Genomic DNA, 109,360 nt, shown 5'->3' with positions numbered 1-109,360 from the left:
TCTCCACCTTGTCCGGCGCCAGGGTCAGGGTGCCGGGGTGCTTCTTGTCGTTCTTGCCGTACTGGCTCACGATCAGGGCCGCCACACCGGCCGCGTGCGGGGAGGCCATCGAGGTCCCCTGCAGGTAGTGGTAGTAGCCGACCTTGTCGCCCTGCACGTACTTCTTCACCCCGGCCGTCACACCCGCGGGCGTGATGTTGCCGTCCGCGTCCACCAGGCTCTCCGCCTGCAGGACGTTCTTCGGGTACGAGGACAGGATGCGGTTCTCGTTGGTGCTGAACCACGGGGTGCCGAAGTAGTCGCGGGTGTAACCGCCGGGGGCGGCCACCGAGATCTGCTCCAGGCCGTAGTTGGAGAAGTCCGACTTCTTGCCGGACGGGCCGAGGCTGGACACGCCGATGGTGTGCGCGCCCTCGACCGGCAGGTCGAAGCAGCTCGCGTTGTCGATCGGGCGGTCGTGGGTGTTGCCGGCCGGGAAGTTCGGGCTCGACTTGTCGGTCCGCGGCTTGCCGAGGTCCTCGTGGTTGTTGCCGAGCGCGCCGACCAGGGTGACGCCCTTGTTGTGCGCGTAGTTCAGCGCGCGGTTGATCGTCTTGATCGTGGTGCGCTGCTCGAGCTGCTGCTCGGGGGTGTCGGCCGGGTTGGCCACGCAGTTGAACGCCCACGGGTCGACGTAGAAGGACATGTTGATCACGTCCAGGCCCGCGTCCGCGCCGTAGGTCAGCGCGTCCACGACCGGCTGCAGGAAGAAGAAGCCGCTGTCCTGCCCGCCGCGGATGTTCACCAGGGTCACGCCGGGCGCGACGCCGGAGACGCCGAAGCCGTTGACCGCCGCGCCGATGGTGCCCGCGACGTGCGTGCCGTGGCCGCTGTCGTCGTGGTCGTTGGGGTCAACGCAACCGCGGTACTCGCAGTCGCCGTCGACCACGGCGCCGTTCTCGTCATAGGGGATGTCCGTGGTGAAGTTGCGGGACAGCTCCTTGGAGAAGTTCGGCGCGATGTCCGGGTGGCTGCCGTCGATCCCGGTGTCCAGGATGCCGACGGCGACCTTCTTGCTGCCGGGCTGCTTTGAGCGAGCCAGGTCGGAGCGGAGCATCTTCAGGCCCCACAGCGCGTCGTCCATCGGGTCCATGCCGACGGCGGCCGGGGCCTTCTTCTCCTCGGGAGCCTGCTTGCCAGCGGACTCCTTCTCCACCGCGTCCCGCTTGGCCTTCTCCAGCTTCTGCTTGGGCGCCTGGCCGACCGGCCGCGCCCTGGTCGCGCCGCCCACGTCCTTGTTCGCGGCGACCTGGGTGATGAAGCCCTGCTGCGGGGCCCGCACGACCAGGGCGCCGATGGCGGCGTTCTCCTTGGTCACGGTGCCGCCGGCAGCCTGCACCGCGCTGATGGCGGCTTCCCGGCTGGCGCCGTCGGCGACCAGCACGGTGTAGTCGGACTGGGCCTGCTGGGATGCCGTGCCCGCGGCACCCGCCGGGCCACCGGCCAGCAGCAGGGAACCTGCCACGACCGGCACAGCCAGCCCGGCTGTCAGGATTTTCTTGACCTTCACGTTCATTGCCTCCTCGACGTGGCCCGGCTGGACACCTCCGTGTCCAAGCGGCACGCTCACGGAACGAACTGCGGTTATGCGCCGCGCGCATTGCAACAGCGGCCGACGGACAAGCGGAAATACCAACGGGTGACCAAGATTGATGCAGGGTGGGCATGGATATCGAGTTCCGGCATCTTAAGGCTTTCCGGGTGCTCGCCGAGGAGCTGAACTTCACCCGCGCCGCGGCACGTCTGGGTGTTCCGCAGTCGGGTCTGTCCCGCCAGGTGCAGCGGCTGGAGCGCAGCCTGGGCGCCACCCTGCTGCGGCGCAGCACCCGCGCGGTCGCGCTCACCCCGGCCGGGCACGCCCTCTACAGCCACGCCCGGCGGGCCGAGGAACTCGCCGAGCAGCTCAGGGCCGATGTCACCGCCGCGGGTCAGGGGCAGGTGCAGCTCCGGCTGGCCACCTATCCGATCGGCGTGTCCGAGCTGACCGCCCGGCTCACCCAGGCCCTGCCCGAGGTCCAGGTGGCCACCCTGACCACCACCCCCGACCTGGCCGTGCAGGCCCTGGAGCGCGGGGAAGTCGATCTCGCGCTCGGTTACGGGCCGCCAGGGGCGCAACCCTCGTTACCGCCGGGTGCCCAAGCCGAAATTCTGTTGCATGAACCGATTTACGTGGCCCTTTCGGCTGCCCATCGGTGCGCCGGGGCGGATTCGGTGCACCTGGCCGAACTGGCCGTGGACCGCTGGGTCGCGCCGCCGCCGGACACCGTGCTCGCCCAGGTGTGCACCGCCGTGTTCGCCTCCGCCGGAATTCGCCCGCACGTGCTACACGTGGCCGATTCCTCGAACACGGTGCGCAACCTCGTCTCCTCCGGGCAGGCGGTCAGCCTGGCCACTCCGCTGGCCGGGGCGTGGCCGGATGACAACGTGGTGGTGCTGCCGGTGGACCCGCCCATTCACCGTCCGGTGTGGGCGGCCTGGCTGCGCCGGTTGCCGGCCGAGGTGGTGGACAGCGCACTCGGCGCGATCTGCGCGCATTACGCCCAGTTGGCCGAGCGGGCCGGTGACTACTGGTCACGGGCGAAACAGGAGGAGCTGCTCCGCGGCCGACACTGGCCGAGCGAAAACTGAAGAGATCCTCAGTTGTGCTGGGTAAGGTCGGCGGACATGACGACCACCGCCGACGCGGTCGAACCCGGCGTCGGCCGGAGTCGACGCAACTACCTCGCCGCCGAGTTCCTCCTGCTGTTCTTCGGGGCGGTCACGCTCTACACCGTCTTCCGCATTCCCGGCGGACCCATTCCACTGCTCGTCGTGCTCGGCGTGGTCGCGGTTGTCTACCTGCTCCGCCAGCCCGACTTCGACCGGGCGAACTTCTGGCGGGCCAGGGCGTTGTGGCCGGTGCTGCCGCGGATGCTGCTGCTGTGGGGAGCCACCGCCGCGCTCGGCCTGGTCTCGCTGTGGCTGTTCAGCCCGGAACGCCTGTTCGAGCTGCCGCGGAACAACCCGACGGTGTGGCTGTTCGTCATGCTGTTCTACCCGCTGCTGTCGGTCTACCCGCAGGAACTCATCTTCCGGGCGTTCCTGTTCCACCGGTACGCTCCGGTGTTCGGCAACGGGCTGGGAATGGTCGCCGCGAGTGCCGCTGCCTTCGGTTTCGTGCACATCATCTTCGGGAACGTGTTGAGCGTGGTACTCACGGTCATCGGCGGCTGGATCTTCAGCAACCGATACCGCCGGACCCGCTCCCTGTTCGCCGCCTGGGTGGAGCACGGGCTCTATGGCCTGCTGGTCTTCACCATCGGCTTCGGAGATTTCTTCTACCACGGCGCGACCGCTCGCTGAAGTCTTATCATTCAGGTTGCCCCATCACACGACCCGGTCACATCTTGGTTGCCGCTCCACCCGGAAATTTGACTTCACGCCCGTTCGGATATTTACTGCCACGAGCCACCTATCCAAACGGGGAGTGCAAATGGCGGAGAAAGTCACGGTCGAGCTGGTGGACGACCTCGACGGGTCCAAGGCCGAGGAGAGCGTCTCCTTCGGGCTTGACGGTGTCGACTACGTCATCGACCTGTCCGCGGACAATGCGGCGGCTCTTCGCGACGCCGTCGCGTCGTATGTCGGGGCAGCCCGGCGCACCGGCGGTCGCAAGCAGCGGGCCACCCGCGGCGGCGGCGCCAAGGCAGCCGGCGAGCGCGACCGCAACCAGGAAATTCGGCAGTGGGCTCGCACCCAGGGCCACCAGGTGTCCGAGCGCGGCCGTATCCCGCAGGAGCTGGTCGTGAAGTTCCAGGAAGCACACGCTTCCTGACTCGCGGTTCTTCGCGCTGCCGCGAAGGCGAAGCCTGTCTGGACGGGTCAGGCAGCGCCTTCGCGGCAGCGTTCGAACTCCAGCGGATCATGTGCGGAAAAGACCTGAATCCGTTGTGGTTCGGCCGCCGCGAGCGCGTGCAGGCGACGCTGGTTGTCCAGACGTTTTGTCCGGTTGACCGCGACCACGGTTTGGAATAGGTCCAGCCCCGGTGTGCCGCGAGACGGTTGCGCATTGACCTCGCCGTGGAAGAAGTAGGCGTCCCCCGCGTGCAAGAGCCAGCGGTCGCCTGCGACGGCCACCGCGACTCCGCTATGGCCGTGGGTGTGTCCGGCCAGTGGAATCAGCAGGATCTCCGGCGGTAGTCCGTCGAGTTGCCGCACGGCCTCCATGCCGAACCAGCGCTCGCCCTCGCTCGTGCTGTATCTGGCCCAGTCCGGGTGATGCGCCCATTGCGCGGGCACATAGCGCGAACGTTCCCCCAGGGTCCGCCTGGCCATTGCCGCGGCGTATTCATCAGCATGCACATGCACCTTGGCCTGCGGGAAATCCGCCAGCCCGCCCGCGTGGTCCAGGTCGAGGTGGGTCAGCACGATGTGCCGGACGTCGGCCGGTGAATAACCCAGCCGGGCGATCTGCCGCACCGCGGTCTCGGCCTCGAGCAGCTTCGGCCGGCAGGAGAACCGGAACATGGCGCCCAGCCTGCCCGGCGTGCGCACGTCGTCCACGCCCAGTCCGGTGTCCACCAGGACCAGGCCCTGCCCGGTCTCGATCAGCAGGCAGTGCGCGACCAGCGAGGCCGCCCGGTGCGGCGGGGCGTCGCCGTTGATCAGCCTGCCGCCGAGCGGCGCCATGCTGGCGCAGTTGAGGTGGTGGACGCGCATGTCCGTACATCTAGCAGGCGAATTCACCCGGTCGTTGAGCCGGGCCTCGGATTGTTACCTAACGCAACCGTTCCCGGATGCGGTGCAGTGCGGACTGGGTCGCGCCCACCGTGGTGCGCAGCTCCCTGGCGATCTCGGTGTGCGGCAGGCCGTCGGCGAAGAGCAGCAACAGGTTGCGGTCGCGGGTGGAGAACTCGCGCAGCCGCTGCCGGAACCAGCGCCCCTCCAGCCGGTCGTTGACCCGTTCGGTCGGATCCTCCGGGGTGCCCGGCCGGAGCCGGGGGTGGTCGAACAGCTCCGCGTCCTCGTGCTGCCGCCGGTGCTCCTCCGCGCACAGCCTGCGCACCACCAGGGCCAGGAACGCGGCTAGCCGGTCCGGGGGCACCCGGCCGAGTTCGGCGGCCTGGGTGAGTGCCTCGTGCACCAGGTCCTCGGGTTCGGCGCCTGCCGGGCAACGCGCGCCGGCCAGGCGCAGCAGCGCGGGCCGCAGGCGCAGGCACTCCTGCCAGTCGACGGCGGAGCCTGCCGGGCGGGACCGCTTCTCGCGCATGGTCCTCACCCTGCCGCGCCCGCCGCCGCCGTGGCCGGATCAGATCAGGTGATACCGGCGGTTTGTTGAACTGGCACAAAGAGATCGGGCTCGGCCGAGGGTGGGCCGACCCGCAGCGCGGCCAGTTCGGCCGCGACCACCAGCGCGGGCAGCCAGAGTCGCCACAACGCGGTGAACCTGGCCTCCAGGTCGTCGTGCCCGCTGGTCGCCCTGGAGAGCAACTGGGTGCCGGTGAAGGCGGCCACCAAGGACTCCGCCGCCTCCCTGGGGTGCACCTCCGGCCGCAGCTGTCCGGCCGCGTCGGCCAGCAGCAGCAACTCGCGCACCATGGTGATCCAGCCGTGGAACTGACCGCCCGCCTCGCGGTCGAACAGGTCGGCCTCGAACAGCAGCCGGACCCCCACCCTGGCCCGGACATCGGTGCGCAACCGGTTGCCGAACTCGTGCGAGAGATCGATGAGCGACTGCATCGGGCTCAGTGGTTGCTGGGCCAAATGGTGGTGGACTTCGTGCCAGAGTCGTAACTGGCTCTCGATCAATGCGACCGCGAGTGCTTCCTTCGAGGGAAAGTGACAGTAAAGTGCGCCCTTTGTGACGCCCGCACTTGCGCACACGTCGGTGAGATTGGTACCGAGAAACCCCTTCCGGTCGAAAGTGTTCGCCGCTGCCAGTAGCAGGCTTTGCTTGGTGTTGCTCGATTGTTCACGCTTGAACATCGACTGCTCCGCCATCCAGGTGTTCTTGCCGTCGAAACTAATCTGTACCGGTATGTTGGCCGACATGTTGCGTTTGGGCAACGACCAGGTGCCGAAGAGCAAAGACACACTATTCGTTGCACTCGAAATGAGTGGAGAGGAGGGATTCGACACGACCGTACCGCGTCGGCTTGTGCATCGCGAGGCCGTCGCGGAGGTGCTGCTCACCAGGTGGACCCGGCGGCGTACCGGCGACTTCTGGATGTGCGCCCAGCTGCCCCGGTCGCACGCCTTCTACCAGTCCGAACAGGGCAGGGCCGATCCGCTGCTGGTGCTGGAGACCATTCGTCAGGCCGGGTTGCTGGTGGCACATACCGGCTGGGGCATACCACTGGACCATCGGTTTGTGATGCGTGGGATGAGTTTCGCCGTGGATTCTTCGGCTTTGCGGGTGCGCGACCGGCCGGTGGAGATCCAGCTGCTGGTGCGCACCAGGGATCCCAGGGTGCGCCCAGGGCACACCTCGACCCTGGCGGTGGAGGTCGAGTTGTACCGGGACGGCGACCGGTTCGGTCAGGGCAGCGGTTCACTGGGCGCGCTGCCGCCGGCGGTGTACGCCCGGCTACGCCCGCCAAGGGTGCCCAGACAGCCGGTGCGGGAGCGGCCGGAACCGGTCCCGCCCTGGCTGGTGGGCCGACATGACGCCAGGGATGTGTTGTTGACCAGCGTGAACAAGTCCAATCGCTGGGGGTTGCTGGTGGATGCCACGCACCAGGGGCTGTTCGACCACCCGGTGGACCACGTGCCGGGCATGGTGGTCTTCGCGGCCATGAGCCAGGCGGTCCGGGCTGTCGTGGGCCCCGGATACCTGGCCTCCTGCCAGGCGCGCACCAGCAGGTTCGTCGAGCTGGACCGCCCGGCCGAGGTGAGCGTGCTGCGCACCGCGGGCGGGCTGTACTGGACCGCGATCGAACAGGACGGTGTCCGGGCGGCGACCGCGGTCTGGCGCGTGGAAACCGGCTCCGGCCATTCCGGACCGGTGTCATGACGAATCGGGCCCCGTCCACCCTGGAAATGGTGCAGCGATTACTGACCAGATTCGGCGCACAGGACGCCGCCGGTATCGCGCAGCTGTTCCACCCGGACGCCCAATGTCACTCCTCGGAGATACCAGGGGATCCGTGGCCGGTCCGCTCGCAGGGCCGCCGGGAAATCGAGGCGTTCTTCCTCGCGTTGTTCCACCGGTTGGAGTTCCACGCCGTGACGGTGCGAAAAGTACTGGTCGACGGCGATGACGCGGTGGTGTTCGGCGGCGGCCGATACCGGGCCACCGGAACGGGCAGGGTGTTCGCCCAGGATTTCGCCGTGAGCCTTTCCGTGCGGGCCGGGCTGATTCAGGAGTACCGGGTGGTCGAGGACACCCTGGCCATCTCCATGGCACTCGGCCGGGCCTATCCGATTTACTGAGGGCCGCTGGCCGGGGCCGCCGCGACGCAGGCGGCCCCGGCCATCCCACCCCGTGAGCGGAGCCCGCGATGACCGATCAGGTCAGCAGCACCATCGAGATCGCCACCACCCCGGAGGCCATTTACGCCCTGGTCACCGACATCCCGAACCAGCACCGGTTCACCAGGGAATGCCGGTCCGCCGCCTGGCTGCCCCCGGCCGAGGGCCCTGCCCTTGGCGCCCGCTTCCGCGGCGACAACCAGGCCGGCAAGGCCAAGTGGTCCACCACCTGCCGGATCACCACCGTCGAACCCGGCCGCGCTTTCGGCTATCGGGTGGTCGGCGGCGGGTTCATCCAGGTCGCTGACTGGGGCTGGACCATCGAACCCACCGACACCGGCTGCCGGGTCACCGAATCCTTCACCGACCTGCGCAACCCGGCGATCAAGTGGTTGTTCAACCGGATCGTCGGCGTCAAGGACCGGCTGGAGCGCAACCAGCGCAACATGGACGCGACCCTGGTCAAGCTCAAGGAGCTGGCCGAGGCCTGAGCCGGAATCCGACCTGGTGGTGGCCTGGCACTGCCCCGTCGTGATTCCGCCAGCCCGGACCGGTCCCCGGCTGCTGGGCTCACGTCATGTCAGCTCACACCCGTTGGCCCGCCGTCGTCTCGGTGATGCTGGGCATCTTCGTCATCGTCACCACCGAGATCCTGCCGATCGGCCTGCTCACCCCGATCGGCGCCACCTTCGGCATCTCGCCGGGCACGGCGGGCCTGATGATGACCATGCCCGGCTTCCTCGCCGCGCTGGCCGCCCCGCTGGTCACCTCGGCCACCGCCCGGCTGGACCGCCGACGGTTGCTCGGCGCGCTGATCCTGTTGCTGGCACTGGCGAACTTCCTCGCCGCGCTGGCGCCCGGCTACTGGCTGATGCTGCTCTCCCGGGTGCTCGTCGGCATCGTCATCGGCGGGTTCTGGTCCGTCGGCGCCGGGCTGGCCCCGCGGCTGGTGCCCGCACCGCGGGTCGGCCTGGCCACCGCGGTGATCTTCGCGGCGGTGCCGCTCGGCTCGGTGCTCGGCGTGCCCGCCGGGACCTGGCTCGGCGAGCTGGCCGGGTGGCGGGCGGTGTTCGTGCTCATGGGGGTGCTGACCGCCGGGGTCTTCCTGGCGTTGCTGGTGTTCCTGCCGCCGTTGCCGCCGGAGCGGGCGACCGGCCTGCGGCTGCTGGCGGAGCTGCTGCGGCTGCCGAGTGTCCGGACCGGGCTGACGGTGACCTTCCTGGTGGTGCTCGCGCACTTCGGCACCTACACCTACCTGACCACCTTCCTGCGGCAGCTCACCGACGCCAGTCCGACGCCGTACCTGCTGGTCTACGGGCTGGCCGGGGTGGCGGGGAACTTCCTCGCCGGTCGCTGGGCAGCCACCAGGACGCGGGCGGCGTTCGCGGTGGCGGCGGGGTTGATCGCGCTGGCCACGCTGTCGCTGCCGATGTCCGGGGAGTGGGCGCCGGTGCTGCTGGTGGTGTGGGGGCTGGGTTACGGGGCGGTGCCCGCCTGCGCGCAGACCTGGCTGGCCCGGTCCGCACCGCACGCGCCGGAGGCGGCGACCGTGCTGTTCACCGCCTCCTTCCAGGCCACCCTCTCGGCCGGGGCGCTGCTCGGCGGGGTGGTGGTGGACGCGAGTTCAGTCTCGGTGGCCCTGATCGCCGGTGGGCTGGTCGCGGTGCTGGCGCTCGGGGCGCTCCAGGCGCTCCCACAGGTTCGTCAGCCCGTCCAGCATCACGCGTAAGGCCAGCTCGAAGGACTCGGTGTCGATCTCGGCCCTGGCCCGCAGCAGGTGCGCCTGGGTCAGGTTCGGGTAGCGCTCGGCGTAGAGCTGCTCGTCGTCGATGAAGCCGTGCGAGAAGGAGCCCATCGCGGCGCCGAAGACCAGGTACTTGGTGGCCGCGCCGATCATGGTGGCGTACTTGGGCGGCCAGCCCGCCGAGACCAGGCCGCCGTGCACGGCGTCGGCCAGCTTGAGGCCGGACTCGCGGTTGCCGGGTCCGGCCGAGAGCAGCGGCACGATGTTGGGGTGGCTGGCCAGCGCGGCCCGGTAGGAGCGCAGGTAGATGGTCAGCGCCTCGCGCCAGTCCAGCCTGCCGAAGGCCGAGGTGTCCACCTCGGTGGCCAGTTCGTTGGCCACATCGTGCAGCAGTTGTTCCTTGGTCTGCACGTGGTTGTACAGCGAGGCGGCCTGCACCCCCAGCCGGTGCGCCAGCCTGCGCATGGTCAGCGCTTCCAGCCCGTGCTGGTCGATGATCTCCAGCGCGACCGTGCGGATCCGGTCCACCGATAGCAGCGGGGCTGGCGGTCTTGGCACCGTTGCTCCTCGTGGATGAGTCTCGCCCGACTTCGTGCCGACGTCTTGCCGTGGGCTCTCCGCAGTCCTAGCCTCGATGAAAACTAACACGGTTAGTTTTCCGGGGGCAGCACCCAAGACGATGAAGTCACGGAGGCCGGATGACTCTCTCGCTGGCGATGGTCCTCGCCGAGTCGGCGCGGCTGCACCGGGAGCGGATCGCGCTCATCCAGGGCGATCAGCAGCTCAGCTACCCGGAGCTGTGGGAGCGGGCCCGGCGGCATGCCGCGGCCCTGCGTGAACTGGGCATCCGCGAGGGCGACCGGGTCGCGATCATCGCGCCCAACGTGATCGCCTTCGCCGAGTCCTACTTCGGCGTGCTGGCCGCGGGCGCGGTGGTGGTGCCGATCCCGCTGCTGCTGGTGCCGGAGGAGGCCACCTACCTGATCTCGCACGCCAAGGCCAAGCTGGTGCTCTGCCACGTCTCCCAGCTGCCCTTGGGCGCACCCGCGGCGCAGGCCGCCGGGGTCGAACTGCACACCCTCGGGCCCGCCACCCCCGAACACCCCTCGCTGTCCGAGCTGGCCGCGGCCACCGAGCCGGTGGACCGCTTCGTCACCAGGGCGCCGGCGGACCCGGCGGTGGTCTTCTACACCTCCGGCACCACCGGCCGCCCCAAGGGCGCTGTGCTGACCCACCTCAACCTGGTCATGAACGCCACCGTGGCCGCCTTCGACGTGGACCGGATCGAACCGGGCGAGGTGATGCTGGGCTGCCTGCCGCTGTTCCACATCTTCGGCCAGTCCAGCGCGATGAACTCCTGCTTCCGGGCCGGGGCCACCCTGGTGCTGCAACCGCGCTTCGACGGCGCGGAGGCGCTGGAGATCATGCGGCGGCACCGGGTCGTGCTCTTCCTCGGCGTGCCCACCATGTACCTGCGGCTGCTGGAGGTCAGCGAGGGCGTGACCGACCTGCCCCAGCTGCGTGGCTGCACCTCCGGCGGCGCGCCGCTGCCGGTGGCCGTGCTGGAGGCGTTCGAGGCCCGCTTCGGCACCCAGATCCTGGAGGGCTACGGCCTGTCCGAGACCTCGCCGACCGCCACCTGCAACCAGCCGGTCTTCGGCGCCCGCGCGGGCACCGTGGGCCACCCGGTCTGGGGCGTGGAGGTGGAGGTGGTTGACCCTGCGGTGGACGAGCGGAACGACTTCCTGCCGGCAGGCGAGGCTGGTGAGATCGTCATCCGCGGCCACAACGTCTTCGCCGGTTACCTCGACAACCCGGAGGCCACCGAGGCGGCCATGGTGGAGGGCTGGTTCCGCACCGGCGACATCGGCAGCAAGGACGCCGACGGCTACATCTCCATCGTGGACCGCAAGAAGGACCTGATCATCCGCAGCGGCTTCAACGTCTACCCGCGCGAGGTCGAGGAGATGCTGATCCGGCACCCCTGCGTCGCCCAGGTCTCGGTGATCGGCCTGCCGGACGATCGCAGCGGCGAGGAGGTCTGCGCCGTGCTGGTGCTCAAGCCCGGCGCGCGGGCCGATCCGGCCGAGGTGATCGCCTGGGCCAGGGAACGCCTTGGCGCGCACAAGTACCCGCGACGGGTCGTCGTGGTCGACGAACTTCCCCTCGGACCCAGCCACAAGGTGCTCAAACGCGAGCTGCGGGCCTGGGTAGCGCAGGGCAAAGTCAAGTGAGGAAAGGGAAACTCGTGGGAACTCTGGATGGACGCGTCGCGGTGGTGACCGGCTCGGCACGCGGGATCGGCGCGGCCACCGCCCGCACGCTGGCCGAACGCGGGGCCGCGGTCGCGGTGATCGACCTGGACGAGGCGGCCACCGCCGACACCGTCAAGTCGATCACCGACGCCGGTGGCCGGGCCGTGGGCATCGGCTGCGACGTGACCAGCCGCGAGCAGGTCACCTCGGCATTCGACCGGGTCGTCGCCGAGCTGGGCGGGCTGCACATCCTGGTCAACAACGCCGGGGTGACCAGGGACAACCTGCTGTTCAAGATGACCGACGAGGACTGGGACACGGTCATGTCGGTGCACCTGCGCGGCGCCTTCCTGTGCAGCCAGATCGCGCAGAAGCACATGGTGGCGCAGCAGTTCGGCAAGATCGTCAACCTGTCCAGCACCTCCGCGCTGGGCAACCGCGGCCAGGCCAACTACGCCGCGGCCAAGGCCGGTCTGCAGGGCTTCACCAAGACCCTGGCCATCGAGCTTGGCCCGTTCGGCGTCAACGTCAACGCCATCGCCCCCGGCTTCATCGAGACCGACATGACCGCGGCCACCGCGGCCAGGGTCGGGGTGGACTTCGAGCTGTTCAAGAAGGCCGCCGCCGAGCAGATCTCGGTCCGCCGCACCGGCCGCCCCGAGGACATCGCCAACACGGTGGCCTTCCTGGTCAGCGAGGACTCCTCCTTCATCACCGGTCAGATCCTCTACGTCGACGGTGGCCGCTAGAAAGGCGAGCAGCACAATGGACTTCTCCCTCAACGACACCGAACGCGACATCCGCGACTGGGTCCGCAACTTCGTCCGCAAGGAACTCATCCCGCTGGAGCCGGAGCTGCTGCGCCGGGAACGCGCCGGTCAGCCGGGCATCACAAAGGCGGAGGTGCGCGAACTCCAGCTCAAGGCCAAGGAGGCCGGGTTCTGGGGCATCCAGACCCCGGAGGCCTTCGGCGGCATGGGACTGGGTGCGGTGATGACCGCGCTGGTGGAGGGCGAGCTGGGCTACACCTTCGTGCCCTTCTACTTCGGCGGCGAGGCCGACAACATCCTCTACGCCGGCAACGAGGAGCAGAAGCAGCGCTACCTGCTGCCCACCATCGCCGGTGACCGCATCTCCTGCTTCGCCATCACCGAGCCGGGCGCGGGCTCGGACGCCAAGGCGATCCGCACCAGTGCCGTCAAGGACGGCGACGAGTGGGTCATCAACGGCGAGAAGACCTTCATCACCAAGGGCAACGACGCCGACTTCGTGATGGTCTTCGCGGTCACCGACAAGGACAAGGGCGCCAACGGCGGCGTCACCTGCTTCCTGGTCGACCGGGACATGGGCTGGAAGTCCGAGCCGATCGACACCATGGGCCAGTGGGGACCGGCCGCGCTGGTCTTCGACAACGTCCGGGTGCCGGAGGCCAACATCCTCGGCGAGGTCGGCCAGGGCTTCGCGCTGGCGATGAGCTGGATCGGCCGCGGCCGCTACCTGCTCCCGGCCCGCGCGCTCGGCGCCTGCGTCCGGCTGGTCGAGTTCGGCCTGGACTACGCCCGCACCAGGGAGACCTTCGGCGAGCTGCTGGCCGAGCGGCAGGCGATCCAGTGGATGCTGGCCGACTCCGCGGTGGAGATCGAGGCGCTGCGCTGGCTGGTGCTCTCCTCCGCCTGGCAGGTCGACGCCGGCCTGGACTCCCGGCAGGGCCAGTCGATCGCCAAGCTCTACGGCGGGGTCAAGGCCAACGAGATCGTGGACCGGATGCTGCAGATCCACGGCGGCATGGGCTACACCAAGGAACTCCCGCTGGAGCGCTGGTACCGCGAGCTGCGCCTGCTGCGCATCTACGAGGGCACCGACGAGATCCAGCGCCGCACCATCGCCCGGAACCTGTTGAAGGGCCACGCCTCGGTGCGTGGCACGCTCGGCTGAGGGGAGCCACAAGGTGCCGATCGACCTGTCCGCGGTGGGCCGCACGGTAGGCCCGTGGGAACAGAGCTGGACGCCGGAGGAAGCCCTGCTCTACGCCCTCGGCGTGGGTGCGGGGGCCGAGGACCCGCTGGCCGAACTGGCCTACACCACCGAGAACACCGCCGAGGTTGACCAGCAGGTGCTGCCCACCTTCGGCGTGGTGCTGGCCCAGTTCAGCGGGCCGGGGGTGGACTTCGGCGACTTCGACCCCGCGCTGCTGGTGCACGCCGAGCAGGAGCTGGTGCTGCACCGGCCACTGCCTGCCGAGGGCCGGATGAGCCTGCGCCGCACGGTCACCGACGTCTTCGACAAGGGCAAGGGCGCCCTGGTCGTGGCCAAGACCGAGGGCAGCACGATCAACGGCGAACCGCTGCTGTCCACCATGTCCTCGGTCTTCGTCCGCGGCCAGGGCGGTTTCGGCGGGGAACGCGGGCCGTCGGTGGACTGGGCGCCGCCGGAGCGCGAGCCGGACGCGGTGCTCACCTTCCAGACCACGCCCAGTCAGGCCCTGCTGTACCGGCTGGGCGGCCGGGACCACAACCCGCTGCACTCCGACCCGGCCTTCGCCGGGCGGGGCGGGTTCCCGCGCCCGATCCTGCACGGCCTGTGCACCTACGGCATCACCGCCCGGCTGCTTATCGGCCACTTCTGCGGCGGCGAGGTCGACCGGGTGCGCCGGATCTACGGCCGGTTCACCGCCCCGGTGCTGCCGGGTCAGGAACTGATCGTGCACGCCTGGGCCGAGGGCAACGAGGCCGCCTTCCGCACCGAGACCAAGGAGGGCGGCGTGACCCTGGACCGGGGCGCGTTCACCTTCGCCTGACCAGGCACACTTGCTGTCATGATGCTCGACCCTGGCAAGCAGGTCCTCGGCAGATGACCACCATCCGCGCCCACGGCCACCCCGAGATCAGAGCCACCCACAACAAGACGTGGGAACTGACCCCGGACACCGAGCTGACCGCACGGGCCACCTGCGTGCTCGGCGTGCGCGCGGTGACCGAGGGCGGCCCGCTGGCCGGTCCGGTGCGGCTGCGGATCAGCGTGGGCGAGCAGCACGTGCTGGTGCGGGCCGTCGGCAACCCGAACTGGGTTCCCGGCGGCCCCGCCGTCATCCGGCGCAGCTCGGTCCGGCTGGCCAACACCCTGGCCACCGACGCGGACCTGTCCGCCGCCGACCTGCCCCGCGAACTGGCCGCCTTGCTCACCGACCCGGCCGCCGAGATCACCGTCGAGGTGTCCGCGGCGGCCGATCCGGGCACGCTGGTCCTGTTCCACACCAACGCTTCCAGCCCACGCCTGCGCGCCGAACTGGCCGCCGCCGACTCGGTGGTCGCCGAGGACGCGGGCGCCCGCGTCCTCGTCGGCCGATCCACCGGCGAGGGCGGCCGGACCCTGGTGGTGGCCACCGATGACCTGCCCGGCCGCACCGTCCGGCACCTGCTCGGCGACCGCACCGAGGTCATCGGCCTGCCCCCCGGCCTGGCCGCCGCGGCCGCCTCGCCCTCGCCTGCCGGGATCTTCCTGGCCGAACCAGCCCGCAAACCCGCCGACGCCCTGCGCGCCGCCCCCCTGGACGCCAAGGTGGTGCTCCGCCTGGCCGCCGAGCACGCGGACAAGGTCCTGGCCGCCGCCCGCGACCGCGGCACCCGCACCCTGGCCGTGGCCACCGAGCCCTACGCGGAGAGCGAGCGCCCGCGCTGGGGTGAGATCGGCGCCCTGGTCCTGCCCGACCGCGGCGAGTTCTGGCTCTGCCTCGACCCGGTCGCCGCCCAGGGCCTGGACCCGCTGCTGCACAAGCTGGTCACCGGCCTGCTCGCGCAGGGCGTGCCCGCCCGCAGCGTGGCGCAGAGCCTGGCCGAGCTGCCCGGCTTCACCCGCCGCACCGCCTACGACGCGGTCCAGCAGCTCAAGGACATAGGCTCCTGAGGTGCGTCGCGTAACCGGCAAGCAGGTCGTCGACCTGACCGCGGAGCAGTTCACCGAACTCCGCGCCCAGTACACCTCGGTCCTGCTCGACGTCGGCACCGGCGACGGCAAACACCCGCTGCACCTGGCCCGCAAACACCCGGACCAGCTGGTCATCGGCCTGGACGCGGCGCCGGACAACTTCCGCAAGACCGCCGGCAAGGCCGCGGCCAAACCGGCCAAGGGCGGGCTGGCCAACCTGGTCTACCTCTGGCACGCCGCCGAGGCGCTGCCGCCCGAACTGCGCGATATCGACGAGCTGCACGTGCTGATGCCCTGGGGCAGCCTGCTGCGCGGCGTGCTGGACACCGAGGGCGCGATGCTGCGGCAACTCGCCGCCTGCTGCCGCCCCGGCGCGGACTTCCTGGTCACGCTGAACCTGCACGCCTGGCGCCCGCCGGTGCCCGAGGTCGGCGAGACCGCCGAACCCACCCCGGAATCGGCCACCGAGGTGCTGGCCAAGGCATACGCCACCGCCGGCTGGCAGCTCGAGGCCGCCGCCTACCTCACCCCGGAGGAGATCGCCGAGCTGTCCACCTCCTGGACCCGCAGGCTGAACTCCTCCCGCGACCAGCTGGACGTGCTCGCCCTGCGCGGCAAGATCGCCTAAACGGACACCGGGCAGCGCGCCGAGGTCCCGTTGACCAGCACCGAACCCACCCCGTAGATCCCACCGCTTGCCAGGTGCCGGGCCGCGATCGTGCACACGATCTGGTTGACCGCCCACGAGTTCATCGGCAGCGGCGAGCCGCCGATGCCGTTCACCTCCACCTCGACCGAGTTGCGTTCGGTCACCGACGCGCTCAGCTCGCCAACCCCGCTGGTCGGCAACGCGCTGGACAGCCCGGCCGGATCGTCCTCGGTGATGCCGTTGAACAACTCGCGCAACGCGGTGGTGTAGTCGCCCAGCTTGCCGATCTTGCGCACCACCGGGGTCGGCCGGTTGCCCTGCAGGAAGTACAGCGTCGGCCCCTCGGCCACCCCGCGCGGCCCGTCCCCGCCGCCCACCGGCGGGGTCGGCCGCACCCCGCATCCGGCCAGCAGCGCCAGCGCGGCCAGCACCGCGGTCAGCCGCTTCACCACGGACCACCCTCCTCGAACGCCTGCGCCTCGATCCCCCTGGCCAGCCTGGGCAGCCGCAGGGTGAACCGGGCCCCGCCGTGCGGCGCGTTGGCCGCCTCGATCGTGCCGTAGTGCAGTTGCGCGTTCTCCCAGGCGATGGCCAGCCCGAGCCCGCTGCCCTCGGACCGGGACCGGGCCGAATCGGCCTTGTAGAAGCGGGCGAACACCTGCGGCAGCACCGCCTCCGGCAGCCCAGGCCCGTGGTCGGTGACGCTGAACTCGATCCACTGTGGACTCGCGGTCAGCGTGGCCACCACCGGCGGCTGGCCGTGCCGCAGCGCGTTGCCGACCAGGTTGGCCACGATCACGTCCAGCCTGCGGGCGTCCAGCCTGGTCAGCACGCCCTCGGGCAGCTCGGTCCGGACCGCGTCGATCCAGCCGCGGGCGCGCAGCGTGTTGCGCACCGCCTCGGCCACGTCCACCTCGGTCAGCACCAGCCTGGCCGCGCCTGCGTCGAACCGGGAGATCTCGATCAGGTCCTCCACCAGCCTGGCCAGCTTGCGGGTCTCCTGCCCGACCAGCCGGGCCGCGATCTGCGCGTCCTCCGGCAGGTTCGCCGACTCCTCGTCCAGCACGTCGGTCACCGCGGTCATCGCGGCCAGCGGGGTGCGCAGCTCGTGCGAGACGTCGGCGACGAACCGGCGCGCGTCCGCCTCCATCCGCTGCAACCCGGTCACCGTGCGGTCCAGCGCGGCCGCGGTGTCGTTGAAGGTGTGCGCCAGATCGGCCAGCTCGTCCGAGCCCTTGACCTCCAGCCGTGCACCCAGGTCGCCACCGGCCAGCCGCCTGGTGGCCCCACGCAGCTCGCGCACCGGCCGCAGCACCCCGCGCGCGGCCAGCAGCGCCAGCAGCGCGGCCAGCGGCAGCGCCAGCAGGCTGGTCTGCCACGCGCTGTTGGCCAGCGCGCTGATCTGCTGCGCGGGCCCGGCCAGGTCCCGGAACAGGTAGATCTCCATACCGCTCGGGGTCGGCTCCTCGCCCGCCTTCTTGGTCATCACCGGCATGCCGACGAAGAGCACCGTGCTGCTGCCGCCACCGGGGCTCTGACCGCGCTGGAACATCAGCACGCCCCGGTCCCGCACCGCGGCCCGCAGCTCGGCCGGGATGTCCTGCACCCGGTACCCCAGCGGGCGCGAGGTCATGCTCCGGTAGGTCACGATCGAGGTGCCGCCGGGCAGCCTGCTCGCGATCTGGTCCAGGGTGGCCTGGGTCGGCGGGAAGCTGATCTCCGGCGCGAGCTGGTTCACCGCGTTCTTCGCCGAGTCCATCACCTGGTCCTGGGCGTACTTGAGCACGGTGGTGCGGGCCGAGACGTAGCTGGCCCCGGCCGCGGCTGCCGCGCCGAGCGCGGCGATGGCCAGGAAGGCGAACACCAGCCGGGCCCGCAGCCCTCGGGCCCACACCGGCAGCGAGTCGAGCAGCCTGCTCATACCGGGCCGAACCGGTAGCCGAAGCCACGCACGGTCTGCACGTACACCGGGCTGGCCGGCCGGTCCTCGATCTTGGCCCGCAACCGCTGCACGCAGGCGTCCACCAGCCGCGAGTCACCCAGGTAGTCGTGCTCCCAGACCGCCTGCAGCAGCTGCTGGCGGCTGAACACCTGCCCAGGCGAGGCGGACAGCTCCAGCAGCAGCCGCAGCTCGGTCGGGGTCAGCCCGACCTGCCGGTTGTCCTTGGCCACCACCAGCGCCTGCCGGTCGATCTCCAGCGACCCGTGCCGCTCCTTGGCGGTCTGCTCGCTCGACCCGCGCCGCAGCACCGCCCTGATCCGCGCGTCCAGCACCCTCGGCTGCACCGGCTTGACCACGTAGTCGTCCGCGCCGGCCTCCAGCCCGCCGACGATGTCCATGTCATCGCTGCGCGCGGTCAGCATGATGATCGGCACCTCGCCGCCCGCCCTGATCCGGCGGCACACCTCGAACCCGTCGATGCCGGGCAGCATCAGGTCCAGCACCACGATGTCCGGGGCCTGCGCGCGCCACGCGTCCAGGCCCAGCTCGCCGGTGGCCGCCGCGTCCACGGTGTAGCCCTGCCGCCGCAGGGCCAGTTGCAGGCCCTCGCGCACGGCATGGTCGTCCTCGATCAACAGCACCCTCGGCATGAACCGATTATCGAGGTCGCCGACCCCCGCCGCCGACCTGGTGCGCTGGCTGTAGCAGAACCATGACAAGGCGCGGACCAGCCGTGGACATCCGCGGCCGACCGTAGTGGCATGCGCAACCAGACCCCTTACCTGGACGCGCCCACCACACCGATCCAGGTGTCCGGAACCAAGCCACGTCGCCGGTTCCGGGCCTGGACCGGAGTGGCCGGGCTCAGTCTGACCCTGCTGCTGGTCACCGGCTTCGTCGTCTACGGCCTGCCCTCACCGGAACACCCCGGCGGCCAGCTCTTCGGCGGCCTCACCGGCGGCCCGAGCAGCAGCACGGAGGACAACACCACCCGTGGCTCCACCGGCGCCTCCTGCACCTTCCCGCCGCAGCAGGCCGAACGCCTTGAGGTGCCAAGCGAGCTGGAGCCGGACCGGCTGCAGCCGAAGATGCGGGACGCCTTCCAGCAGGCCCGCTGCGCGGCCAAGGAGGACGGGGTGCAGATCCTGGTCAAATCGGCCCGGCGCACCGCCGCCGAGCAGCGCAGGCTGTTCCGGCAGGAGATCAAGACCCGCGGCTCGGAGGCGGAGGCCCGCAAGTGGGTGCTGCCGCCGGAGGAGTCCGCGCACGTCAAGGGCACCGCGGTGGATGTGAAGCCGCAGTCCGGCGCGAAGTGGCTGGAACAGAACGGCAACCAGTGGGGCCTGTGCCGCACCATCGACCGCGAGTGGTGGCACTTCGAGTACGACAAGGACTGGGTGGGCAAGCGGTGCCCAGCCCCCCGCTAGCGGCCGCGCACCAGCCTGGCCACCTCCTGCCGCACCGGCTCGAAGCCGCCGGCGAAGGCGTTGCCAGGGCACTGGGTCGCCACCCAGTCCCGGTGCCTGGCCAGCACCGGACCGTCGAAACGCTGCCCGTTCTCCACGTTGTGGTAGTTCAGCCTGGCCAGCGGGTCCAGCCCGCAGAGCAGGCTCAGCGCGGCCAGCGTCCTGGTCAGGGTGCCCACCGCCCGTGGATCGGGCTGCCCGCCGGTGAAGTCGCCGAGCAGGCAGATCCCGATGTTGCCCGGGTTGTGGCCGCGCACGTGCCCCGCGGTCACCGTCTCCGCACGGCCGTTGACCGGCGGCTGCCGGAACACGGCCGGACCGCCGGTGTGCCTGCCCTGGTAGAGCGTGCCCTCGGGGTCGATCAGCAGGTGGTAGCCGATATCGCCCCAGCCGTTGGCCACGGTGTGGCCGTGGTAGATCGCCCGCACCGCCGCGGCCCGGTCCGCGCCGACGCCGATCGCCGAGTGGTGCACGGTCAGGCACTGCACCGGGCTGAACGTGGCGGGCCAGACCTCGCCCTTGGCGCCGAACCGCAGCTTCTCGTCCGCGCCCCACTCCGCCCTGGCGCGCAGCCGCACGGCCAGTTCCGGCCGGCCAGGCGCGGTGAGTTCGGCAGGCGGTTGCCTGCTCCCGGCCCAGGCCGGGCCGGCGCCGGTGAGCACCGCCCCGGCCACCCCCGCGAGGCCCGTCAGTAGTGCACGGCGCGTAGTCATGGCCACCTCCTGATTCGCAGCGTAATTAGTTGACCACGCAGCGAAATAGGGCACAAACTAGGCCGAATGCCGTAGCAACGCTCCGCCGATCGTGCCCTCGGTAGTGGCTAGGCCGATGGGTCGGTTTTGTCCTCCAAACGAGTGACGACGATCGGCGGGAAGTGCAGGTTCCAACGTCAGAATCCCCGGTGGAACGCGACTACCTTCATAGGTGGCGTCACGATCGAGTGTGAGGCGACTCCAAGAAGGCAAGACGTCGAAAGGGGACCGCCGTGGATCCAGTGACACTGCGTGCACGAACCGCCGGGGTGCGCGCACGAGTCGGCGCTTACCGGGTCGCCCAGATCGATGCCGTTCCGCTCTTCCAGCACGGGGTCGCCGCGGTGCTCGGCCGCGATCCCCGGGTGCAGTGGGTCGGTGCCGCCAGCTCCCCCGGCAGCGCGGTGCAACTCTGCCGCGCGGCCCAACCGAACGTGTTGCTGATCGACTGCGAACTGGACCCCGGCGCGCACCTGTGCCGGATGCTGACCGGCATGCAGCCCAGCCTGGTGGTGATGACCCTGTTCCGCCCCGGCCAGCGGGCCGCCGGCGAGGTGGAGATCGCCCGGCGCGCGGGCGCCAAGGGCTTCCTGCCGCGCGAACTCGACCCGGCCCGGCTCCCGGAGGCGATCTGCCAGGCGGTGGAGCTGGGGCTGTACGTGGACCCCGCGCTGACCGCGCTGCTCACCCCCGGCCGGGTCATCGGCGCGCAACGCGGCGCGGGACCGGCGCTGTCCAAGCGGGAGTTCGAGGTGCTGCGGCTGATCGCGGACGGGCTCACCGCGAAGAACATCGCGCACCGCCTCGAGGTCTCCGAGGAGACCGTGAAGACCCATGTCCGGCGGATGCTGCGCAAGCTCGACGCGCGGGACCGGGCGCACGCGGTGGCGCTGGCCTATCAGGCCGGCCTGCTCGGCGAGGCCGCCGCGGCCGATGAGGTGGTGCGGTTGATGCCGGTGACCAGGGCGGTCGCGGCGCGCTGAGGCTCGGGATGCTCAGCGCGCCCTGCTGAGCTGGGGTCAGTGCGCCTGCTGGCGGAACTCCCAGTCGAGGCGCTGCATGACCCATTCCTGGGCCAGGGCCATCGGGGAGGTCTGGCGCTGCGCGGCCAGTTCGCGGAGCTGCTCGTTGGCGATCAGGCTCAGGCGGAGCTGGTGCACCTCGGCGTTGCCGAAGCGGCGGCCGGTGGCCGTGGTCTCGACGTCGGCCTCGGGGGCCAGCGCGGCGAGGTAGTTGTCCAGGTCGTTGTCGGGAGCGAGCAGTTCGGTCTCGGCTGCCGGAGCCGGGCGATGACGGCCGTTCTTCGATCGACTGAGAAGCACGGCAGACACGGTAACGAACCGGTGTCGAGGATACGAGACCTGTGACCTACACGTCAGTGTGTAACACCGCGAACGGGCTATTGACATGGAGAGGCCCCCGCGCCAGGGGGAGGAGCACGGGGGCCGGAGGGGATCTCCACAGGCGCTGACCGGGGGTGTGTCAGCAAAGTGATTGTTGCATGCTCACTCGCCGGTGCCCAGGGATGTCGTGGAACTTTTTTGTTTATAGCCTGTACTTATTCACCAAAACGGCGTTATGGACATTGGGTGACCGAGTTTGTGCACAGTGTGGAGTAAAAGCGATCTCACTCTGCCCAACCTCGAAATCGGCGCAAGCGCAAGCTGTTTGTGACCACGAACACACTGGAGAACGCCATCGCCGCGCCGGCCAGCATTGGGTTGAGTACCCCGGCCGCAGCCAGCGGCAAACCTGCCACGTTGTAGGCGAAGGCCCAGAACAGATTGCCCTTGATGGTGCCCAGGGTGCGCCGGGACAGCCGGATCGCGTCCGCGGCCACCCGCAGGTCCCCTCGGACCAGGGTCAGATCGCCTGCCTCGATGGCCACGTCGGTGCCGGTGCCCAGGGAAAGCCCCAGGTCGGCGGCTGCCAGCGCGGGCGCGTCGTTCACCCCGTCGCCGACCATGGCCACCACCCGGCCCTCGCCCTGCAGCCTGCGCACCGCGGCCACCTTGTCCGCCGGCATGACCTCGGCGATCACATCCGCCGCCGGAATGCCCACCTCCTCGGCCACCGTGGCGGCCACCGTGGCGTTGTCCCCGGTCAGCAGCACCGGCCGCAGCCCGAGCTGGCGCAACCGGCGCACTGCCTCGGCACTGGTCGGCTTCACCGTGTCCGAGACCGTCAGCAGCCCGGCCGCCACCCCGTCCACCGCGGCCGCGACCACGGTGCGCCCGGATGCCTCGGCCACCCGCACCGCCTCGGCCAGTTCGGCGGTCAGCTCGATGCCGCGTTCGGCCAGCAACCGCGGCCGCCCGACCAGCACTGCCCGTCCGGCCACCGTTCCCTGCACGCCGAGGCCTTCGTTGTTGCCGAATTCGGCCACCGCTGGCAGGTCACCCAGCTCCTTGGCCGCACCGTCGGCGATCGCCCGCGCGATCGGGTGCTCCGAGGCCGCCTCCACCGCCCCGGCCAGCCGCAACAGCTCGGCCCGGTCGACGCCCCCGGCCGGGACCACCCCGGCCAGCGTCATCACGCCGGTGGTCACCGTGCCGGTCTTGTCCAGCACGATGGTGTCGACCCGGCGGGTGGACTCCAGCACCTCCGGCCCCTTGACCAGGATGCCGAGCTGCGCGCCCCGCCCGGTGCCGACCAGCAGCGCGGTCGGCGTGGCCAGCCCGAGCGCGCACGGGCAGGCGATCACCAGCACGGCCACCGCCGCGGTCAGCGCGAAGGAGGCGCCCGCGCCCCACAGCAGCCAGAAGGTCAGCGTGGCCGCCGCGATCACCAGCACCACCGGCACGAACACCGCGGAGACCCGGTCGGCCAGCCGCTGCACCTGCGCCTTGCCCGCCTGCGCCTGCTCCACCAGCCGGGCCATCTGGGCGAGCTGGGTGTCCGCGCCGACCCGGCTGGCCCGGACCACCAGGCGTCCGCCCGCGTTCACCGTGCCGCCGGCCACCGCCGTGCCCGGCCCGACCTCCTCCGGCACCGACTCCCCGGTCAGCATCGACCGGTCCAGTGCCGAGGTGCCCTCCTCGACCACGCCGTCGGTGGCCACCTTCTCGCCCGGCCGCACCACGAACAGCGTGCCCACGGTCAGCGCGTCCACCGGGATCCGCCGCTCCCTGCCGTCCGCCAGCACCGCGACATCCTTGGCGCCCAAGGCGAGCAGCGCCCGCAGGGCCGCGCCGCTGCGCCGCTTGGAGCGGGCCTCCAGCCAGCGGCCCAGCAACAGGAACATGGTCACGCCCGCGGCGACCTCGAGGTAGATGTCCGCGGTGCTGGACTCCCTCGGCAGCAGGCTGAACTCGTGCACCATGCCGGGCATCCCGGCCCCGCCCCAGATCAGCGCGTACACCGACCACAGGTAGGCCACCGCGACACCCATCGAGACCAGGGTGTCCATCGTGGTCGCGCCGTGCCGCAGGTTCACCGCGGCGGTGCGGTGGAACGGCCAGCCGCACACCAGCACCACCGGCGAGGTCAGCGCCAGCGCGACCCACTGCCAGAACGGGAACTGCAGCGCCGGGATCATCGAGAGCAGGATGACGGGCAGGCCGAGCAGCGCGGCGATCACGAAGCGCGCCTTGAGATCCTCGGCCCGCTCGTCGGTGTCTTCATCGTCCACAGTGGACGGTTTGGCTGGTTGCGGTGGGGTGGCGGTGTACCCGGCGGTCTCCACCGTCGACACCAGCGTGCCGACGTCCAGGCCGTCCGGGTAGGACACGGTGGCCCGCTCGGTGGCGAAGTTGACCGTGGCGGTCACGCCGTCGAGCTTGTTCAGCTTGCGTTCGACCCGGCCGGCACAGGCCGCACAGGTCATCCCGCCGATGGCCAGCTCGATCCGCCGGCCCGCCTCCGTGGTCGTCACAACCGCTCCCCTCCGCCTCGCCTACAGGTTGGTCAGCTGGTGAGCTGGTAACCGGCCTCGGTCACCGCGGCCTTGACCTCGGCCGCGGTCAGCTCGCGCTCGCTGGTCACGGTCACCGCGCCGGTGGGCAGGTCCACCGCGACGCCGGTGACCCCGGCGACCTCGGACAGCTCCTCGGTGACCGAGCTGACGCAGTGCTGGCAGGTCATGCCGGTGACGGTGTAGGTGGCGCTGACGGACATGAGTGCTCCTCGTTCAGGTTCAGGGGAAACGGGACCCGCTCACGACTACGGATCCCGGCAGCAGGGCGTTCGGTCAGGACGTTCGGTCAGGACTTGACCAGGCGCGCGATCGCCTCGGCCGCCTCGCGGACCTTGGCCTGGGCGGCCTCGTCACTGGTGCGCGCGGCCTCCACGACACAGCCGGCCATGTGCTCCTCGAGCAGTTCGAGGGCGAAGGCCTGCAGTGCCCTGGTCGCGGCCGAGACCTGGGTCAGCACGTCGATGCAGTAGGTGTCGTCGTCGACCATCCGCTGCAGTCCGCGGACCTGCCCCTCGACTCGACGGAGTCGGCGCAGGTGGGCGTCCTTGCGTTTGCTGTACGGGTGGCTGTGTTCCTCGGCCATGCCGTGAGCATACCCCTAGGGGGTAGGGGTAAATGCCAGAGAGGTGGCCTGGCTCACAGAACGCTTGTCCTGTCAAGGGACAGATTGCCAACCGTTGATTACACAGGGTTCTTGATGAATCACTCGGCGGGGGGCTGTGAGCGAGGAAACCAGTGGCTAGCCTGCCTGCGAAGCCAACGTCGGGGAGGCGCCATGCACGGGTCGCTCGAGGTGCGGAAGTACCTGTGGGAACAGGACGACACGGTTGCCAAGGGCAGCGGGGTGCCGCTGCCGCGGAACGGAGAGCCATCCCGGATCTCCGCGGAACAGGTGCACAGGGCGCGCATGGCCGTTGCGCGGGGCGCTTTAGACGCCGAGGACTGCCGCATGCTGCTTGACATGCTGGGACTCGTCCCCAGTGAGGAGGACGGCATCCCGCCGGTACGGCGGTAGCGCCTGGGCGCGACAAACGATTGGGCCGGTGCGGGACGTGGCCGCGGAAGCCACGCCCCGCACCCCCGAGACGCACACCCCCCGGCGCCCGCCTCGGGCTGCCGCGGCAAAACATACCGAGCGGTCGGCTGGTCCGGCAATGAATCGGTTTCACGGTGTCGCGGACAGCACAGGGTGATGGCGTTTCACCCGGTGGTAGGACGGCTGTGCGGAATCCCGTCGACGGGGTAACTTGCGGTGCCGCCAGTGATCACGGAGCCGCCATGCCCACGCAGCCGAGAGCCCAGGTCACCCGAGAGTCGATCATGGTCGCCGCCGCGTCGGAGTTCGACCGGCTCGGCTATGCCGCCGTCTCGCTCAGCCTCATCCTGGAACGCTGCGGCGTGTCCAAGGGGGCCTTCTACTTCCACTTCCCGTCCAAGATCGCCCTGGCCGCCGCCATCATGGAGTCCGAACAGGCGCTGTGGCCGGAGCTGACCCGCCGCTGGGACGAACGCGGCCTGGACGCCCTGCGGACGCTGATCGGCTCCACCACCCAGGCGGTCGAGATGATCTCCGGCGACCCCATCGTGCGCGCGGGAGTCCGCCTCTCCACCGACCCGGAGGTGCACGCTTCCGGGCTGCGCCCGCAGTACCTGAACTGGGAGACCCTGCTGACCGTGCTGGTCGAACGGGCCGCGACCGAGGGTCTGCTCCGGCCGGGTGTCGATCCGGTGGAGGTGGCGCGGGTGCTCAACGCCGTGTTCGCTGGGAACCGGGAGATCGCCGCGGCCCTGACCGGGTACGCGGACTACGTCGCCCGGATGGACCAGGCGTGGCGGGTGCTGCTGCCTGGTATCGCCACCGAGGAGTGGCTGACCCAATGGCGAACCGCCTCCGCGGGAGGCGGCTGAGGAGGCAATACGTGACCAGTCCGGCCGAGGTCGCCCAGGCGACCCGGAAACCGCTGGTGAAGCTGGGCGGAGTGTTCATGACCTCGCCCCAGATGAGTGCGCATACCAAGGCCCTTGAGCTGCCACGGGGTGGTCTGTACTTCCGCGGCCGGGCCGCGGTGCTGGGCGATCCGTCCTCCACCGTGGTCGCCGAGCTGTACGGCATCTTCCCGAAGTGGCTGATGCACGCGGTGATCCCGCAGGTCACCCAGCTGCTGCCGGCCACGGCCGCGGTGGCCGAGTACTCCGCGGCCTGCTGGGAGTGGGGCCGGGAGGCGCTGGCCGAGGTCCCGGAGGCCGCCCGCACCGCCGAACTGCTCTTCCAGATCAGCGATGGCGCGGACGCCGGCAACCTGCCGCTGTTCGCGGGCTGGCGCGAGGCCCCGCGCCCCGATGACACCCCGGCCCGGCTGGCACACGCGCTCAACCTGGTGCGCGAGTACCGCGGCGGCCTGCACTTCGGCGCGCTGCGCGCCTGCGGCATCGGCATCGCCGAGGCGCTGGCGGTCAACCCGGAGAGCGGAAAGTCGATCATGACCAGGCTGGCCTGGCAGGAGGAGGAGGCCGACGCGCTGATCGCGCGCACCGCGGCCAACCCCGACCTGCCCCGCCGCTGGCGCCAGGCCGAGGAGCTGACCGACACCGCGATGGGCCAGACCCTGGCCGACACGCTGTCCGAGGCTGAGCTGGCCGAGTTCCGCGAGCTGATGCGGGCACTGCCGACCCCGTGACGGGGCGGATGGAGCAGTGGCGGAACTCACAGGGGTTAGTTGACCGCTGCTCCATCCGGGTAAGTGGGCTCGGATGGGTGACTTCGGCAGGTCGGGCGGGGGTCTCTTGATCGCCGGTCACGCTGGTTCGGCGAACGTTTTCCCTGGTGGCGAGCTTTCTGGACCCCCGTTTTGGAGCTTTGGCCCCCCGTGCCCTAAGCTATCCATGCTCCCAACGGAAAGCCGTTGAGGGTGCAGGAGAACTTCTGATTCACTGGAGTCAGAAACATCCGGCCCCCATCGTCTAGTGGCCTAGGACGCCGCCCTTTCAAGGCGGTAGCGCGGGTTCGAATCCCGTTGGGGGTACGCAGTACAGTACGAAGCAAGGCCCAGTGGCGCAGTTGGTTAGCGCGTCGCCCTGTCACGGCGAAGGTCGCGGGTTCGAGTCCCGTCTGGGTCGCAAAAGGGGTTCGCTCCACGGAGCGAGCCCCTTTCGGCCAGGTAGCTCAGTTGGTACGAGCGACCGCCTGAAAAGCGGTAGGTCGGCGGTTCGACCCCGCCCCTGGCCACCGAAATGGGATCCCCCTGCTCATCCACCTTGCAGGGGGATTTCGCTTTTTTCGGTGGCATCCACACCGGGGGCCCGAGCCCCCGGACCCCCACGTTCCGAGTGGCTCTGACCCAGCGTGGTTGCGCTGGGTCTCGGTGGGTTATCCACAGGTTGTCCACAGGTGTTAACGCTTAACTGGCGTTGGTTAACTGTTAACCCTGCCTTGCGTTGGTGGTCACGTTCTAGTTTTGGGTTCCCTGCTTTGAGAGGAACCTGATGAAAGCGTTGATCCCTGCGGTATTACTTTCGTTGGTATTTCCTGCCAGTGCTTCTGCTGAGGCTGGTGATGTTGTTGGGAAGTGGATTGATCCTAGTGATGGGCAGCTAGTTGTGTCCGTTTATGGGGAGGGGGCTGCTGAGCAGGTTCGGCAGAGTGGCTCTCGGGTTCAGGTTGTTTCGCGTGGTCGGGCTGAGCTTGATGGGATTGTTCGGCGAGTTGGTTCGATTGCTGCGGGGCCGACCGGGGTCACCTCTTGGGGGATTGATCCGGTTAGTGCGCAGGTTGTGGTTCGGACTGTGGCTGCGGCTGACGCTGACCTGGTGGCGCGGATCCGTGGGTTTGGGGAGGCTGTGCGGGTTGTGGTGGATGCGGCTGCGCCTGTTCAGCAGGCTGGGGAGGTGCGGACGGGGAGTCCGTGGTGGCCTGGGAGTGAGACCTACTGTTCGGTTGGGTTTGGGGCTACTGATTCTGGTGGGGGGAAGCACTTCCTGACTGCTGGGCATTGCACCAATGATGCTAATCAGGCTGCTTATGGGCAGATTAGTCAGCAGAATCGGGTTGGTACGTCGAACGTTGGGGGGTCGCGTAGTGTTAATGCGCGTGAGGGGGATATGGGGGTTGTTGCTGTTACGGAGGCTGGGTGGGCTCTTTCGCCTTCGGTGAATACTTGGGGTGGGGGTGCTGTGACAGTGGCTGGGTTTGTTGAGCCTGTGGTGGGGCAGAGTACTTGTCACTCGGGGAATACTTCTAAGTGGCAGTGTGGGCGGGTTACCGCGGTTAATCAGACGATTAACTATGGGAGCGTGGTTGTTGAGGGGTTGGCCACGACCACTGCCTGCTCGAAGGGTGGGGACTCTGGTGGGGGGTGGCTGGTTGGGGACAAGGCTGTGGGGTTGCACTCGGGTGGGCAGTCGTCTTGTGAGCCGGGTGGGGCGGACAACCAGTCGATCTTTCAGCCGGTGGGTGAGGCGTTGAAGAAGTGGGGGCTGACGTTGGTGACCGGGGATCCGGGTGGGGATACCGAGGCGCCTTCGGTGCCGGGGAACCTGCGGGCTACCGGGGTCACTTCGTCTTCGGTGGCGTTGGGGTGGGATGCGGCCACGGACAACGTTGGGGTGACCGGGTACGACGTGTATCGCGGTGAGGAGGTTGTGGCCAGTTCGGAGGGGACTTCGGTGAGTGTTGCCGGGCTTGCGGCTGACACGGAGTACAGCTTTGTGGTTCGGGCCCGGGATGCCGCGGGGAACCGGTCTGGGGCCAGTGCGGTGGTGACGGCTCGGACCGCGAAGGGGGACACCGGGGCCCGGACTTTCAGTAATGGCAAGGCTTTTGCTATTCGGGACTTCGCGGTGGCGGTGAGTCCGGTGCGGTCAACGGCTTCGGGGAGTGCCGCGGCGCCGGTGACCGTGGTGGTGGATGCGGTGCACACCTGCCAGGAGGACTTGAACATCACTCTGGTGGGGCCGTCCGGGCGGTACTACTCGTTGCAGCGGGCCGGGGGCTTTGAGTGCCATGCGTTCCCGGGGACTCGGACCTTCACGGTGCGGACCAGTGAGCAGGCTGGGGGGAACTGGACGTTGCGGATCGGGGACAACGGGCCTGGGGATGTGGGCACGTTGAACAGTTGGTCTGTGACTGTGTGAGGTTGGGTGGGGCGTTCCTGTTGGGGCGCCCCACTTTTTATGGCCAGGTCCAGTGGAAGCCGTAGGTGCCGGGGCCGAAATCCGTTGCCACGCCGTGGACTGAGGTGAGTTCGTCCAGGTGGACCTGTTCGGTGTGGTGGGTGTTCTTGGTGGTGGTGTGGCGGGTGATGGTGGCCGGGGGGCAGGTGGGGTGGAAGCGGATCTCCAGGACGTATTCGCGTACGGGGAGGCGGAATTTTCGTTCGTAGTTGGTGGCGGTGGGGTGCGGGGCGTGGTTGGTCAGTTCGTGTTCGGTGATGATGGTTTCGTTGCGTTGCAAGGGTTTGGGGAAGAGGAGTTCGGCTGCGAGCAGGCCGGTGTCGGGGTTTGTGGTGTGGCGGCCCAGGGTGCAGTGGCGGAGGGGTTTTATCTCGGGGAGGGGGTGGTTGTGTTCGTCGAGGTGGAGGATCACCACCCAGCGGTCGGGGCCGTCGGCGTTGGCCCGGAGGACCTGGCGGGAGACGAAGGTGAGTTCCTCGCGGTTGGGGCCGATGTGGATGGTGTCGTGCTGGCTCAGGCGGGTCAGGCGGGCGTCCCAGGTGGTGTCGATGTCGCTGACGGCGTCTTCGACGTCCGTTGGGGCCGGCCAGAAGGCGCCGATCTCGGGGAGTTCGGGGACCCGGTGCAGGCCGCGGGGGCGTGGCGGGCCGAGCAGGGCGGTCAGGGTGCCCTGGGGGACGGCCAGGACCTCTTCGAGGTGGTGCAGGGCGGTCAGGGACTCGTGGCGTTCTGGGCGGCTGCGGCCGGACTGCCAGTAGCTCAGGGTGGCCGCGGAGACGGTGACGCCTCTGCTGCGCAGGTGTTCGCGGATGCGGTGCAGGCCAAGGCCGCGGCGGGCGATGGCCGCGCGCAGGGCGGTGGCGAACGGGTCCGGGTTCGGCTCCGGCGGCATGCTCGGAGGGTAGGACCTCAGAAGCGGGGGAACCAGTCGTCGTCGAAATGCACCACGACCAGGCTCTGGTCGTCGTGCCGCTTCGGGCGCGGCCACTTGCGGCCGTCCGGGTCGGACTCCTCGGCCTTGCGCACCGCGTCCAGCACCGTGTGCAGGCCGTCCTGCACCGCCTGGTCGTAGAGCGCGGTCCAGTCGGTGAACACGCCGTAGTCCTCGACCCCGCAGGACACGCCGTCGCTGGCCATCACCACCGCCTGCACCTGGTCCCGCATCCAGTGCGCGCGCATGGCCTGCTTGGCCGCGACCGGATCGGCCTCGGCCACCCAGAACCCGCCCTCGCGGTTGCGCCACTGGCCCACCTCGGTGGCCGAGGCACGCAGCGCGTCCACGTGCGCGCCGGAGAAGCCCGCGCCGTCGCGGAGCTGCTCGCGGTAGCCGGTGCGCCGGGGCACCGACAGGTTCGCCAGCCGGGTGTCGTTGAGCACGTGCACATCGCCGACGGTGAAGGCCACCACCGGGCTGTCCGCCAGCACCAGGGCGTCCACCCGCTCCTCGTCCCAGCGCAGCAGGGCGACCGTGCTGGAGGGCGCCTTGCCCGGTTCCAGGTCGTGGTCGGCGGCCACCTGGCTGATGCAGGCGGCCAGCAGCTCGGCCAGGTCGATGTCGGGCTGGGCGGTGAGCTGCCTGCGCAGCCGGTCGGCCAGCCGCTCGGCGTACCAGCCGCCGGTGTGCCGCCCCGGTTCCAGCCGGGTCGCGCCGTCCAGGAGCACCACCGCGTTCGGCAGGACCACGATGCGGTCCTCGCTCTCGGCGAAACCGCCGGTGAGGTGGACCCCTGCTCGTTCCGCCATCTCGATCGCCGGCACGATCGGGACAGTAATGCGAAAATCGAGGAAAGCCTGCTACTGGGCCGTTTTCCACTCAGCCGGAGTACGCAGTGCCACGAACGGCACAAAGAACTGGGCAAGTGGCCCAATGGTGATCGCGTACAACAGGGTGCCGATGCCGATCGTGCCGCCGAGGAAGAAGCCCAGCACCAGCACGGCGATCTCGATCCCGGTGCGCACCAGGCGGATTGACCAGCCGGTCCGCGCGCACAGACCGGTCATCAGACCGTCGCGGGGGCCGGGGCCGAGGCGGGCGCCGATGTAGGCGGCGGTGGCCAGGCCGTTGAGCACGATCGCGGCCACCAGGAAGATCGCGCGCAGCCACCAGGAACCGGCCGCGGGCAGCAGGAACAGGGTGGCGTCCACCGCGACCGCGATCAGCACCACGTTGGCCACCGTGCCGATGCCCGGCCGCTGCCGCAACGGGATCCAGCCCAGCAGCACGATCACCCCGGTGATCGCGGTGATGGTGCCGAAGCTGAGCGGGATGTGCCGGGTCAGGCCCTCGTGCAGCACGTCCCACGGGTCGAGGCCGAGCCCGGACCTGATCATCAGCGCCATGCTCGCGCCGTAGAGCAGCAGCCCGGCCAGCAGCTGGCTGAGTCGCCGCGCGGGCCGTAAGCCGACCGGGAGCGGGTGCAGGGGGACTGTCGGGGACGCCATGCGGTCATCCTGTGCGGGGATTGGCCTTTACTTCGAGGGCCAAAGTGGAAAAATTGGCCCACATGAGTCAGGCATTGCCCGCCGGTGGCCGGATCTCCGCGCCGCACCTCGCCGATCTGCTCGGCTGCTGGCGCAACGGTCCGCACCGCGCCCAGTCCGCCGACCTGGCCGCCGCGCTGCGGTTGCTGGTGCTGGAGGGACGGCTGCCGGTGGGCACCCGGCTGCCCGCGGAACGTGAACTGGCCCAGGCACTCGACCTCAGCCGGACCACGGTCACCGCGATGCTGGACCGGCTGCGCGAACAGGACCTGATCGCCAGCCGCCGGGGCGCGGGCTCCTGGATCACCCTGCCCGGCAGGCCGGTGGTGCGGGCCGGGTTCGGCCCGCTGCCGGCGGACGAGGCGATCAACCTGGCCCAGGCCACCCCGGCCGCGCCTGCCGAGCTGGCCGGTGCGGTGGACGCGGCCCGGCTGCGGCTGCCCGAGTACCTGAGCGGGCCCGGCTACGCGCCGATGGGCCTGCTGCCGCTGCGCGAACGCATCGCCGAGCGCTACACCCGGCGCGGCCTGCCCACCGGGCCGGACCAGGTCATGATCACCAGCGGTGCGCAGCACGCGCTCGCGCTGACCCTGCGGCTGCTGGTCATGCCGGGGCAGCGGGTGCTGGTGGAGAACCCGACCTACCCCAACGCGGTGGACGCCATCCGGGCCGCGCACGCCCAGCCGGTGCCGGTCGCGCTGGCCCCGGACGGCTGGGACCTGCCGGGCATCGAGGCCACCCTGCGCCAGGGCGCGCCCCGGCTGGCCTACCTGATGCCGGACTTCCAGAACCCCACCGGCCTGCGGATGGACGCCGAGGGCCGGGAACAGCTGGCCGCCACGTTGCGCCGGACCCGGACGCTGGCGCTGGTCGATGAGACCCTGGCCGAGCTGGACCTGGACGGTGATCCGCTGGACGGGCCGCCGCCGCTGGCCGCCTTCGCCGAGCAGCAGGTGATCACCGCGGGCTCGGCCTCGAAGATGCTCTGGGGCGGGCTGCGGCTGGGCTGGCTGCGGGCGCCGGTGGAACTGGCCCAGCAGCTCGCCGGGGTGCGGGCCTCGATCGACCTCGGCTCCTCGGTGCTGGACCAGCTGGTGCTGACCGAGCTGCTCACCGAGCCGGATTCGCTGCTGGCCCGCCGCCGCGCCCAGTTCGCCGCGGCCAGGGACACCATGATCGACGCGCTGAGTGCGGAGCTGCCCGCCTGGCGGATCCGCCGTCCCGGCGGCGGGCTGAGCCTGTGGTGCGGGCTGGACGGGCCGATCAGCACCCGGCTGGCCGCCGCCGCGGTCAACCACGGACTGCACCTGGTGCCGGGCTCCCGCTTCGGCGTGCACGGCGGGCTGGAGCGGTGGCTGCGGCTGTCCTTCGCCCAGGACCCCGCGGTGCTGACCGAGGCGGTGCACCGGCTCGCGCGGGCCGCGGCCACCCTCACCGGGACCGGCGCCGAGCTGCTGGCAGTGACCTGACCTGGACAAATAAGGAGCCCCGGTACCGCGGGGGCAACGCGGTACCGGGGCTGCGCACCCAACACGGCCGGGCGCGGTCGGCCGGTTGGGAGATCAGGGGCGTGCTCACAGGACGCTGGCCGACTCGGTCGGCGTTGCTCGGAAAGTCCGGCAACCGCGGCGACGAATGGCCGATCACTGGATCACGCGGGAGGTTGTTCCTGCTCAACGCAGGTGCGGCGGAAAAGCCGCGCCGGGAATGCCGCTCGGATGGCGCAAGCCGTCACAGGCTGTGCACGCACACCGATGGCGTGTGACCGACCTCGGTCAGTCGGGCGAGGTGGGCGGCAGGCCCGGGTTGTTGTGCGGCGAGCCCGCGGTGCGCGGGCGCTCGACGGTCACCAGGCTCGGCTTGGGCAGTTGCGGCAGCGGAGCGGTGATCAGCGCGGTGGCGCCACGGGCGCCGCCGTTGTCCGAGGCGGTGCCGCCCAGCGAGGCCGAGGACGGCGCGTGCGGGGTCGGGTGCCGGTGATCCGGAGCGGTGGGCAGGTCCGGGAAGTCGTGCTGCTCGGCCCGGTCGTCGGTCGGCAGCGGCACGACCTTGCCGATGGCCTGGCGCACGGTGGTCACGGTGCGGGTGGCCACGACGGGCGCCGGTTCGGCCGCAGGCGGTGGTGTCGGCTCGGGCTCGACCACCGGTGGCGGCGCGGGCAGTTCGGCCGGGGGCGGCGGCGTCGGCCTCGGCTGGCGGACCGCGCTGACCGAGCCCTCGGCGGACTTCGGGGTGCGGATCGCCCTGGTCGGCGCCGGGCTATCGCCCTCGTCCTCAGGCAGCGGCTGGACCTCGGCGGAGCCGGTGGTGGCCAGGCTGCCGCCCTTGGCGTCCAGGCCATCGTCCTCGGCGACCATCGTGGTCAGCGCGGAGGACGGGCGGCCGAGTTTGGCGTTGAGCCGTTCGGTGATGCGTGCGCCGAGGCCACCGGCCCGCGCGACGGCATCCGTCTTGGCCGGCTCCTGGAACTCCGAATCGGTCGACGGGCTCAGAACGTCTACGCGGGCCGGTGACTCGTCGGCATTGGCGGTGACAGCTCCGGCCAGCCAGGCGGCCGCAGCCAGGCCGCCGGCAATGGCCAGCCGGACGGCAGCGGGGCGCAGCCTCTCTCCCCAGCTGCGCACCGCCCCGGCGCTGGTCACCGTCACCACCACCTACCGATCACCGGACGACTGAACGAAAGACATGTTTGTTTCCAGGGTGCGTCAACCATGGTTGGCCCGTTTGGCGGGATGCGCGAGCGTACTGGCCGGTTTCCACCCGGAGGTGGGTCGTGTTGCTCCGGACGTGCGCGAAACGATCACCCTGCGTCGATAACTCCAGGTGGGCAAGCGGTTTCCACGGCTGGTGAACTGGGGCCAGATCACGCTCGGCGAGGGGCGCTCAGGCGGGTGAGCGTTGTCACGCCATCGGGCGGCTGACGGATCCGCCGCAGGTCCGGCCGCTTCCAAGCACCGAAGGGTCGCCGGAGGCAGGGGAGTGCGGATGGACGGGGAATGGCAGCGGCTGGTCGGCCGCTACGCACGGCTGGTGTGGGCGGTGGCCCGCTCGCACCGGCTCACCGACCAGGAGGCGGCCGACGTCAGCCAGACCACCTGGCTGAGACTGGCCGAACGCCGCGGCGAGCTGAGACTCCCGCACCGGGTGCAGGCCTGGCTGGTCACCACCGCCCGCCGGGAGTCCCTGCGGGCCCTGGCCGCCCGCCGCCGCGAGCGCTGCCTGGACCTGGAGACCCTCGGCCGGGTCGCGCACCTGGACCGCTTCCGCGTGCCGGACCCGGCGGACCTGGTCATCCAGGGTGACCGGGCGGGCAGGCTGTGGCGGGCCTTCGCCCGGATGCCGTTGCGGTGCAGGCAGTTGCTGTGGATCGCGGCCTACGCGCCGGACCTCAGCTACGTCCGGGTCGCCGAACTGCTGGGCATGCCGGTCGGCAGCATCGGCCCCACCAGGGGCAGGTGCCTGGCCGCGTTGCGCCGTCGGCTGGTCGGCGAACTGGGGGCGGCGGGATGACCGACGAGGAGCTGTACGCCGAGCTGACCGAGGTCGTCGCGAACACGGACCCACTGCCGCCACAGGTGCTGGCCGCGGCCGGTGCGGCGGGTGCGGTGACCGCGCCCCGCGGGATCCGGCTGCACGAGGTCGACCCCGCACCCGGGATGCGCGGCGACGACCTGATCATGTTGAGCGCCTACGGCGTCACGGTCCGGGTGGAACTGGGCGAGGCGATCACCGGCGTGGTCACCGGAACCGGCGGGGTGGTCGAACTACGCACCCCGGACGGCTCCTGGTTCGCCGAGATCGACCCGGCGGGCCGGTTCACCGTCGAGGGCCTGCCCAGGGGCCCGGTGAGCCTGCGGGTGCACGGCGAGGCCCTGCTGGTCGGGGAGTGGATGACGTGGTGAGCCTGGTCGATCGAGCCGCCGCGGAACCGGAACCGGTGCTGCGCGAAGCGGTGGCCGCCCTGGCGAGCGCCCGGGGCGCGGAACGAGTGCGGTTGCGACTGGCGGCCTGCCTGGCCCACGTCGAACTGGGCGAGCCCGCCCCGGCGGCCCGGCACGCCCGCCTTGCCCTGGCCGCGGCGGAACGGGCCGGACTGGGTGGATTGGCCGCCTCGGTCCGGCTGGCCAGGGCCTGGCTCGCGGTGGACCGGGGACGGCCGCGGGCAGCACTGGCCGAGCTGGACCGGGCTCGTGGGCTGGCCGGGGTGGAACTGGCGAAGGCCCGGTGCCTGCGTGGTGCGGCGTACTTCGCGTTGCGGGAACCGGCGGAGGCAGAGCTGACCGCCGCGGTGGCCGGGCTGACGGCGGAACCACGGTGGCTGGCCAACGCGCTGATCGTGCGTGGCGCGGATGCCTGTTATCGGGGGCAGGCGGTGCGTGGGCGGGCTGATTTCGCTGCGGCGGAAGGGATTCTGGCAGAGTTGGGGTTGCCGGAGCGGGCCGCGGTGTGCGTGCACAACCAGGGGTTCGCGGCGTTGCGGAGTGGGGATTCCGTTGCGGCGCTGCGGTTGTTCGACGCGGCGGAGCAGGCGGGGGCGGATCCGTTGCGGCATCCGGAGATGTTGCTGGACCGGGCGGAGGCGTTGCCGCCGGAGGAGGCGGGGCCGGTGTTGCGGCGGGCGATCGTGTTGCTCCGGGCGGCGGGGAAGGAGCGGAAGTTGGCGGAGGCGATGGTGTCGCTGGCGCGGTGTTCCTTGCGGGGCAGGGATTTCGCGGCCGCGGCGGGGGCGGCTCTGGAGGCGGTGGAGTTGCTCCGGCGGCAGCGTCGGCCGGGGTGGGCGGCCCTGGCGAGGGCGCTGGGGCTGCATTCCACGCTGCTGGCCCGCACCGGCGGAAGCCTCGGAGCGGTTGGCCGGATCGCCGACCGGTGTGCCCGAGCCGGGTGGTCGGCGGAGGCCGACGAACTGAGGCTGGTGGCCGGCCGGATCGCACTGCGAGACGGCCGGGAAGCGTTGGGGCGGAGGCTGTTGGGGCAGATCCACGGGAAGGCGACCCGATGGCGGGCGCGGGCGGAACTCGCCGGCGGCGGGGAGGTGCTCCGCGTGTGCCGGCGCGGGTTGCGGGCCGGGTGGGATCAGGAGCTGGCCGAGTTTGGCCTGGGGGCTGCCTTGGCCGACGGGGACGCCGCCACGGTGCTGCGCTGGGCTCGGCGATGCCGGGGTGATGAGCTGGCCGGGCCGGATGTTCTGGAGTACTTCGTGCACGAGAACCGGATCTGGGTCGGGTGCCGGGGGCGGGTGCACCGGCTGGGCGAGGTGCGGGCGTTGCGGTTGGAGTTGGCCGGGTGGCGGCTGGCCGGGGGCAGCGCGCTGGGGATCCAGCGGCTGGTGTGGCCCGCGGCGGAGATCGGGGCGGCCGTGACGGTGGTCGTGCCGGAGGAACTCGCGGGGGTGCCCTGGGGTGCGTTGCCGGCGCTGGCCGGGCGGGAGACCACGGTGTTGCCGCCCGGCTGGAAGCCTGGCGTGCCCCGGTCGGGGGAACCGTTGTGGGTTGCCGGACCGGGGTTGCCGGGGGCCGAGGCGGAGGTTCGGGCGTTGCACGCCGTGCACGGTGGGCGGTTGCTGGTCCGGGCGAGGGTCGCGGAGACCCTGCGGGCGGTGGCGTCGGCCGGGACGGTGCACGTCGCGGCGCACGGGCGGCAGCACAACGGGTGTCTTGAGCTGGCCGACGGGCCGGTGCGGCTGGCCGAGGTGCTGGCCAGGGCTGGTGGGCTGACCGTGCTCTCCGCCTGCGGGCTGGGGCGGGTGTTGCGGGCGGGCCGGGGTGCGGTGATCGCGAGTGTGGTGGAGGTCGCCGACGCCGGGACCGGGGCGATGATGCTGGCCCTGCACGAGCGGTTGCGGCACGAACCCCCGGCGGCCGCGCTGGCCGCCGTTGCGCGGCTGCACGGGCACCGGGGGTTCGTGTGTGTTGGTCAGGCGGTGAGTTTGCCCAGGCGGAGCAGGGCCTCGTCGAGGACCTCGTCCCGCTTGCAGTAGGCGAAGCGGACCAGGTGGCGGGCGGTGGCCGGGTCGTCGCAGAAGACCTGGACCGGGATCGCGGCCACGCCGATGCGTTCGGGCAGTTCGCGGCAGAGGGTGGCGCCGTCGTCGAAGCCGAGGGGGCGGACGTCGGTGCAGATGAAGTAGGTGCCCTCGCTGGGCAGGACCTTGAAGCCGGCGCCTGCCAGGCCCTCGGACAGGCGGTCGCGTTTGCGCTGCAGGTCCTGGCGGAGGGTTTCCACCCAGGGCAGTTCGTTGCGCAGGGCGTGCGCGACCGCGGGCTGGAAGGGGGCACCGCCGACGAAGGTGATGAACTGCTTGGCCGCGCGGACCGCGGCGATCAGCTCCTTCGGGCCGCACACCCAGCCGATCTTCCAGCCGGTGGCGTTGAAGGTCTTGCCGCTGCTGGAGATGGTCAGGGTGCGCTCGGCCATGCCGGGGAAGGTGCCGATGGGGTGGTGCTTCCGACCGTCGTAGAGCAGGTGCTCGTAGACCTCGTCGGAGATCACCAGGAAGTCGTGCCGCTGGGCCAGGTCGGCGATCTCGGCCAGTTCGGCGTCGGTGAGCACGGTGCCGGTCGGGTTGTGCGGGGTGTTGAGCAGCAGGGCCTTGGTCTTGGGGCCCGCCGCGGCGCGCAGGGCCTCGACGTCCAGGGTGAACCGGCCGGTGTCCGGGTCGGGGCGCAGGGCGACCGCACGGCGAACGCCGCCGGCCATGGCCACCGAGGCGGCGTAGGAGTCGTAGTAGGGCTCGATCAGGATGACCTCGTCGCCCGGTTCGACCAGGGCGATCAGGCTGGCCGCGATGGCCTCGGTGGCGCCGACGGTGACCAGGATCTCGGTGTCCTGGTCGAACTGCTGGCCGTACTGGCCCGCGCGGTGCTCGGCGATGGCCGCGCGCAGTTCGGGGCGGCCGGGGCCGGGCGGGTACTGGTTGATCCCGTCCGCGATCGCCTGCTGGGCGGCGGCGAGCATCGAGGCCGGACCGTCGGTGTCCGGGAAACCCTGACCCAGGTTGACCGCGCCGGTGCGCTGCGCCAACGCCGTCATCTCAGCGAAGATCGTCGAGGTGAACGGCTGGAGCCGGGAGACGAGAGCGGGAATGGTCACGTCAGAGATCCTGCAACTTCACCGGGCTGAGCCACAATCGGAGTTGTGGAAACGCTGACACCCGCCGAGACCGTCAAGCGCGCCGAACTGCGCAAGATGAAGGCCGTGGCCACCTCGTTCCTGCTCGGGGCGGTGGTCATCTACGTCTTCGCGCGCTGGCAGGAGTCGGTGGGCGCGCCGGCCTGGGTGGGCTTCGTCCGGGCCGCGGCCGAGGCCGGCATGGTCGGCGCGCTCGCGGACTGGTTCGCGGTGACCGCGTTGTTCCGGCGGCCGCTTGGCCTGCCGATCCCGCACACCGCGATCATCCCGACCCGCAAGAAGGAGCTGGGCACCAGCCTCGGCGACTTCGTCGGCGCCAACTTCCTCTCCACCGAGGTGGTCAGGGACAAGCTCAGCCGGGTCGGCATCGCCGGGCGGCTCGGCCAGTGGCTGGCCGCCCCTGGGCACGCCGAGCGGGTCACCGAGGAGCTGGCCACCGCGGTGCGCGGCGCGGTCACCGTGCTGCGTGACGAGGACGTGCAGGCCGTGCTGGAACAGGCCGTGGTGCGCAAGCTGGTGGACCGGCCGTGGGGGCCGCCGCTGGGCAGACTGCTCGGCCAGACCTTCGCCGACGGCGCCCACCACAAGCTGGTCGACCTGCTCTTCGACCGCGCCTACGACTACGTGCTGACCAACGAGCACACGCTCAAGTCGCTGGTCTCCGACCGCGCCCCGTCCTGGTCGCCGAAGTTCGTGGAAGGCATGGTCGCGGACAAGGTCTACAACGAGCTGCTGGCCTTCGCCTGGGCGGTCAAGACCGAGCCGGAACACCCGGTGCGGCTGGCGGTGGACAAGTTCCTGGCCGAGTTCGCGCACGACCTGCAGCACGACCCGGACACCATGGCCAAGGCCGAGGCGGTCAAACAGCAGGTCGTGGAGCACCCGGACGTGCAGAACCTGGTCGGCTCGGCCTGGGGCACCGCGAAGAAGATGATCCTGGCCGCGGCCGAGGACCCCTCCAGCGAGTTCCGCGTCCGGGTCCGCGACGGCCTGCGCACCCTGGGCCGCAAGCTCGGCGCGGAGCCGGAGCTGCGGGCCAAGGTGGACGGCTGGCTGGAGGGCGCCGCGGTCTACCTGGTCACCAACTACCAGGCCGAGATCGTCACGCTGATCACCGACACGGTGGACCGCTGGGACGGCGAGCAGACCGCGCGCAAGGTGGAACTCCAGGTCGGCAGGGACCTGCAGTTCATCCGGATCAACGGCACCGTGGTGGGCGCGCTGGCCGGACTGGGTATCCACACTGTGTCCCAGTTGCTGTTCTAGGGAGAGGTGAACAGGCAGATGGCTTCCGGTGTGCGGATCGAACTGACCGCGATCGACTGCCCGAACCCGAGGGAGCTGGCCGAGTTCTACGGCAGGCTGCTCGGCTGGCAGCTCATCAAGGGCCGGGAGGACTTCCTGGCCCTCTACGACGACGACGGGGTGGCCCGGCTCGGCTTCCAGCGGGTCCAGGACTACCGGCCGCCCACCTGGCCCACCGGCGAGCGGCCGCAGATGCTGCACCTGGACCTGCGGGTGGACGACCTGGACGCCGAGCACGAGCGCACGCTGGCCTGCGGGGCGGTGGTCCTCGGCGAGGTGCAGGGCAGCTCGAAGAAGGGCTGGCGGGTCTACGCCGACCCGGCCGGGCACCCGTTCTGCCTGATCGCGGACTGAGCGGCCGGGCCGCCCGGACGCAGGGTCCGGGCGGTCCAGCCCTGCCGCTGGCATGTCGGGGGGCGAACACGCCGACGGCGGATCACGGGTGCGGCAACAGCTCCGGGCAGCCCTGGGTCTTGTACCTGGCGTCGAACTCGAAGTGCCATGGCTCGTTGGCGTAGCGGCGGCACCAGCCGAACTCGCCCTTGGTCCGCTCCAGCCAGGCCGCCGACGGGCGCGGCTGCACGTCCACCGCCAGCCCCTGCACGTGCAGGGACTTGCCGGGCGGCAGCACGAACTGCTTGGCCTTGGCCACACTGCCGTGCAAGGCCACCGCGGCGTCGAACTCGGCCTGCTGGGCGGCGGTGCTGCGCTTGCCGTCGTGCACGCACAGGGTCAGCCCGGCCTCCCAGGCCACCTGCCGGACGTGCTTCCAGGCCGCCTCGGCGGCGTCCTTGAGCCCGTCCACCTTCTTGTCGAAGTAGCTCGGGTCCACCGCGCAGATCGGCTTGCCGTTCGGGTCCAGCTTGGGTTCGGGCTGCGGGCCGGGGGTGTTCGGCGGGCGGGCCGGGTTGGTCGGCACCGCCACCACCTCCACCGAGGTCTCCGCAGGCGGACTGGTGCGGCTGGTGGTGGTGCTCGCCGCGGCGTCCAGACCGGCCCACTCGGCCGCGTTCTGCCACACCCCGGTGGTGCCCAGCACGCCGATCAGCGCCCCGGTCAGGCCGATCGCCAGGGTCAGACCGATGATCTTCCTTCGCACGCGCGACCTCCTCTCCACCGCTGATACGCGGGCAGCCGGGTGGCGGGTTGCACGTTGACCCGAATGTCCTATTCAGGCCATGTATAGACCGTGTGTATACCCGCCGTGTAGAGTCGCTCCCATGTCAATCGGGCACACCCTGCTCGGGCTGCTGGAAGGCGGCCCCCGGCACGGGTACGACCTCAAACGCGCCTATGACGAGCGCTTCGGGCAGGACCGCCCGCTGCACTACGGGCAGGTCTACTCGACGCTGTCCCGGCTGCTCCGCAACGGGCTGGTGCAGGTCGAGGGCGTCGAGCAGGGCGAGGGGCCGGAGCGCAAGCGCTACGCCATCACCGGCGCCGGGATCACCGATGTCGGGGCCTGGCTGGCCACGCCGGAGAAGCCGGAGCCGTACCTGCAGAACACGCTGTACACCAAGGTCGTGCTCGCGCTGCTGTCCGGTCGCGGCGCCGCCGACCTGCTGGACACCCAGCGCGCCGAGCACCTGCGGCTGATGCGTGAGCTGACCCAGCGCAAGAGCGCGGGCGACCTGGCCGACCAGCTCATCTGCGATCACGCGCTGTTCCACCTGGAAGCCGACCTGCGGTGGCTGGAGCTGACCGCCGCCCGCCTGGACCAGCTAGCCAAGGAAGTCGGGGCATGAACAACGTGAACGGGCCACTGCTGGCCGGATTCGACCTGCACAAGACCTTCGGCCCCACCCCGGCGCTGGCCGGGGCGGGCATGCAGGTCAGTCCGGGCGAGGTGGTGGCCGTGATGGGGCCGTCCGGCTCCGGCAAGTCCACCCTGCTGCACTGCCTGGCCGGGATCCTGGTGCCGGACTCCGGCCGGGTCAGTTTCCGCGGCCGGGAGATGTCGGCGATGGGCGAGTCCGAGCGCAGTGCGTTGCGGCGCACCGAGTTCGGCTTCGTCTTCCAGTTCGGCCAGCTGGTGCCGGAACTGACCTCGGTGGAGAACGTGGCGCTGCCGCTGCGGCTGGGCGGGACCAAGCGCCGGGAGGCCGAGCGCAGGGCCACCGAGTGGCTGGACCGGCTGGAGGTCGCCGACGTGCGGGACAAGCGGCCCGGCGAGACCTCCGGCGGCCAGGGCCAGCGGGTCGCGGTGGCCCGCGCGCTGGTCACCGGACCGCGGGTGATCTTCGCCGACGAGCCCACCGGGGCGCTCGACTCGCTCAACGGCGAGCGGGTGATGCGACTGCTGGTCACCGCGGCCAAGGACACCGGGGCCGCGGTGGTGCTGGTGACGCACGAGGCCAGGGTGGCCGCCTACTCCGACCGCGAGGTCGTCGTCCGTGACGGGCGGACCCGCGACGTCGAGCTGGTCGGCTGATGCGCGGGCCCGGGTTTGGGAGTCGCGGCTGATGGGTAAGGGCGAAATGGACACGCGCACGGCTGTGCGCCGCTGGGTCGACGACCTCGCCCTGGGGGTCCGGCTGGCTGTCGGGGGCAGCCGGAACTCCTGGGCGAGGCTCTCCCTCACCGCCGTCGGCATCGGCATCGGGGTGGCCGTGCTGCTGCTCGCGGCCTCCTTCCTCAACATCAAGGACGACCACGACGCCCGCCGGTCCGGCCGGGCGGTGCCCACGGCGGCGCAGCAACCGGTGCCGGGGCTCGACCCGCTGGTGGCCGTGCGGACCAGCACCGAGTTCCGCGGGCAGAGCGTGCAGGGCGTGCTGCTCCAGTCCACCGGCGGCCGGACCGCGCTGCCGCCGGGGGTCGGCGTGCTGCCCAAGGCCGGTGAGTTCCTGGTCTCGCCCGCGCTGAACAAGCTGCTGGACTCGGCCGAGGGCGAGTTGCTGCGGCCCCGGTTCGACGGTCCCCGGCGGCTGATCGCCGGTGCCGGCCTGGTCGGGCCGCACGAGTTGTTCTTCTACGCCGGGGTGGCCGACCTGAGCTGGGCAGGCGACGCCAGGGCGGTGTACTCCTTCGGCGAGGCGAAATCGCCACGGGAGCTGGAACCGCTGCTGTTGCTGCTGGTGCTGGTCGGGGCCTGCACCATGCTGATCCCGGTGGTGGTCTTCATCGCCACCAGCACCCGGCTGGCCGCCGCCGCCCGCGACCGCAGGCTGGCCGCGCTGCGGCTGGTCGGCGCGGACGCGGCGCAGACCCGGCGGGTGGCCGCGGGCGAGACGCTGATCGGCGCGGTGCTCGGGGTGCTGCTCGGCGGGGCGGTGTTCCTGCTCGGCAGGCAGCTGGTGGAGCTGGTCGAGCTGTGGGGCACCAGCATCTTCGCCGCGGACGTGCGGCCCTCGCTCTGGCTGGTCGCGCTGATCGCGCTCGGCGTGCCGGTGCTCGCGGTGGCGGTGTCCATGGCCGCGCTGCGCAACACCCTGGTCGACCCGCTCGGTTCGGTCCGGCAGGCCAGGCCGATCACCCGCAGGCTCGCCTGGCGGCTGGTCCCGCTGCTGCTCGGTGGTGGGCTGCTGGCCGTGCAGGCAGGCGGTCTGATCGACCAGACGGGCAGCGGCACCTCCGGCCGGGCCATCGTGGTGATCGCGGCCGGGGTGATGCTCCTGCTGGTGAGCATCCCACTGCTGCTGCCGTGGGCGATCGAGAAGACGGTCGGCTACTTCCGTGGCGGCCACCCGGCCTGGCAGCTCGCGGTGCGCCGGATGCAGCTGGACAGCGGCACCTCGGCCAGGGTGATCGGCGGCCTCGCGGTGGTGCTGGCCGGTGGCATCGCGCTGCAGACCGTGCTGATGACCGCCCAGCGGGAGTTCCCGCCAGCGGACCGGCCCAGCGACGCGGCCAGGCTGCTGGTGAGCGTGCGCTCGGGCGCCATCGATCCGCCGGCGGTGCTCGGGCAGCTGAGCCGCGCCCCCGGTCTGCTCTCGGTCACCGGCATCGCCAGCACGCTGGCACGTGGACCGGGCGTCAACGACTTCTACTCGATCGTGCTCGCCGACTGCGCGGAGCTGAGCAGGCAGACCGACATCACCGACTGCGGGCCTGGCAAGGCCTGGCGGGTGGCGCCGAATCCCGGCACCTCCGACCCGAGCCCGCCGCCGGTCCCCGGCCAGCAGCTCATGATCGATGTCGACGGGACCGGCCGGGGCCCGGCCTGGCAGCCCAACTGGACCGTGCCTGCCAAGCTCGGCCCGGCCAAGGCCCGGGTGGGCAGCGAATACTCACTCGGCGCCAGCATCCTGCTGCCGACCGGTGGCCTGCCGCCGGAACTGGCCAAGCAGCTCTACCTGTCCGCCTACCTGCGGATCGACCCGGCCCAGCCGGACGCCGCCGAGCACGTGCGCAACGTGCTGGGCCCGTACAACTGGCGGGCCTCGGTGCACCCGCAGTACAACGACAACTCCTACAACCGGGAGCGCGCGCAGAGCTACGGCACCGTGCGGCGCGGGGTGCTCATCGGCGTGCTGGTCGCGCTGCTGCTGGCCGCGGCCAGCCTGCTGGTGATCGGCTTCGAGCAGGTGCGGGAACGGCGCAGGCCGCTGGCGGTGCTCTCGGCCAACGGGGTGCCGAGGCGCACCCTGGCCGGTTCGGTGCTGTGGCAGAACGCGGTGCCGGTGCTGCTGGCCGCGGTGGTCTCGGCCGGGGCCGGGATCGGGCTCGGCGCGCTGTTGCTGCGCACCGTGAACCGGCCGCTGCTGCTGGACTGGACCTCGGTCGGGGTGTCCGCGGGCGCGGCGGTGCTGGCTGCGCTCGTGGTGAGCCTGCTGACGCTACCGTCGGTGCTGCGGGCCATGCGGCCGGAGGGCCTACGAGCGGAATGAGCACTGGCATGACGCAGCGGTCGCCTGTGGACGAGGTCCGGATCGGGCAGTGGCTGGGTGAGCTGCTGCTCGGCACCCGGCTCGCGCTCACCGGCGGCCGCGCGGCCTGGGCCCGGCTGATGCTCTCCGCGGTCGGCATCGGGCTGGGCGTGATGGTGCTGCTGCTGGCCGCCTCGGTGGGCAACGCCCAGCAGGGCAAGGCCGACCGGATCGCCGCCCGCGAGCTGGCCACCGGGGAGCCGGGCAAGACAGGCGCCGGCAACCCGACCCACCTGCTGGCCAGGCAGGTCGGCCAGTACTGGCGCGGGCAGTACATCGCCGGGGCCGAGCTGGGCGCCGACGGTGACGCGCCGCGGTTGCCGCCCGGCCTGGACCGGCTGCCGGGGCCGGGGGAGCTGGTGACCTCGCCCGCGCTGTCCCGGCTGCTCGCCCAGCCCGGTAACGAGCTGTTGCGGGAACGCCTGCCAGCCAAGGAGATCGGCCACATCGGCGATGCCGGCCTCGACCGGCCCGGCGAGCTGTTCTTCTACGTCGGGCTGCCCGAGCAGCAGCGCGCGCAGGCCTCCCCGGTGCTGCGGATCGGCAACACCGTGGACACACCGCCGATGGACGAGATGTTCCAGCTGCTGCTCACCGCGGCCGCGGCCGCGCTGCTGGTGCCGATCGGGGTGTTCGTGCTGGTCGCCACCCAGATCGGCGCGGGAGCCAGGGAACAGCGACTGGCCTCGATCCGGCTGGTCGGCGCGGATCCGGGGCAGGCGCGGCGGATCGCGGCCGGGGAGTCGCTGGCCGCGGCACTGCTCGGCCTCGGCGTGGGCGCCGCGCTGTTCCTGCTGGCCCGCTCGCTGGCCGCGGTGGTGGAGATCGACCAGATCGGCTTCCACCCCGCCGATGTGGTGCCCAGCGCGCCGATCACCACGCTGCTGGTGCTCGGGGTGCCTGCCACCGCGGTGGCCGCGGCGCTGTTCGCGTTGCGGCGACTGGAGATCGGCCCACTCGGCGTGGTCCGCCGGGCCGATCCGCCGCCGCGCAGGCTGAACTGGCGGCTGGCCCTGGCCGGGCTGGGCGTGCTGGTGCTGGCCGCCAACATCCCGCTGCGGAACTTCGGCCGGGTGGCCGAGGACTGGCGCGGCACCCTGCTCGCCATCGGCATCGCGCTGGTGCTGGCCGGGGCCGCCGCCCTGCTGCCCTGGCTGGTGGAGCGGGTGGCGGAGAACTGGCGGCCGCCGTGGGTGGCCGCGCTGCTCGCGGTGCGCAGGCTGCGCTTCGAGTACGCCACCACCAGGGTGGCCGCCGGTGTGGTCACCGTGCTGATCGGCGCGATCGCGCTGCAGGTGCTGCTGACCACCATCGCCCGCACCGAGTTCCCCGCCTCCTCCTACAGCCAGAGCGGCATGCCGGGCGAGGTCATGCTCTACGGGTCGGGGGGCCGCCCCGATGCGGCCCGGGTGCGCGCCGAGGTCGGGAAGGTGCCGGGGGTGATCCAGATCGGCGAGCTGCGCTCGGCCTACAGCGAGGGCGACAACCGCGCCATCCAGGTCACCGACTGCGCCACCATCCGCCAGCTCTTCGGGGTGACCGACTGCCAGCCAGGCAAGGTGTACCAGGCGAACAGCTCGCGGGATCAGTTCCGGCCCGGCACCGTGGTGCGGATGCGCCCCAACGGCAGCGGGGCCGCCTTCGACTGGCGGGTGCCAGCGGTGCAGCGGGCCGAGAGCGGCAATGGCTGGCAGGGCCGCAACCTGGCCTCGACGCTGGTGGCATCCGGGGCCGACCCTCGGCTGGACACGATGCCGGTGAGCTACATCTGGGTCCGCGGGCCCACCGACGACCCGGAGCTGGGCGAGCGGGTGCTGGCCGCGGCGACCAGGGTGGACCTGGCCATCAGGGCCCTGGACCTGCCTGTCCCGCGCAACTCGGCCATGGGCGTCTTCCAGAGCGTGCGCAGTGGGGTGCTGGCCGGGACCGTGGTGGTGGTGCTGCTCGCGGTGCTGAGCCTGGTGGTGGCCGCGGTGGACCAGCTGCAGGAGCGGCGCAGGCAGTACTCGGTGCTGGCGGCCAGCGGTGTGCCGCGGCGCACCCTGGGCTGGGCCACGCTCTGGCAGAACGCGGTGCCGACCGCGATCGGACTGGCCCTGGCCGCGCCCGCCGGGGTGGGCCTGGCCGCACTGGTGTTGCGGGTCATAAGCAACAGCGGCTCCCGGGTCCGCGAGATTGTGGTGAACTGGGGAGACGTGGCCATGATTCTGGGCGCGGGCGCCGCGCTGATCTTCCTGGTGACCCTGTCAACCTTGCCGGCCCTGCGTTCCGCGGTCCGGCCCAGCGGCTTGCGTTTCGAGTGACCCTGGCATGAGCTGGCCGTTGCTCACCCTGTTCGGCGCGGCCGTCGGCAGTGGCATCCTGCCGATCTTCAGCGTCGAGCTGTACCTGGTCGGACTGTCCGCGGTCCGGCCGGATCTGCACTGGTTCGCCGCCGGTCTGGTCACCGGCGCCGGGCACGTGCTGGGCAAGATGGTGCACTACTACGCCGCGCGCGGAGTGCTCAACCTGCCCTGGATCACCCGGCGGATCAACGCCTCCAACGGACGCTTCGCCGGCTGGTTCCGGCACTTCCAGGACACCTGCGCGCACCGGCCGTGGTGGAGCTTCTTCGTGGTGCTGCTCAGCGCCTCGGTCGGCATCCCGCCGTACACGATCCTGGTCGTGGTGGCCGGGGCCGGGCGGCTGCCGCTGAAGGTGCTGCTGCCTGCCGCGCTGATCGGCCGGGTGGCCCGGTTCTGCGTGCTGGCCAGCGGCGGCAGCCTGCTCGGGAGCATGGACTGGGGCTTCTGAGCCGCACATATTCCAGGTGACCGGGCGGTGCGGGCGCGCGCACCGCCCGGCCACCTCGACGCTAGATGAGAATATTCAGCGCGGCGATGCGCCGAATGCGGGTCGTTTTCGTGACCTACGGTGAGCCCTGTTGAGGGTTGGTCCCCGATCGCGCGACACTGCGGCCAGCAGTAGAGCCGAACAGGGGAGCTGACGCGTGGCCCAGGTGCAAAGCCCGACCGTGGGGCGCCGTCGACTCGGCACCGAACTACGTCAGCTCCGCGAGGCCGCGGGGCTGACCCACGTCCAGGTCGCCGAGGCGCTGGACTGCTCCCAGGGCAAGATCTCCAAGATCGAGACCGGCCGGGTCCCGGTGCGGACCCTGGAGGTCCGGGCCATGGCCGAGCTGTACGGCGCGGCCGAGGACAGGGTCGAGATCCTGCTCGGCCTGGCCAAGGACTCCAAGCAGAAGGGCTGGTGGCAGTCCTACGGCACCGGCGCGGTGCCGCCCGGCTTCGACACCTTCCTCGGCCTGGAGGCCGCGGCCAGCTCGCTGCGCACCTTCAGCAGCGGCCTGATCCCCGGCCTGCTGCAGACCAAGGAGTACGCCTACGAGCTGCTCAACGCCTGGTCCCCGGTGGAGCGCACCGACGTGGAGAGCAGCCTGGCGCTGCGGCTGGCCAGGCAGGAGCGGTTGACCGGGGTCAACCCGCTCAGCCTGTGGGCGGTGGTGGAGGAGGCCGCGCTGCGCAGGCTGGTGGTGCCCGCCGACGCCATGCGCCAGCAGCTCCGGCACCTGCTGCACCTGGCCTACCGGGCCAACGTGACCGTGCAGGTGCTGCCCAACTCGGCAGGCGCGCACCCGCTGATCGGGGACAACGTGGCGCTGCTGGAGTTCCCCGACCCGGTGGACCCGCCGGTGGTGTTCCTGGAGAACTCCGCGGGCTGGCAGGGCATGAAGAAGGCGGCCGAGGTGCGCCGGTACAAGCTGGCCATGGACCACCTGACGATGGCCGCGATGAGTCAGAAGGACTCGGTCGCGCTGATCGCCAAGATCGCCGACGAGCTGGTCTGAGCGCTTTAGTCGAACAGCTCGGAGAGGAAGTCCTTCTTCTTGCGCCGCCGGTAGTACGGGTCGTGCGCGTACGGATCGTGGCCGTAGGGCGCGGGCTGGCCGTAGCCCGGCGGCACCGGCGGCGGGGCGTAACCCGGCGGCTGGTGATAGGCGGGCGGCGGTGGCGGGTAGCCCGGTTCCGGCTGGTACGGCGGCGGCTGGGCGGCGACCGGCTGATCCACCGGCACCGGGTTGGCGCCGCTGGTCGCGGTGCTCGCGGCGGCGGCTGCCGCGGCCTCGCGTTCGCGGGCCTCGGCGGCCTGGTGGTAGATCAGCGCCGCGTCGATCAGGCGCTCCAGCTCACCGCGGTCCAGGAAGATGCCCTTGCAGTCCTGGCACACGTCGATGTGCACACCGGTTCGGTCCACGGTCTGCATGATGTCCTGGCACTTCGGGCAGATCACCAGACCAGCGTACCCAGCAGGAAGCCGGTGGTGGCGGCCAGAATTCCGGCGGCCAGGCTGCCTGCCACGTTGAGCGCCGCCCTGCCCCTTGGCAGCAGGCGGGTTTCCTGCGCGAAGGTCGAGTAGGTGGTCAGCGCGCCGCAGAAGCCGGTGCCCAGCAGCGCCATCGCCGGTGCGGCCACCATGGCCCCGGCCAGCCAGCCGAGCAGCAGCGAACCCGCGGTGTTCACCGCGAAGGTGCCCCAGGGCAGGCCGGGGAAGCGCCGCGTCGCCCACCGGGTGACCAGGTAGCGCAGCGGGGCGCCGAGTGCCGCGCCCAGCACCACCAGCAGCGCGGTCACCGGGCGATCCGCTCGCCGAGCAGGTGCCCGGCCCAGACCGCGGCCAGCGCGGCGAGCAGGGTGATAGCCAGGTAGGCGGCGGCCTCGGCGGCCTGGCCCGCGTGCACCAGCCGGACCGCGTCCACGGTGTAGGCGGAGAAGGTGGTGAAGCCGCCGAGCACCCCGGTGCCCAGGAACGGGCGCAGCGCGGAATCCGCGGCGGTCAGGCTCATCAGCAGGCCGATCAGCAAGCAGCCGAGCACGTTGATCCCGACCGTCGGCCAGGGGCCCGGCAGGGCCAGCCCGAGGGCGTGGCGAGCCAGGGCGCCGAGAGCGCCACCGGCGGAGATGAGCAGCAGAACCGGCATCCGACCACGGTAGGCGTTGGCCCGATCGGGTGTGTGCGAGGCCACCGGGGAACTGTTAGCAGTCTGCTTGCAACAGCTAGCACTCTTGCGTACGGTCGAAGACAGGCGAGAGGAGGTGACCCTCATGGGCGAGGACAACAACAAGTCGGTCAACCAGGTGGTCGCTGATCTCGGCCGTGATATCGGTGACTACATCCGCACCCAGCGGGCGAACGCGCAGATCTCGTTGCGCCAGCTGGCCAAGCTCGCCGGTGTGTCCAACCCGTACCTCAGCCAGATCGAGCGCGGGTTGCGCAAACCGAGCGCCGAGATCCTGCAGCAGATCGCCAAGGGGCTGCGGATCTCCGCCGAAGCGCTCTACGTCCAGGCCGGAATCCTGGAGGAGCGCCCAGGTGGGCCCGTCATCGACGCCGTGCTCGCCGACACCGACCTGAACGAGCGGCAGAAGCAGGTGCTGCTCGACGTCTACGAGTCGTTCCGGCGGGAGAACGCCGCCGCGACCCCGCCAGCCGATTCATCCAAGGAGTGATCCGGTAATGCCCGCACTGCCCACCGCCGAAGACGTCCGCAAGGCCACCGAACAGGCCGCGATCGTGTTCAACACCGCCATCGAGCAGGCCCGCACCCCGCTGCTGGCCGCCCTCGGCGCCGGTGACCTGGCCGCCAAGGCCGTCGTGGACGCGCTGACCAAGGCCCGCGAGACCGTCGGCGAGCGTGCCGAGAAGGCCACCACCGCGGTGAACGACCTGCCCGCCGAGCTTGGCGAGCTGCGCAACAAGCTGGACCCGGCCGAGTTCCGCAAGATCGTGGACGCCTACACCCAGGCCGCCCAGCAGCTCTACGGCTACCTGGCCGAGCGCGGCGAGGCCACCCTGGACAAGCTGCGCAGCAACCCGCAGGTGCAGACCGCCCAGCACCGGGTCGAGGAGGCCGCGGCCGAGGTTCGCGAGCTGGCCGACGACGTGCTCGGCAAGGTCACCCGCCGGACCCGCGTCGCCGGTGAGAAGACCGCCGCCGCCGCGGAGAAGGCCGCCGAGAAGATCGAGGACGTCGCGGTGAAGGTCGAGGAGGCAGGCGCGAACGTGGCCGCCGCCACCAAGACCGCCACCCGCAAGCCGGCCGCCAAGCCCACCACCGGCGCCCGCAAGACCACCGGCCCCAGCACCACCGGCGCCCGCAAGACCACCAGCTGACCTGGTTCAACCGCACAACCTGCCACCGCCGACCTGCCCCGAACTGGTCGGCGGTGGCTTTCGTCTCCGACCCGGTCCGCACCGCCCGCGCTTCGCCGTACCCTGGTGGTGTGCTCGCGCCAGCAATGTGGATCATGACGATCATCCATTTCGCCGCCATCCCGGTCGGCCTGTTCGCGTTCGTGCACGCCGTGATGCAACGCGCGGACGCCTTCACCGCCGCGGAGAAGCTCAGCAAGCCCGCCTGGCTGGGCATCACCGGCGGCGGCACCGCCGCGCTGGCCTTGTTCGCCTTCGGCGGCCCCGGCTCGCTGTTCTGGATGGCGGGCATGGTGGCCGTGCTGGTCTACCTGGTCGACGTCCGGCCGAGGGTGTCCGACGCCCAGCGCGGTCCGCGCTGGTGAGTCCGGCCCTGGCCGTGGCCAACGGCGTGCGCTGGAGCGTGCACGGCACCGGCGGCCCGGTCACCCTGCTCATCCCCGGCCTGGGCGCCACCCCCGGCGAGGCCCGGCTGCCCGCGGTCGGCCTGGCGGGGACCAGGGTGGTGCTGACCCTGCCCAGCCACGGCGAGTCCCCGGACGCGCCACCCGGCTACTTCCGCTACCAGACCATCGCCGCCGACGTGCTCGCGGTGGCCGACGAGGTCGGCGCCACCGCCGCCATCGGCACCTCCCTGGGCGCCAGCGCCCTGCTCACCATCGCCGCCGGTCACCCCACCCGGTTCGAGCGCCTGGCCCTGCTGATCCCCGCCGTACTCGACCAGCCCCGCACGGCAGGTGGCACTGATCCGCTGGCCCGGATGTCCGAGGCCACCGAACACGCGCTGACCACCGGCGACACCAGCCGCCTGCAGGCCGTGGTGGCGGGCGAGTTGCCGCCAGGCCAGGACCTTGCCGACTACGTGGACAAGCGGGTGGCCGCGCTGCTGCGCCTGCGCGAGGCGCTGACCGGCCTGCCGGCCCAGGTCCCGGTCCCGGATGTGCGCACGCTGGCCGAGGTGACCGCCCGGGTACTGGTGGTCTCGGCCACCGGCGACCCACTGCACTCCGAGCACGTGGCCAAGTCGGTGGCCGCCGCCCTGCCACAGGCCAGGCTGGAAGTCCTGCCCTCGCTGATCCCCCTGGTCACCCACCGCCGCGAACTACGCGCCCTGCTCGCCGACTGGGCCGCCTCCCCGCTCGGCTAGCCTGCGACCATGACCGGCTGGACCATCGCAGGCACCCTCACCGTGCACCCCGCCCTGGACCGCCTCGACCTGCTCGCCGCCCCGGTGTCCACCCTGCTCCGGACCCTGGACGCCGAGCACTGCGGGGTCACCGAGATCAACCCCGACCTGGCCGACACGGCGGCTTTCTGCGCCGAGTACGGCTCCCCGCTGTCCGCCTCGGCCAACTGCGTGGTCGTCGCGGGCCGCCGCGGCGACGTGGTCCGCTACGCCGCCTGCCTGGTCCTGGCCACCACCCGAGCCGACGTCAACGGCGTGGTCCGCAAACGCCTGGACGCCCGCAAGGCCAGCTTCGCCCCGATGGATGAGGCGGTCAGCCGGACCGGCATGGCCTACGGCGGGATCACGCCGATCGGGCTGCCCGCGGACTGGCCGATCCTGTTGTCGGCGGAGGTCGCGGAGGCGCCGGAACTGGTGATCGGCAGCGGGGTCCGGCACAGCAAGCTGCTGGTGCCGGGGGCGTTGCTGGCCAAGCTGCCCAACGCCGAGGTGCTGCCGGGGCTGGCTCAGCCGGTGCCCGCGTAGTCCTCCAGCAGCGCGACCGCCTCCGCCAGATCATCCGTGATCAGGATCCACCGCTCCGCCGCCCGCCCACTGGCCAGCCGGTGCAGCAGATCCGCCACCGGCATCTCCTCGGTCCAGAACCGCTTGCCAAGGAACACCATCGGCGCGGCCGGGCCGACGCTCTCGTAGTAGTTCTGGGTCAGGTCCTGGAAGATCTCCTGGACGGTGCCCGCGCGGCCTGGGGTGTACAGGACGCCGCCGGTGGCCACGGTGAGCAGGCCGTCCTCGCGGACGGAGTTGGCGAAGTACTTGGCGTGTAGTTCGCACAGGGGGTTGGGCGGTTCGTGGCCGTAGAACCAGGTCGGGATGCCGATGGTGCGGGGCAGATCTTCCGGTTCCGGGAGGTCGAGGGACAGGCCTGCGTGTACCCAGCGGCCGATGGTTTCATCGTCCACTGTGGACGAATCGGTGGCGTGGAAGGCGGGGGCGGCGGCCAGTTCTGACAAGGCTTTGGCGAGTTGGTCGTCGTCCGCTGTGGACAGTCGTACGCCCAGCGGGATGGCTTCCATGGCGCCGGGGCCGCCGCCGGTGAGGACGGTGAACCTGGCGGGACTGCGGCCGATGGCGCGTCCCAGTTCGGCGGCCTGGCGGTACTCGGGGCTGTCCCGGCGGAAGGCGTGGCCGCCCATCACCGCGACCGGGTTTGCCCTGCCCGCCACCGCGCAGGCGGCCAGCAGGTCTTCCAGGGCCTCGGTGATGGCGTGGTCGTGCAGGCGTTCGGCCAGGGCGTGCAGGGGGTCCGGGTGGTGGCCGGTGGTGCCGCCGATGGACCTGCTGTGCCGGTACACCCGGGCGTCGGGGGTGTCCCGGTAGGTCTCCGGGTGGCGTGGGTCCAGGCCGGTGAACAGTTCCGCGACGGTGTACAGCGTGGCGCGGTAGGCGCGGTAGGGCAGTTCCGGGATGTCCGGGAACACCAGCGCGCCACTGGCCTCGGCCCGGTCGCGGGCCGCCGGGGCCAGCCGGCAGCCCAGCAGCAGGGCGCCGTCCAGGCTGGTGCGCAGCAACTCGTTCTCCGCCGGGCCGGTCAGGTCCAGCCCGACCAGCACCGTGTGCCGCAGGTCCCGCCCGGCCGCCCGGTGCTCCCGCAGCGCTTCCAGCTCACCGATCTCGATCCGCACCCGGTCAAGGGTAGGCCCGGACGGCACCGGCTAGTGGAAAACGACAGTTCTGTTGCCGTGCACCAGCACCCGGTCCTCCACGTGCCAGCGCAGTCCCCTGGCCAGCACCACCTTCTCGATGTCGGTGCCCTTGCGCACCATGTCGGCCACCGAGTCGGTGTGGTCCACCCGGCCGACCTCCTGCTCGATGATCGGCCCGGCGTCCAGGTCCGCGGTGACGTAGTGACAGGTCGCGCCGACCAGTTTCACGCCGCGGGCGTAGGCCTGGTGGTACGGGCGGGCGCCCATGAAGGAGGGCAGGAAGCTGTGGTGGATGTTGAGTGCCTTGCCGGACCAGGCCGCGCACAGCTCGTGCGGCAGCACCTGCATGAACCGGGCCAGCACCACCGCGTCCGGGCGCTGGGAGTCCACCAGCTGGCGGATCTGGGCGAAGGCCGCCTGCTTGCCCTCGGGATCCTTGCCCGCCACCGGGAACGGCACGTGGTGGAACGGGATGCCGTGCGCCCTGGTGATCCCGGCCAGGTCGGCGTGGTTGCCGATCACCGCGCGCACGTCCACGTCCAGCTCGCCGGAGGCCACCCGGCCCAGGATGTCGTAGAGGCAGTGCCCTGCCTTGGACACCAGGATCACCACCCGGCGCTTCTGGCCGGTGTCGGTGACCCGCCAGTCGCTCTGCACACCCAGTTCCCTGGCCACCGAGGCGAAGCGGTGCCGCAGCTCGGCCACGTCGAAGGGCAGCGAGTCGGCCCGCACCTCCTGGCGGGTGAAGAACCAGTTGGTGTCGGTGTCGGTGTGGTAGGCCGCTTCCACGATCCAGCCGCCCTGCTCGGCGAGGAAGGTGGAGATCCGGGCCACGATGCCGGTGCGGTCCGGGCAGCCCAGGGTGATCACATAACGTCGTTCACGGGCGGACATGGCTGGTCAGTCTGCCCGCTGCGCCCGCGTTCACCTGGTCAGGGGGTGCCCAGCCGGTCCAGCAACGCGGCGTTCCCGGTCACCACGGCGGTGTTCGGCCGGTTCCACAGCCGCCGGTAGATGGCGTCCGCGGTGCCGGCGACCACCGCGTCGGTGTCGGTGCCACTGCCCTGCACCGGGCCCACCTTGGCGACCTGCCCCGGAGCCAGGGTGAGCACCACGGCCAGGCCGGCGTCGGCGGCGTGGAAGAGGATGGTGCCCTGTTCGGTGCGCTGCTCGTGCTCGCGGAACACCTGCGCCATGACCAGCGCCTCCTCGATGCCGTCCGCGGCGAACCGGGGCTCGAACCGCAACTCCCTGCCCGGGTCCACGCCACCGGCCACCTCGTAGAGCGCGTGTTCGGCGTCCAGCCGGTGGATGGCCACCTCGTGCGCCATCCGCCGGGCCCACATCGCGCCGGGCTCGGCCAGCGTCATGCCGAAGGCCCAGGCCGGTGCGGTGCGGCCCTTGTCAACGAGCAGGCCGATCAGCCGCTCCTGCTCGGTCACCCACCAGGCGTGCAGTTCGGCCCAGTCCCGGGGCGCAGGCGGGAAATCCGGCCGCACGTCCACGAGTCCCGCGGTCAGGTTGTCCGCCGCCCAGGCCTGCGCGCGGGCCTGGTGCGCGACCAGCTTCTGTACGGTCCAGTCCGGACAGGTCGGGACCCGCGCGTCCGGACCGGCCTTGAGCGCGGCGGCGCGCATGGCCTCGGAGTGGATCCTGATCTGCTCGATGAAGTCGGTGTGCTCCACCCCACAGAGCCTACGGATTCGGCCCGTAGACCGCGTCCGCATTGAGCGTGACCTCGCCCAGCCGCCACCGGTTCCGGCGGTCCAGCACCGGCCAGTCCCGTTCGGCGAGCAACCGCACCGCCTCCACCCAGCGGGCCCGTGGACCGTAGGGCGCGAACGGGGCCGCGGTGGCCCAGCAGGCGTCCAGCTCGGCCAGCAGCGCGTGCACCCGCTCGCCGGGCACGTTGTGGTGGATCAGCGATTTGGGCAGTCGTTCGGCCAGGTCGGAGGGCTGTTCCAGGTCCGAGGGCAGGCAGGCCAGGGTGAAGGTCAGCGGTCGCTGCGCGTCCAGGGTGACCCAGCAGCAGCGGCGGCCGATCTCATCGCAGGTGCCCTCCACCAGCAGTCCGCCGGGGGCCAGCCGGGACTGCATGGTCGCCCACGCCTCCGCGGCCGCGGCCTCCTCGTACTGGCGCAGCACGTTGAACGCGCGCACCAGCGCGGGCCGCCGCCCGGCCAGCTCGAACCCGCCGCGGCGGAACTCCAGGCCAGGCCGCTCGGCCGGTTTGGCCGCGTCCACCCGCTCCTGGTCGATCTCCAGGCCGAGCACCCGCAGGTCCGGCCGCAGCCCGCCCAGCCGGTCGGCCAGCTCCACCGCGGTGATCGGCGACGACCCGTAGCCAAGGTCGATGACCAGCGGATCCGGCGCGGCGCGCAGCGCGTCCGCGGTGAGCGCGGTGCCCGCGATCCACCGGTCCACCTTGCGCAGCCGGTTCGGGTTGGTGGTGCCCCTGGTGGGCAGGCCGAGCGTGCGCGCCCGGCCCGCGGCGTAGCGCGGGGCCCGTTTGCGGACCTGGTTCACGAGCGTTCGGACAGCCAGCGCTGGGTGAACTCGTGCTCGGTGTCCAGCAGCCTGGCCACCTGCTCGATGACCGCCCGCTCCACCTTGCCGCCGACGAAGGGCAGCGAGACCGACACCTGCAACCGCCCGGCCACCCGGCAGCCCTCGCCCGCGGCGCTGATCGCGATCGAGCACTCGATGGTCGCGGGCGCGCCGGGCACGGTGGCGTGCACCGAGGCGGTGGCGCCCTCGCCGCTGGGCCGCCAGGTCTCCACCCGCTCGATCACCAGGTCACCGGGGATCAGCGAGCGCACGAAGGAGGGCAGCTTGTCCGCCGGGATGCCCTGCCGCAGCTTGACCACGGTCTCGGCGCCGTTGACCGCGAGCGAGATCAACTCGCCCTTCGGGCCGCCAACCGCGGCCAGCCGGTCGCGCAGATAGGTCTCGTCGACCATGGTCGCGGCCACCGCCGCGGCGGGGAAGGAGTAGCCGTGCGAGGTCTCGGTGCTGGTTGCCACGGGGTGTCACGCTACCGTTGAACGTCGTGACCACACCCGTGCCGTTGGCTGGCTACACCACCCTGCGCCTTGGCGGCCCGGCCTCGGTGTTCCTGGAAGCAACGAAGTCCACCGAGGTCATCGAGGCCGTGCGGGCCGCCGACCAGGCAGGTGAACCCCTGCTCGTGCTGGGCGGGGGGTCCAACCTGGTCATCGGCGACGCGGGCTTCGACGGCACCGTGGTGCGCATCGCCACCCGCGGCCGCGGGCACGACCCGCTCGGCGACGGTCTGGTCCGGCTGACCGTGGAGGCCGGCGAGAACTGGGACGACGTGGTCGCCGACGCGGTGGCCAATGATCTCGGCGGCCTTGAGGCGCTCTCCGGCATCCCCGGCCTGGTCGGCGCGACCCCGGTGCAGAACGTGGGCGCCTACGGCGTTGAGGTGGCCGATCTGCTGCTCTCGGTGGACCTGCTGGACCGGCGCAGCGGCCAGGTGCGCCAGGTCAGCACCGCCGAACTGGGCCTCGGCTACCGCACCAGCGTGCTCAAGGGCACCGACGACGCGGTGGTGCTGCGGGTCTCCTTCGCGCTGCGCACCGGCGGCCAGTCCGCCCCGGTCCGCTACGCCGAACTGGCCAACACCCTTGGCGTGGAGCTGGGCGCCAGGGTGCCAGCCGCCCAGGTCAGGGACGCGGTGCTGGCCCTGCGCACCGGCAAGGGCATGGTGCTCGACGCCGAGGACCACGACACCTGGAGCGCCGGGTCCTTCTTCACCAATCCGATCGTGGCCGAGGCCGACCTGCCCAGGGTGCTCTCGCTGATCCACGCCCGGCTCGGGCCGGAGATCAAGGTGCCGCGGTACCCCGGTGGCGCCGGCCGGGTGAAGCTGTCCGCGGCCTGGCTGATCGAGCGGGCCGGGTTCCTGCGCGGGCACGAGGCCGCCGACGGCCGGGTCTCGCTCTCGCACAAGCACACCCTGGCGCTGACCAACCGCGGCAAGGCCGACACCGAGGACCTGCTGACGCTGGCCCGTGAGGTGCGTGACGGCGTGCGCGGTGCGTTCGAGGTCGATCTGCACCCGGAACCGGTCTTCGTGGGCTGCAACCTCTGACCTGCGGGAACAAAACTCGTGTGCGCTGGGCAACCGGCCAAACGAGTGACGCCAAGTGACGGGCTCCTCACCCCGAGTGTTTCATGGACGGTGAAGTACCGGATCGAGGAGTTCGCATGACCAGCGCGGAGGACGACAGGCGCAGGGCGGCGATCCGGCCGGTGAAGCGGCGGCACGAGGACACCCTGCTCGACCTGCCCGGCGTCGTCGCGGTGGACATCGGCGCGCAGACCACGGGTGGTGTGCGCACCGGCCGGCCGGCCATCGTGGTGTCGGTGCGGGTGAAGCGGCCCGCGGTCACCGTGGCGCACGGCCAGCTGCTGCCTGCCGAGATCGACGGGGTGCCGGTGGACGTCATCGAGGAGGACGTCCTGCTGCACCCCGCGCTGCTGCGCGCCGACGCCGCCCCTGAGCGCTCCGGCGAGTCCTACCCGGCCCTGGTCGGCGGGATCAGCGTCGGCCCCTGCCGGTCCATCCAGATGGTCCCGCCGCAGGCCCCCGAGCCCGGCGAGTACGTCACCGTGGGCACCCTTGGCCTGCTGGTGGCCGCCCGCGCCGACCGGCGGCGGGTGTTCGGCCTGACCAACTTCCACATCGCCTGCGTGGACGACGCCTGGGCGGTGGGCGATGCGATGACCCACCCCTCCAGGGTCGACGGCGGCCGCTGCCCGCAGGACATCGTGGGCAGCCTGGCCAGTTCGGCGCTGTCCGGTTCGGTGGACGCGGCGCTGATCGCGCTGACCCCGGAGCGGGCGTGGCGGCGGGAGATCGCCCAGCTCGGCAGGCCGGGCGGCTGCGCGCGGGCGCTGCTGGGCAGCCTGGTGCGCAAACGCGGCCGGACCACCGGGCTCACCCAGGGCGTGGTGGTCTCCACCGACGTCACGCTCTGCCTGGACTACGGCGACAGCCTGGGCAGGCGGCGGCTGCGGGACCAGATCAGGGTCACCACGGCCGAGGGGGTCTTCGGCGATCGGGGCGACTCCGGCGCGGTGCTGGTGGACCCGGACAACCAGGTGGTCGGCCTGCACTGCGCGGGCACCCTCGGCGGCGGCAGCGGCTTCGCCAACCCCATCAACCGGGTGCTCGATGAGCTGGACGTAGTGCTGGCCTAGAACGGCCCATCCTGATCATCCGGTTCACCCGCAACCCCAATGTGAGAAGTGACACATCGACTTCGGGCACCCCCTTACGGGCATGGGGCGTCCTGGAGATGAGGGCACCCTTGACGGGGTGCCGGATGCGTGGAGGTCGACTGTGGTTGCTCAACGACGGGGACGGGGACGGTCCCTGCTCGGCTTGATGGGGTTGCTCACCGCGGGTGCGCTGCTGCTTTCCGCCTGTACCGGCGGTGCGGGCGGGGATGGCGGCGGCACCAGCAAGGCTGACGCGCCACCGGTCGCCAAGGTCAGCGTGGAGCCTGGGGACGGCGCCAAGGACATCAGCCCGCGCGCGCCGGTCAAGGTCTCGGTCGCCGAGGGCTCGCTGGACGAGGTGACGCTGACCGCGGACGGCAAGGCGGTCGCGGGCAAGATCGCCGCGGACAAGAAGACCTGGGCGCCGGACAAGGTGCTCGAGTTCGGCAAGAGCTACACCCTCGGCGGCTCGGCCACCGGCACCGACGGCAAGAAGGTCGACATCAAGGGCGGCTTCGCCACCCAGGCCGCGGGCAAGCTGATGCGGGCCACGATCAACCCGGTGGACAACGCCACCGTGGGCATCGCGATGCCGGTCAAGGTCGAGTTCGACGAGGCCCCGCAGGACCGGGCCGCGGTGGAGAAGGCGCTCAAGGTGGAGACCTCGGTGCCGGTGGAGGGGGCCTGGGCCTGGCTCAACCCCAAGGAAGTGCACTACCGGCCCAAGGAGTTCTGGCCGGCCAACACCCAGGTCAAGGTCAGCGCGGACCTGTTCGCGGTGCCCTATGGCAAGAACGTCTTCGGCCGGGCCAGCCTGAGCACCAAGTTCACCATCGGCCGGGCGCAGATCGTCGAGGCCAGCGTGGCCACCAAGCGCATGATCGTGAAGCGGGACGGCCGGGAGTTGATGAACCTGCCTGCCAGCCTTGGTGATGAGAGCAAGCCGGACCTGCGCACCGCGAACGGGATCTACATGGTCTCCGAGCGCAACGCCACCGAGCGCATGGTCAACGAGAAGTACAAGTACGACGTCACCAAGAAGTGGGCGGTGCGCATCGCCAACAGCGGTGAGTTCATCCACGAGAACCAGGACAACGCGGCCAACCTGGGCAAGCGCAACACCTCGCACGGTTGCATCAACCTGAGCGAGGCGGACGCGAAGAGGTACTTCGACAGCTCGCTGATCGGCGACCCGGTGATCATCTCCGGCTCCGCAGGCACCAAGGGCGCGGTGTCGGACACCTACGACTGGCGGATCGACTGGCCGACCTGGCTGTCGAAGTCGGCCCTGAAGTGACCACCACGATCACCGGCCACGGCGGTACGCGGCTCGCGCTGCGCACCGCCGGGCCGGTGGGCGCGCCCGCGCTGGTGCTGCTGCACGGCTGGGCGCAGAGTTCGGCGGTGTGGCGGCGGCTGCTGGCCGACCCCGGCCTGACCGAGCGGTACCGGCTGCTCGCGCCGGACCTGCGCGGCCACGGCGAGTCCGAGGCCCCCGACGGCGGCTACGACGACCCGGCCGCCTGGGCCGGCGACCTGGCCGCGGTGCTCGAGCACGCCAGCGGACCGGCCGTGGTGCTCGGCTGGTCCTACGGCGGGCTGGTGATCGCGGACTACCTGCGGGTGCGTGGCGACGCCGCGCTGGCCGGGATCGTGCTGGTCGGCGCGGTCACCGAGATCGGCCCTGACCGGCCGGGCGGGGCCACCGGCCCGGTGCTGACCACCGGGCTGCGCGAGATGCTCTCCCCTGACGACGAGGTGGCCCGCCCGGCACTGCGCGAGTTCATCGCCGGCGGCACCGCGGTGCCGCTGCCCCAGGACGAGCAGGACCGGCAGCTCGGCACCGCGCTGGCCACCCCGGCCGCGGTGCGCAAGGCCGTGTTCAAGCGGGACATCGGCAGTGCCGAGGCGCTGAGCAAGGTGACCGTGCCCACCCTGGTGCTGCACGGGGACTCCGATGAGGTGGTCCTGCCGGTGGCCGGTCGCTACGCCGCGGACACCGTGCCCGGCGCGGCGGCCAGCTGGTATCCGGGCTGCGGGCACGCCCCGTTCCTGGAGCGTCCGGCGGACTTCGACGTTGAGCTGGCCCACTTCCTGACGCGCTGCCACGTGGAGCACGGCAAAATGGGTCTGTGAGACGCAGAGGCATCGGTCGAGCGGGCAGGGTAGCCGTGCTGTCCCTGCACACCTCCCCGCTCGAACAGCCAGGCACCGGCGACGCCGGTGGCATGAACGTCTACATCGCGCAGACCGCGATCCGGCTGGCCCAGCGCGGCACCGCGGTCGAGGTCTTCACCAGGGCCACCTCCTCCGAGCTGCCGCCGACGGCCGAACTCGCGCCGGGGGTGACCGTGCGGCACGTGCCGGCCGGGCCGTACGAGGGGCTGGAGAAGAACGACCTGCCCGCCCAGCTCTGCGCGTTCAGCGCGGGCGTGCTGCGCACCGAGGCCAGCCACGCGCCCGGCTACTACGACGTGGTGCACTCGCACTACTGGCTCTCCGGCCAGGTCGGCTGGCTGGCCAGGGACCGCTGGGGGGTGCCGCTGGTGCACACCGCGCACACCCTGGCCAAGGTCAAGAACCGCGCGCTCGCCGCGGGCGACACGCCGGAACCGCAGGTCAGGGTGATCGGCGAGCAGCAGGTGGTGGCCGAGGCGGACAAGCTGGTGGTCAACACCGAGGTCGAGGCCGCTGAGCTGACCGGGCTCTACCAGGCCCGGCCGGACCAGGTGGCCGTGGTGCCGCCAGGGGTCGACCTGGAGCGCTTCACCCCCGACGGCCGGGCCGCCGCACGGGCCGAGCTGGGCCTGGCCCCGGACGCCGTGGTGCTCGCCTTCGTCGGCCGGATCCAGCCGCTCAAGGCGCCCGACGTCCTGCTGCACGCCGCCGCCGAAATGATCAACCGCGATCCTGGATTGCGGGCCCGGCTGGTGGTGCTGATCGTCGGCGGACCCTCCGGCACCGGCCTGGACCGGCCGACCGTGCTGCACGAGCTGGCCGCCCGGCTGGGCATCGCCGAGCTGGTCCGCTTCCTGCCGCCGCGGCCGGGCGCCGCGCTGGCCACGGTGTACCGGGCCGCCGACGTGGTCGCGGTGCCCAGCCACTCCGAGTCCTTCGGCCTGGTCGCGCTGGAGGCCCAGGCCTGCGGCACCCCGGTGGTCGCCGCCGCGGTCGGCGGGCTGCCGGTCGCGGTCGCCGACGGGGTCTCCGGCCTGCTGGTCCCCGACCACCGCGCGAGTTCCTGGGCGGACGCGCTGGGGCACCTGGCGCTGGCGCCCACCCGGTGGCGGGAGTTCGCCGCCGCCGCCCCCGCGCACGCCGCGGCGTTCTCCTGGGACCACACCGCCGAGCGGCTGCTCGCGGTGTACGGCCAGGCGGCCGCCGCGCTGCGCACCACCCTGGAGATCGCGGTATGAGCCTCGACCAGCTGATCGAGTCCACTTTGGACAGTCAGGAACTCAAGTACGCCAAGCGGGAGCAGGGCCGCTGGTTCGTCACCCTGCCAGGGGTGAAGAAACTCCAGACCAACCTGTGGCTGATCCTGGGCCGCCAGTCGCTGCTGGTGGAGGCGTTCGTGTGCCGCCGCCCGGACGAGGGCCACGAGCAGGTCTACCGATTCCTGTTGCGCCGCAACGCCCGGCTCTACGGCGTGCACTACACCGTGGACCCGGCTGGCGACATCTACCTGATCGGCCGGATCGGCCTGCACGCGGTCACCGCGGACGAGCTGGACCGGGTGCTCGGCCAGGTGCTGGAGGCCGCCGACGGGGACTTCAACACGTTGCTGGAACTGGGTTTCGCCGGGGCCATCCGGCGGGAGTGGGACTGGCGGGTCTCCCGCGGCGAGTCACTGGCCAACCTGCAGGCGTTCAAGCACCTGGTGACCTCCCCGCACGAGGGCCCGGTGCACGCCGAGTCCTGATCGTGACCGGCGCCGGGCAACGGCCGTCACCCCGCACTCCGTCCGATCGTTGTATCGCAGACGACGATGGGGGTCGGACGACATGGCAGGACGATCATTACTCGCCCTCGGCGCACTGGGCCTGGTGCTGGTGGCCGGGTGCTCCGGGGCGGGTGAGCGGGCCAACACGGCGGTCGGCGTCGCCGAACCCGCGCAGGGCGGCTCCGCCCAGCAGGGCTTCAGCGGCGGCCCCGGCGACGCCAAGGTCCCGCAGCAGAAGAACCCGGGCGCGGTGGTCGAGAAGGGCGCCAGCGCCCCGGAACCGGCTTCGCTGGAGGCCCGGCAGCTGATCAGGACCGCGCGGCTCGAGCTGAGCGTGGCCAAGGTCGAGGAGGCCGTGCGCAAGGCGCAAGAAGAGGCCAAGGCGGCCGGCGGGTTCGCCAGCGAGGAGAACGCGCGCGAGCAGCGGGCCACGCTGACCGTGCGGGTGCCCGCGGACAAGCTGGACGAGGTGCTCAACCGGCTCGACGACCTCGGCAAGGTCATCGTGCGCGAGCAGCGCTCCCAGGACGTCACCGACGCGCTGGTGGACACCAAGAGCAGGCTGGAGTCCCAGCAGGCCAGCGTGGCCAGGGTGCGCGCGCTGCTGGAGCGGGCCAACTCGGTCAGCGAGATCGTGCAGGTCGAGGGTGAGCTGACCAAGCGGCAGGCCGAGCTGGAGTCCTTGCAGCGCAGGCTGGAGTCGATGTCCAAGCAGGTCGCCATGGCCACCGTGTCGGTGTCCCTGGTGCGCGAGGACCAGGCTGTCGCGCCGAGCGGGGACGGGTTCCTGGACGCGCTGGCCGCGGGCTGGCGGGCCTTCCTGAGCACGGTCAACGGACTGCTGATCGCGCTGGGCGCCACGCTGCCGTTCCTGGTGGCACTGGGCATCGTGGGCGCGCTGGTGTTCCTGGTGCTGCGCCGCCGCAAGAACGCCACTGCCCCGGCCGAGCCGGTGGCCACCGAGAACCCGGTGGGCTGAAGGGTGTCGCGCGGGGCGGCCCGGGAGAGAGGGGGAGTCGCGAGCTCGAGCCGCCCCGCGTCCACAAGCTCCCGCTACGTCGGACCACTGCGGGCGGGGGGAGCCCTGGGTCCGGGCGGGCCGCGGTTCAACGGGGGATATGAACCGCGATGGACACCCTCTCGAGATCGGGGAGTGCGTGGGAGCCGATCTGAAAGAGTGATGTCAACTTGGCAGATTCGATGTGGCAATCACAAGCCTGGCCCACTGCTCCATTCGAGTGTACTTAGCTCGGTGGGATAACGGGATGATGTCTGGTCGGCCGCTGTTGACAACAACTTGACTGGGGCCTGTGAGCGTAGTCACGATTGATCGCCCGATTGGCGTCCGCCGTTGGAGGGAACACCCATGGCATTTCGCAGTCCGTACCCCGATGTCGCGGTTCCGGACGTCTCGCTGCCGGAGCTGCTGTTCGGGGCGCTGAGCCCGGAACAGGCCGCCGCGCCTGCGTTGATCGACGGGCCGAGCGGGCGCACGCTGCGCTACGGCGAGCTGGCCGCGCTGATCGACAAGGCCGCTGCCGGACTTGCCGCCCGCGGTATCAACAAGGGTGATGTGGTCGGCATCTTCAGTCCGAACACGCCCTACTACGCGGTGGTATTCCACGGCGTGCTGCGGGCGGGCGCGGTGGCCACCACGGTGAACGCGCTCTACACCGCCGAGGAGCTGGCCCATCAGCTCATCGACGCCGGGGCGAAGCTGCTGTTCACCGTCTCCGCCTTCGCCGAGCGGGCACTGGCCGCGGCCGAGGCGGCCGGCATCGCCGAGGTGATCTTCCTGGACGGCCTGGACGGCCACCCCGCGCTGGCCGAGCTGCTGGCCACCGAGGCCGCGCCGCCGGTGATCGAGTTCGACCCGGCCGAGGATCTCGCCGTGCTGCCCTACTCCTCGGGCACCACCGGCCGGGCCAAGGGCGTGATGCTGACCCACCGCAACCTGGTGGCCAACATCGAGCAGTTCAAGCAGGTCGTGCACATCAACTCGGCGGATCGAGTGCTGGCCGTGCTGCCGTTCTTCCACATCTACGGCATGCAGGTGACCATGAACCACGCGCTCGCGGTGGGCGCGACCGTGGTCACCATGCCCAAGTTCGACCTGGCCGAGTTCCTGCGGATCATCGCCGAGCACCGGACCAGCTACGTCTACATCGCCCCGCCGGTGGCGGTCGCGCTGGCTAAGCACCCGATGGTGGACGACTACGACCTGTCCGCGATGAAGATGCTCTTCTCCGGCGCCGCGCCGCTGGACGCCGAACTGGCGAACGCGGTGGCCAAGCGGCTGGGCGTGGCGGTGCGGCAGGGCTACGGCATGACCGAGATGAGCCCGGTCAGCCACGCCATCCCGAGCGACCGCCCGGACATCAACGTGGGCACGGTCGGGCTGATCCTGCCGAACATGGTGTGCAAGCTGGTCGACCCGGCCACCGATGAGGAGTCGCTGCCCGGTCAGCCCGGTGAGCTGTGGTGCCAGGGGCCCAACGTGATGAAGGGCTACCTGAACAACGAGGAGGCCACCAAGTCCACTTTGGACGATGAGGGTTTCCTGCACACCGGCGATGTCGCGGTGATCGACGAGCACGGCGTTGTGTCCATTGTGGACAGAGTGAAGGAACTGATCAAGTACAAGGGCTACCAGGTGCCGCCCGCCGAGCTGGAGGCGTTGCTGCTGACCCATCCGCAGATCGCCGACGCCGCGGTGATCGGCGTGCGGGACGCCGATGGCGAGGAGGTGCCCAAGGCGTTCGTGGTGCGCCAGGCAGGCGCCGAGGAGCTGGACGAGACCGCGGTGATGACCTTCGTGGCCGGGCAGGTGGCCCCGCACAAGAAGGTCAGGGTGGTCGAGTTCCTGACCGCGATCCCCAAGTCCGCCAGCGGGAAGATCCTGCGCAAGGACCTGCGCGCCCGCGAGCGGGGCTGACCCCTTCCCTGACGGGCCGGGGTCGGCCCCGGCCCGTCAGGGGTGCACGTCCGCGCCGAGCAGGGCGGGCCGGAAGCCGCGCACGCTGCCGCCGTTGGTCGGCCACAGCGTGCTGACCACGCCGTCGCTCAGGCGCACCGACTGCACGGTGAGCATCCGCGGCTGGTGCGGGGACAGCCACTGGTTGTGCCGCATCAGGTAGACCGAGTCATCCCGCCAGGACCAGGCAGCCGAGCCCAGGATCCACGGGATGAACGGGAAGGTCATCGAGTTGGGCGGCAGCGCGTACCGGCTGGTGGCGCCGGTGCGCAGGTCAAGCACGGCAAGGGATTCGAAGTCCGGCAGCGTGGGCGGCGGCACCGCGTAAGCGATCTTGTCGCCCTTGATGGAGAGCGCCGAGCGGTGTTCGTTGCCGTTGAAGTTCTCGCCGAAGACCCGCTCGCCTCGGTCCGCGCCGAACATCCCGGCCGGCAGCGGTTCCATCCTGCCCGCGCTGATCCGCCAGAAGCCCTTGGGCGTGCGCACCACGGCGATCCCGCTGGGGCTCAACAGGATCCGGTCCGCCACCGCGCCGTCCGGGGTGCTGATCGGGCCGAACGTGCCGCCGTAGCGCGCCCACAGCGGACCCGACGCGCCCCGGACGTAGAGCCGGTCCTGGCCGTAACCCAGGTCCACGTTGACGTGCTTGCCGTTGACCCGGTCGTAGTTGCCGCCGTACTGGAACACCGCCTGGTCCGGGTACGGCTTGGCCTCGGGCAGCCTGGCCAGCGGGATCCCGGCCCCGGCCCGGTGCACCGGGTAGCGGCGCAGCACGGTCTCGGCCGGTCCGGCCTGCTGGGTGGTGACCACGCCGCGGCCGTCCGGGGTGAGGTCGATCGGCACCTCACCCGCGCCGAAGCGCTGGTTCCAGGACTTCAGCTCGGTGGCGCCGGGCAGCCCGACCGCCAGCGCGAGCGTGCCGTCCGGGTTGGCCGCCACGGCCTGGAACAGCGCCTGGCGGCCGCCAAGCGAGGCCCCGATCAGCCGGGACTCGGTGCTCACCCCGTTGAACCGGCGTGGCTTGGGATAGGCGCTCTCCGCGACCGTGCCCGACCCGTTGTCGTAGCGGTGCAGCTCGTGGCCGCCGATCTCGTCCGAGCCCTGGAACGAGGTGATGGACTCCGGCGCGGGCGCGGCGTTGGCGGGTGTGGCGAACAGCAGCAGGGACAGCGCCAGCACCGGTGTGCAGGCGCGGGTGAACGTGGACCTGACCATGGAACCCCCTGGAGAGATGACTTCGGACGCTGGACCCATCAGGGGTGCACGTCAGCGGCCAGCAGGCGCGGACCCCTGGCCGGCACGCTGCGGCCGTCGTGCGGCCACTTGGTTTCCACCGACCCGTCGGCGATCTTCACCGACTGCACGGTCAGCTTGTGCGGCTGGTGCGGGGTCAGCCACCGCGCGTGCCGCAGCACGTAGACCGAATCGTCCCGCCAGGACCAGGCCGCCGAGCCCATGACGAGGGGCTCGAAGGGAGCGGGTTCGGCGTTGGGTGGCAGCGGGTACCGGTTGTGCTTGCCGGTGCGCAGGTCCAGCACGTTGAGCGGCTCGAAGCGCGACTCGCCCTCCGCCGGTGAGGCGTAGGCGATCTTGTCGCCGTTGACCGACAGTGCCGAGTAGTGGCTCTCCCGGCCGAAGTTCTCGCCGAAGACCCGGTTGCCGCGGTCCGCGCCGAACATGGCCGGAGACAGTCGTTCCATCTTGCCCGCGCTGATCCGCCAGAAGCTCTTGGGCGTGCGCACGACCGCGATTCCGCTGGCACTCAACAGGATCCGGTCCGCGGTGGCGCCGTCCGGGGTGACGATCGGGCCGAAGGTCCCGCCGTAGCGGGCCCAGCTCGGGCCGTTGGCGTAGAGCCGGTCCTGGCCGTAACCGATGTTGATGTTGACGTTCTGGTTGTCCGGCAGGTAATAGCTGCCGCTGTACTGGAACGAGACGCTTTCCGGGTACTGACTGGCCCTGGGCAGCCGGGCCAGCACACTGCCCTGCCCGGCGCGGCCAGCCGGATAGCGGCGCAGCACGGTCTCGCTCTCGCCCACCCGCTGGGCGGTGACCACGCCGCGGCCGTCCGGGGTCAGGTCGAACGGCCACTCGCCCACGCCGAAGCGTTGCTGCCAGGACCGCAGGCTGGTGGACCCCGGCTCGCCGAGGCCCAGGGTGAGGGTGGTCCCGGTGTCCGTGCCATCGGCCTGGAACAGCGCCTGACGGCCGCCGAGGGAGGCCCCGACGATGCGGGACTTGTAGGTCACCCCGTTGAACTCGCGTTCCTTCGGATAGCCCATCTCGGCGGCCCAGCCGCCGTCGTAGCGGTGCAGCATGTGGCCGCCCACCTCGGAGGCGCCCTGGTACGAGGCCACCGATTCCGGCGCGGGCGCGGCGTTGGCGGGTGTGGCGAACAAGAGCAGGGACAGCGCCAGCACCGGTGTGCAGGCGCGCGCGTACCTGGGCAGAGCCATGGAACCCCCTGTGGACGATGACGTACCCCTGCCTCGACGGTAGGGGCCAGCCGGGCGGGTCCGCGTGGGCTGAACGGCGCTCATCCACCTGCACTTTGGGGCGGCATATCAAAAACCCGAGGGCTGCCTTGTGCCGCGGCGAGCGCACTGGCCCACTGGCAGTCATGGACGAGCTGACGCACCGGCGGCGGTGGGGCATTCTCGCCGTGCTGAGCATCTGTCTGCTCATCCCGGTGCTGGACACCATGATCCTCCAGGTCGCGTTGCAGCGGATCCAGGCCGAGCTGGGCGCCACCCAGTCCGAACTGCAATGGGCGGTGGACGCCTACACGCTGGTCTTCGCCGCGCTGCTGTTCGCCACCGGCGCGCTGGCCGACGCGTTCGGGCGAAGGCGGATCCTGCTGTTCGGGCTGCTCGCCTTCGGTATCGCCTCCGCACTGTGCGCCTTCGCGAGCAGTCCGGGCGAGCTGGTGCTGTTCCGGGCGATCAAGGGCATCGGCGCGGCCGCCATGCCCGCGACCAGCCTGGCCATCCTCACCCACGTCTTCCCCGCGCAGGAGCGGGCGCGGGCGATCGGCATCTGGTCCGGCGTGTCCGGGCTCGGCGTGGCGCTGGGGCCGGTGGTCGGCGGGGTGCTGCTGGAGTACTTCTGGTGGGGCTCGGTGTTCCTGGTCAACGTGCCGGTGGTGCTGGCAGGACTGGTGCTGATCGCCTGGCTGGTGCCGGAGTCGCGCAGCCCCGGCCGCCGGGCCGTCGACCCGCTGGGCACCCTGCTCTCCATCGGCGGCATCGGCCTGCTGGTCTACGCGATCATCCACGGCGGCGAGGCAGGGGACTGGCTCGGCGCGGGTGTGCTGCTGCCACTGGGCGGCGCGATCGCGCTGCTGGTGCTGTTCGTGCTGGCCGAGCGGCGGATCGCGGATCCGGCCATCGACCTGAGCCTGTTCCGGGACCCGGTGTTCACCGCCGGGTCCAGCGCGGTGGCCATCGGCTTCTTCGTGCAGTCCGGCGGCTTCTTCGCGCTGGTCTTCCACCTGCAACTGGTCCGGGGCAACTCACCGCTGGAGACCGGCCTGCTGTTCCTGCCGGTCGCCGTCGGCACCGTGATCGCCTCCACCCGCGGTGCCGCGCTGGCCCAGCGTTTCGGCGCGAACGCGGTGGTCGGCGGCGGCCTCGCGGTGTCCGGGTTGTTCTTCGCCGGTAGCGCGTTCTGGACCCCGTCGACGCCGATCTGGTTGCTGGAACTGGGTTTCGGCGTGTTCGGACTGGCCTTCGGGTGTGTGCTCGGCCCGGCCACCGCGGCCGCGATGAGCGTGGTGCCCCCGGCCAAGGCGGCCGCCGGGTCCGCGGTGAACAGCACCGTCCGGCAGCTCGGCGCGGCACTGGGCATCGCGCTGGTCGGCTCGGTGCTCTCGGTCGGCTACCGCGACGGCCTCGGGCCGGCGGCCGAACTGCTGCCCGCGGCGGTGCGCGCCGAGGCGACCGACTCCCTTGGCGCCACCCTGGCGGTGCGCGCCCAGGCAGGCGACCGCGCCGGTGAACTGGTCGAGGCCGCCACGCGTGCCTTCGCCGAGGGCATGGCCGCCGCGGTGTGGACGGCCGCAGCGGCCGCCCTGCTCGGCGCGCTGCTCACCGCGTTGCTGCTGCCCGGCCGGGTGCCCGCGAAGGCCAGGGCGGGCGCACCCGGTTGATCCACCCGGTGGGTTCGAGTTGTCGAGCCGGGCCGGAGCGGGCAGATTCGCAAGCCTGTGGAAGGCGGTGCGTCCATGATCGTCACGGTCACCCCGAACCCCAGCCTGGACCGCACCCTGCGGTTACCCGGCCCCTTGCGGCCGGGCCGGGTGCACCGGGCCACCGGCAGTGCCACCGAGGCCAGCGGCAAGGGCGTCAACGTGACCAGGGTGCTGCGCGCCAACGGGATCGACTCCACCGCGGTGCTGCCACTGGGCGGCGCGACCGGGGCTGAGCTGCGCGCGCTGCTGACCGCCGAGCGGGTGCCGTTCACCGCGGTGCCCATCGCCGGGCGGATCCGCAGCAACATCACCGTGCTCGGCTCGCGCTCGGGCACCACCAAGCTCAACGAACCCGGCCCCGAACTCACCGAGCGGGAACTCGACGAACTCGTCGCCGCCACCGGCCGGGCCGTCCGGGACAGCCGGGCCCGCTGGCTGGCGATCTGCGGTTCGCTGCCGCCGGGCACCCCGCCGGGCCTGGTCACCCGGCTGGTCGCGGCCGGGCACGCCGCCGGGGCCGCGGTCGCGGTGGACAGCTCGGGGGCCGGACTGGCCGAGGCGGTGCGGGCGGGCGCTGACCTGGTCGCGCCCAACGCCGAGGAGCTGGCCGAACTCGCCGGGCAGCCGGTCACCGGCCCGGACCAGGCCGCGGACGTGGCCGCGGACCTGTGTCCCGGCACCGCGCTGGTCAGCCTCGGCGAACTGGGCGCGGTGCTCATCCGGCCGGACGGCACCGCCATGCACGCCGTGCCGCCGCCGATCACCGTGGTCAACACCGCCGGGGCCGGGGACGCGCTGCTGGCGGGCTGGCTGGCCGCCGAGGGCCCGGCCGCGGCCCGGCTGGCCCGCGCGGTCGCCTGGGGCGCGAGCGCCTGCCTGGCCGAGGGCACCGCCGAACTCCCGGACCACCCGGTCGCACCGGAGCTGGTCACCACCACCGAACTACAGGAGCGCCGATGAAGGTCCTCATCGCGGGCGATCGCTTCATCCCCGGCCGCACCTTCGCCGAGGAGATCGAGGCCCGGCTGCCCGGCAGCCCGATCACGGTGGCGGACTGGGCCGGGGCCAAGGCCGAGCAGCACGAGGCCCAGCAGGTGATGGAGGTGCGCGGCGCGGCCGCCGTGCCCGCCCCGCCGGAACTGCTCGCCGCGGTGCCGGGGGCCGAGGTGCTGTGCGTGCACTTCGCCCCGGTCGGCCCTGACCTGCTGGCCGCGGCCGAGGACCTGCGGCTGGTTGCGGTGGCCCGTACCGGACTGGAGAACGTGGACCTGGACGCGGCGAGCGCCCGCGGCATCGGCGTGGTGCCGGTCTTCGGCCGCAACGCTTCCGCGGTGGCCGAACTCCAGATCGGGCTGATCCTGGCCGAGTCCAGGGACATCGCCCGCGCGGACGCCTCGGTGAAGCAGGGCGGCTGGCGCAAGGAGTTCCCCGGCCGCCGGGTCGAACTCGGCGGCAGCACGGTCGGCATGATCGGCTTCGGGCACGTCGGCAGGCACTTCGCCCGCAAGCTCGGCGGGTTCGGCTGCACCCTGGTCGCCTACGACCCGTACGCGCCGGACGTGGCACTGGCCGAGTCCGGGGTGCGCCGGGCCGCCAGCCTGGACGACCTGCTCCTCGGCGCGGACTTCGTGGTGGTGCAGGCCAGGCACAGCAAGGAGACCGACCGGTTCATCGGCGCCCGCGAACTGGCCATGCTCAAACCGGGCGCCTACTTCGTCAACGTGGCCCGCAGCCGGGTGGTGGACACCGCGGCGCTCTACGACGCGCTGGCAGGCGGCCGGATCGCGGGCGCCGGCCTGGACGTCTTCGACGAGGAGCCGCTGCCCGCGGACTCGCCGTGGCGGCGGCTGGACAACGTCACCCTGACCACCCACTTCGGCGGCGACACCGAGCAGACCAACCGCACCTCCGCCGCCCTGGTGGCCGAGGCGGTGGCCGAGTTCGCCGAGACCGGCCGGGTGCGCACCGCGGCCAACGCGGACCTGCTGGGCTGGTGATGACCGATCTGCTGCTCGGCATCGACGCCGGGCAGACCGTCACCAAGGCCGTGCTGGTGGCCGCGGACACCGGGCGGGAGATCGCGGTCGGCCAGGCAAGGGTGCCGGTGTCCACCCCGCACCCGCGCTGGGTGGAACGCGACCTCGACCAGGTCTGGGACGGCTGCGTGCGGGCCATCCGGGCCGTGCTGACCGGCATCGACGGCGGCCGGATCGCCGCGATCGGGCTGTGCGGGCACAACGACGGCTGCTACCCGGTGGACGAGCACCTGCGCCCGGTCCGGCCCGCCATCCTGGCCATGGACTCCCGCGCGCACGAGCAGGTCCGCGGCTACCAGGACTCCGGGGTGGCCGCGGCCGCGCTGCCGCTGACCGGCCAGTCCCCGTTCGCGGCCAGCCCGGCCGCGGTGCAGGCCTGGCTGCTGGCCAACGAACCCGAGGCCATGGCCAGGACCCGCTGGCTGCTCTTCTGCAAGGACTGGCTCCGGCTCGGCCTGACCGGTGAGGTGGCCACCGACCCCACCGAGGCATCCGCCTCCTTCACCGACGTGCGCACCCAGCGGTACAGCCCGGCCGCCTTCGAGCTGTACGGCCTGTCCGGACTGGCCGGGAAGCAGCCGCCGATCCTGGGCAGCACCGAGATCGCCGGCCGGGTCACCGCCACCGCGGCCGGGCTGACCGGGCTGCGCGCGGGGACCCCGGTGGTCACCGGCGCGCACGATGTGGACGCCGGCGCGCTCGGCATGGGCGCGGTCACCCCCGGCGCGGCCTCGATCGTGATGGGCACCTTCAGCATCAACCAGGTGGTCACCGAGCAGGTCCGGCTCGACCACCGCTGGCAGGCCCGCGCCTTCCTGGCGCCCGGCCGCTGGCTGGCCATGTCCACCAGCCCGGCCTCCTCCTCGAACCTGGAGTGGTTCGTCCGCACCCTCTGCCCGGAGGCCGCGGCCGGCAGTGCGGACCCGTTCGGGTTCGTCGCCGCCGAGATCGCCGCGAGCACCCGGCCGGACCTGCCGCTGTACCTGCCGTTCCTCTTCGGCGCCCCGGTCGAGCACGGCCCGGCCGCCTCCGCCGGGTTCCTCGGCCTGCGTGGCTGGCACACCCGAGGCGACCTGCTGCGCGCGCTGTGCGAGGGCGTGGCGCTCAACCACCGCACCCACCTGAGCGCGCTGCGCTCGGCCTTCCCGATCACCGGCGCGGCCCGGCTATCCGGCGGCGGCGCGCGCAGCCCGGCCTGGAGCCAGCTGCTGGCCGACGCGGCCGAACTGCCACTGGAGGTCACCGCTGGCGCCGAACCGGGGGCCCGCGGCGCGGCCCTGCTGGCCGGGATCGGCCTCGGCCGCTTCGCTGGACTCACCGAGGCCGCGGCCACCGCCGAGGTGGTCCGCGCGCATCAGCCCGAGGCGGCCGGGGTGGCCAGGATGACCGCCCGCGCGGCCGAATACCGAATGGCCGTCGAATCCCTCCGTGACTGGTGGCAATCCGCTTAATTCGGGGGGTCTGATGGCAAATTTCAAACCGGCTCGGCAACAATACAGATCGACATTCCGCTATGGGGTGACTCTTTCCGGAAATCGGCCGGAAATCGGTTCCGGTGTGGATATCTTGCGCACGTGGTGGAGGAGGACAGCACCGCGCAGCGGCGCGAACTGGGGGAAGCCCTGCGGATCCAGCGGGAACTGGCTGGGATCACCCGTGGCGAACTGATCGCCCACTTCGACTGGTCGGCCAGCAAGTTCTCCCGGCTGGAGGCCGGGAAACGCGGAATCTCGGAAAGCGATGTCACCCGGTTCCTCGGTTACTGCCGGACCGACAACGACGAGGTCGACCGGTTGCTCGGCATTCTCCGCGAACCCGACACCGGCTATTGGGCCCGGCCGCATTCCGGCCGGTTCGCCGACGAACTGCGCACCCTGCTCCTGCACGAGACCACCGCCCGCACGCTGACCAGTTACGACCTCGCGGTGGTGCCGCCGCTGCTGCAGACCGAGTCCTACGCCAGGGCGCTGCTCGGCCCGGACGCCGACCCGCGGCCACGGCTGGCCCGCCAGGCGGTGCTGCCCACCCTGGCCATGGCCACCTTCTACATCCACGAGGCCGCGCTGCGGGCCCAGGTGGGCAGCCCGCTGGTGATGCGCAACCAGCTCGAACTGCTGGCCCGCCGGGTGGAGTGGGCGCGCTGCCGGATCCGGGTGCTGCCGCTGACCGTCTCGGCCGCCAGGGCCAGCGTGAACGCCTTCACCCGGCTGACCTTCCGCGATCACCGCCCGGTGGTGCACGTGGAGGCCGAGACCGCCAGCCTGTTCCTGGAGCACCCGAGTTCGCTTGATCGTTACGAGACCGTCCTCGACACCCTCCGCCGGCTCAGCCTCGGGCCGGAGGAGTCCCGTGACCTGCTGCATCGGCTGGCAGGCGGTCTGGAACCGGCATTCGGTGGCGACGTCACCACGAACGGTGATCTGGCAGGCTGTGGCCCATGACAGGCACGTTGGTGTTGCTCCGTCACGGCCAGAGCGTCTGGAACGCCGAGAACCTGTTCACCGGATGGGTGGACGTCCCGCTGTCGGAGCAGGGGGAGGGCGAGGCGCGCCGGGGCGGTGAACTGCTCCGGGACGCCGGACTGCGGCCGGACATCCTGCACACGTCGCTGCTGCGCCGGGCGATCTCCACCGCGAACCTCGCGCTGGACTCGGCCGACCGGCACTGGATCCCGGTCAAGCGGGACTGGCGGCTCAACGAGCGCCACTACGGCGCGCTGCAGGGCAAGGACAAGAAGCAGACCCTGGAGACCTACGGCGAGGAGCAGTTCAAGCTCTGGCGCCGTTCCTACGACACCCCGCCGCCCGAGATCGAGCTGGGCAGCACCTACAGCCAGGACAGCGACCCGCGCTACGCGGGCATCGGCGCCGCGCTGCCGCGCACCGAATGCCTCAAGGACGTGCTCGCCAGGGTGCTCCCGTACTGGGAGGGCGAGATCGTGCCCGACCTGCGCGCCGGCAAGACGGTGCTGGTCGCGGCACACGGCAACTCGCTGCGTGCGCTGGTCAAGCACCTCGACGGGATCAGCGACGAGGCCATCGCCGGGCTGAACATCCCCACCGGCATCCCGCTGCGCTACGAGCTGGACGAGGACCTCAAGCCGGTCAAGGCCGGTGGTGAGTACCTCGACCCGTCCGCGGCCGAGGACGCCATCAAGGCCGTGGCCAACCAGGGCCGCTGACCCCCTCCGCACACCGGCAGAACGCGCTCGGACCAGGTCCGGGCGCGTTCTTCATTTCGGCCCGGATTTCGCCCGTTGGAGTGGCCTGGATGAACACCGGATGACACCCTGCCCAACGTGCGGTGTACGTCACTCCATTCTGGTGTCACCACGGTCACGTATAGCCCTCCGAGAGTAGGCCGGGAGGCCGTTCGGCTGCTTACCATGCGGCCGTGACCGCAACGGGCCTGCTCGCCCTGTCGATCTGCGCGGCCGTAGTCGCCGCGGTCCTCGGCTTTCTCCTCGGCCGCTCCGTCACCGCCAGGGCCACCCGCAAACCGCCCGGCCTGACCGTGGCCGACCTGATGCAACGGGTGGTGCACGCCTCGCACAACGCGGTCGCGGTGCTCAACCGCTTCGGCGACGTGGTGCTGCACAACCCGCGCGCGGAGGAGCTGGGCGTGGTGCAGGACGGCCGGGCCGATCCGAGGGCCCGCAAGGCCGCCGAGGTGGTGCTGGAGACCGGCGAGGTGCTCGAGGTCGACCTCTCCCCGCTGGAGCGCGCCACCCTGTCCAGCCGCCAGCCCGCCGCGGTGCTCGGCGAGGCCAGGCTGCTCGGCGACGGCTTCGTGGTGGTGGACGCCTCCGACGAGTCCGACGCGGTCCGCCTGGAGGCCATCCGCCGGGACTTCGTGGCCAACGTCAGCCACGAGCTGAAGACCCCGGTCGGCGCGCTCGCGCTGCTGGCCGAGGCGGTGCTGGACGCGGTGGACGACGAGGACGAGGTCCGCCGCTTCGCCAGCAAGATCCTGCACGAGGCCAACCGGCTGGGCACCCTGGTCACCGAGCTGATCGCGCTGTCCCGGCTGCAGGGCGCCGAACGGCTGCCCGAGCTGACCCCGGTCGAACTGGACGCGGTGGTCACCGAGGCGCTGGGCCGGTGCAGGCTGGCCGCGGAGTCCCTCGGCATCGAGATCGCGGTGGACGAGGGCAGCGGCCTGATCGTGGACGGCGACCGGACCCTGCTGGTGACCGCGCTGGCCAACCTGATCGACAACGCGGTGGCCTACTCCCCGCCGGACAGCCCGGTCTCCATCAGCAGGCGACTGGTCGACAGCTTCGTCGAGATCTCGGTCACCGACCGGGGCATCGGCATCCCAGCCGAGTTGCAGGGCCGGGTCTTCGAGCGGTTCTTCCGCATCGATCCCGCGCGTTCCCGGGCCACCGGCGGCACTGGACTGGGGCTGGCCATCGTCAAACACGTGGCCGCCAACCACGCCGGTGAGGTGCGGCTGTGGAGCCGCCCCGGCACCGGTTCCACGTTCACCATGCGCATCCCGGCACACCGGGCCGACCATGGTGGCGGAACCCCGAATTCGTCCACAGTGGACGTACGGGACGCGGAGGAGCCGCGCCCCGTCAACGCGGGCAGCGTCGAGCATGGAGGAGTTCAGTGACCAGGGTGCTGATCGTGGAGGACGAGGAGTCCTTCGCCGACCCGCTGGCGTTCCTGCTCCGCAAGGAGGGTTTCGCGACCGCGGTCGCGGCCACCGGGCAGGAGGCGCTGGAGGAGTTCGACCGCAACGGCGCGGACATCGTGCTGCTGGACCTCATGCTGCCCGGCATGAGCGGCACCGACGTCTGCAAGGCCCTGCGGCAGCGCTCCGCGGTGCCGGTGATCATGGTGACAGCGCGGGACAGCGAGATCGACAAGGTGGTCGGCCTGGAACTGGGCGCCGACGACTACGTCACCAAGCCCTACTCCGCGCGGGAGCTGATCGCCCGGATCCGGGCGGTGCTGCGCCGCGGCGGCGAGTCCGAGGAGCTGCTGCCCCAGGTGCTGGAGGCCGGCCCGGTGCGGATGGACGTGGAACGGCACGTGGTGACCGTCTCCGGCGGCGAGGTCAGCCTGCCGCTCAAGGAGTTCGACCTGCTGGAGTACCTGCTCCGCAACGTCGGCCGGGTGCTCACCCGCGGCCAGCTGATCGACCGGGTCTGGGGCGCGGACTACGTCGGCGACACCAAGACGCTGGACGTGCACGTCAAGCGGCTGCGCTCCAAGATCGAACCCGACCCCGGCGCCCCCCGGCACCTGGTCACCGTGCGCGGCCTCGGCTACAAGTTCGAGAGCTGAGCCGTTCGGCGTAATGATCATGGGAAAAAGCACGCTTAGTGATCTTGCTGAGCGTGCTTTTTCCCGAGATCGGTGCAGATCCGACCGGTGCCGGTGAACCTGCCGATCCCGCCAGGTACCGTGCTCTGGTGCGGCTCGGGGTGCTCGACGTGGGTTCGAACACCGTCCATCTCCTAGTGGTGGACGCGCATCGGGGTGCCCATCCGACCCCGATGAGTTCGATCAAGACCATGCTCCGGCTGGCCGAGCAGCTCGATCGCAACGGCCGCCTGACCAGGGCCGGGTCCGACAACCTGGTCCGCACCGTGGCCGCGGCCAAGCGCGAGGCGGCCAAGCTGGGCTGCGACGACCTGATGGCCTTCGCCACCTCCGCGGTGCGTGAGGCCGGCAACTCCGCCGCGGTGCTGCAGCGGGTGCGCAAGGAGACCGGCGTCGACCTCAAGGTGCTCTCCGGCTCGGACGAGGCCCGATACACCTTCCTCGCGGTGCGCCGCTGGTTCGGCTGGTCAGCCGGCAGGCTGCTGGTGGTCGACATCGGCGGCGGCTCGCTGGAGCTGGCCACCGGCATGGACGAGGACCCGGAACTGGCCTTCTCGGTGCCGCTGGGCGCCGGGCGGCTCACCCGCACCCGGTTCCGGCACGACCCGCCGACCCAGCGCGAGATCAAGGCGACCAGGGACTGGCTGACCGAGGAGCTGGCCGAGGTGGCCCGCGTGCTGCGCAAGAGCGGCGCCCCCGACCGGGCGGTGGCCAGCTCCAAGACCTTCCGCACCCTGGCCAGGCTGACCGGGGCCGCGCCATCCTCGGCCGGGCCGAGGGTCAGCCGGGTGCTCACCGACAGCGGCCTGCGCCAGCTCACCGCGTTCATCTCGCGGATGTCAGCGGCCGACCTGGCCGAGCTGGAGGGCGTCAGCGCCAGCCGATCCCACCAGCTGGTCGCGGGCGCGCTGGTGGCCGAGGCCGCGATGCGAGCGTTGTCACTCCCGCAACTGGAGATTTGCCCATGGGCCCTCCGCGAGGGTGTCATTCTGCGGCGGCTGGACCAGACGGACGGCGACGACCACACTGTGTCCGACCCTGGCGGAGCCGCTGCGACCAACGGCTCCGGGCCTGACGCTGGGCAGGAGCAAGGTCACAACACTGGACGGATGGGCCAGCACGGGGCACGGTGGAATCAATGAACCGGGACAACGAGTCGGAGCGCGACAGCCAGCGCACCGTTGCGGATCTCCTCGCGCAGTACGGCGAGGGGTCGGGCAACGCCGCGCCCAGGCGCCGCCGTCGTCGTGCCGAGGACGCGAACGAGACCGCACCGCAGCAGATCATCGACCGGATCAACTCCGATTCGGGCCAGATGCGCGCGCTGCGGGAGGAGCAGCCGCCGGTCGAGGAGCCACCGGCCGCGCCACCGCGCGGGGCCGGCCTGGAAACCCCCTCCCGGCGCGACCTGCCCAGTTACGACACACCCAGCGGCCGGTTCGCCCGGCCAGCCACGCCGACCCGGCCGGTGCCCCCGCAGGCGCCGCCGCCGGTGTCCGCCCCGGACGCCGCCGAGCTGACCACCGAGGTCCCGGCGATCACCGACACCTACCAGGCGCTCACCGAGCCGCCGGTGGCCCCGGGCACCTCCACGTCCGGCCGCCTGCCGCGCCCGGACGCGCCGCCGGTGCCGCCGAAACCGGCCCCGCGCAGCAAGCCGAGGGTGCAGCCGGACCCGGTCACCGAGGTGCTCCCGGTGATCGCGGACGCCCCACCGGTCGATCCGGACGCGCCGCCGCGTGAGGGCGAGGACTGGTTCACCGACACCGGGTACCAGGAGCCCTACGTCGAGGACGACGCCGAGCACACCGCCCAGTACCAGGCGCTGCGCGCGTCCGCGCCCAAGGCGGAGCCGGAGACCGAGGACGACGAGGACGAACACCCGCGTCCGGCACGCGGTCCGGCCGGCCTGGACGAGGACGCCGAGGTCCCGGACGACTACGACGAGGACGAGGACGACGAGCCGCGCTCACCGGCCAAGGAATGGCTGATGATGGCCCTCCAGCTGGGCGGCGGCGTGCTCGGCGGCGCCGGGCTGTGGCTGGGCTTCCAGTGGCTGTGGCGGGCCATCCCGTCCATCACGCTCTTCCTCGCGCTGGCCGTGATCGGCGGCATGGTCTGGCTGGTCCGCAAGATCCGCAAGGCGGATGACCTGCAGACCATCCTGCTCGCCGTGCTGGTCGGCCTGGTGGTCACGGTGTCCCCGGCCGCGCTGCTGCTAGTCGGCAAGTGACGCCGGCCCGCGCGCATCCGGCAGGCCAGTGGCGCCGGGACATCCCGATCGGGCTGTCCACCGCGGCGGTCTGGCCGCAGCCTGCCGCCACCGCCTTCCAGCTGGCCGCCGAACTGGGCTACGACGGCGTCGAGGTCATGGTCTGGGCCGATCCGGTCAGCCAGGACATCGGCGCGCTGGAGAAGCTCTCCGCCGCGCACAACGTGCCCATCCTGGCCATCCACTCGCCCTGCCTGCTGATCACCCAGCGGGTCTGGTCGGCCGATCCCGAGGTCCGGCTGCGCCGCTCGGTGGCCGCGGCCGGCGCGCTGGGCGCGGACACCGTGGTGGTGCACCCGCCGTTCCGCTGGCAGCGCCGCTACGCCGACACCTTCAGCGCGCTGGTCAGCGAACTGGAGGAGGTCAGCGGCATCGCGGTGGCGGTGGAGAACATGTTCCCGCTGCGCCCGCTCGGCCGGAAACGCCAGGTCCGGGTCTCCGGCTTCCGGCCGTCGCCGGACCCCACCGACGTGGGCTACCGCAACTACACCCTGGACACCTCGCACACCTCGGCCGCGCACATGGACGCGCTGGAACTGGCCAAGCGGATGGGGCCTGGGCTGCGGCACGTGCACCTGGCCGACGGCACCGGCGCCCCGGTGGACGAGCACCTGGTGCCCGGCCGCGGCGACCAGCCCTGCGCCAAGCTGTGCGAGGAGCTGGTGGCCAACCAGTTCGCCGGCACGGTGGTGCTGGAGGTCAGCACCCGCAAGGCCAGGACCAGGGAGGACCGGGTGGCCGACCTGGCCGAGGCACTGCTGTTCGCCCGGCTGCACCTCGGTCGGTAAATCGGTGTATGTCACGGAACGTGTCTTCGGTCATATCGGAGCCGTGAACAGGCTGTTCAGGACCTGACCCATCCGGGTGGTTCACGTACAGTTCCGCCCTGTGAACCCGTTGCGCGCCTTGATCCTCGCCGCCGCCGGCAACAACGGCATCCGGCGTCTGGTCGGCACCGCTCCCGTGTCCAGGGACGTGGTGCGCCGTTTCGTGGCCGGGGAGTCCACCTCGGAAGCCGTCACCGCGACCAGCGCCCTGGTCGCCGACGGGCTGACCGTGACCCTGGACTACCTCGGCGAGGACACCACCGACCGGGAGCTGGCCGAGGTCACCGTGCAGTCCTATCTGGAGCTGCTCGACCAGCTGCACTCCGCAGGCCTGTCCGGCTCGGCCGAGGTCAGCGTGAAGCTGTCCGCGGTCGGCCAGGCGCTGGACGAGCGGCTCGCGCTGGACAACGCCTCCCGGATCTGCGCCGCCGCCGAGCAGTGCGGCACCACGGTCACCCTGGACATGGAGGACCACACCACCACCGACTCCACCCTGCGCGTGCTCGGCGAACTGCGCCGCAGCTGGCCGTGGGTGGGCGCGGTGCTGCAGGCCTACCTGCGCCGCACCCTGGACGACTGCCGCGAACTGGCAGGCGCCGGTTCCCGCGTGCGGCTGTGCAAGGGCGCCTACAAGGAGCCGGAGTCGGTGGCCTACCAGGCCCCGCACGAGGTGGACCTGAGCTACGTGCGCTGCGCCAACACGCTGCTGCAGGGCGACGGCTACCCGATGTTCGCCACCCACGACCCCCGGCTGGTCGGCATCATCGACGAACGCGCCCGCTGGCACGATCGCAAGCCGGGCACGTACGAATACCAGATGCTCTACGGCATCCGGCCGGAAGAACAACTTCGTCTCGCTCAGGCGGGCGAGACCGTCCGGGTCTATATCCCGTACGGCCAGGAGTGGTACGGATACCTGATGCGACGACTGGCCGAACGACCGGCGAACACCGCGTTCTTCCTGCGGGCTCTGGCAAGCAAGCGGTGAGGGTCCGGACGGATCCACTGCGCATCACCCCGTTCGGGCTGGCCACCGCGGTCCGCCCGATGGGGGATGGCACCTTCACCGCCGAGCTGGCCGCGGACTGGACCATCGCGGGCAAGCCGCACGGCGGCTACCTGCTGGCCCTGCTGGCCAGGGCCGCGATCACCACCGCGGAGACCGGCGGCGCGGCCGCGACCGACCCGCTCAGCGTGAGCGCTGAGTTCCTGCACCCGCCGGAACTGGGCCCGGTGCTGCTGCGCACCAGCGTGCTCAAGTCCGGCCGCACGGTCACCGTGGTCAAGACCGAACTGGAACAGCGCGGCCGGGTGTGCGTGCACGCCATGGTCACCACCGGCCGCCTGCCCGAGGAACCAGCCGCCTGGACCGACCTGCCCGACCTGCCAGCCGAACCACCGGCCAGGGCGATCGAGGTCGGCGCCACCCAGGCCGCCAAGGTCTTCCGGGTGGCCAAGGCCTGCCAGCTCATGCTGGACCCCGACGGCGCCGGTTTCCTCACCGACAACCACACCAGCCCGCTGCGCCTGCGCCTGTGGGTCCGGCCGCGCGAGGGGCAGCCGGACCCCCTCTTCGCCCTGGTCGCCGGCGACATCTCGATGCCGGTCACCTTCAACCTGGGCCGCCTGTCCTGGTCGCCCACCGTGCAACTGACCGCGTTGCTGCGCTCCCGCCCGGCCCCGGGCTGGTTGCGCCTCTCCGTGGAGTCCAAGGCCGTCTACGGGCAGTGGTTCGACGAGGACACCACCGTCATCGACTCCACCGGCCGACTCGTGTGCCAGACCCGGCAACTGGCGCTGACGCCATTGGACTGACACATTGGCGCGCTCCGCGCGCGGGATTTTTCGCTCTCAGTCGCCCCGCCGTGCATCCGCCGCACGCGAAGCAAGCTTCGGATGCGTCGGACGCACGGCAAGGCAACGCGAAAAATCAACCCCGCCGCAGGTGAAGAGCCCGCCGTGTCGCTGCGCGCCACGCCTGTTTCGCAACTGGTTTGGGTGGCCGTCCTAAGCTCTCGCGCATGACGACCACCGCTGTACTCGGCGCGGGCAAGATCGGCGAGGCGCTGCTGTCCGGGCTGCTCCAGTCCGGCCGCAGTCCGGATGACCTGCTGTTCACCGAGCGCTACCCGGAACGCAGTGCCGAGCTGACCAAGCGTTACGGCGTCCGCGGCGTCGACGTGCCGACCGCGGCCGGGCTGGCCGATGTGCTCGTCGTCGCGGTCAAGCCGCAGGACATCGAGCCGCTGCTGGACGAGCTGGCCGCGGTGCTGCGCCCCGGCACGCTCATCGTGTCGCTGTGCGCTGGTCTGCCGACCGCCCTGTTCGAGCGCAGGCTGCCCGAGGGCGTCCCGGTGGTGCGGGTCATGCCGAACACCCCGATGGTGGTCGGCGAGGCGATGAGCGCCATCTCCGGCGGGCGGCACGCCAGGCCGGAGCACCTCGCGCTGGCCGAGGCCATGCTGGCCGCGGTCGGCAAGGTGGTGCGGGTGCCCGAGGCGCAGCAGGACGCGGTCACCGCGCTGTCCGGATCCGGTCCGGCCTACTTCTTCTTCCTGGTCGAGGCCATGATCGACGCGGGCATCCTGCTCGGGCTGCCCAGGGCGGTCGCGGCGGATCTGATCATCCAGTCCGCGGTCGGCTCGGCGGCCATGCTGCGGGACTCCGGGGAGCACCCGGTGGCGCTGCGGGAGGCGGTCACCTCGCCGGCAGGCACCACCATCTCGGCCATCGTGGAACTGGAGAAGCACGGGGTGCGGGCGGCCCTGATCGCGGCCATCGAGGCGGCCAGGGACCGGTCGGTGCAGCTCGGCAAGGCGCACGAGAAGTAAGCGCGTTATCACGGAATGGTATCGGAAGTCGAGTCCTCGCAGCGTGCGGGCAGGGCGGCTACCCTCGTAGGCAGCACGTGCGTGTCGATTCCGTCGGTGGGGAAGCCGGCGGCGCGCCACGTGCCGAAAGACACGGTGACTCATGCCGGCGAAGAAGGAGACGGATCACGCTGGACTCGGTCAGGTTCGGTTTCTCACGGTTGCCGAAGTGGCCGGGCTCATCCGTGTCTCCAAGATGACGGTCTACCGGCTCGTGCACTCGGGCGAACTGCCCGCGGTCCGGGTCGGAAGGTCCTTCCGGGTGCCCGAGAACGAGGTGCACGCCTACCTGGAGAACGCGTACTACAACGCGGGCTGAGGGGCGGTTTCACCCCCCGGGTACCCTGGTAGACCGTTCGTGTCATTCGGCCGCCCGGCCGGCGGCCGCAGCGCGCGCTGACGACACGCGAAAGCTCAGCACACCAACATCGATAGTGAAGAGGAACCCGTATGGGCTCGGTCATCAAGAAGCGCCGCAAGCGCATGTCGAAGAAGAAGCACCGCAAGTTGCTCCGCAAGACGCGTCACGCGCGTCGCAAGCAGGGCAAGTGACCTTCGGGTCTGAGGTCGCTTCTCGCTCGTTGTGCTGATGATGGCCTGAGACCGAACGAACCGCCGCCGGGTCCGAGGTGTGAGCCTCGATACCGGCGGCGGTTCGCGTTACCGGGCTGACCTGGGAACTTCACCAGGAACGCCCCGCAAGGCGGCATGCCGGAGCCCGTGGCGCGGGTAGCATCGCCTTCCGTCACCGCCCGTGCCCAGGGAGTCGCATGGCGCCCAACATCGTTCTCGTCACCGGGGTAAGCCGTTTCCTCGGCGGACACCTCGCCGCCCGCCTCGCCGCCGACCCGTCCATCGAACGGGTCCTCGGCGTCGACACCGTGCCCCCGCCGCGCGATCTGCTGCGCCGGATGGGCCGGGCCGAGTTCGTGCGCGCCGACATCCGCAACCCGCTCATCTCCAAGGTCATCGCCACCGCGAAGGTGGACACCGTGGTGCACGCCTCGGTGAGTGCGAACCCGGGTTCCACCGGGCGCACCGCGATGAAGGAGATGAACGTCATCGGCACCATGCAGCTGCTGGCCGCGTGCCAGAAGTCGGCGTCGATGCGCAAGCTGGTGGTCAAGTCCACCAGCGCGGTCTACGGCGCCAGCTCACGGGACCCCGCGGTCTTCAGCGAGGACATGGGCCCCAAGGACCTGCCGTCCAGCGGCTACGCCAAGGACGCGGTGGAGATCGAGGGCTACGTGCGCGGCTTCGGCAGGCGCCGCCCGGACGTGGACGTCACCACGCTGCGCTTCACCAACTTCATCGGTCCGCGCATCGACACCGTGCTGACCCGCTACTTCGCCCTGCCGGTGATCCCGACCGTGTTCGGCTACGACGCCAGGATGCAGCTGCTGCACTCCGAGGACGCGCTGGCCGTGCTGGAGCGGGCCACCATGCACGATCTGCCGGGGGTCTACAACGTGGGCGGGGACGGCGTGCTGATGCTCTCCCAGGCCATCCGCCGGGCGGGCCGGGTGCCGCTGCCGGTGCCCAGCGCGCTGGTGCCCTCCTTCGGGCAGCTGGTGCGCGGCGCGCGGCTGGTGGACTTCTCCCCCGAGCAGATGCGCTTCCTGAACTTCGGCCGGGTGGTGGACACCGGCAGGCTGGTCGGCGAGTTCGGCTTCCAGCCGCGCTGGACCACCCAGCAGGCATTCGACGACTACGTGCGCGGCCGCGGTCTGCGGCCGGTGCTGGACCCGGAGATGATCACCGGCGTGGAGCGGACTTTGAAGTCGATGTTCTCCCGCAGCGGGCGAGGATGAGGTGAGCGAAGCGGTGGCAGAGGCACGGGTGATCCCGATCAGGGGCGGCGGACGCGAGCGGACCGCCGAGCCACGCGGCAACAACGGCAGCACGCAGGGGCCGATCCCGGTCACCCAGAACGACCCCTCGGTGCTCGAGCAGCGGCTGGCCGACGCGATGGCCTTCCTGCGCCGCAGGCTCACCGGCGAGTACGAGGTGGACGAGTTCGGCTTCGACGCCGACCTCACCGACAACCTGCTGATGACCCCGCTGCGCCCGCTGTATGAGAAGTGGTTCCGGGTGGAGGCCACCGGGCTGTCCAACCTGCCAAGCGAGGGCGGCGCGCTGATCGTGGCCAACCACTCCGGGACCATGTTCCCGATGGACGCGCTGATGACCGGCGTTGCCGTGCACGACCACCACCCCGGCCGCAGGCACCTGCGGATGCTCGGCGCGGACCTGGTCTTCCGGCTGCCGGTGCTGGGCACCATGGCCCGCAAGGCAGGGCACACCCTGGCCTGCAACCCGGACGCGGAGCGGCTGCTGCGCAACGGCGAGCTGGTCGGCGTCTGGCCGGAGGGCTTCAAGGGCATCGGCAAGCCGTTCCGGGACCGGTACAAGCTGCAGCGGTTCGGCCGCGGCGGGTTCGTCTCGGCCGCGCTGCGCACCAGGGTGCCGATCGTGCCTTGCTCGATCGTGGGCGCCGAGGAGATCTACCCGATGCTGGGCGATCTGCGCCCGCTGGCCCGGCTGCTCGGCCTGCCCTACTTCCCGCTCACCCCGACCTTCCCCTGGCTGGGCCCGCTCGGCCTGGTGCCGCTGCCGACCAAGTGGCACATCGAGTTCGGCGAGCCGATCCGCACCGACGGGTTCGACCAGCAGGCCGCCGAGGACCCGATGCTGGTGTTCAACCTGACCGACCAGGTCCGGGAGACCATCCAGCAGACCCTCTATCGCCTGTTGACCCAGCGGAGGAACGTCTTCCTCGGCTAATCTGCGCCGCGTGGGACACCCAATGCAGCCGCAGCAGCCGCCGCCGATCCTGGTCAGCACGATGAACGACGTCCCGGGCTACCGGGTCGTCCAGGTATTCGGCGAGGTCTTCGGCCTGACCGTGCGCAGCCGGAACGCCTTCTCCGACATCGGCGCCAGTTTCAAGGGCATGTTCGGTGGTGAGCAGGTCGGCTACACCAAGCTGCTCAGCGACTCCCGCTGGGAGGCGATCAACCGGATGCGCGCCGAGGCCGCCCAGCGCGGCGCCAACGCGGTGATCGCGATGCGGTTCGAGAGCGGTGAGGTGGTGCCAGGCAGCACCGAGATCGCCGCCTACGGCACCGCCGTGTTCATCGTCCCCGAGCAGCAGCAGCCGCCCCAGCAGTGATCGAACCGGTCTATCAGGCGGCCACCCGCGCCGGTTACGACGCGGTGGCCGCCGAATACACCGAGCTGGCCAGGGTCGCGCTGGCCAGGGAACCCTTCGCCAGGGCCGCGCTGACCGCCTTCGCCGAGCTGGTCGAGGGCCCGGTGGCCGAACTCGGCTGCGGCCCCGGCATGGTCTCGGCGTTCCTGCACGGACTCGGCGTGGACGTCTTCGGTATCGACCTGTCCCCGGCCATGGTGGCGATCGCCCGGCGCGAGCACCCCGGCCTGCGGTTCGAGGTGGGCACCATGACCGAGCTGGACCTGCCCGACGGCGCGCTCGGCGGCATCGTGGCCTGGTACTCGATCATCCACATCCCGCCTGCCGAACTGCCCGCGCTCTTCGCCGGGTTCCACCGGGTGCTGCGCCCCGGCGGGCACCTGCAGCTGGCCTTCCAGGTCGGCGAGGGCACCCTGCACCTGGCCGAGGCGCTGGGCAAGCAGGTCGGCCTGGACTTCCACCGTGGTGAACCGGACCGGATCGGCGAGCTGCTGACCGCGGCCGGGTTCGAGGTGCGCGCGGTGCTGCGGCGGGCCCGCGATCCGGAGGAGCGGACCCCGCAGGCATACCTGCTGGCCCGCAAGGTCGATCATGAAGCGATAGCTACCGATTGACTTTCGATAGGTAGCTGGCGATACTCGACGCATGTTGACCATGCAGCGAGTGGTGTTGCCGCTCCGGGTGTTCCTGGTGCTGTTCTTCGGGATCCTGCTCGTCTTCCAGACCCTGTCCTTTCCGGGCAAGTTCGCCTTCATGGCGCAGGAGCGGCCGGAGGAGGCGTGGCTGCGCTGGCCGCTGACCGCGGTGGCGGCGCTGATGATCCTGTGCGTGCAGGTGGTGATCGTGGCCACCTGGAAGCTGCTCACCCTGGTCCGCACCGACCGGATCTTCACCACGGCGTCCCTGAAGTGGGTGGACGCCATTGTCTGGGCGATCTTCGCGGGCTGGCTGGTGCTGGTGGGCATCGCGGCGGTGGTGGTGCTCAACGCCGATGACCCAGGACTGCCGATGGTGCTGTTCCTGCTCTCCATCGGGGTCGCCGTGCTGGGGCTGGTGGTGCTGGTGCTGCGCGAGCTGCTCCGTCAGGCCACCGCGCTGCGCTCGGACCTGGACGCGGTGATCTGATGCCGATCGTGGTGCGCATCGACGTCGAGCTGGCCAAGCGCAAGATGAGCGTCGGCGAGTTCGCCGAGCGGGTCGGGCTCACCCCGGCCAACGTGGCCGTGCTGAAGAACGGCCGGGCCAAGGCGGTGCGCTTCAGCACTCTGGAGGCCATGTGCCGGGTGCTGGAGTGCCAGCCGGGCGACCTGCTGGAGTGGGTCGAGGACGAACAGCCCTAGCCCTGGCGCTTGCGCCGGTAGGCCACGCCGGCGGCGAAGGCCGCGGCCAGCGCGCCCGCGCCGAGCAGGGCCGGGATGCCGATCTTCATCGCCTTGCGGCCGGTACGGAAGTCGCGCACCTCCCAGCCGCGGGCCCTGGCGATATCGCGCAGCCGCTGGTCCGGGTTGACCGCCACCGAGGTGCCGACCACCGACAGCATCGGCACGTCGTTGGAGGAGTCCGAGTAGGCGGTGCACCGGCGCAGGTCCAGGCCCTCGCGGGCGGCCAGCGCGCGCACCGCGTGCGCCTTGGCCGGGCCGTGCAGCAGATCGCCGACCAGCCTGCCGGTGTAGACCCCGTCCACATGCTCGGAAACCGTGCCCAGAGCGCCGTTGAGGCCCAGCCGGCGGGCGATGATGGTGGCCAGCTCGACCGGGGTCGCGGTGACCAGCCAGACCCGCTGACCGGCGTCCAGGTGCATCTGGGCCAGTGCCCTGGCGCCGTCCCAGATCCGGTCGGCCATCAGCTCGTCGTAGATCTCCTCGCCGAGGGTGACCAGTTCGCTGACCTCGCGCCCGGCCACGAAGGAGAGCGCCTGCTCCCGGCTGGACCGGATGCCCTCAGGGCTCTCCTTGCCGCCGATCCGGAACTTGAGCTGCTGCCAGGCGAAACCGAGCAGGTCGGAGCTGGCGAAGTACTTGCGGGCGGCCAGGCCACGGGCGAAGTGGAAGATCGACGCGCCCATCATCATGGTGTTGTCCACGTCGAAGAACGCGGCCGCGGTGAGGTCCTGCGGCACCGCCGCGTCGTACTCCGCCGCCGCGGCCACCGCGGCCTCGGCCGATGCCTCCCCGGCCAGTGCCGCGCTGCTCTTGTGCTCGGGCCGGTCCTCGTTCGCCCGCCGGTTGGCCACCGCGGTCCCCTCCAGGTCCTCCTGCGTCAGCGGGTTCACCCGCCCCAGGGTAGCGATCGCCGCACGTTACCGGTTCGGACCGAGCAGGCCGAAGGGGAGTTTCAGAAGATCGAGGAGACCCGGCAGCAGACCTGTCGGCGGCGCGGGCACTTCTACCGGTGGCGGGGTGCTGACCTGGGGCAGGCTGGGCTGCGGCAGCGGGATCGGCGGCGGGACCGGCGCCCGTGCGGACGGGGTGCTCGCCGGGGTGTCCGCGACCGAGGGGGTGGACGTGGGGGAACTCACCACGGCCCGGCCGCTCGCCCCGGTGCTCGGCAGCGGGCCGACCTCCCTGGCAGGGACCGGCACGCAGCGCTCGGTGGCGGGCAGCGCGCCGATGTCGTCGGCCGCGCCGGAGGTGATGGTCAGGCAGCCCGCGCGCTGGCGCAGCTCGCTGGCCCGCTGCCGGATCCGCTCCAGCAGCGCCATGGTGATCTCCAGCCGCTGCCGGGCCGCCGGTGGCAGCGCGACCGAGGCCGTCTTCAACCGGCTGATCTCCTTGGTGGTCCAGTCGGCCAGCGCGGCGAAGAGCTGGTCGTCGGTGTCCGCACCCAGTTCGGTGAGCAGCCGGGACCCGGCGGCCGCGTCGGACTCGAAGTCGGCCAGCGCCCTGGCGAAATCCGCCGCCGGGGCGCCCGGCCGGTCCAGCAGCGCGCCCAGTTCGGTCACCCTGGCGTCGGCGAACTCCAGGTGCTTGAACGCCCTGGGGTGCTCGCGGAAGATCAGGCCCAGCTCGGCGCTCTCCGCGCTGCGCTTGACCGCGTAGAGCGCGTCCCCCGGCACCGCGTCCCGGCTGAGCAGCACCGACATCCCGGTCACCGAGCCGATCAGGGCCACGCTGGCGGCCAGTGCCACGGCGAAACGCCGTCGCCTGGCCGTGGGATCAGGGCGGGACTGGGCTTCGCGCACCGCGGCCGGGAAATCGGCCAGCAGGCGGGCGCGCATCCGATCTCTGGCCGCCGGGTCCGGGTTGAGGTGTTGTTCGTAGGCGGCCAGCGCGGGCAGCACACGCGCGAACTGCGCAGGTCCTTCGGATGGCCCTGAGGGCGGTTCACCCGTGCTCACGTGTGTCCTTCGGCTGGCCGGCGCACGGGCCCCGGCAGGCCCGCACTCTCAGCACAACAACGAAGCAGTGACCCGATGAGTTACGCGTACGTCCGTACGGGTTAACGCAGCCCGGCAGGCAGGAGCTGGGCCAACCGGCGTACCGCGCGGTGCTGCAGGGCCTTGATCGCGCCCTCGTTGCGCCCCATCACCTCGGCCGTCTCGGCCACCGACAGGCCCTGCAGGAAGCGCAGCACGATGCACTCCCGCTGGTCGGTGTTGAGCTGGCCGACGCATTTGAGCAGCTCGGCGTTGGTGGCCTCGGCCAGCACCGCCTGCTCGGGCCCGGCAAGCGGTTCGGAGTTGTCCGACAGCTCGGCGGTGGGCACCTCGAAGCGGTACCGGCTGGACTTCACGTGGTCCAGGATCAGGTTCCTGGCGATGGTGACGAACCAGGCGCCGACATCGCGGCCCTGGTAGCTGACCGAGCTGATCCGGCGCAGCGCGCGCAGGAAGGTCTCACTGGTGAAGTCCTCGGCCAGGCTGCGGTCGCCGACCCGGAAGAGCACGTAGCGGAACACCACGTCCACGTACTGGTCGTAGAGCCGGCCGAAGGCCTCGCTGTCCCCGGCCTGGGCCGCCTGTACCAATGCCCATGCTTCCCCGGCCGGAGGCGGCGACTGCACGACCTCGGCCTGCGAAGGGCGCCCCGGTGAGCAGGGCCAACCCATCGGTGGGGGCATGCGCGGCTCCCTTGCTCGCGGTTCCCGGTCCTGGCGGCGGTCGGACCGGGGATTGACCGAACCATACCTTTTGTTACTCCAAAGTAGGTAGCGTTGGTCGTCGGTATTTCCCGGCCCTTCTCCCAGACGCCCCGCAGGCGGATGCATGACGAACATCACCCGTGTCAGACTTCGGGTCCGTTCGCCTTGGCCACCGGGAGGACAGATGACCGCCGTCGGCAACGTCGCGGACCTGATCAGGTCAGCGGCGCTCCGGGAAGCCGACCACCCCGCGCTGCTGGATGCCGCCGATGGCAGCCAGGTGAGCTGGGGCAGGCTGGATTCCGCGGTGGACGCGCAGGCGCACCGGCTGCGGATGGCCGGTGCGCTGACCGGGGACCGGGTCGCCGTCCGGCTGCCCACCGGGATCGAGTTCTGCGTCGCCCTCTTCGGCGCGCTGCGCGCCGGTTGCGTGGTGGTGCCGCTGGCGCCCGGCCTGCCGGGGCCGGAACTGACCAGGGTGCTCGCCGACTCGGGTGCGCGGCTGCTGGTCGCCGAGGGCGAGGTGCCGGGGATCGCCGGGACCGTGAAGGTGCTGCCCGCGCCCGCGCTGGCCGAGGCCGAGCCGTTCGAGACCGCGGGCGGCGATGAGGACCTGGCCGTGCTGGCCTACACCTCTGGCACCTCCGGGGTGCCGCGCGGCGTGATGCTCTCCCACCGCGCCCTGGTGTCCAACACCCGCCAGTGCGCGCGGCTGCGCCCGGCCCCGGTCACCGCGGCCGACCGGGTGCTGCTGGCCATCCCGCTCTTCCACGCCTACGGCCTTGGCCCCGGCCTGCTGCAGACCGCGGCCGCGGGCGCCACCGGCGTGCTGCTGGAGCGCTTCGACGCCGAGGGCGCGCTGGCCGCCATCCGCAGGCACCGGGTGACCACCTTCGTCGGCGTGCCGCCGATGTACACCGCCCTGCTCGGCCTGCCGGAGGAGGAGCTGCGCGAGGGCCTGGCCACGCTGCGGCTGCTCACCTCCGGCGCGGCCCCGCTGGACGGCGAGGTGCTGCGCCGGGTCAAGGCGGCCACCGGCCTGGACGTCTTCGAGGGCTACGGCCTCACCGAGACCGGCCCGGTGCTGACCTCCACCCTGGTCACCGGGGCGCCCAAACCCGGCTCGGTCGGCCAGCCGCTGCCCGAGGTGGAACTGCGCCTGGTCGACTCCGACGGCACCCCGCTGGAGGAGGAGGACGAGGGCGGCGCCGGCCTGGTGTCGGTGCGCGGCCCGAACCTGTTCAGCGGCTACTGGCCGGACGGCGCGCACGGCCCGGACGCCGAAGGCTGGTTCCGCACCGGCGACGTCGGCTACCTGGACGAGGGCGGCGACCTGCACCTGGTCGACCGGGCCAACGACCTGATCATCGTCAACGGCTTCAACGTCTACCCGCACGAGGTCGAGCACGTGCTTGGCCTGCTGCCGGGGGTGGTCGAGGCCGCTGCGGTCGGCGTGCCGGACGCGGGCACCGGGGAGACGGTCAAGGTCGTGGTGGTCCGCGGCGAGGGCGCTGAACTGACCGAGGCGGACGTGGTGGCGCACTGCACGAGCCTGCTGGCCAAGTTCAAGGTGCCCACCAGGGTCGAGTTCGTCGAAGCCCTGCCGCACTCCGTGACCGGCAAACTCGCGCGGCGTTCGCTGCGCTGAACTAGCCCGAACAGGCGTGGCGGCGGTCACTGATCTGTTAGTTGGACTTCCGAGTGTCGGAGACCCCACAATTGGTCTCGCAGGGTGGAAAGCCCCTGGCACACAGCCGTGCCGACACTCGGAGGTGGCAACACATGGGTGCTCCCGTGATCGATCGACAGCTCCCGGGCGACGAGGCGACCGCGCTGCTCGAGCTGACCAGGGAGATCGCGGACAAGGAACTCGCGCCGAGGGCCGCCGCGGCGGAGTCCACCGGCGCGTTCCCGCGCGAGGCGTTCCGCACCCTTGGCCGGGCCGGCCTGCTGGGCCTGCCCTACCCGGAGGAGTTCGGCGGCGGCGCCCAGCCCTACGAGGTCTACCTGCAGGTCGTGGAGGAGCTGTCCCGGGCCTGGCTGGCGGTCGGCCTCGGGGTCAGCGTGCACACCCTGTCCTGCCACGCGCTGGCCGGCTACGGCAGCACCGAGCAGCGGGAGCGCTGGCTGGGCGAGCTGATCGGCGGCGAGCTGCTCGGCGCGTACTGCCTGTCCGAGTCGCACTGCGGTTCGGACGCGGCCGCGCTGCGCACCACCGCCAAGACCGGTGAGTCCGGCGACTACACCGTCTCCGGCACCAAGGCCTGGATCACCCACGGCGGCGTCGCCGACTTCTACACCCTGCTCGCGCGCACCGGCGTGGACGGCCCCAAGGGCATCTCCGCCTTCCTGGTCGACGCGGACACCCCCGGCGTCACCGCCGCGCCGCCGGAACGCAAGATGGGCATGAAGGCATCCACCACCGCCCAGGTGATCTTCGACGCCGCGGTCGTGCCCGCAGGCCGCAGGCTGGGCGCGGAGGGCCAGGGCTTCGCCATCGCCATGGACGCGCTCAACTCCGGCCGCCTCGGCATCGCCGCCGCCGCGGTCGGCGTGGCCCAGGCCGCGCTGGACGTGGCCGTGGACTACGCCAGGGAACGCAGCGCCTTCGGCCAGCCCATCGCGGAGTTCCAGGGCGTCTCGTTCCTGCTCGCCGACGCCGCGGCCGGCATCGAGGCCTCCCGCCAGCTCTACCTCTCCGCCGCCCGCCGCAAGGACGCCGGCCTGCCCTTCGCCACCCAGGCGGCCATGGCCAAGCTCATCGCGACCGACACCTGTATGAAGGTCACCACGGACATGGTGCAGGTGCTCGGTGGCGCCGGGTACGTCGAGGACTACCCGGTGGAGCGGTACATGCGGGAGGCGAAGGTCTTGCAGATCGTGGAGGGTACGAACCAGATCCAGCGCATGGTCATCGGCCGCGCGCTGGTCAAGCAGCGGTGAGCGCGCACCAGGTGACCCTGCTCGGCAGGGTCGACTGCCACGCCTGCGAGGTCGCCAAGGCCGACCTCGAACGCATCTGCGGTGAGATCGGCATCGAGCTGACCGTGGTCGATGTGGACACCGACACCGAACTGCGCGCCGAGTACGGCGACATGGTGCCGGTGATCCTGATCAACGGCGAGGAACACGGGTACTGGAAGGTCGAGGAAGAGCGCTTCCGGGCAGCCCTGCGAAGCTGGGGCTAGTTACATTGGCGTGCTCCGCACGCTGGATTTTTCGCTCTAAGTCGCCTCGCCGCGTACCCGCCGCACGCGAAGCAAGCTTCGGATGCGTCGGGCACGCGGCAAGGCAACGCGAAAAATCGGTACCGCGCTGCTGGTTAAGAGCCCGCCGTGTCGCTGCGCGCCACGCCTGTTTCGCAACAGGTGGCCGGTGGCTGCCGCTTGTGGCTACTTCTTGCACTTCTCCGCGAGCTGCTTGAGCGTGGCGTCCAGGTAGAGCTTGTCGCGGCCGTTGAGGGCGTCCTTGACCACGCTGGCGGCGATCTCGCACTCGCTGGTCTGCAGGCGCTTCAGGTGCATCTCCAGCACCTCTCGGCGGGCCGCGCTGGCCTCGTCGCGGGCTGCGTCGGCCTCCGCGCGGGCGGCGCTGATCCGCTTGTCGGCGTCCTTGAGCCTGCGCTGGGCCTGCTCGCCCTGCATGCCGAGCATCTCGGCCCGGTTCTCCGCCTGGGTCAGCATGATGGCCACCACCGTGGTGCCGGTGAGCAGCAGCGCGCAGGCCACGATCAGCGAGACCAGCAGCGCCTTGCCCTTCCTGGCCGGACCGGTGGCCTCGTACTCCGGCGGCAGCGGGTTCATGCCCGTGCCGAACACGGGTGAGGGCGGTAGCTGCGCGGCTGGTTCGTGCTGGTCCATGGTGGTTCCCCCCGAGAATGGTGCCTTCGCCAATGCTTACCGGTTTCTGACGGCCTGCCGTTACCTGATGTGAACCGGGTCGCGACAGGCGTCGAATGGAGGACATGGACACCCCGCGCATCCCGGCGCCGGCCGCCGCCCTGATCGGACTGCTCGGCGTGCTCGCCGCGCTGGGTGCGGGCCACCTGGCCGCCGGGGTGCTGGAGCCGGGCGCCTCGCCGCTGCTGGCGGTGGGCAACGCCGCCATCGACGCCACCCCGGCGGTGGTCAAGGACTTCGCGGTGCGCACCTTCGGCACCGCGGACAAGCTGGTGCTGCTGATCGGCATGGCCGTGGTGCTGGCCGGACTGGGCGTGCTGGCCGGGCTGCTGTCCCGGCGGGCGCCGCGGGCCGGGCAGGCGCTCGCGGTGGGGCTGGGCGCGCTGGGCATGCTCGCCGTGTACACCCGGCCCGACCTCGGCCAGTTCGCCCTGCTGGCGCCCGCGGTGAGCCTGTTCGCCGGGCTGGGCGCGTTCACCTGGCTGCACGGCCGCGCGCTGGATGTGCGGGCCACTGACGGCCTCGCCCAGGACCGCCGCCGGTTCCTGCTGGGTTCGGTCGCCATCGCCGCCGGGGCCGGTCTGAGCGGCCTGGCCGGGCAGCTGCTGGGCCGCCGGGTCGACGTGGCCGCCTCGCAGGACACCGTGGCCCCGGTGCTGCCGAGGGCGGCCAAGGCCACCCCGATCCCGCCCGGCGCGGACTTCGCCGCCGACGGCACCCCGACCTTCCTCACCCCCAACGCCGACTTCTACCGGATCGACACCGCCTTCTCGGTGCCCCGGCTGCGCGCGGAGGACTGGGAGCTGCGCATCCACGGCATGGTCGAGCGGGAACTGCGGATCTCCTTCGCCGACCTGGTCAACCGGCCGCTGGTGGAGCGCACGATCACCATGACCTGCGTGTCCAACGAGGTCGGCGGGCCCTACGTGTCCACCGCCACCTTCACCGGCGTGGACCTGCGCGCCCTGCTGCTGGAGGCCGGGGTCAAGACCGGCGCGGACCAGCTGGCCACCACCAGCTCGGACGGCTGGACCTGCGGCACCCCGCTCTCGGTGCTGCTGGAGCCGGACCGGGGCGCGTTGCTGGCCATCGGCATGAACGGGCGGCCACTGCCCGCCGAGCACGGCTTCCCGGTGCGGATGGTCACACCAGGGCTGTACGGGTACGTGGGCGCGACCAAGTGGATCGTCGAGGCCGAGGTGACCACCTTCGCCGACTTCGAGCCGTACTGGATCCGCCGCGGCTGGGGCAGGCTCGGACCGGTCAAGACCCAGTCCAGGGTGGACCGGCCGAACGGGTTCGCCAAGGTGCCCGCAGGCCGGGTGGTGGTCGCGGGCACGGCATGGGCCCAGCACACCGGAGTGTCCACAGTGGAGGTTCGAGTGGACGGTGGTCCTTGGCGCACGGCCACATTGAGCGCTGAGTCCACTGTGGACACCTGGCGGATGTGGCGGGCCGAGTTCGACCTCGCGCCCGGCGGGCACACGGTGGAATGCCGGGCCACCGATCGCTCCGGCTACACCCAGACCGCGCAGCGGGCCGATGTGGTGCCGGACGGGGCGACCGGCTGGCATTCGAAATTCTTCACCGTGACCTGATCGTGATAAATCGGGCAAAGGCGCAGATCACCGGATCCGGTGACAGCCGGACGGCGGTATGCGGGTCGTTGTCGCGGAGGTCTCCGCCCGCCCCCGATCGGCCGGGTTCGCCGGACACCCGGCCGGGGGCTTGACAGCCCAGGTAGACGCGCCGACCTCGTGAGCGAGGGCACATCCGCCCCAGTGTGCGCGGGCCCCTATAGCACAACTCCGAAGGACGCTGGTCACGCCCTTGTTCGGCGACTTTGTGCATGCGTTCACAAGTGGCTACCGTATAAGCAGTCACCCGGGTGGACGTGCGAGTTCGGGGCTCAGTGCGCTCAGGCACCTGTGTCGGTGACCTCAGTGTGTTCGGTGAGGGAGTTAACGCGTGACGGCGCAGCGGAACGAGGGGCGAACGGCCCCGGCCGGCAGCTCCGAGACGGTCGCTCAGGACTCGCTCGCCCCCGAGGTGCCCAGCGCCCGTGAACGCGCCAGGGCCATCCCGGAGGCGGCCGTCGCCCGGCTCGCGGTCTACCTGCGCGTGCTCTCCACCATGGCCGAACAGGGTGTGACCACCATCTCCAGCGAGGAGCTGGCCGCGGCGGCCGGGGTCAACTCGGCCAAGCTGCGCAAGGACCTCTCCTACATCGGCTCCTACGGCACCCGCGGCGTCGGCTACGACGTGGAGGTGCTGGTCGACCAGATCGAGCGCATCCTCGGCCTGACCCGCAAGCACAGCGTCGCGGTGGTCGGCATCGGCAACCTGGGCCACGCGCTGGCCAACTACGGCGGGTTCCCCGGCCGGGGGTTCCCGGTGGCCGCCCTTTTCGACGTCGACCCCGACCTGATGGGCGTCCCGGTGGGCGGCATCCCGGTCGAGCACGTTGACGACATCCCGACCGTCTGCGCCGAGCGCGAGGTGACCATCGGGGTCATCGCCACGCCGCCGGCCGCGGCCCAGCTCGTCTGTGATCGTTTGGTCTCCGCCGGTGTGCAATGCATCCTGAACTTCGCACCGGTCGTGCTCCAGGTCCCTGACGACATCGAGGTGCGCAAGGTCGACTTGGCGGTGGAGATGCAGATCCTGTCCTTCCACGTGGCCCGTCGCGCCGATGAGGCGACGGAGCACGAGGCGTCCGCCGACGCCGCCACCAGGGCCAACGGGGCCCGGGTCGCAGCCGCCGACCAGGTGGGGGTGCGCCGGTGAGCCTGCTCGTGGTCGGCCTGTCGCATCGCACCGCGCCGGTGTCGCTGCTGGAGCGCGCCGTGGTCAGCGGTGACGACATCACCAAGCTGCTCGCCGAGCTGCTGGAGTGCCCGAACGTCTCCGAGGCCGTGCTGGTCTCCACCTGCAACCGGGTCGAGGTCTACACCGTGGTGGAGACCTTCCACGGCGGCCTGGCCGACATCTCCGGGGTGCTCTCCCGCCAGTCCGGCGTTGACGTGCCCACCCTGTGCAACCACCTCTACGTGCACTACGCCGCCGGCGCGGTGGACCACCTGTTCCGGGCCGCGTCCGGCCTGGACTCGATGGTCGTCGGCGAGGCCCAGATCCTCGGCCAGCTGCGCGCGGCCTACACCACCGCCTGCGAGGCGGGCACGGTCGGCCGCACCCTGCACGAGCTGATCCAGCACGGCCTGCGGGTCGGAAAGCGCGTGCACACCGAGACCGGCATCGACCACGCCGGACCCTCGGTGGTGACCGAGGCGCTCGCCGACGCCGAGCGGGTGCTCGGTGGCCTCACCGGCCGCCGCGCGCTGGTCATCGGCGCCGGTTCGATGGGCGGCCTGGCCGCCGCCCAGCTCCGCAGGGCGGGCATCGGCCGGATCGCGGTGGCCAACCGCACCGCGGCCAACGGCGAACGGCTGGCCACCGCGCTGGCCGCCGACGGCACCCCCGCGGTGGCCATCGGACTGGAGTCGCTGCTGGCCGAGCTGGCACTGGCCGATGTCGTGGTGGCCTGTACCGGGGCGTCCAGTCCCGTGCTGGACGCCGAGACCGTGCGCGCCGCGCGCACCGGGCCGGGCGCCCTGGTGGTGTGCGACCTCGGTCTGCCGCGCGATGTCGAGGCCGCGGTCGCCGACCTGCCCGGCGTGCACGTGGTCGACCTGGAGACCATGCAGCAGCGGCTGCGCGAGGCCCCCAGCGGCCTGGACACCCGGCGGGCCGGTGAGCTGGTCGCCGAAGAGGTGCAGGCGTACCTGGCCGCGCAGCGCTCGGCCGAGGTGACCCCGACGGTGACCGCGCTGCGCCGCCGTGCCGCCGAGGTGGTCGACAGCGAACTGCTGCGCCTGGACTCCCGGCTCCCCGAACTCGACTCCGCCGTCCGGGACGAGCTGTCCCGCACCGTGCGCCGGGTCGTCGACAAGCTGCTGCACATGCCGACCGTGCGGGTCAAGCAACTGGCCGCCGCGCCGGGTGGATCGAGCTACGCGGACGCGCTCCGCGAACTCTTCGCCCTGGACCCGCAATCCGCCGCCGCCGTGAGCGCTACGCCTGCAACGCCTGCAACGGAAGCAGAGAGTGTGACCAACCACCACATTGCAATGTCCACAGTGGACGGTGAGGCCCGGTGAAGCGGACCTTGCGCATCGGCACGCGGGGCAGCGCCCTCGCCCTCGCCCAGACCGGCACTGTCGCGCAGGCTCTGGAGCAGGCAGGCGCAACCGTGGAGATAGTCACCGTGTCCACCCCCGGTGACCGCTCCTCCGCGCCCATCCCGGAGATCGGCATCGGCGTGTTCACCTCGGCCCTGCGCGACGCGCTGGCCGCCGGCGAGATCGACGTCGCCGTGCACTCCTACAAGGACCTGCCCACCGCGCCCGACCCCCGGCTGTCGCTGGCCGCGGTGCCCCGGCGCGAGGACCCCAGGGACGCGCTGTGCGCCAGGGACGGGCTCACGCTGGGCGAACTGCCCGCTGGCGCGGTCATCGGCACCGGTTCGCCTCGGCGGACCGCGCAGCTCAACGCGCTGGGCCTGGGCTGGGAGATCAAGCCGATCCGCGGCAACGTGGACACCCGGCTGAAGAAGGTCGTCGACGGCGAGCTGGACGCGGTGGTGCTGGCCAGGGCCGGGCTCGCCCGGCTCGGCAGGCTGGACGCGATCACCGAATCGCTCGACCCGTTGCAGATGTTGCCAGCGCCCGCACAGGGCGCCCTCGCGGTGGAATGCCGCGTTGCCGACGTGGACACCGAGCACCTGCTCCGGGCCACGTTGGACGATCAGGCCAGCCGCGCCGCGGTCACCGCGGAGCGAGCGATGCTCGCTGCTCTGGAAGCGGGCTGTAGCGCGCCGATCGGCGCGCTGGCCGATGTGGTGGAGGACCTCGACGCGGACGGTCGCGTGGTGGAACGGCTGTCCCTGCGTGGGGTGGCCGCGACGCCGCAGAACGATTTGCTGCGCGCATCCGCCATCGGAGAGATGACCGCAGCAGAGCAGCTCGGCAAGGCATTGGCCGCTGAGCTGCTCGACCTTGGCGCCGCCGCGCTCAGCGGCCCCAGGGGAGTGAACGAGATGGGGAGTGCCTGATGACCCGCGCACGCAAGACCCCCGGACGGATCGCCTTCGTCGGCTCCGGTCCCGGTGACCTGGGCCTGCTCACCGTCCGGGCACAGCAGTTGCTCACCACCGCCGAGCTGGTGGTGACCGACCCCGACGTGCCTGCCGAAGTGCTGGCGCTGGCCCCCGAGGGCATCGAGGTCCGCCCGGCCGTCGGCGACCCGGCCGATGTCGCCAAGGACCTGGCCACCGAGGCCCGCAACGGCCGTTCGGTGATCCGCCTGGTCGCGGGTGACCCGCTGACCGCCGACGCGGTGGTGGCCGAGGCCCAGGCCGTGGCCAGGACCAACGTCGCCTTCGACGTCATCCCCGGTGTCGCCGCCGGTACCGCGGTGCCCGCCTACGCGGGTGTCGCGCTCGGCGCGGTGCACACCGAGGCCGACGTCCGCGGCAGCGTGGACTGGGCCGCACTGGCGGGCGCCCCCGGCACCCTGGTGCTGCACGCCTCGGCCAGCCACCTCGCCGAGGCGGCCTCCTCGCTGGTGGAGTACGGCCTGGCGCCGCAGACCCCGGCCGCGGTCACCACCGAGGGCACCAGCTGCGCCCAGCGCACCATCGACTCCACGCTGGCCGGACTGGCCGCCGACGCCGGTGACCTCACCGGTCCGCTGGTGGTCACCGTCGGCAGCTCGGTCGGCAACCGGAACAAGCTCTCCTGGTGGGAGTCCCGCGCCCTCTACGGCTGGCGGGTGCTGGTGCCGCGCACCAAGGAGCAGGCTGGCGAGATGAGCGACCGGCTGCGCGCGCACGGCGCCATCCCGGTCGAGGTGCCCACCATCTCGGTGGAGCCGCCGCGCAGCCCCGCGCAGATGGAGCGCGCGGTCAAGGGCCTGGTCGACGGCCGCTACCAGTGGGTGATCTTCACCTCCACCAACGCGGTGCGCGCGGTGTGGGAGAAGTTCGAGGAGTTCGGCCTGGACGCCCGCGCGTTCTCCGGCGTCAAGATCGCCTGCATCGGCGAGGCGACCGCGGAGAAGGTGCGCTCCTTCGGCATCACCCCGGAACTGGTGCCCTCCGGCGACCAGTCCAGCGAGGGCCTGCTCGCCGACTTCCCGCCGCACGACGACATCTTCGACCCGGTGGACCGGATCCTGTTGCCGCGCGCGGACATCGCCACCGAGACGCTGGCCGCCGGCCTGCGCGAGCGGGGCTGGGAGCCCGACGACGTGACCGCGTACCGCACGGTGCGCGCCGCGCCGCCGCCCGCGGACACCCGCGAGATGATCAAGACCGGCGGGTTCGACGCGGTGTGCTTCACCTCGTCCTCCACCGTGCGGAACCTGGTCGGCATCGCGGGCAAGCCGCACACCCGCACCATCGTGGCCTGCATCGGCCCGCAGACCGCGGAGACCGCGATCGAGTTCGGCCTGCGGGTGGACGTGCAGCCCGAGGTCGCCCAGGTCCCCGCCCTGGTCGACGCGCTGGCCGACCACGCGGCCCGGCTGCGCGCCGAGGGCGCGCTGCCGCCGCCCCGCAAGACCAAGCGTGCGCGGCGCTGAGCTGTCACATTGGCGCGCTCCGCGCGCGGGTGTTTTCGCTCTAAGTCGCACGTTCGTGACCTCGACACACACGAAGCAAGCTTCGGAGTGTCGAGGTCACGAACGCACAACGCGAAAACACAACCGCACTGAGGGCGAAGGGCTCGCCGTGTCGCTGGCGCGCCACGCCTTTTCGCAACAAGTCGGCTCTGGCCAGGACCTCTCGCAACTCGTGGCGTGGTGGTTGTGGCACCGGCAGCCTTCTCGTGAATCGTTGGTGCGGGGCGCGTAGCGTGTGTTCTGTACCTTGGCCACGTTCCCAGGGAGTACCGGCAGTGTTCCCGTCCCACCGTCCCCGCCGCCTGCGCACCACCCCGGCGTTGCGCCGCCTGGTCGCCGAGACCACCGTGCGCCCGCAGCACCTGGTGCTGCCCATGTTCGTCAAGGAGGGTGCGACCGAACCGGTCGCGATCAGCTCCATGCCCGGCGTGTACCAGCACACCATGGACTCGCTGCGCAAAGCAGCGGTGGAGGCCGTGCAGGCCGGCGTCGGCGGCATCATGCTCTTCGGCGTGCCCGCGACCAGGGACGCCACCGGCTCCGGTTCGGTGGACCCGGACGGCATCCTCAACGCCGCGCTGCGCGAGCTGCGCGCCGAACTCGGCGACTCAACCGTGCTGATGTCGGACTGCTGCCTTGACGAGTTCACCGACCACGGCCACTGCGGGGTGCTCGCCCCGGACGGCTCGGTGGACAACGACGCCACCCTGACCGTCTACGGCGAGATGGCCATCGCCCAGGCCAAGGCCGGGGCGCACCTGGTCGGGCCCAGCGGCATGATGGACGGCCAGGTCGGCTTCATCCGGGAGGCCCTCGATGGCGCCGGGCTCACCGACACCGGCATCCTGGCCTACACCGTCAAGTACGCCTCGGCGCTCTACGGCCCGTTCCGCGAGGCGGTGGAGTCCCAGCTGGTCGGCGACCGCAAGACCTACCAGCAGGACCCGGCCAACCTGCGCGAGTCCCTGCGCGAACTGGCCCTTGACCTGGCCGAGGGCGCCGACCTGGTCATGGTCAAGCCCGCGCTGCCCTACCTGGACGTGCTCAGTGAGATCGCCAAGAACAGCGACGTGCCGGTCGCGGCCTACCAGATCTCCGGTGAGTACGCGATGGTCGAGGCGGCCGCGGCCAACGGCTGGATCGACCGGGACCGCACCGTGCTGGAGATGCTCACCTCGATCCGGCGGGCCGGCGCGGACATCGTGCTGACCTACTGGGCCACCGAGGCCGCGCAGTGGCTGGACCGCGGATGACCGAGGTGCTCATCCCGCCCCGCCAGCTGCTGCTGTCCCGGCGGCTGTGGATCGCCAGTTGCGTGGCCGGGCTGGTCGCGGTGATCTTCCGGCTCGCCGACCGGCGCGGGCTCAACGACATGCTCGGCCAGCTCGCCCCGCAGCTCACCCTCGGTCAGGTCGACGGCGCGGTGAACCTCGCGGTGGTCATGACGGTGGCCCTGCGGCTCGGCGTCATCGCGCTGTTCTGGTGGCTGTCCACCCGGACCGTGCAGGGCGTGGAATGGGCCCGCGTGGTGCTCACCGTGCTCGGCGGGATGAGCGTGGGCCTCGGTCTGCTCGGGGTGCTCGGACTGGTCGCGGGATCCGCCGCGACGGTGGTCGCGCAGCTCGGGATCATCCAGGTCACGCTGTCCGTGGTGGTCTTCGGACTGGACGTGGCCGCGCTGGCGATGATGTTCCACCCGAACTCCAGGGCCTACTTCATCGGCGTGCGCAGGACCCGACCAGGTAACACACCGGCATAGCCGTTGGACAGGGTCGGTGGTCGGCCCTAGCGTGAGCGCGTGAGCAACCCGTACGACCCCAGCCAGGGTCAACCGCAGTACCCCCAGCAGCCGGGGTACCCGTCCACTCCGCAGGGCTTCCCGCAGCAGCAGCCGGGCTACGGCCAGCAGCCGCAGCCCGGTTACGGCCAGCCACAGTACGGCCAGCAGCCCGGTGGCCAGTACCTGCCGCCCGGCATGCCCGGCGGTGGCGGCCCGGTGGCCAAGCCGCAGCAGGTCGAACTGGCCTTCTGGGCCTGGATCGCCGGCGCCGTGTTCAGCGTGATCGGCTCGATCCTCGGTTTCGTCGGCGCCCGCCAGCAGATCGCCTCGATCGTGGAGAACCAGCGCGCGGCAAACCCCGACCTGCCGCCGGAACTCCAGCAGCGGATCCAGCAGACCGCGGAGTCCATCGGCGGCGCGACCCTGGTCGCCACGCTCATCTTCGGCATCGTCATGGCCGGCCTGTTCGTGATGTTCACGCTGTTCATGCGCAAGGGCCGGAACTGGGCGCGGGTCGTGCTCACCGTGCTCGGCGGGCTCGGCATCGTGAGCATGCTGATCAGCATCGCCGGCATCGGCTTCCTGGCCAGCCTGCCCGCCGACGGTCCGATCCAGGCGGCCGGGCTGACCTCGATCGGCACCTACCTCGGCTTCGTGCCGCCGGTGTGCGCGATCGTGGGCATCATCTTCATGTTCCACCGCAACGCCAACTACTACTTCAAGCAGAGCTGATGGCGGCTGGGATCCCGCACCCGGCCTCGATCAGGGTCGCGGTGGGCCTCTGGCTGGCCACCGCGACCTTCGGCGTGCTGAACACGATCTTCTACTGGACCCAGTACGACACCGTGCGGGACGCGCTGATCCGGGAGAAGGTGGCGGAGGCGGAGAAGATCGCCACCACCCTGCTCACCTTCCACAGCACCACGATGGTGTTCTTCGGCGTGCTCTACGTGGCCTTCGGGCTGCTGCTGCGGCAGGGCCGGAGCTGGGCGCGGCTGGCGCTGACCATCGCCGCCGTGCTGCACCTGATCTTCACCTTGCGACAGGGCCTGACCGCGGAGGGACTGCTGGTCGCGGTCCTGCTCGCCGGGGCGTTGCTCACCTCCTGGTGGCGGACCAGCACCGACTGGCTGCTGGCGGTGAAGACCGCGCGGTGATCCAGCCCGACGAACCGGCCCCGGTCCTCTTCGCCGAGCCAGGCTCCAGCTACTGGCCGGTGCTCTGGGGACCGGGGTTCGCCGCGGTCGCGCTGGGGGTGGAACTGCTCACCGGCGGCCGGGTGAACTGGCCGGTCTGGCTGCTCGTCGGCGGCGGCTTCGCGGTCGCCGCACTGGTCTGGACCCAGGCCAGGCGGCGGCTGTGCTCGGTCTCGCTGACCCCGTACCACCTGCGTTGCGGCCGCGAGGTGCTCGCGGTCGAGCAGGTGGCCGAGGTCGGCGAGGTGGGCGTGCCCGCGGGCGCGCGGGTGCTCGGCGGCGGGTGGAGCGCGCCAAAGGGCTGCCACGAACTGCCGGTGCGACTGGCCGACGGCTCGGTGCTGCTGGCCTGGGCCAGGGACGCCGAGGCACTGCGTGACGCACTGCGACGGCGGTTGGACGCGCGGTCGTGAGAAGCTGTCCGGCGTGAGTTCTCCCGAGATCACGAGCCAGCCGCAGGCCGCGCCCGTCCAGCCCCGGCTGCACCAGCCCTGGCGGGCGCTGATCGTGCTGGGGGAACTCCTGCTCGCGGTGCTGCTGGTGCTCGGCGCGCTGTGGGCCTGGCAGCGCGGCCTGGTGCACATGACCCTGCCCAACGCCAAGCCCGGCGGCCCGCCGTATGAGCTGACCAGGTACGTCGGCCCCTGGCTCGGCCTGTCCGCGCTGCTGGGCATGTTCGCCGTGCTGGCCGTGCTGGACTCGATCCGGCAGCTCATGCTGGCCCTGCGCGCCGGTGGCAGGCGCCGCGCCTGAGCACGCGATTTCCGCCGGTTTGTAATAGCCACGTCACAGAAGGCGGGAATCAGGGTATTCCCCTGATCCGGCTATGAACTGTGTGGATAGGGTGGCGAAATGTCACCACGTCCACGACGCCGTAGGTGGATCATTGTCGGCGTCGTCGCTCTCGTCGTAGTTGCCGGTGGCGGATACCTGGGGTACCGCATGCTGTCGCCGACCTCGGCCGCCGAGCGCGGTCCGTCCGGTCCGCCGACGGCCACCGTCAGCCGGGGTTCGGTCGTCGACAGTGTGTCGGCGGCGGCAAGTCTGCGCGCGTCCCGGTCGGCCAACGTCGACTTCGGCACCAGCGCGATCGTGAACAAGGTCTTCGTCAAGCTCGGCGACAAGGTCAGCAAGAACCAGAAGCTGGCCACCGTGGACGACCGGCAGGCCAAGGCGCAGCTGGACGCGGCCAAGGCGCAGCTGGAGTCGGCCAAGGCCGCGGTGGCCGCGGCCAAGGAGGCCAAGCAGCCGACCACCGGGCCCAACGCCCAGGTCAAGCAGGCCGAGCTGCAGGTGGAGACGGCGCAGGACGCCGTGCGCTCCACCACCATCTACGCCCCCTTCGCCGGCACGGTCACCGCGATGAACGGCGCGGTCGGCCAGCGCTCCGGCGGTGGCGGCACCTCAGCGGGCAACACCGGCGGCGGCTCGGGTGCGGGCTCTGGCGGCCAGGGCGGGTCCGGCGGCGGTGGCCGCGGCGGCCCCAGCGGCATCCCGGACGTCCCTTCGGTGCCCAACCAGAGTTCCTCCGGCAGCGGCTTCCTGACCGTCACCGACCTCAACGGCTACCAGATCGCGGCCACCTTCTCCGAGATCGACATCGTCAAGGTCAAGGTCGGCCAGAACGCCCAGGTCGCGGTGAACGCGTTGGGCGGCAAGAAGTTCCCGGCCAAGGTGGTGCAGGTCGACCTGATGCCGGCCAGCTCCTCCGGGGTGGTCCAGTACGGCGTGCTGCTGGAACTGGACGAGACCTCGCCCGAACTCAAGCCGGGTCAGTCGGCCAACGTGGTGGTCACCACCGCCAAGGCGGACTCGGTGCTGCAGGTGCCCTCCGGCGCGGTGCAGACCGTGGACGGCAAGAGCACGGTCACCGTGATGGAGAGCGGCCAGCCCAAGCCGACCCCGGTGCAGCTGGGCGTGCGCAGCGACCACATCATCGAGATCACCTCCGGTCTGCGCGAGGGCGATGTGGTGCTGCTTGGCGACTCCGGTGGCCCCGGCCGCTTCCCCGAGGGTGGGTTCCCCGGCAAGTCCGCGCCGGTGCGGGTGGGCCGGTGAGCCAGCCCGCGCCCGGGATCCGCCCGGTCATCGAGCTGCGCGGGGTGCGCAAGACCTACGGCAAGGGCGAGGCCACCGTGCACGCGCTGGCCGGGGTCGACCTCATCGTGCCGACCGGTGACTACGTGGCGATCATGGGCGCCTCCGGCTCCGGCAAGTCCACCCTGCTCAACATCGTGGGCTGCCTGGACCCGGCCACCGAGGGCGAGTACTTCCTCGACGGCGTGAACGTGGCCGAGCAGCGGCCCAAGCAGCTGGCCAGGGTGCGCAACCACAAGATCGGGTTCGTGTTCCAGTCGTTCAACCTGATCCCCCGGTTCAACGCACTGTCCAATGTGGAGCTGCCGATGAGTTACGCGGGGCTGCGCAAGGGCGAACGCCGCCGCAGGGCGCTGTCCGCGCTGGCCACGGTCGGCCTGGCGGACCGGGTCAAGCACCTGCCGACCGAACTGTCCGGCGGCCAGCAGCAGCGGGTGGCCATCGCCCGCGCGCTGGTCACCGAACCGGCGCTGCTGCTCGCCGACGAGCCCACCGGCAACCTGGACTCCAAGAGCACCGCCGAGGTGCTGGCGATCCTGGACAACCTCAACGCGGCCGGACGGACGATCGTGATCATCACGCACGAGCGCGATGTGGCCGAGCACGCCCGCCGGGTGCTGCACATGGTGGACGGGAAGATCGTGCACGAGGAACACAACAACTCCGCCCGGCACGCGGTGGGGGTGGCCCGATGAGAATGGGCGAGGTCCTCTTCTCCGCGGTGCGCGGCCTGCTGGCCAACAAGCTCCGCTCCATCCTGACCACCCTGGGCATCCTCATCGGGGTGGCCTCGGTGATCGTGATCGTGGCGGTCGGCCAGGGCGCCTCCAACATGATCATGAACAGCATCAACAGCCTGGGCGCGCACACCCTGAGCGTCTACCAGCGCTACTCCGAGGCCGGCCCCGGCCGCCCGCTGACCCTGGACGACGCCGAGGCGCTGGCCGCGCCGGAGCTGGCCGACCGGATCAAGGCCGTGGTGCCGGGGGTGTGGACCTCGGGTTCGGTCAACGACGGGGTGCGCACCAAGGACCAGGCCCAGGTGCTGGGCACGCACCCGGACTACTTCCAGCTCAACAACGCCCTGCTGGCCAAGGGCACCTACTTCAGCAAGGCCGACGTCACCGAGTCCCGCAAGGTCATCGTGATGGGCGGCAAGCTGGCCAAGGAACTGTTCAACGGCGCCGATCCGGTCAACCGCCAGGTGATCATCAGCGGCATGCAGTTCGTGGTGGTCGGCGTGCTGGAGGAGGCCGGTGAGGGTGGCCGCGGCCGCTCCACCGACGAGATGCTGGCCATGCCGCTGTCCACCCTGCAGAACACGCTGACCGGGCCGCAGCAGCCGCTGAGCCAGTTCATGGTGCAGGCGCAGTCGGTGGAGAAGATGGACGCGGCCAGGGCCGCGATCAACCAGGTGCTGCGGGCCAAGCACCGGATCGACGCGGACAAGCCCCCGGACTTCGAGGTGAGCGACCCGCGTGAGCTGACCCGCAGCAGCAGGCAGATCGACACGGTGCTGACCTACCTGATCCTGGCCATCGGCGGCATCGCGCTGCTCATCGGCGGGGTCGGCATCACCAACATCATGCTGGTCACGGTCACCGAGCGGACCCGCGAGATCGGCATCCGCAAGGCCATCGGCGCCACCAGGGGCGCCATCATGGGCCAGTTCCTGGCCGAGGCGACCATGCTGAGCATGTTCGGCGGATTCCTGGGCGTGGTGGTCGGCGTCATCGCCGGGCAGTTCAGTATTCGTGGCCTGCAATTGACCGTGGTACCGGGCTCGGTATTGCTGGCATTCGGGGTTTCGGCATTGATCGGCCTGTTCTTCGGTGCGCTTCCGGCCAACCGGGCCAGCAAATTGCACCCGATCCAGGCTTTGCGCCACGAGTGACATTCCGTGACCCCGGGCCCCGGTAGTCACCCACAGTAGTGGAGTGATTACCGGGGCCTGGCGTTCATGAAAGCCACCTGCGACCATGGCGGACATGGCCGGAGCATTCGAGTGGCATCCCCCGGAGGTCCGGGAGAAGAACGGCTGGGTCTCGAAGTACGCCGAGCGCTCCCAGCTGCGCCGCGACCTGTCGGAGCCCCTGCCGCCGACCCCGCCCGACCTCCGGTTCCACACCTACCCGACCACGATCAGCGACACCCTCGCCCTGCTGCCGCCCGGCCTCGCGTCCAAGTTCCGTCAGGAGATGCTCGAGGTCCCATTCCACCGGCTGGCGGATCTCGCCGCTGAATGGGGAGAAACCGCGGTAATCCTGCATGACACCTCGACCCAGGAAATCCTGGAAGCGATCGAGGACGGCGACGACGACACCGTCGCGTCAAGGATGAATCCCGCGCCGGAATGGTTTGAAGAGGGCGTCACGCCCGAAGACAGGGGGCAATGGTCATGGCTGGCTACCGAGTCGAGTACGAAGAACGAGCCCGGAAAACCCTAGAGATGCTGAGTGCCCCGCGTCGTGAGCAGATCCGGGGTGCCATCTCGGTGTGGGCGCGGAATCCGCCGCCGTCCGGGAACCACACCAAACACCGG

At 71.3% G+C, this 109,360-nt stretch carries 117 protein-coding genes and 3 tRNA genes (1 of these 120 cut by a window edge); 87 read left to right on the top strand and 33 right to left on the bottom strand.

Annotated features, from left to right (window positions below; genetic code table 11):
* On the bottom strand, window positions 1–1,555 hold the 5' portion of the coding sequence (locus HNR67_RS03550; RefSeq protein WP_185000690.1) for a S8 family serine peptidase. The gene continues 188 nt to the left of window position 1, outside the view; the window shows 1,555 of its 1,743 coding nt (coding positions 1–1,555); it begins with the start codon at window positions 1,553–1,555; its stop codon lies beyond the left edge, outside the window.
* A gap of 149 nt (window positions 1,556–1,704) precedes the next feature.
* On the opposite strand from HNR67_RS03550, the gene HNR67_RS03545 reads away from it, so the two are divergent.
* The 3 genes from HNR67_RS03545 (at window position 1,705) to HNR67_RS03535 (ending at window position 3,853) form a co-directional block, all read left to right on the top strand.
* Window positions 1,705–2,667, top strand: a complete 963-nt coding sequence (locus HNR67_RS03545) for a LysR family transcriptional regulator (protein WP_185000689.1) — start codon at window positions 1,705–1,707, stop codon at window positions 2,665–2,667.
* A 36-nt stretch (window positions 2,668–2,703) separates the two neighbouring features.
* Window positions 2,704–3,381, top strand: a complete 678-nt coding sequence (locus HNR67_RS03540) for a CPBP family intramembrane glutamic endopeptidase (RefSeq protein WP_185000688.1) — start codon at window positions 2,704–2,706, stop codon at window positions 3,379–3,381.
* A 130-nt stretch (window positions 3,382–3,511) separates the two neighbouring features.
* A complete protein-coding gene (locus HNR67_RS03535) occupies window positions 3,512–3,853 on the top strand; it encodes a histone-like nucleoid-structuring protein Lsr2 (protein ID WP_185000687.1) in 342 nt (113 codons plus the stop codon).
* 47 nt (window positions 3,854–3,900) lie between these two features.
* On the opposite strand, the gene HNR67_RS03530 is transcribed toward HNR67_RS03535, so the two are convergent.
* Genes HNR67_RS03530 through HNR67_RS45520 form a run of 3 tightly spaced genes read right to left on the bottom strand, consistent with a single transcriptional unit; the run spans window position 3,901 to window position 6,003 of the window.
* Window positions 3,901–4,737, bottom strand: coding sequence for an MBL fold metallo-hydrolase (locus HNR67_RS03530; RefSeq protein ID WP_185000686.1), 837 nt, complete (start codon window positions 4,735–4,737; stop codon window positions 3,901–3,903).
* A 58-nt stretch (window positions 4,738–4,795) separates the two neighbouring features.
* Window positions 4,796–5,287, bottom strand: a complete 492-nt coding sequence (locus HNR67_RS03525) for a sigma-70 family RNA polymerase sigma factor (RefSeq protein ID WP_185000685.1) — start codon at window positions 5,285–5,287, stop codon at window positions 4,796–4,798.
* Window positions 5,288–5,331: 44 nt separating this feature from the next.
* Window positions 5,332–6,003 carry a ScbR family autoregulator-binding transcription factor gene (locus HNR67_RS45520; protein ID WP_281403304.1) on the bottom strand — a complete coding sequence of 224 codons (672 nt, stop codon included), beginning with the start codon at window positions 6,001–6,003 and terminating at the stop codon, window positions 5,332–5,334.
* A 52-nt stretch (window positions 6,004–6,055) separates the two neighbouring features.
* On the opposite strand from HNR67_RS45520, the gene HNR67_RS03515 reads away from it, so the two are divergent.
* The 4 genes from HNR67_RS03515 to HNR67_RS03500 all read left to right on the top strand — a co-directional run bounded on the left by HNR67_RS03515 (window position 6,056) and on the right by HNR67_RS03500 (window position 9,217).
* Window positions 6,056–7,030: a ScbA/BarX family gamma-butyrolactone biosynthesis protein gene (locus HNR67_RS03515; protein ID WP_312986348.1), complete on the top strand. Its 975-nt coding sequence runs from the start codon at window positions 6,056–6,058 to the stop codon at window positions 7,028–7,030.
* The gene (locus HNR67_RS03510; RefSeq protein ID WP_185000682.1) at window positions 7,027–7,449 is read left to right on the top strand and encodes a nuclear transport factor 2 family protein; all 423 of its coding nucleotides are present in this window, start codon (window positions 7,027–7,029) and stop codon (window positions 7,447–7,449) included. Before HNR67_RS03515 ends, HNR67_RS03510 begins: the two co-directional genes overlap by 4 nt.
* A gap of 68 nt (window positions 7,450–7,517) precedes the next feature.
* Window positions 7,518–7,979, top strand: a complete 462-nt coding sequence (locus tag HNR67_RS03505; RefSeq protein WP_185000681.1) for an SRPBCC family protein — start codon at window positions 7,518–7,520, stop codon at window positions 7,977–7,979.
* A gap of 86 nt (window positions 7,980–8,065) precedes the next feature.
* Complete coding sequence (locus HNR67_RS03500) at window positions 8,066–9,217, top strand: MFS transporter (protein ID WP_185000680.1); 1,152 nt, start codon at window positions 8,066–8,068, stop codon at window positions 9,215–9,217.
* On the opposite strand, the gene HNR67_RS03495 is transcribed toward HNR67_RS03500, so the two are convergent.
* Window positions 9,113–9,790: a TetR/AcrR family transcriptional regulator gene (locus HNR67_RS03495; RefSeq protein WP_185000679.1), complete on the bottom strand. Its 678-nt coding sequence runs from the start codon at window positions 9,788–9,790 to the stop codon at window positions 9,113–9,115. The two genes, HNR67_RS03500 and HNR67_RS03495, sit on opposite strands and share 105 nt — an antisense overlap.
* Window positions 9,791–9,930: 140 nt before the next feature.
* Here HNR67_RS03495 and HNR67_RS03490 point away from each other — a divergent pair, with 140 nt between their 5' ends.
* The 6 genes from HNR67_RS03490 to kamB are packed head-to-tail and all read left to right on the top strand — an operon-like array spanning window position 9,931 to window position 16,039.
* Complete coding sequence (locus tag HNR67_RS03490) at window positions 9,931–11,466, top strand: long-chain-fatty-acid--CoA ligase (protein WP_185000678.1); 1,536 nt, start codon at window positions 9,931–9,933, stop codon at window positions 11,464–11,466.
* Window positions 11,467–11,489: 23 nt separating this feature from the next.
* Entirely contained in the window at window positions 11,490–12,236 is a 747-nt protein-coding gene (gene fabG / locus HNR67_RS03485; RefSeq protein WP_221490380.1) for a 3-oxoacyl-ACP reductase FabG, read from the top strand.
* Window positions 12,237–12,252: 16 nt separating this feature from the next.
* Window positions 12,253–13,422 (top strand): acyl-CoA dehydrogenase family protein, encoded by a 1,170-nt coding sequence (locus HNR67_RS03480; RefSeq protein WP_185000676.1) that lies wholly within the window; start codon window positions 12,253–12,255, stop codon window positions 13,420–13,422.
* Between the two features lie 13 nt (window positions 13,423–13,435).
* A complete protein-coding gene (locus HNR67_RS03475) occupies window positions 13,436–14,284 on the top strand; it encodes a MaoC/PaaZ C-terminal domain-containing protein (RefSeq protein ID WP_185000675.1) in 849 nt (282 codons plus the stop codon).
* 53 nt (window positions 14,285–14,337) lie between these two features.
* On the top strand, window positions 14,338–15,390 hold the full coding sequence (locus tag HNR67_RS03470) for a DUF371 domain-containing protein (RefSeq protein ID WP_185000674.1): 1,053 nt from the start codon (window positions 14,338–14,340) through the stop codon (window positions 15,388–15,390).
* 1 nt (window position 15,391) lies between these two features.
* Window positions 15,392–16,039 carry a 16S rRNA (adenine(1408)-N(1))-methyltransferase KamB gene (gene kamB, locus HNR67_RS03465; protein ID WP_185000673.1) on the top strand — a complete coding sequence of 216 codons (648 nt, stop codon included), beginning with the start codon at window positions 15,392–15,394 and terminating at the stop codon, window positions 16,037–16,039.
* Here the strand turns inward: kamB and HNR67_RS03460 are convergent.
* Genes HNR67_RS03460 through HNR67_RS03450 form a run of 3 tightly spaced genes read right to left on the bottom strand, consistent with a single transcriptional unit; the run spans window position 16,036 to window position 18,652 of the window.
* Window positions 16,036–16,512 carry a GerMN domain-containing protein gene (locus tag HNR67_RS03460; protein ID WP_185000672.1) on the bottom strand — a complete coding sequence of 159 codons (477 nt, stop codon included), beginning with the start codon at window positions 16,510–16,512 and terminating at the stop codon, window positions 16,036–16,038. The two genes, kamB and HNR67_RS03460, sit on opposite strands and share 4 nt — an antisense overlap.
* A complete protein-coding gene (locus HNR67_RS03455) occupies window positions 16,506–17,981 on the bottom strand; it encodes a sensor histidine kinase (RefSeq protein WP_185000671.1) in 1,476 nt (491 codons plus the stop codon). The genes HNR67_RS03460 and HNR67_RS03455 overlap by 7 nt, the downstream gene beginning before the upstream one ends.
* Window positions 17,978–18,652: a response regulator transcription factor gene (locus HNR67_RS03450; RefSeq protein WP_185000670.1), complete on the bottom strand. Its 675-nt coding sequence runs from the start codon at window positions 18,650–18,652 to the stop codon at window positions 17,978–17,980. Before HNR67_RS03450 ends, HNR67_RS03455 begins: the two co-directional genes overlap by 4 nt.
* Window positions 18,653–18,763: 111 nt before the next feature.
* Here HNR67_RS03450 and HNR67_RS43395 point away from each other — a divergent pair, with 111 nt between their 5' ends.
* Window positions 18,764–19,429 carry a M15 family metallopeptidase gene (locus HNR67_RS43395; RefSeq protein WP_221489757.1) on the top strand — a complete coding sequence of 222 codons (666 nt, stop codon included), beginning with the start codon at window positions 18,764–18,766 and terminating at the stop codon, window positions 19,427–19,429.
* On the opposite strand, the gene HNR67_RS03440 is transcribed toward HNR67_RS43395, so the two are convergent.
* Entirely contained in the window at window positions 19,426–20,181 is a 756-nt protein-coding gene (locus HNR67_RS03440) for a peptidoglycan recognition protein family protein (RefSeq protein ID WP_185000669.1), read from the bottom strand. The two genes, HNR67_RS43395 and HNR67_RS03440, sit on opposite strands and share 4 nt — an antisense overlap.
* A 272-nt stretch (window positions 20,182–20,453) precedes the next feature.
* Here HNR67_RS03440 and HNR67_RS46100 point away from each other — a divergent pair, with 272 nt between their 5' ends.
* Entirely contained in the window at window positions 20,454–21,203 is a 750-nt protein-coding gene (locus HNR67_RS46100; RefSeq protein ID WP_185000668.1) for a LuxR C-terminal-related transcriptional regulator, read from the top strand.
* Between the two features lie 36 nt (window positions 21,204–21,239).
* On the opposite strand, the gene HNR67_RS03430 is transcribed toward HNR67_RS46100, so the two are convergent.
* From HNR67_RS03430 to HNR67_RS03415, 4 genes are all read right to left on the bottom strand, one after another.
* On the bottom strand, window positions 21,240–21,542 hold the full coding sequence (locus tag HNR67_RS03430; RefSeq protein WP_312986343.1) for a hypothetical protein: 303 nt from the start codon (window positions 21,540–21,542) through the stop codon (window positions 21,240–21,242).
* Window positions 21,543–21,847: 305 nt separating this feature from the next.
* Window positions 21,848–24,046, bottom strand: coding sequence for a heavy metal translocating P-type ATPase (locus HNR67_RS03425; protein ID WP_185010092.1), 2,199 nt, complete (start codon window positions 24,044–24,046; stop codon window positions 21,848–21,850).
* A gap of 80 nt (window positions 24,047–24,126) precedes the next feature.
* Window positions 24,127–24,336: a heavy-metal-associated domain-containing protein gene (locus HNR67_RS03420; RefSeq protein WP_185000666.1), complete on the bottom strand. Its 210-nt coding sequence runs from the start codon at window positions 24,334–24,336 to the stop codon at window positions 24,127–24,129.
* An 86-nt stretch (window positions 24,337–24,422) separates the two neighbouring features.
* On the bottom strand, window positions 24,423–24,719 hold the full coding sequence (locus tag HNR67_RS03415) for a metal-sensitive transcriptional regulator (protein WP_185000665.1): 297 nt from the start codon (window positions 24,717–24,719) through the stop codon (window positions 24,423–24,425).
* 192 nt (window positions 24,720–24,911) lie between these two features.
* Between HNR67_RS03415 and HNR67_RS44055 the strand changes: the two genes are divergently transcribed.
* The 7 genes from HNR67_RS44055 to HNR67_RS46600 all read left to right on the top strand — a co-directional run bounded on the left by HNR67_RS44055 (window position 24,912) and on the right by HNR67_RS46600 (window position 29,266).
* The gene (locus HNR67_RS44055; RefSeq protein WP_246492451.1) at window positions 24,912–25,151 is read left to right on the top strand and encodes a hypothetical protein; all 240 of its coding nucleotides are present in this window, start codon (window positions 24,912–24,914) and stop codon (window positions 25,149–25,151) included.
* A gap of 263 nt (window positions 25,152–25,414) precedes the next feature.
* Window positions 25,415–26,044, top strand: a complete 630-nt coding sequence (locus tag HNR67_RS03410; protein ID WP_185000664.1) for a ScbR family autoregulator-binding transcription factor — start codon at window positions 25,415–25,417, stop codon at window positions 26,042–26,044.
* 11 nt (window positions 26,045–26,055) lie between these two features.
* Window positions 26,056–26,814 (top strand): SCO6745 family protein, encoded by a 759-nt coding sequence (locus HNR67_RS03405; protein WP_312986339.1) that lies wholly within the window; start codon window positions 26,056–26,058, stop codon window positions 26,812–26,814.
* A gap of 272 nt (window positions 26,815–27,086) precedes the next feature.
* A tRNA-Glu gene (locus HNR67_RS03400) sits at window positions 27,087–27,159 on the top strand.
* A 20-nt stretch (window positions 27,160–27,179) separates the two neighbouring features.
* A tRNA-Asp gene (locus HNR67_RS03395) sits at window positions 27,180–27,253 on the top strand.
* 35 nt (window positions 27,254–27,288) lie between these two features.
* A tRNA-Phe gene (locus HNR67_RS03390) sits at window positions 27,289–27,362 on the top strand.
* 257 nt (window positions 27,363–27,619) lie between these two features.
* Window positions 27,620–29,266: a proprotein convertase P-domain-containing protein gene (locus HNR67_RS46600; protein ID WP_185000662.1), complete on the top strand. Its 1,647-nt coding sequence runs from the start codon at window positions 27,620–27,622 to the stop codon at window positions 29,264–29,266.
* A gap of 37 nt (window positions 29,267–29,303) precedes the next feature.
* Here the strand turns inward: HNR67_RS46600 and HNR67_RS03380 are convergent, their stop codons facing one another.
* The 3 genes from HNR67_RS03380 to yczE are packed head-to-tail and all read right to left on the bottom strand — an operon-like array spanning window position 29,304 to window position 31,747.
* Window positions 29,304–30,197 (bottom strand): XRE family transcriptional regulator, encoded by an 894-nt coding sequence (locus HNR67_RS03380; RefSeq protein ID WP_185000661.1) that lies wholly within the window; start codon window positions 30,195–30,197, stop codon window positions 29,304–29,306.
* 17 nt (window positions 30,198–30,214) lie between these two features.
* Window positions 30,215–31,063 (bottom strand): protein phosphatase 2C domain-containing protein, encoded by an 849-nt coding sequence (locus tag HNR67_RS03375; protein WP_312986338.1) that lies wholly within the window; start codon window positions 31,061–31,063, stop codon window positions 30,215–30,217.
* Between the two features lie 36 nt (window positions 31,064–31,099).
* The gene (gene yczE / locus HNR67_RS03370; RefSeq protein ID WP_185000660.1) at window positions 31,100–31,747 is read right to left on the bottom strand and encodes a membrane protein YczE; all 648 of its coding nucleotides are present in this window, start codon (window positions 31,745–31,747) and stop codon (window positions 31,100–31,102) included.
* A 62-nt stretch (window positions 31,748–31,809) separates the two neighbouring features.
* Here yczE and yczR point away from each other — a divergent pair, with 62 nt between their 5' ends.
* A complete protein-coding gene (gene yczR, locus HNR67_RS03365) occupies window positions 31,810–33,255 on the top strand; it encodes a MocR-like transcription factor YczR (protein ID WP_185000659.1) in 1,446 nt (481 codons plus the stop codon).
* Window positions 33,256–33,561: 306 nt separating this feature from the next.
* On the opposite strand, the gene HNR67_RS03360 is transcribed toward yczR, so the two are convergent.
* Entirely contained in the window at window positions 33,562–34,428 is an 867-nt protein-coding gene (locus HNR67_RS03360; protein ID WP_185000658.1) for a hypothetical protein, read from the bottom strand.
* Window positions 34,429–34,771: 343 nt separating this feature from the next.
* Here HNR67_RS03360 and HNR67_RS03355 point away from each other — a divergent pair, with 343 nt between their 5' ends.
* The 3 genes from HNR67_RS03355 to HNR67_RS03345 are packed head-to-tail and all read left to right on the top strand — an operon-like array spanning window position 34,772 to window position 37,763.
* Window positions 34,772–35,296: an RNA polymerase sigma factor gene (locus HNR67_RS03355; protein ID WP_185000657.1), complete on the top strand. Its 525-nt coding sequence runs from the start codon at window positions 34,772–34,774 to the stop codon at window positions 35,294–35,296.
* Window positions 35,293–35,688 (top strand): hypothetical protein, encoded by a 396-nt coding sequence (locus HNR67_RS03350; protein ID WP_185000656.1) that lies wholly within the window; start codon window positions 35,293–35,295, stop codon window positions 35,686–35,688. The genes HNR67_RS03355 and HNR67_RS03350 overlap by 4 nt, the downstream gene beginning before the upstream one ends.
* Window positions 35,685–37,763 carry a CHAT domain-containing protein gene (locus tag HNR67_RS03345; RefSeq protein ID WP_185000655.1) on the top strand — a complete coding sequence of 693 codons (2,079 nt, stop codon included), beginning with the start codon at window positions 35,685–35,687 and terminating at the stop codon, window positions 37,761–37,763. Before HNR67_RS03350 ends, HNR67_RS03345 begins: the two co-directional genes overlap by 4 nt.
* On the opposite strand, the gene HNR67_RS03340 is transcribed toward HNR67_RS03345, so the two are convergent.
* Window positions 37,700–38,875: a pyridoxal phosphate-dependent aminotransferase gene (locus tag HNR67_RS03340; protein WP_185000654.1), complete on the bottom strand. Its 1,176-nt coding sequence runs from the start codon at window positions 38,873–38,875 to the stop codon at window positions 37,700–37,702. The two genes, HNR67_RS03345 and HNR67_RS03340, sit on opposite strands and share 64 nt — an antisense overlap.
* Window positions 38,876–38,920: 45 nt before the next feature.
* Here HNR67_RS03340 and HNR67_RS03335 point away from each other — a divergent pair, with 45 nt between their 5' ends.
* The gene (locus HNR67_RS03335; RefSeq protein WP_407645108.1) at window positions 38,921–40,180 is read left to right on the top strand and encodes a DUF445 domain-containing protein; all 1,260 of its coding nucleotides are present in this window, start codon (window positions 38,921–38,923) and stop codon (window positions 40,178–40,180) included.
* Window positions 40,181–40,198: 18 nt separating this feature from the next.
* Complete coding sequence (locus tag HNR67_RS03330; protein WP_185000653.1) at window positions 40,199–40,573, top strand: VOC family protein; 375 nt, start codon at window positions 40,199–40,201, stop codon at window positions 40,571–40,573.
* An 82-nt stretch (window positions 40,574–40,655) separates the two neighbouring features.
* On the opposite strand, the gene HNR67_RS46095 is transcribed toward HNR67_RS03330, so the two are convergent.
* Window positions 40,656–41,318: a D-alanyl-D-alanine carboxypeptidase family protein gene (locus HNR67_RS46095; RefSeq protein ID WP_185000652.1), complete on the bottom strand. Its 663-nt coding sequence runs from the start codon at window positions 41,316–41,318 to the stop codon at window positions 40,656–40,658.
* Window positions 41,319–41,439: 121 nt separating this feature from the next.
* Between HNR67_RS46095 and HNR67_RS03320 the strand changes: the two genes are divergently transcribed.
* From HNR67_RS03320 to HNR67_RS03295, 6 genes are all read left to right on the top strand, one after another.
* The gene (locus HNR67_RS03320) at window positions 41,440–41,964 is read left to right on the top strand and encodes a PadR family transcriptional regulator (protein WP_185000651.1); all 525 of its coding nucleotides are present in this window, start codon (window positions 41,440–41,442) and stop codon (window positions 41,962–41,964) included.
* Window positions 41,961–42,650 carry an ABC transporter ATP-binding protein gene (locus HNR67_RS03315; protein WP_185000650.1) on the top strand — a complete coding sequence of 230 codons (690 nt, stop codon included), beginning with the start codon at window positions 41,961–41,963 and terminating at the stop codon, window positions 42,648–42,650. The genes HNR67_RS03320 and HNR67_RS03315 overlap by 4 nt, the downstream gene beginning before the upstream one ends.
* A gap of 46 nt (window positions 42,651–42,696) precedes the next feature.
* Window positions 42,697–45,048 carry an ABC transporter permease gene (locus HNR67_RS03310; RefSeq protein ID WP_185000649.1) on the top strand — a complete coding sequence of 784 codons (2,352 nt, stop codon included), beginning with the start codon at window positions 42,697–42,699 and terminating at the stop codon, window positions 45,046–45,048.
* A gap of 8 nt (window positions 45,049–45,056) precedes the next feature.
* Window positions 45,057–47,390, top strand: a complete 2,334-nt coding sequence (locus HNR67_RS03305; protein ID WP_185000648.1) for an ABC transporter permease — start codon at window positions 45,057–45,059, stop codon at window positions 47,388–47,390.
* 7 nt (window positions 47,391–47,397) lie between these two features.
* Window positions 47,398–47,880 carry an SNARE-associated domain-containing protein gene (locus tag HNR67_RS03300; protein WP_185000647.1) on the top strand — a complete coding sequence of 161 codons (483 nt, stop codon included), beginning with the start codon at window positions 47,398–47,400 and terminating at the stop codon, window positions 47,878–47,880.
* 196 nt (window positions 47,881–48,076) lie between these two features.
* A complete protein-coding gene (locus tag HNR67_RS03295) occupies window positions 48,077–48,934 on the top strand; it encodes a helix-turn-helix domain-containing protein (RefSeq protein ID WP_312986332.1) in 858 nt (285 codons plus the stop codon).
* Window positions 48,935–48,939: 5 nt separating this feature from the next.
* On the opposite strand, the gene HNR67_RS03290 is transcribed toward HNR67_RS03295, so the two are convergent.
* The 3 genes from HNR67_RS03290 to HNR67_RS03280 are packed head-to-tail and all read right to left on the bottom strand — an operon-like array spanning window position 48,940 to window position 50,065.
* The gene (locus HNR67_RS03290) at window positions 48,940–49,377 is read right to left on the bottom strand and encodes a TFIIB-type zinc ribbon-containing protein (protein ID WP_312986330.1); all 438 of its coding nucleotides are present in this window, start codon (window positions 49,375–49,377) and stop codon (window positions 48,940–48,942) included.
* The gene (locus tag HNR67_RS03285; protein WP_185000646.1) at window positions 49,374–49,718 is read right to left on the bottom strand and encodes a fluoride efflux transporter FluC; all 345 of its coding nucleotides are present in this window, start codon (window positions 49,716–49,718) and stop codon (window positions 49,374–49,376) included. Before HNR67_RS03285 ends, HNR67_RS03290 begins: the two co-directional genes overlap by 4 nt.
* On the bottom strand, window positions 49,715–50,065 hold the full coding sequence (locus tag HNR67_RS03280; RefSeq protein WP_221489755.1) for a fluoride efflux transporter FluC: 351 nt from the start codon (window positions 50,063–50,065) through the stop codon (window positions 49,715–49,717). The genes HNR67_RS03285 and HNR67_RS03280 overlap by 4 nt, the downstream gene beginning before the upstream one ends.
* A gap of 124 nt (window positions 50,066–50,189) precedes the next feature.
* On the opposite strand from HNR67_RS03280, the gene HNR67_RS03275 reads away from it, so the two are divergent.
* The 5 genes from HNR67_RS03275 (at window position 50,190) to HNR67_RS03255 (ending at window position 53,008) form a co-directional block, all read left to right on the top strand.
* Window positions 50,190–50,594: a helix-turn-helix domain-containing protein gene (locus HNR67_RS03275; protein WP_185000644.1), complete on the top strand. Its 405-nt coding sequence runs from the start codon at window positions 50,190–50,192 to the stop codon at window positions 50,592–50,594.
* A gap of 7 nt (window positions 50,595–50,601) precedes the next feature.
* Window positions 50,602–51,258 (top strand): hypothetical protein, encoded by a 657-nt coding sequence (locus HNR67_RS03270; RefSeq protein WP_185000643.1) that lies wholly within the window; start codon window positions 50,602–50,604, stop codon window positions 51,256–51,258.
* Window positions 51,259–51,383: 125 nt separating this feature from the next.
* The gene (locus tag HNR67_RS03265) at window positions 51,384–51,662 is read left to right on the top strand and encodes a DUF2516 family protein (protein WP_185010082.1); all 279 of its coding nucleotides are present in this window, start codon (window positions 51,384–51,386) and stop codon (window positions 51,660–51,662) included.
* A complete protein-coding gene (locus HNR67_RS03260) occupies window positions 51,659–52,444 on the top strand; it encodes an alpha/beta fold hydrolase (protein ID WP_312986326.1) in 786 nt (261 codons plus the stop codon). Before HNR67_RS03265 ends, HNR67_RS03260 begins: the two co-directional genes overlap by 4 nt.
* Window positions 52,445–52,453: 9 nt before the next feature.
* Window positions 52,454–53,008, top strand: coding sequence for a YbaK/EbsC family protein (locus HNR67_RS03255; protein ID WP_185000642.1), 555 nt, complete (start codon window positions 52,454–52,456; stop codon window positions 53,006–53,008).
* Here HNR67_RS03255 and HNR67_RS03250 read toward each other — a convergent pair.
* The 5 genes from HNR67_RS03250 to HNR67_RS03230 are packed head-to-tail and all read right to left on the bottom strand — an operon-like array spanning window position 52,990 to window position 57,209.
* Window positions 52,990–54,165 carry an LOG family protein gene (locus HNR67_RS03250; RefSeq protein WP_185000641.1) on the bottom strand — a complete coding sequence of 392 codons (1,176 nt, stop codon included), beginning with the start codon at window positions 54,163–54,165 and terminating at the stop codon, window positions 52,990–52,992. The two genes, HNR67_RS03255 and HNR67_RS03250, sit on opposite strands and share 19 nt — an antisense overlap.
* A gap of 30 nt (window positions 54,166–54,195) precedes the next feature.
* Window positions 54,196–55,080, bottom strand: coding sequence for a formyltetrahydrofolate deformylase (gene purU / locus HNR67_RS03245; RefSeq protein WP_185000640.1), 885 nt, complete (start codon window positions 55,078–55,080; stop codon window positions 54,196–54,198).
* 38 nt (window positions 55,081–55,118) lie between these two features.
* Window positions 55,119–55,871, bottom strand: coding sequence for a maleylpyruvate isomerase N-terminal domain-containing protein (locus HNR67_RS03240; protein ID WP_185000639.1), 753 nt, complete (start codon window positions 55,869–55,871; stop codon window positions 55,119–55,121).
* 10 nt (window positions 55,872–55,881) lie between these two features.
* Window positions 55,882–56,712 carry a class I SAM-dependent methyltransferase gene (locus tag HNR67_RS03235; protein ID WP_185000638.1) on the bottom strand — a complete coding sequence of 277 codons (831 nt, stop codon included), beginning with the start codon at window positions 56,710–56,712 and terminating at the stop codon, window positions 55,882–55,884.
* The gene (locus tag HNR67_RS03230; protein ID WP_185000637.1) at window positions 56,709–57,209 is read right to left on the bottom strand and encodes a DUF2505 domain-containing protein; all 501 of its coding nucleotides are present in this window, start codon (window positions 57,207–57,209) and stop codon (window positions 56,709–56,711) included. Before HNR67_RS03230 ends, HNR67_RS03235 begins: the two co-directional genes overlap by 4 nt.
* Window positions 57,210–57,226: 17 nt before the next feature.
* Between HNR67_RS03230 and HNR67_RS03225 the strand changes: the two genes are divergently transcribed.
* The 8 genes from HNR67_RS03225 to HNR67_RS03190 all read left to right on the top strand — a co-directional run bounded on the left by HNR67_RS03225 (window position 57,227) and on the right by HNR67_RS03190 (window position 66,311).
* The gene (locus HNR67_RS03225) at window positions 57,227–58,300 is read left to right on the top strand and encodes a UDP-N-acetylmuramate dehydrogenase (RefSeq protein WP_185000636.1); all 1,074 of its coding nucleotides are present in this window, start codon (window positions 57,227–57,229) and stop codon (window positions 58,298–58,300) included.
* A 116-nt stretch (window positions 58,301–58,416) separates the two neighbouring features.
* Window positions 58,417–59,412, top strand: a complete 996-nt coding sequence (locus HNR67_RS03220) for a chymotrypsin family serine protease (RefSeq protein ID WP_185000635.1) — start codon at window positions 58,417–58,419, stop codon at window positions 59,410–59,412.
* A gap of 187 nt (window positions 59,413–59,599) precedes the next feature.
* Window positions 59,600–60,730, top strand: a complete 1,131-nt coding sequence (locus HNR67_RS03215; RefSeq protein WP_185000634.1) for a L,D-transpeptidase — start codon at window positions 59,600–59,602, stop codon at window positions 60,728–60,730.
* The gene (locus tag HNR67_RS03210; protein WP_185000633.1) at window positions 60,727–61,569 is read left to right on the top strand and encodes an alpha/beta fold hydrolase; all 843 of its coding nucleotides are present in this window, start codon (window positions 60,727–60,729) and stop codon (window positions 61,567–61,569) included. Before HNR67_RS03215 ends, HNR67_RS03210 begins: the two co-directional genes overlap by 4 nt.
* A complete protein-coding gene (mshA, locus tag HNR67_RS03205) occupies window positions 61,566–62,849 on the top strand; it encodes a D-inositol-3-phosphate glycosyltransferase (protein ID WP_312986322.1) in 1,284 nt (427 codons plus the stop codon). Before HNR67_RS03210 ends, mshA begins: the two co-directional genes overlap by 4 nt.
* Complete coding sequence (locus HNR67_RS03200; protein ID WP_185000631.1) at window positions 62,846–63,355, top strand: type III secretion system chaperone family protein; 510 nt, start codon at window positions 62,846–62,848, stop codon at window positions 63,353–63,355. Before mshA ends, HNR67_RS03200 begins: the two co-directional genes overlap by 4 nt.
* Window positions 63,356–63,437: 82 nt before the next feature.
* Window positions 63,438–64,355 carry a DUF4349 domain-containing protein gene (locus HNR67_RS03195; protein WP_185000630.1) on the top strand — a complete coding sequence of 306 codons (918 nt, stop codon included), beginning with the start codon at window positions 63,438–63,440 and terminating at the stop codon, window positions 64,353–64,355.
* 387 nt (window positions 64,356–64,742) lie between these two features.
* Window positions 64,743–66,311 (top strand): AMP-binding protein, encoded by a 1,569-nt coding sequence (locus HNR67_RS03190; RefSeq protein ID WP_185000629.1) that lies wholly within the window; start codon window positions 64,743–64,745, stop codon window positions 66,309–66,311.
* A 36-nt stretch (window positions 66,312–66,347) separates the two neighbouring features.
* Here the strand turns inward: HNR67_RS03190 and HNR67_RS03185 are convergent, their stop codons facing one another.
* Together HNR67_RS03185 and HNR67_RS03180 are read right to left on the bottom strand one after the other, a co-directional pair.
* Window positions 66,348–67,565 (bottom strand): hypothetical protein, encoded by a 1,218-nt coding sequence (locus tag HNR67_RS03185; RefSeq protein WP_185000628.1) that lies wholly within the window; start codon window positions 67,563–67,565, stop codon window positions 66,348–66,350.
* Between the two features lie 38 nt (window positions 67,566–67,603).
* Window positions 67,604–68,806 carry a hypothetical protein gene (locus HNR67_RS03180; RefSeq protein ID WP_185000627.1) on the bottom strand — a complete coding sequence of 401 codons (1,203 nt, stop codon included), beginning with the start codon at window positions 68,804–68,806 and terminating at the stop codon, window positions 67,604–67,606.
* A 164-nt stretch (window positions 68,807–68,970) separates the two neighbouring features.
* Between HNR67_RS03180 and HNR67_RS03175 the strand changes: the two genes are divergently transcribed.
* The 22 genes from HNR67_RS03175 to HNR67_RS03070 all read left to right on the top strand — a co-directional run bounded on the left by HNR67_RS03175 (window position 68,971) and on the right by HNR67_RS03070 (window position 88,428).
* The gene (locus tag HNR67_RS03175; protein WP_185000626.1) at window positions 68,971–70,497 is read left to right on the top strand and encodes an MFS transporter; all 1,527 of its coding nucleotides are present in this window, start codon (window positions 68,971–68,973) and stop codon (window positions 70,495–70,497) included.
* Window positions 70,498–70,572: 75 nt separating this feature from the next.
* Window positions 70,573–71,499 carry a 1-phosphofructokinase family hexose kinase gene (locus tag HNR67_RS03170; protein ID WP_185000625.1) on the top strand — a complete coding sequence of 309 codons (927 nt, stop codon included), beginning with the start codon at window positions 70,573–70,575 and terminating at the stop codon, window positions 71,497–71,499.
* Window positions 71,496–72,536, top strand: coding sequence for an NAD(P)-dependent oxidoreductase (locus HNR67_RS03165; protein ID WP_185000624.1), 1,041 nt, complete (start codon window positions 71,496–71,498; stop codon window positions 72,534–72,536). The genes HNR67_RS03170 and HNR67_RS03165 overlap by 4 nt, the downstream gene beginning before the upstream one ends.
* Window positions 72,536–74,026 carry an FGGY-family carbohydrate kinase gene (locus HNR67_RS03160; protein ID WP_185000623.1) on the top strand — a complete coding sequence of 497 codons (1,491 nt, stop codon included), beginning with the start codon at window positions 72,536–72,538 and terminating at the stop codon, window positions 74,024–74,026. The genes HNR67_RS03165 and HNR67_RS03160 overlap by 1 nt, the downstream gene beginning before the upstream one ends.
* A 123-nt stretch (window positions 74,027–74,149) precedes the next feature.
* Window positions 74,150–75,016, top strand: a complete 867-nt coding sequence (locus HNR67_RS03155) for a helix-turn-helix domain-containing protein (RefSeq protein WP_185000622.1) — start codon at window positions 74,150–74,152, stop codon at window positions 75,014–75,016.
* Window positions 75,013–75,756, top strand: a complete 744-nt coding sequence (locus HNR67_RS03150; RefSeq protein WP_185000621.1) for a phosphoglyceromutase — start codon at window positions 75,013–75,015, stop codon at window positions 75,754–75,756. The genes HNR67_RS03155 and HNR67_RS03150 overlap by 4 nt, the downstream gene beginning before the upstream one ends.
* A 212-nt stretch (window positions 75,757–75,968) precedes the next feature.
* Window positions 75,969–77,192, top strand: coding sequence for a sensor histidine kinase (locus HNR67_RS03145; RefSeq protein ID WP_185000620.1), 1,224 nt, complete (start codon window positions 75,969–75,971; stop codon window positions 77,190–77,192).
* Window positions 77,189–77,869 carry a response regulator transcription factor gene (locus HNR67_RS03140; protein WP_086784276.1) on the top strand — a complete coding sequence of 227 codons (681 nt, stop codon included), beginning with the start codon at window positions 77,189–77,191 and terminating at the stop codon, window positions 77,867–77,869. The genes HNR67_RS03145 and HNR67_RS03140 overlap by 4 nt, the downstream gene beginning before the upstream one ends.
* Window positions 77,870–77,997: 128 nt before the next feature.
* Window positions 77,998–79,050, top strand: a complete 1,053-nt coding sequence (locus HNR67_RS03135) for a Ppx/GppA phosphatase family protein (protein ID WP_185000619.1) — start codon at window positions 77,998–78,000, stop codon at window positions 79,048–79,050.
* Complete coding sequence (locus tag HNR67_RS03130) at window positions 79,047–80,141, top strand: hypothetical protein (RefSeq protein ID WP_185000618.1); 1,095 nt, start codon at window positions 79,047–79,049, stop codon at window positions 80,139–80,141. The genes HNR67_RS03135 and HNR67_RS03130 overlap by 4 nt, the downstream gene beginning before the upstream one ends.
* Window positions 80,138–80,968 carry a sugar phosphate isomerase/epimerase family protein gene (locus tag HNR67_RS03125; protein WP_312986315.1) on the top strand — a complete coding sequence of 277 codons (831 nt, stop codon included), beginning with the start codon at window positions 80,138–80,140 and terminating at the stop codon, window positions 80,966–80,968. Before HNR67_RS03130 ends, HNR67_RS03125 begins: the two co-directional genes overlap by 4 nt.
* Window positions 80,969–81,068: 100 nt before the next feature.
* Complete coding sequence (locus HNR67_RS03120; protein ID WP_185000617.1) at window positions 81,069–81,995, top strand: proline dehydrogenase family protein; 927 nt, start codon at window positions 81,069–81,071, stop codon at window positions 81,993–81,995.
* Window positions 81,996–82,054: 59 nt separating this feature from the next.
* Window positions 82,055–82,822, top strand: coding sequence for a thioesterase family protein (locus HNR67_RS03115; protein ID WP_185010077.1), 768 nt, complete (start codon window positions 82,055–82,057; stop codon window positions 82,820–82,822).
* 206 nt (window positions 82,823–83,028) lie between these two features.
* Window positions 83,029–83,838, top strand: a complete 810-nt coding sequence (gene proC / locus HNR67_RS03110) for a pyrroline-5-carboxylate reductase (protein ID WP_185000616.1) — start codon at window positions 83,029–83,031, stop codon at window positions 83,836–83,838.
* A gap of 142 nt (window positions 83,839–83,980) precedes the next feature.
* Window positions 83,981–84,196: a helix-turn-helix domain-containing protein gene (locus HNR67_RS03105; RefSeq protein ID WP_185000615.1), complete on the top strand. Its 216-nt coding sequence runs from the start codon at window positions 83,981–83,983 to the stop codon at window positions 84,194–84,196.
* A 131-nt stretch (window positions 84,197–84,327) separates the two neighbouring features.
* A complete protein-coding gene (locus HNR67_RS03100) occupies window positions 84,328–84,429 on the top strand; it encodes a 30S ribosomal protein bS22 (protein ID WP_076993459.1) in 102 nt (33 codons plus the stop codon).
* 218 nt (window positions 84,430–84,647) lie between these two features.
* Entirely contained in the window at window positions 84,648–85,688 is a 1,041-nt protein-coding gene (locus tag HNR67_RS03095; protein ID WP_185000614.1) for an NAD-dependent epimerase/dehydratase family protein, read from the top strand.
* 13 nt (window positions 85,689–85,701) lie between these two features.
* Window positions 85,702–86,661 (top strand): lysophospholipid acyltransferase family protein, encoded by a 960-nt coding sequence (locus HNR67_RS03090; RefSeq protein ID WP_185000613.1) that lies wholly within the window; start codon window positions 85,702–85,704, stop codon window positions 86,659–86,661.
* Between the two features lie 10 nt (window positions 86,662–86,671).
* A complete protein-coding gene (locus tag HNR67_RS03085) occupies window positions 86,672–87,049 on the top strand; it encodes a YbjQ family protein (RefSeq protein ID WP_312986311.1) in 378 nt (125 codons plus the stop codon).
* Window positions 87,046–87,702: a class I SAM-dependent DNA methyltransferase gene (locus tag HNR67_RS03080; RefSeq protein ID WP_185000612.1), complete on the top strand. Its 657-nt coding sequence runs from the start codon at window positions 87,046–87,048 to the stop codon at window positions 87,700–87,702. The genes HNR67_RS03085 and HNR67_RS03080 overlap by 4 nt, the downstream gene beginning before the upstream one ends.
* Window positions 87,703–87,733: 31 nt before the next feature.
* Window positions 87,734–88,213 (top strand): DUF2975 domain-containing protein, encoded by a 480-nt coding sequence (locus HNR67_RS03075; protein WP_185000611.1) that lies wholly within the window; start codon window positions 87,734–87,736, stop codon window positions 88,211–88,213.
* On the top strand, window positions 88,213–88,428 hold the full coding sequence (locus HNR67_RS03070) for a helix-turn-helix domain-containing protein (protein ID WP_185000610.1): 216 nt from the start codon (window positions 88,213–88,215) through the stop codon (window positions 88,426–88,428). The genes HNR67_RS03075 and HNR67_RS03070 overlap by 1 nt, the downstream gene beginning before the upstream one ends.
* Here the strand turns inward: HNR67_RS03070 and HNR67_RS03065 are convergent.
* The 3 genes from HNR67_RS03065 to HNR67_RS03055 all read right to left on the bottom strand — a co-directional run bounded on the left by HNR67_RS03065 (window position 88,425) and on the right by HNR67_RS03055 (window position 91,147).
* Window positions 88,425–89,321, bottom strand: coding sequence for an HAD family hydrolase (locus tag HNR67_RS03065; RefSeq protein ID WP_185010073.1), 897 nt, complete (start codon window positions 89,319–89,321; stop codon window positions 88,425–88,427). The genes HNR67_RS03070 and HNR67_RS03065 overlap by 4 nt on opposite strands.
* A 66-nt stretch (window positions 89,322–89,387) precedes the next feature.
* The gene (locus HNR67_RS03060; RefSeq protein WP_185000609.1) at window positions 89,388–90,368 is read right to left on the bottom strand and encodes a DUF5667 domain-containing protein; all 981 of its coding nucleotides are present in this window, start codon (window positions 90,366–90,368) and stop codon (window positions 89,388–89,390) included.
* A gap of 158 nt (window positions 90,369–90,526) precedes the next feature.
* Window positions 90,527–91,147, bottom strand: a complete 621-nt coding sequence (locus tag HNR67_RS03055) for a sigma-70 family RNA polymerase sigma factor (protein WP_185000608.1) — start codon at window positions 91,145–91,147, stop codon at window positions 90,527–90,529.
* A gap of 205 nt (window positions 91,148–91,352) precedes the next feature.
* Between HNR67_RS03055 and HNR67_RS03050 the strand changes: the two genes are divergently transcribed.
* The 3 genes from HNR67_RS03050 to HNR67_RS03040 all read left to right on the top strand — a co-directional run bounded on the left by HNR67_RS03050 (window position 91,353) and on the right by HNR67_RS03040 (window position 94,356).
* On the top strand, window positions 91,353–92,816 hold the full coding sequence (locus tag HNR67_RS03050) for an AMP-binding protein (protein ID WP_185000607.1): 1,464 nt from the start codon (window positions 91,353–91,355) through the stop codon (window positions 92,814–92,816).
* Between the two features lie 134 nt (window positions 92,817–92,950).
* Window positions 92,951–94,111 carry an acyl-CoA dehydrogenase family protein gene (locus HNR67_RS03045; protein WP_185000606.1) on the top strand — a complete coding sequence of 387 codons (1,161 nt, stop codon included), beginning with the start codon at window positions 92,951–92,953 and terminating at the stop codon, window positions 94,109–94,111.
* On the top strand, window positions 94,108–94,356 hold the full coding sequence (locus HNR67_RS03040) for a glutaredoxin family protein (RefSeq protein ID WP_312986305.1): 249 nt from the start codon (window positions 94,108–94,110) through the stop codon (window positions 94,354–94,356). Before HNR67_RS03045 ends, HNR67_RS03040 begins: the two co-directional genes overlap by 4 nt.
* A gap of 204 nt (window positions 94,357–94,560) precedes the next feature.
* Here HNR67_RS03040 and HNR67_RS03035 read toward each other — a convergent pair whose 3' ends face one another.
* Entirely contained in the window at window positions 94,561–95,028 is a 468-nt protein-coding gene (locus tag HNR67_RS03035) for a hypothetical protein (protein ID WP_185000605.1), read from the bottom strand.
* A gap of 104 nt (window positions 95,029–95,132) precedes the next feature.
* Here HNR67_RS03035 and HNR67_RS03030 point away from each other — a divergent pair, with 104 nt between their 5' ends.
* From HNR67_RS03030 to HNR67_RS02960, 15 genes are all read left to right on the top strand, one after another.
* Window positions 95,133–96,665 (top strand): molybdopterin-dependent oxidoreductase, encoded by a 1,533-nt coding sequence (locus HNR67_RS03030; RefSeq protein WP_246492450.1) that lies wholly within the window; start codon window positions 95,133–95,135, stop codon window positions 96,663–96,665.
* Window positions 96,666–97,116: 451 nt separating this feature from the next.
* A complete protein-coding gene (locus HNR67_RS03025) occupies window positions 97,117–97,854 on the top strand; it encodes a redox-sensing transcriptional repressor Rex (RefSeq protein ID WP_312989503.1) in 738 nt (245 codons plus the stop codon).
* The gene (locus HNR67_RS03020; protein ID WP_185000603.1) at window positions 97,851–99,224 is read left to right on the top strand and encodes a glutamyl-tRNA reductase; all 1,374 of its coding nucleotides are present in this window, start codon (window positions 97,851–97,853) and stop codon (window positions 99,222–99,224) included. The genes HNR67_RS03025 and HNR67_RS03020 overlap by 4 nt, the downstream gene beginning before the upstream one ends.
* Window positions 99,221–100,177: a hydroxymethylbilane synthase gene (hemC, locus tag HNR67_RS03015; protein WP_185000602.1), complete on the top strand. Its 957-nt coding sequence runs from the start codon at window positions 99,221–99,223 to the stop codon at window positions 100,175–100,177. Before HNR67_RS03020 ends, hemC begins: the two co-directional genes overlap by 4 nt.
* Entirely contained in the window at window positions 100,177–101,706 is a 1,530-nt protein-coding gene (locus tag HNR67_RS03010) for a bifunctional uroporphyrinogen-III C-methyltransferase/uroporphyrinogen-III synthase (protein ID WP_185000601.1), read from the top strand. The genes hemC and HNR67_RS03010 overlap by 1 nt, the downstream gene beginning before the upstream one ends.
* A 314-nt stretch (window positions 101,707–102,020) precedes the next feature.
* Window positions 102,021–102,998, top strand: a complete 978-nt coding sequence (gene hemB / locus HNR67_RS03005) for a porphobilinogen synthase (RefSeq protein ID WP_185000600.1) — start codon at window positions 102,021–102,023, stop codon at window positions 102,996–102,998.
* Complete coding sequence (locus tag HNR67_RS03000) at window positions 102,995–103,504, top strand: hypothetical protein (protein ID WP_185000599.1); 510 nt, start codon at window positions 102,995–102,997, stop codon at window positions 103,502–103,504. The genes hemB and HNR67_RS03000 overlap by 4 nt, the downstream gene beginning before the upstream one ends.
* 39 nt (window positions 103,505–103,543) lie before the next feature.
* A complete protein-coding gene (locus HNR67_RS02995) occupies window positions 103,544–104,257 on the top strand; it encodes a hypothetical protein (RefSeq protein ID WP_185000598.1) in 714 nt (237 codons plus the stop codon).
* Window positions 104,257–104,682 carry a hypothetical protein gene (locus HNR67_RS02990; RefSeq protein WP_185000597.1) on the top strand — a complete coding sequence of 142 codons (426 nt, stop codon included), beginning with the start codon at window positions 104,257–104,259 and terminating at the stop codon, window positions 104,680–104,682. Before HNR67_RS02995 ends, HNR67_RS02990 begins: the two co-directional genes overlap by 1 nt.
* Complete coding sequence (locus tag HNR67_RS02985; RefSeq protein ID WP_312986300.1) at window positions 104,679–105,134, top strand: hypothetical protein; 456 nt, start codon at window positions 104,679–104,681, stop codon at window positions 105,132–105,134. Before HNR67_RS02990 ends, HNR67_RS02985 begins: the two co-directional genes overlap by 4 nt.
* 13 nt (window positions 105,135–105,147) lie before the next feature.
* Window positions 105,148–105,474: a hypothetical protein gene (locus HNR67_RS02980; protein WP_185000596.1), complete on the top strand. Its 327-nt coding sequence runs from the start codon at window positions 105,148–105,150 to the stop codon at window positions 105,472–105,474.
* A 189-nt stretch (window positions 105,475–105,663) separates the two neighbouring features.
* Window positions 105,664–106,779: an efflux RND transporter periplasmic adaptor subunit gene (locus HNR67_RS02975; RefSeq protein ID WP_185000595.1), complete on the top strand. Its 1,116-nt coding sequence runs from the start codon at window positions 105,664–105,666 to the stop codon at window positions 106,777–106,779.
* A gap of 17 nt (window positions 106,780–106,796) precedes the next feature.
* Window positions 106,797–107,513: an ABC transporter ATP-binding protein gene (locus HNR67_RS02970; RefSeq protein WP_185010068.1), complete on the top strand. Its 717-nt coding sequence runs from the start codon at window positions 106,797–106,799 to the stop codon at window positions 107,511–107,513.
* A complete protein-coding gene (locus tag HNR67_RS02965) occupies window positions 107,510–108,712 on the top strand; it encodes an ABC transporter permease (protein WP_185000594.1) in 1,203 nt (400 codons plus the stop codon). Before HNR67_RS02970 ends, HNR67_RS02965 begins: the two co-directional genes overlap by 4 nt.
* Window positions 108,713–108,806: 94 nt before the next feature.
* The gene (locus tag HNR67_RS02960) at window positions 108,807–109,265 is read left to right on the top strand and encodes a hypothetical protein (protein ID WP_185000593.1); all 459 of its coding nucleotides are present in this window, start codon (window positions 108,807–108,809) and stop codon (window positions 109,263–109,265) included.
* Window positions 109,266–109,360: the final 95 nt, after the last annotated feature.

Origin of the sequence: Crossiella cryophila (genome assembly GCF_014204915.1) — a bacterium.
In the GTDB taxonomy this organism is placed as follows: domain Bacteria; phylum Actinomycetota; class Actinomycetes; order Mycobacteriales; family Pseudonocardiaceae; genus Crossiella; species Crossiella cryophila.
Note: the sequence above shows the minus strand (reverse complement) of the source record. Positions and strands in the feature narration are given on the sequence as shown.

Excerpts from the sequence above, each read along its gene's own strand:
- HNR67_RS03545 (WP_185000689.1), top strand. The coding sequence starts at position 1,705 with ATGGATATCGAGTTCCGGCATCTTAAGGCTTTCCGGGTGCTCGCCGAG.
- HNR67_RS03540 (WP_185000688.1), top strand. The coding sequence starts at position 2,704 with ATGACGACCACCGCCGACGCGGTCGAACCCGGCGTCGGCCGGAGTCGA.
- HNR67_RS03535 (WP_185000687.1), top strand. The coding sequence starts at position 3,512 with ATGGCGGAGAAAGTCACGGTCGAGCTGGTGGACGACCTCGACGGGTCC.
- HNR67_RS03530 (WP_185000686.1), bottom strand. The coding sequence starts at position 4,737 with ATGCGCGTCCACCACCTCAACTGCGCCAGCATGGCGCCGCTCGGCGGC.
- HNR67_RS03525 (WP_185000685.1), bottom strand. The coding sequence starts at position 5,287 with ATGCGCGAGAAGCGGTCCCGCCCGGCAGGCTCCGCCGTCGACTGGCAG.
- HNR67_RS45520 (WP_281403304.1), bottom strand. The coding sequence starts at position 6,003 with ATGTTCAAGCGTGAACAATCGAGCAACACCAAGCAAAGCCTGCTACTG.
- HNR67_RS03515 (WP_312986348.1), top strand. The coding sequence starts at position 6,056 with ATGTTGGCCGACATGTTGCGTTTGGGCAACGACCAGGTGCCGAAGAGC.
- HNR67_RS03510 (WP_185000682.1), top strand. The coding sequence starts at position 7,027 with ATGACGAATCGGGCCCCGTCCACCCTGGAAATGGTGCAGCGATTACTG.
- HNR67_RS03505 (WP_185000681.1), top strand. The coding sequence starts at position 7,518 with ATGACCGATCAGGTCAGCAGCACCATCGAGATCGCCACCACCCCGGAG.
- HNR67_RS03500 (WP_185000680.1), top strand. The coding sequence starts at position 8,066 with ATGTCAGCTCACACCCGTTGGCCCGCCGTCGTCTCGGTGATGCTGGGC.
- HNR67_RS03490 (WP_185000678.1), top strand. The coding sequence starts at position 9,931 with ATGACTCTCTCGCTGGCGATGGTCCTCGCCGAGTCGGCGCGGCTGCAC.
- HNR67_RS03480 (WP_185000676.1), top strand. The coding sequence starts at position 12,253 with ATGGACTTCTCCCTCAACGACACCGAACGCGACATCCGCGACTGGGTC.
- HNR67_RS03470 (WP_185000674.1), top strand. The coding sequence starts at position 14,338 with ATGACCACCATCCGCGCCCACGGCCACCCCGAGATCAGAGCCACCCAC.
- HNR67_RS03455 (WP_185000671.1), bottom strand. The coding sequence starts at position 17,981 with ATGAGCAGGCTGCTCGACTCGCTGCCGGTGTGGGCCCGAGGGCTGCGG.
- HNR67_RS03450 (WP_185000670.1), bottom strand. The coding sequence starts at position 18,652 with ATGCCGAGGGTGCTGTTGATCGAGGACGACCATGCCGTGCGCGAGGGC.
- HNR67_RS43395 (WP_221489757.1), top strand. The coding sequence starts at position 18,764 with ATGCGCAACCAGACCCCTTACCTGGACGCGCCCACCACACCGATCCAG.
- HNR67_RS03440 (WP_185000669.1), bottom strand. The coding sequence starts at position 20,181 with ATGACTACGCGCCGTGCACTACTGACGGGCCTCGCGGGGGTGGCCGGG.
- HNR67_RS03425 (WP_185010092.1), bottom strand. The coding sequence starts at position 24,046 with ATGACCTGTGCGGCCTGTGCCGGCCGGGTCGAACGCAAGCTGAACAAG.
- HNR67_RS03420 (WP_185000666.1), bottom strand. The coding sequence starts at position 24,336 with ATGTCCGTCAGCGCCACCTACACCGTCACCGGCATGACCTGCCAGCAC.
- HNR67_RS03415 (WP_185000665.1), bottom strand. The coding sequence starts at position 24,719 with ATGGCCGAGGAACACAGCCACCCGTACAGCAAACGCAAGGACGCCCAC.
- HNR67_RS44055 (WP_246492451.1), top strand. The coding sequence starts at position 24,912 with ATGCACGGGTCGCTCGAGGTGCGGAAGTACCTGTGGGAACAGGACGAC.
- HNR67_RS03410 (WP_185000664.1), top strand. The coding sequence starts at position 25,415 with ATGCCCACGCAGCCGAGAGCCCAGGTCACCCGAGAGTCGATCATGGTC.
- HNR67_RS46600 (WP_185000662.1), top strand. The coding sequence starts at position 27,620 with ATGAAAGCGTTGATCCCTGCGGTATTACTTTCGTTGGTATTTCCTGCC.
- HNR67_RS03380 (WP_185000661.1), bottom strand. The coding sequence starts at position 30,197 with ATGCCGCCGGAGCCGAACCCGGACCCGTTCGCCACCGCCCTGCGCGCG.
- yczE (WP_185000660.1), bottom strand. The coding sequence starts at position 31,747 with ATGGCGTCCCCGACAGTCCCCCTGCACCCGCTCCCGGTCGGCTTACGG.
- yczR (WP_185000659.1), top strand. The coding sequence starts at position 31,810 with ATGAGTCAGGCATTGCCCGCCGGTGGCCGGATCTCCGCGCCGCACCTC.
- HNR67_RS03355 (WP_185000657.1), top strand. The coding sequence starts at position 34,772 with ATGGACGGGGAATGGCAGCGGCTGGTCGGCCGCTACGCACGGCTGGTG.
- HNR67_RS03350 (WP_185000656.1), top strand. The coding sequence starts at position 35,293 with ATGACCGACGAGGAGCTGTACGCCGAGCTGACCGAGGTCGTCGCGAAC.
- HNR67_RS03330 (WP_185000653.1), top strand. The coding sequence starts at position 40,199 with ATGGCTTCCGGTGTGCGGATCGAACTGACCGCGATCGACTGCCCGAAC.
- HNR67_RS03320 (WP_185000651.1), top strand. The coding sequence starts at position 41,440 with ATGTCAATCGGGCACACCCTGCTCGGGCTGCTGGAAGGCGGCCCCCGG.
- HNR67_RS03315 (WP_185000650.1), top strand. The coding sequence starts at position 41,961 with ATGAACAACGTGAACGGGCCACTGCTGGCCGGATTCGACCTGCACAAG.
- HNR67_RS03310 (WP_185000649.1), top strand. The coding sequence starts at position 42,697 with ATGGACACGCGCACGGCTGTGCGCCGCTGGGTCGACGACCTCGCCCTG.
- HNR67_RS03305 (WP_185000648.1), top strand. The coding sequence starts at position 45,057 with ATGACGCAGCGGTCGCCTGTGGACGAGGTCCGGATCGGGCAGTGGCTG.
- HNR67_RS03300 (WP_185000647.1), top strand. The coding sequence starts at position 47,398 with ATGAGCTGGCCGTTGCTCACCCTGTTCGGCGCGGCCGTCGGCAGTGGC.
- HNR67_RS03280 (WP_221489755.1), bottom strand. The coding sequence starts at position 50,065 with ATGCCGGTTCTGCTGCTCATCTCCGCCGGTGGCGCTCTCGGCGCCCTG.
- HNR67_RS03275 (WP_185000644.1), top strand. The coding sequence starts at position 50,190 with ATGGGCGAGGACAACAACAAGTCGGTCAACCAGGTGGTCGCTGATCTC.
- HNR67_RS03270 (WP_185000643.1), top strand. The coding sequence starts at position 50,602 with ATGCCCGCACTGCCCACCGCCGAAGACGTCCGCAAGGCCACCGAACAG.
- HNR67_RS03265 (WP_185010082.1), top strand. The coding sequence starts at position 51,384 with ATGTGGATCATGACGATCATCCATTTCGCCGCCATCCCGGTCGGCCTG.
- HNR67_RS03255 (WP_185000642.1), top strand. The coding sequence starts at position 52,454 with ATGACCGGCTGGACCATCGCAGGCACCCTCACCGTGCACCCCGCCCTG.
- purU (WP_185000640.1), bottom strand. The coding sequence starts at position 55,080 with ATGTCCGCCCGTGAACGACGTTATGTGATCACCCTGGGCTGCCCGGAC.
- HNR67_RS03220 (WP_185000635.1), top strand. The coding sequence starts at position 58,417 with ATGACCAGCGCGGAGGACGACAGGCGCAGGGCGGCGATCCGGCCGGTG.
- HNR67_RS03215 (WP_185000634.1), top strand. The coding sequence starts at position 59,600 with ATGGGGTTGCTCACCGCGGGTGCGCTGCTGCTTTCCGCCTGTACCGGC.
- HNR67_RS03200 (WP_185000631.1), top strand. The coding sequence starts at position 62,846 with ATGAGCCTCGACCAGCTGATCGAGTCCACTTTGGACAGTCAGGAACTC.
- HNR67_RS03195 (WP_185000630.1), top strand. The coding sequence starts at position 63,438 with ATGGCAGGACGATCATTACTCGCCCTCGGCGCACTGGGCCTGGTGCTG.
- HNR67_RS03190 (WP_185000629.1), top strand. The coding sequence starts at position 64,743 with ATGGCATTTCGCAGTCCGTACCCCGATGTCGCGGTTCCGGACGTCTCG.
- HNR67_RS03185 (WP_185000628.1), bottom strand. The coding sequence starts at position 67,565 with ATGGTCAGGTCCACGTTCACCCGCGCCTGCACACCGGTGCTGGCGCTG.
- HNR67_RS03180 (WP_185000627.1), bottom strand. The coding sequence starts at position 68,806 with ATGGCTCTGCCCAGGTACGCGCGCGCCTGCACACCGGTGCTGGCGCTG.
- HNR67_RS03175 (WP_185000626.1), top strand. The coding sequence starts at position 68,971 with ATGGACGAGCTGACGCACCGGCGGCGGTGGGGCATTCTCGCCGTGCTG.
- HNR67_RS03170 (WP_185000625.1), top strand. The coding sequence starts at position 70,573 with ATGATCGTCACGGTCACCCCGAACCCCAGCCTGGACCGCACCCTGCGG.
- HNR67_RS03165 (WP_185000624.1), top strand. The coding sequence starts at position 71,496 with ATGAAGGTCCTCATCGCGGGCGATCGCTTCATCCCCGGCCGCACCTTC.
- HNR67_RS03160 (WP_185000623.1), top strand. The coding sequence starts at position 72,536 with ATGACCGATCTGCTGCTCGGCATCGACGCCGGGCAGACCGTCACCAAG.
- HNR67_RS03150 (WP_185000621.1), top strand. The coding sequence starts at position 75,013 with ATGACAGGCACGTTGGTGTTGCTCCGTCACGGCCAGAGCGTCTGGAAC.
- HNR67_RS03130 (WP_185000618.1), top strand. The coding sequence starts at position 79,047 with ATGAACCGGGACAACGAGTCGGAGCGCGACAGCCAGCGCACCGTTGCG.
- HNR67_RS03115 (WP_185010077.1), top strand. The coding sequence starts at position 82,055 with ATGGGGGATGGCACCTTCACCGCCGAGCTGGCCGCGGACTGGACCATC.
- proC (WP_185000616.1), top strand. The coding sequence starts at position 83,029 with ATGACGACCACCGCTGTACTCGGCGCGGGCAAGATCGGCGAGGCGCTG.
- HNR67_RS03105 (WP_185000615.1), top strand. The coding sequence starts at position 83,981 with ATGCCGGCGAAGAAGGAGACGGATCACGCTGGACTCGGTCAGGTTCGG.
- HNR67_RS03100 (WP_076993459.1), top strand. The coding sequence starts at position 84,328 with ATGGGCTCGGTCATCAAGAAGCGCCGCAAGCGCATGTCGAAGAAGAAG.
- HNR67_RS03095 (WP_185000614.1), top strand. The coding sequence starts at position 84,648 with ATGGCGCCCAACATCGTTCTCGTCACCGGGGTAAGCCGTTTCCTCGGC.
- HNR67_RS03075 (WP_185000611.1), top strand. The coding sequence starts at position 87,734 with ATGTTGACCATGCAGCGAGTGGTGTTGCCGCTCCGGGTGTTCCTGGTG.
- HNR67_RS03070 (WP_185000610.1), top strand. The coding sequence starts at position 88,213 with ATGCCGATCGTGGTGCGCATCGACGTCGAGCTGGCCAAGCGCAAGATG.
- HNR67_RS03055 (WP_185000608.1), bottom strand. The coding sequence starts at position 91,147 with ATGCCCCCACCGATGGGTTGGCCCTGCTCACCGGGGCGCCCTTCGCAG.
- HNR67_RS03050 (WP_185000607.1), top strand. The coding sequence starts at position 91,353 with ATGACCGCCGTCGGCAACGTCGCGGACCTGATCAGGTCAGCGGCGCTC.
- HNR67_RS03045 (WP_185000606.1), top strand. The coding sequence starts at position 92,951 with ATGGGTGCTCCCGTGATCGATCGACAGCTCCCGGGCGACGAGGCGACC.
- HNR67_RS03035 (WP_185000605.1), bottom strand. The coding sequence starts at position 95,028 with ATGGACCAGCACGAACCAGCCGCGCAGCTACCGCCCTCACCCGTGTTC.
- HNR67_RS03030 (WP_246492450.1), top strand. The coding sequence starts at position 95,133 with ATGGACACCCCGCGCATCCCGGCGCCGGCCGCCGCCCTGATCGGACTG.
- HNR67_RS03010 (WP_185000601.1), top strand. The coding sequence starts at position 100,177 with ATGACCCGCGCACGCAAGACCCCCGGACGGATCGCCTTCGTCGGCTCC.
- HNR67_RS03000 (WP_185000599.1), top strand. The coding sequence starts at position 102,995 with ATGACCGAGGTGCTCATCCCGCCCCGCCAGCTGCTGCTGTCCCGGCGG.
- HNR67_RS02990 (WP_185000597.1), top strand. The coding sequence starts at position 104,257 with ATGGCGGCTGGGATCCCGCACCCGGCCTCGATCAGGGTCGCGGTGGGC.
- HNR67_RS02975 (WP_185000595.1), top strand. The coding sequence starts at position 105,664 with ATGCTGTCGCCGACCTCGGCCGCCGAGCGCGGTCCGTCCGGTCCGCCG.
- HNR67_RS02965 (WP_185000594.1), top strand. The coding sequence starts at position 107,510 with ATGAGAATGGGCGAGGTCCTCTTCTCCGCGGTGCGCGGCCTGCTGGCC.
- HNR67_RS02960 (WP_185000593.1), top strand. The coding sequence starts at position 108,807 with ATGGCCGGAGCATTCGAGTGGCATCCCCCGGAGGTCCGGGAGAAGAAC.